This window comes from Actinomyces sp. HMSC065F12 (assembly GCF_001814535.1).
Lineage (GTDB): Bacteria > Actinomycetota > Actinomycetes > Actinomycetales > Actinomycetaceae > Pauljensenia > Pauljensenia radingae_A.
Genome location: NZ_KV816983.1, coordinates 1 through 115,343, shown reverse-complemented (window position 1 = coordinate 115,343; position 115,343 = coordinate 1). Strand labels below are relative to the sequence as shown.

Sequence of the window (115,343 nt, the reverse complement as noted above, 5' to 3'; positions counted from 1 at the left end):
GTGGATGAGGACCGCGACGATCCACCCCAGCGGCAAGGTCCAGACCCATGCGAGACCCGACTTGTGGCGCACCACGCCCCACGCTGCCGCCAGCCCGATGAACGAGGTGGCCATCGGATGCAGGAACGGGCTCATGATGCCGCGCAGGAACCACGTGATCATCAGTTGGCCCTCTTCTGAGCTGCGCAGGAAGTACTGGATGTTCTCGATAAACGCGAAACCTGCGCCTGCCATTCCGGCGTAGACGATACCGTCAATCAGCGAGTTGATGCGGTGACGTCGCCAGGCCAGAACAAACACCACGCCCGCGCCCTTGAGGGTCTCTTCCACGATGGGTGCCACGATCGAGGCCGTAGCTACCATCGTCAGGCCTGAGTGCCCGGTGATCAACTGGATGTTCGTCTGCAGCGCAGTGTTGATCACCATCGCCACCACTGCTGCAGCTCCCGCTCCCCACACGAAGGTCACGAGCATCGCGACCCACGGTTCGGGTTCCCAGCGATCAATAAAACGCAGCACTGCGATGATGAATCCCAAGGGAATCAATGCCAGCACTCCGGTCAGAACTGTTGACGGTAAACCACCGGTGCGCACGTATCCGAACAGCGCAAAACCCAGTGCCGCCACGCCAACAATGGTGAAAATGATTTCAAACCACGCAATCGAGCGCTTGCGCGTGGGCGGAGACCACACGGGAGCGACTTCCTGCGGACTGGGCACACCCGTTGCCGGCGCGCCTGCCGGGGCGTCAGCCCACTGATTCCCGCCGACGCGACCAATCCTGGCAAGGCGGTAGTCCTCGCCGGGACCTCCCCACTTCACACGTTGCTCGCTCACGGGTCTCACCGCCTTTAGTTACTGCGCGTCGTCGAAGTCGATGCTCGATGGCACTCGTGCATGGCCGTACAGGTGAGCGATGCGCACCAACGGATGAGCACGCAGTCGCCTAATTTGTGTCACGTCTAGATTATGCACTGAACGAGCCACATGCACGCGGTAGTGCGACGCGTCGAGAGCGCTGATCAGGTGTGCAGCATCGGCATCGTCACGCGCCTCGTCGCGCAGCTGGGGTGTCATGCACGCACGAATCTGTCGCGACAGGGCCGACTCGGCATTCAGACGTCTTGCAGCCATCTGCGCATCGCCGTCAGACAGTCCGTCAATGTCACGCTTGCGGTCGAAATCGTCATCCACCAGTGGGGTTCCGCTCAACGCCAGGCAGCGCGCGGCAGCATCGTCCAAGTCGGCGCTTCCCTGTCCTGCCAGTCCGCTGGCCGCCAGCAGCCCTGCATCGACGGCTCGTCTGATCAAATGCGTGTCGAGGGCGACGCGTGACATCGTCACGCGCCAATGCAACCTGTCCAGGCGCCCAGCCAACATGACGCACTGCCAGATCAATACCGCCACAACCACGATGACACCGGCCAGGAGGATCCACTGCCACAGGCTCATTGGTCAACCTCCCGCAGCCGTCCGCCACGCATGAGCGACAAGGCGTTCTGCCTGCCAGGATCTTCACGCGCCCCGGCCACAACGGTCTGGTACACAGCCATAATGCGATCAGTGACGGTCGACCAGTCATAGGCGGCTGATGCGGCCTGCCCTCGTACGGCAAGTTCGTCCAAAGCGTCCGCGTCGCTCAAGGCATTGACGAGGGCGTCCGCCAGTGCAGCCGAATCACCGCTGTGGAACAACATTCCGGCGTCACCATTGTTGAGAACGGCTCGGAAGGCTTCGATATCGGATGCGACGACGGCACACCCTGCAGCCATCGCTTCGACCAGCACAATGCCGAAGGATTCTCCCCCTGTTTGCGGAGCAACATAGATTGTCGCGCCAGCCAGCAGTGATTCTTTTTCCTCGTCCGTAATTTCGCCCAGGAACTCCACTGAGTCTCCCAGGCCTTCCAGATCGGTTCGTATCTGGCCGGCATCGCCGCGTCCTGCGATCATAAAGCGCGCCCCGGGGACGTGTTCAAGCACTGTGCGGATCGCACCGGCAAATATGCCCAGTCCTTTCCGCGGCTCATCGAGGCGTCCCAAGAAGACGACCACCGGCCTGTGCTGGGTGGCTTCCCACTGTGGCAGCGGCTGAGCGCGACGGAAGTTCTCCGTCTCAACGCCGTTGGGGATAATCACAGCGTCACCACCATGGTGTTCGATCAGGGTGCGGCGCGCTTCAGCCGACACTGCGATGCGCGCACTCAGGCGCTCCATGAGGGGGCGGATCATGCCCGCGGTGATTTCCCTGGCGTAGGAGCGCTCCATTGCTGAATGGAACGTTCCCACCATGGGCACATCCGCATTGATCAAGGCTAGGAAGGACACAGATGGCACCCCTGGTTCATGGATATGGACGACATCGAAGTCGCCCTCGTCGAGCCATTTCCTGGTGCGTTTGGCTGAACGTGGAGTAAATGAGAGGCGTGCGACGGACCCGTTGAAGGGGATCGGAATGGTCTCACCCGCGCCGACGGCCCAGCTCGGTAAGTCTGTGTCGTGTTTGGCCGGAGTCAGAACGGAGACGGTGTGGCCTCGGCGGATAAGCTCTTCAGCAAGGTCACGCACGTGGAACTGGACGCCTCCAGGCACGTCCCATGCGTAGGGGTTGACGATTCCGATTTTCACTGTGAGTCCTCGACGCGTCGGCGGGCCCTGGCCAGGCGTTCTGGATCGAGGTCGTCGACAAATAGCGGTTGCATCATGTGCCAGTGTGCCAGATGTTCACGAATCATAGGGACAAGCGCGTCGACCCACGCCTGGGTGTGTGTTTCCACACTGGTACGCGATTGGGTAGCGCCGGGATTGTCGATCACGTCGGAAATATCGATGCGAATGTGGCTACCTGTGGTGTGATAGATCATCGCGGCTGCCAGTGGGCGGTCCAGGCGCTGTGCCAAAGCTGCGGGGCCTGCTGCGACAAGTGCGCGGCGGCCTCCAAAATCAACGTCAACGCCTCTGCCTGAAATATCGCGGTCTGCCAGCAGCGGTACCAGAAGGTTGGCGCGTCCCTTCGCCTGGGCAGCGAGATGGTGAAAGACGGATTCCTTCTTCCCCACCCCGATAATTTCCATACCGAGGTCTTCGCGCAGGTCGACAAACGCCTGGAACAATTCCGGTGGGTCGAGCTTTTCAGCCACGGTCAACACGGGAAGGCCGTTGCGGCACATCCATGCGCCGGCCAGGTCCCAGTTTCCGGCATGTGCGAGGGCGAGCACAACGGGGCCGTCATCAGCCAGTTCGCGCAGCATGTCCATCCGCGGCACGTCCACCATGTCATCCAAGTTTCCGTCAATGAGGTGTGTGAGCGCGAATTGTTCGGCGTAAGTCTGCGCGCTCAGTCGCACGGCCTGGCGCACGTGGCTCGAAGGGAGCGAATGCCCGGCGACTCGCTCGTGGTTGAAGCGCAGCCGCGCCGTCACGTCTAGCGGGAGTGCGGCGACGATGTCACCTGCCATTCGTGCCGCACCGAACAGAAGTGAGCGTGGCAGGCGCGGAGCGAGGCGAAATGCTGACAGCTGCCAGGCGTTACTCACCCGCGTCGCCTGCCTCGATCTGCTTTTTCGTGTACAGCACGCGCTGCGTCACCGTGATAAGCGAGGCGAATGCCACCCATATCAGTCCGATCGGGTAGAACCACGACCACAGGTTCCAATCGGTCAGGGCTGCGCACACCAACGCGATGATGAGTCGGTCAGTGCGTTCAGCTATACCGACCGACGCGGTAATCCCCATAATTTCAGCCTTGGCACGGGCATAGGGGACGGCTGCCACGCCCACCATCGCGACCGTTCCGGCGATGATCGCGGTCGTGCGTTCAGGTGAAGGCTCCAGGTGGAATACGGCATTGACCAGCAACGCACCGAACACTGCCCCGTCACCGAGGCGGTCCATCGTCGAATCCAGGAACGCGCCAAACCGTGAGGTCTGTCCGCTGTAGCGTGCAAGCACTCCATCAACGGAATCACAAAACAGGATCACGCCGAGTATGACGCCAGCCTGCCAGACGTAGCCGCGTGCCAGCACCGCACAGGAAATCATGACGACCAGTGTCGTCGATGTTGCTGTCACCATATTCGGTGTGACGTGAAGGCGATGCAGAAGTTTGGCGAAAGGTGTGAAGATCGTCGTCGCCACCGACCTGCCATGATTACCGAGCATCTACTTGTCATCTCTCTGAGGCCACGCCTTGGCCAGACGCTGCCGCACATCACCGAGCAGTTCGGGGAGTGCACGTGAGCGGGCCACGATCGGCAGAAAGTTTGAGTCTCCTCCCCATCGGGGCACCACGTGCTGATGCAGGTGCGCGGCGATTCCGGCTCCGGCAACCTGTCCCTGGTTCATGCCCAGGTTGAAGCCCTGCGCACCCGCCGTCTCACGTTCCACACGCATGGCCGTGGCGGTCAGCTCGCCCAGCTCGATGCGTTCCTCGTCCGTCAAATCCGTGTAGTCGGCAACGTGGCGGTACGGGCACACGAGCATGTGGCCGGAGTTGTAAGGGAACAGATTCATCAATACGAAGCAGGTGCGTCCGCGGTGAACGATCAGTGCCTCTTCATCTGTCTTGTCCGGCGCCGCGCAGAAGGGGCATTCTCCTGCTGACGAGTCCGCAGGCTTGTGATCTCCCTGGATGTAGACCCAGCGGTGGGGCGTCCACAGCCGGTCAAAGCCATCCAATTCACCGGCAAAATCGCCTGAGTCTTCCGCCTGCGGGTCACCCGGATGAGGCTGACCGTTCCTCATGTCGCTGCTCCCCTTCCCTACGCTTTGTCCTCGTTGTTGTGAGTCTCAATGTGGTGCACGATGCGTTCAACGGCTTCATCAACCGGAATGCCGTTATCCTGGCTTCCGTCACGGTAGCGGAACGAGACAGCGCCTGCTTCTTCGTCCTCACCGCCCGCGATCAGCACGAACGGCACTTTTTCCTTCGAGGCGTTGCGAATCTTCTTGCCGAAACGATCATCGGAATGGTCGACCTCAACACGCACGTGGCGCGCGCGCAGTTTCGCAGCCACCTGGTCGACGTACTCATCGAATGCGTCTGCTACGGGAACGAGTTTGACCTGCACAGGTGCCAGCCATGCCGGGAATGCGCCGGCGTAGTGCTCAGTCAGCACGCCGATAAAGCGCTCAACGGATCCGAGCTTGGCGCAGTGAATCATCACCGGACGCTGGTGCGTACCATCGGGCGCAGTGTATTCCAGGCCGAAGCGTTCAGGCTGATTGAAGTCGTACTGGACGGTGGACATCTGCCATGTGCGGCCGATCGCATCCTTGACCTGAACGGAAACCTTCGGACCGTAGAACGCGGCACCGCCTAGATCTGGCACCAGGTCCAGCCCTGTTGACGCGCATGCTTCCTCCAGGATCCGAGTTGCCGCATCCCAGTCCTCATCCGAGCCGATGAACTTGTCTTTCTTCGACTCGTCATCACTGCGGGTGGACAGTTCCAGATAGAAGTCCGTCAACCCGAATTCGCGCAGAATCGACAAGAAGAAGTTCAGCAGCATCGTGATTTCGTCGCGCGCCTGTTCAGGTGTGCAGTACGTGTGCGAATCATCCTGCGTAAATCCGCGCATACGTGTCAGGCCGTGCACCACTCCGGACTTTTCGTAGCGGTAGTCGTGTCCCATTTCGAAAAATCGCAGAGGCAGTTCACGGTAGGAACGCCCTCGTGAACGGAAAATCAGGTTGTGCATCGGGCAGTTCATGGCCTTGAGGTAGTACTCCTGGCCTTCACGCGTCACGTGCCCGTCTTCTGCGCGTTCTTCATCGACCATCATCGGCGGAAACATCGTGTCCGCGTAGTACGGGAGGTGACCCGAGGTGTGGAATACGCCTGACTTGGTGATCTCAGGCGTATGAACGAAGTCAAAGCCTGCTTCCAGGTGGCGCTGCGTGACGTACTCTTCGATCACGTGACGCAAAATACCGCCTTTGGGGTGGAACAGAACCAGGCCGGGGCCAACTTCCTCGGGGAATGAGAACAGGTCAAGTTCCTGTCCCAGTCGCCGGTGGTCGCGGCGCTGTGCTTCCTTGATTCGTTCCTGGTAGGCGACGAGGTCGTCCTTGCTGGCCCACGCGGTGCCGTAAATGCGTTGCAGGTGATCATTGTTCTGATCACCTTTCCAGTACGCTGCCGACGACTTCGTCAATGCGAAGCCATTGCCGATCAGTTTGGTGGACGGCAGGTGCGGGCCGCGGCACAGATCTTTCCATGCGACGCTGCCGTCGCGCCGCACATTGTCGTAGATTGTCAGTTCGCCGTGGCCGACCTCAACGGACGCGCCTTCTGCGCCTGATCCCTTCGTAGTGACCAATTCGAGCTTGTAAGGTTGGTCAGCCAGTTCGGCGCGCGCCTCGTCTTCGGTGACGACGCGGCGGCGGAACGTTTGGCCTTCCTTAATGATCCGCTTCATGCGTTTTTCGAGGTCGCGAAGCATTTCTGGGGTCACTGCATCGATGTTGCCGAAGTCGTAGTAGAAGCCGTCCGTGATGAACGGGCCAATTCCCAGGTTGACGTCCGGAAATACATCCTGCACTGCCTGGGCCAGCACGTGCGTGGTGGAGTGGCGCAGAATCTGCAGACCTTCCTGAGAATCCAGCGTAATAGCGCTGACTTCAGCGCCATTGGGAATTTCAGCGGTCAGATCGGTCGGTGCGCCGTTGACGTTCATGGCGATTACCCGCCGGTTGGAGGAGTACCACGTAGCTCCTGTTGTTCCTTCGTCAATCTGTTCAATGTTGCCGTCAATGGTCGCGGTCAGTTCTGACACGATGATGCTCCTTCTCTGGCACGCTGTACGGGTGCGTGCCGATCAATGTCCCAAGCCATCGTAGCGCGTGCGCGGCGAACCAGATTCTCCACTGCATGTTTCGTGGCCAACGCAGCCTTCAGGGCGCTGACTGCTCCGGGGATCACCGGCACGTCCCACGCTCCGTCCACGTCAGTAAATGACTGGCACCAGCGACGCTTATAGCGGCCCACCGAATACAGCTCCGGCACACGTGGCGAATACACGCCCATCAGGTCAAGCCCCTTGACGCCTTCCTTCGCCAGCCGAACAGCCACGTCAAAATCCAATGCGTCAGGCCCCAGCACGGTGCGCGCCTGATCTGTCGATGCGCCGTAGTAGGCAACAGCTTGCTTATCGTGCACCAACACCAGATCCCAGCACACCAGTGTGTCATCGGGCAGACGCACGCCGAACAGTCGGGAAGATTCGGGCATGGAGTCCAGCATCGACCAGTAGACCTGCGGCGGATGTGGATGGAACCCATCCCTGCGCGCTGTTTCCTTCATCACCTCGTAGTACTCACGGAATGCTGCGCGCGTCAGGCCTGTTTCTTCAACGACTCGCGCGCCTCCCTCGGCCATCTTCTTCTTGGCTCTGCGTACTGCACGGCGTCCGTCTTTCGTCATGGTCGCGAGAATCGAATCCTCAGTGCCGCCGCTGATGTCAATGATTGCGGTGCGGTCATATGTGATGAACTGGAGTGACTCATGCAGGTCCGGCGCCTGGAAGAAGGCGTGCATGCGGATAAAGGCGATGCTTCTGTCGCGGTTCCTGACCATGCGTACCAGGTCGGCCCGCAAGGCAGCTTCACTATCGGGTGACTGTTCTTTCAGCCAGACTGGTCCGTGTTTGGCCCACAAGTACTTCACTCCGCGTAGCGAATACTCGTACAGTGCGATGATCGCCTGGTCTTTATCGTCTTTTTCCCATGCAAAACGGCCCCATAGTCGCCGTCCCTGCGTCTGTTCGAATGCCTCCCACGGCGCTGCCTGTTCGATCGGCAGCGGTATCACGCCAGCGGCGGCGATCCTCATCTGATCTGCGGTCAGTTCACGCAGCTCGGTTGCCATGATGGCTCCTCCTTAGAATGAGCGGTCTGTGGCCTCAGGGTAAAAACGTCGGAACTTGCGGATATGGTTGAGCGTCTGGAGAGCGACGATCGCCGATCGTACCAGTGACGTTTCAGCGGTGTAGACCAGCGGATTCTTGCGCTTGCCGCTGCGCTGCAACGCGTGGACGCGTTGGCGCAGTTCTTCATCGCGCACGTAGTGGCGCAGCAGTGCATCGGGAACTAGGGAGTAGAGAATTTTGTTGTGCACTTCCTGCGGCTTGACGTGCTCATGGTCAATCAGGTCGCGCACCATGATGGACATGGGGTTCACGCCCGCAGCGCTCATGTACCAACTGTTGCGTCCGATGCGCGGATTGACTTCAAAGAACACGGCTCGGCCGTCACGCGGATCCACTTTGACGTCGAAGTTGGCAAATCCGCGATATCCGGTGTCGGTCAGAAAAGCACGGGCACTGTCCCACAGATCGTCGAATGGCTCGGTGATCATCGCAACAGGGTTGCCGATCATGGTGGGCGCATGGTCCTCGAGCAGCACGCGTGCCGACCCGATCATTGTCACGTCGCCGTGAGAGTCGACGTACGCGGTGATGGAACGCATCTGCGTGTTGTCTCCGGGGATGAGTTCCTGCACAAGGAACGTATCGTCGAATCCTGCCTTACGCAGCGTCGCCCACAGCTCGTCCAGTTCGGCTGCGGTCTCGATGAAATAGATCTTCCGTTTACCTGGGAAGTCGACCTGGTCGTAGGCGTCCCCTCGCGCCGCTTTGGCAACGACGGGGAAGTCGAACGGTAACGAGGGTGTCTCACCACTCCCCACGTTCACGCTGACGGTGCGAGGTGTGTCAATGCCAAGTTCGGTGCAGATCTGTGCGAACTGAGCTTTATCTGTGACGCGTTCGGTGACCTCAACGGGTGGGAAAGGCAGTGAGTATCCTGCTTTTTCAAGTTCGCTGTGATAGCGCCCGACGAATACCGAGTGTCGGTCGTCGTTCGCCATGAGTACGAGTTTCCTGCCGGGATTCGCAGCTGCCAGCCCGCGGAGGACTGCAAGTGTCTGCCGGTCATCCGCATGTGGCGGAAGTGTTTCCACGTCAAAAAAGACGGAGCGTGTAATCGCATCTGTTGGGGATGCCGCCAGGCAGATGCAGCGGCACCCGTAGGCTTCGTGGAATGAACGCCCGATGGCGTACACGCCGATGTCACCGCCGACAATGACGGGAAGAAGGTCTGTAGTCATCCTTCTACTGTAGCGGCTGGCGATCCGTCCACTCGGTCAGTTCGACGCGAGGCCCGGTGAAGAACGGAGTGTCTTCGCGCACGAATAGTCGAGCTTCCGCGTCGCGCTGGCGACGCAGCACACCCATGACGCGGTCGAGGCTGTCGGATTCGAGGGCGACCGTCCACTCGTAGTCCCCCAGCGCGAATGCGGCCAGCGTGGAAACCTGCACGTCCAGGTAGTCGACGCCGTTCATGCCGTGCTCTTTCAAGATGGCAGCGCGGCGAGCTTTCGGCAGGTAGTACCAGTCCCAGCTGCGCACAAAGGGGTAGACGGCGCAGTATCCGCGCGGCGCTGCACCGTTGAAGCAGGCGGGCAGGTGACGGGTGTTGAATTCGGCAGCCTTGTGTGCCGCCATTGCTGACCACACGGGTTCGAGAGCTGCGCCCAAGTCAGACGCAACGATCGCATGGTAGCCGGCCTGCAGTTTGTCGGCGCTGTCAGACAGTGCCCACATCATCAGGTCAGCGTCAGCGCGGTATCCGCCCACGTCATACCACCCTCGAATTTCCACGCCGGTGTCCCGCACGGCTCGTTCCATTGCCGCCGCCAAGTCGTGTGCGCTGTCGGCCGGCAACGGCACCACGGTGCGGAAGACGCACTGCAGCGAGTAATTGTCGCGCGCGTTGACTTCTTCGGGGTCAATGTCGGTCCGGTCGCGAGGGTCGTGAACCGGTGCCGGATGGTGACCATGTGGCATTTCACTCATGGGTTTCTCCTTGGTTGGGGTGATTAAAACAGGTTGGACGCATCTGGTAGGACTCACGCGGCAGGCAGCATTCCTGCGAGCATGTCACGGGCCACCTGATGTCAATCGCGTCGCCCGCTGCCCCGCTTCCGATCCGTTCGCAGACCACGTCAGCGAGCGAGGACACGAACGCTGGATCGGTGCCTGGAGTGGCGGCGCGCCGATAGTCCATTCCCAGATTGTCTGCAGTCGCCTTGGCTTCAGTGTCGAGGTCGTAGACCACTTCCATGTGGTCGGAAATAAAGCCAATCGGCGCGACGACCACGGCGCGCGTGCCGCCATCATGCAGGAATTCAAGATGGTCATTGATATCCGGTTCGAGCCACCGCGACTGTGGCGGACCCGATCGGGAACAGTACGCCAAATCGAATGGCACCTCTCGCCCCAGTTCGTCACTAACGCGTCTACAGATTTCCTCGCCCAGCTGGTGGTGCTGGCCGACATACGTGGGCAGGTGGTGGTCACCGGAGTTAGCCTCCATCGACACGGGGATGGAGTGCGTGACGAGGACAAGGTGCGGGTCGTCCAGCTCACGCATTGCGCGTGTGATGGAACGGACGTGGGCGCTGAGAATTCCCTGCGTCGTGTAATAGGGACGCACTTTCGTCAAAACCAGCTCACTGGCTTTGTCGCCCAGCTCGTCGAGCGCCGCAGCCAGATCTTCGCGGTACTGGCGACACCCGGAATAAGAAGCGAACGCTGAGGTGAAGACACATAGGACAGTGCGGTGTCCCAGGTCGATCAGGCTCGTCAGTGTTTCCGTGAAGTAGGGGTGCCAGTTGCGGTTTCCGACAACGACTGGGCATTTGACTCCTCGCTGCTCGAGTTCGCCAGCGAGGGCGCGCGAAAATTCGTCGTTGCATTCATTGATCGGGCTCTTCCCCCCAAACAGGCTGTAATGGCCGCCGACCTGGATGAGACGCTCGTCAGGGATCCCTTTGCCGCGCGTGGCGTTGCGCAAAAACGGCAAAATGTCGTCGGGTTGCCTGGGTCCTCCGTAGCTGCAGAGCATGATCGCATCCACGCTGGTTGTTTCGGCCTTCACGTTGAGCAATTTAAACAGAAAAGTGTGCTCTTCGCTTGGATTAGTCCTGCGGATGTTTTATGACTGAGCGTCGCTTCGAGCGGGCAGCGCCCTGCCTCGTTCGTCCATACCGAGACGAGCGTAGGCCGTGGGAACTGTCACGAGCATCCACACTGCGCAGCAGGCAGCTGCCACTGCGGTCGCCCACGCGCTCATCGTTGCTCCCCATGCGGCCACCAACACGGAAATCACGAATGGACCCACCGTCGGGCCCACCTGCGAGATGGCCTGCCAGATTCCCAGGAACCGGGAGCGGTTGATGTCCGGAGACAGGTCGACTCCCATCGTCATAACGGTTCCTGCGCTGAATCCGTTGCCGAACCCCACGACACATGCACTGACCATGAAGCTCACGACTCCCCCGCTCAGGGCCAATCCCACGAACCCTGCCGCCATGATCAACAGGCACGGCAGAACGGATGCTCGTCTGCCGAAACGGTCCATGATCGCGCCTGAGAAGTAGAAGACGGCGACATCCAGTCCCGCTGAAATCGCGAAGGTCGCTGATATGAGTTCCTCTGTGATTCCGAGGCTCGTGCCCACCAGAGGCACCACAATGATCTGGTTGGTGCGCACCAGCGACAGCAGAACTGTCCCCACCGACAGCAGCATGGTCGACACGACGTCCACGTGGGTACGAGGGTGACGCTGCAAAGACACCGGCGGCGTTTCACTGGACGATCGTTGGGACGCCGGCGGTTTGACATCCAGAATTTCGGGCGTAGGCGCGGTGAACAACAGGATCAGACTCAGGGCAAGCACGGTGGCTGCGATGAAGAACCAGAATGTGCCGGGAATACCTCCCAGCACAATGGCCAGCGACGCCAGCGCAGGACCGATCAACCGGCCGAGCCTGGACATTCCTCCGAGCATCGACATTGATCGTGCTCGCCATGTCATAGGCACGGATTCTGCCACATAGGACTGCCGCGCCAATTGCCACATGTCTCCGGCGATCGAAATGGCGACCATCGCGATAACGAATGCAACAACTGCACGGTTAATGCCGGGAAACCGCAGACATACCAGGGCGCATGTTCCGGCCAGCACAGCGATCAGCCCGCCGATGACGAATGATGAGCGGTCGCCGATGCGGTCGACCATCCGGCCGATCGGTACAGATGCGATGACACCGGCAACGCCCATGATTCCCACCATCGCCGATGCCCATGACTCGCTCATCTGCATGGACAGCCCGGCCAATACGACCACTGAATTGAGCGCACCGATACCGGTGGACCATGTCAGTGACGGGACGTAGACCGGGAGAGCCAGCAGGACAATTGGCGATGATGACCGTCGCATGAAGGTCTAGCGTAGTGCCATCACATCAAGCGCTGTACCGACAAACATACGTACGCCACGCACCATAGCGTCTTCGTTTGGTGAGAACGTTACGGTATGCCCAGCAGTCGGCGAATCAACAAGGATACGAATGAATGAAGCCTGGCCCCCATTGGACTGTACCCGATCCATCATGAACGAATAGTCTTCCGATCCAGGTGAAATCAGTCGGTTGGGCGAAGCGGGGCGCACCTCAACTTGTTCGGCTACCCGATCGATGCGCTCCATCAGCTCTGGAGAGGACTCGAGTGAAATTGCTTCTCCTGTTTTCGTGATCTCGCATTCGACTCCATGCATGTGCCCGGCATCTTCAAGAATCCGTCGGGCATATTCCTCCATATACGCATTGATCTGAGTGTTGGCGCCACGAATTTCCACCAGCATAGTGGCATTGTTGGCAATGATGTTACGGCCCGATCCAGCGTGGACAACACCCACGTTCACGCGCGTTTCTCCCTGTGAATTTCGCGGAAGCGCATACAGGTTGAGGATCGCTGTAGCAACAGCAGGCATCACGTTCCTGCCTTTTTCCGGAGCTCCTGCAGCGTGAGACGCCAAACCGGTGTAAGTCACGTCCAGTTTCGTTGTGGCCAGTGATCCGCCTGCGCCCGCGTATATATCAAACTCGTTGCATTGGTTCGATGCTGTCACATGAGAACCGAGCATGACAGTTACATCATCAAGGTGTCCGTGCGCGACGATGGATTTTGCTCCACGCACGCCTTCTTCAGCTGGCTGAAAGACTAACTTGAGGGTACCTGACCATTGATCGCGCATTTCCATCATCAGCTGCGCAACTCCCAGGCCGATGCTCGTGTGGCAATCGTGTCCGCATGCGTGCATCGTGTTGGCATGCACGGATTGAAAGCCTTCCCTGTTCGGGAAATGCTCTGGATCCGTCGTTTCTGCCAGCGGAAGCGCATCGATGTCAAAGCGCATTCCCACAACCGGGCCGTCACCGTTCTCAAGGATGCCGACGGCTCCGGTAAAACCGCCTTTCATGGCTTCAAGAAGTTCCTCCGGTGCACCTTCCTGCAGCGCTCTCTGGTAAGCCGATTCGAGTTCCTCTGCGGGAGGCACTCCCATACGGGCAGCCTCTTCGCACACTTCTTTACCCACACGAACGATGTAACCCAGCTCGCGAAGTCGCTGAACGACAATACTGGTGGTTCTGAATTCTTCCCACCCTAGTTCCGGATGCTGATGAAGGTCACGACGTACAGCGATGAGGTCGTCAGCGATCTCATTGGAGCGTGCGACGATGGTGTCAAACATGGTCTTCTCCTTTCTCAGTGAATCAGATACAGCCAGATAAAGGATGTGGTGATCTGCGTGATGTACGCCGCCGCCATCACAGGAATTGTGCGTTTTGCCAGGTCGACGGGATTGACTTCCGCCAGACCCGACACCGCGATCAATACACCGGAGATCGGCGACATTGAACGTCCGATGCCCGCCGACAGCTCCATCGGCAGAGCTATTGCTACAGCAGGTTGGCCAAGGGGCTGCGCCACCTGAGGAGCCAGGGGTGCAAAAGCGAACCATGCTGCGTTTCCCGACCCGGTAAGGAGTGCAGTCAACAGGATTATCAGTGTCATGAGCACTGTCATGACGACAACGCCCAGGTGCAAATTGAACGCTCCATCGACAATGAACTTGATGAATCCGATTTGCGTGAGGCCTGCGGCGAACATCTGTCCTGCGACGATAAGCGTGGCAATTGCAACGAACTGCTTCCCCATTCCTTGAAAGAACACTTTCATGATTTCGCTGGCTCTGCTGAATGAGCGATATCTGATCATTTCGATGATCAGGACCACCAACATTGATGTCAGCATTGACGTCGCAACATTCATCTTGACGGAGGAGATGAGATATTCCGAAAAAACAATGAGTAAGACGAGCGGTATGAGCGGCAGAACTGCATAGTAGACGGGGGTCTTGAGCTCGGTTTTTACACTGCCTGTATCCGGTGAGGCTCCTGATGCTTCCTGTTCGAGATTCGAGGGCGGATTCATTTCCGGCAGCGTTCCGGCTTTCTTGTCGAAATGACGCTGAATCAGCATGTGGCTGATGGCAATCACTAACATCGTCACAATTGCCACAGGCCCCTGATAGTCGATGAAGTATTTCTGAACGGTCATGGAGGATACCTCGGCCGACAAATTGGAGTTCGACGACGCTGGCCCGAGATCCAGGCAGGAGGTTGTCGCAATTAATGCTGCCGCGCTCAGACGCGAAATCCTCAAGGAACGCAGAAGGGGATACAAAGTCACCATAAGCAGCATTGCCAAGCCAGATGCAGACGGAATGATCATTCCGAGGCACTGTCCGAAAATATACGCGATTCCAAGGAAAATGTATGGCCTACGGATCCGCGACAGCGGCTTCATAGCGAGGTGCACCAGCATTGCGCTGGCACCGACTTTTTCCATTATCAGAGAGAATCCGCCCACAGCCATGATGATGAGTCCAAGACTGGCGGATGTGGAGGCAAATGTGTCGCGTAAGAAATCCACGACGTCAAGAACCATATTCCCCGTGGTTTTCTCGCTGTCCATCAGCGGCTCTTCAGACAGAGGGAGTGAAATGAAAAGAAGCAACAATCCTGCAAGGATCAATACTGTTTGTGGATGGTGTTTCTTAATGATCAGCCATGCCACTACAACTGTGACAGCCAAGCCAATCAAAAATCCGATTAGCGTCATCGCCTATGGCCTTTCGACTTCAACTATTGACTAAAGGGTCTCTTGAAGTCTAAGGCACATAAAACAAATGGTGGGCGATACTGGGATCGAACCAGTGACCTCTTCCGTGTGAAGGAAGCGCGCTACCCCTGCGCCAATCGCCCGAGGTGGGTACCGGATTCGAACCGGTGTATACGGCTTTGCAGGCCGCTGCCTCGCCTCTCGGCCAACCCACCAAGTCATCTCAGACCGAGCGGATGACGGGACTCGAACCCGCGACCCTCACCTTGGCAAGGTGATGCTCTACCAACTGAGCCACATCCGCATGCGTATGAATACTCAGTGGGCGATACTGGGATCGAACCAGTGACCTCTTCCGTGTCAGGGAAGCGCGCTCCCGCTGCGCCAATCGCCCGAGCGGATGACGGGACTCGAACCCGCGACCCTCACCTTGGCAAGGTGATGCTCTACCAACTGAGCCACATCCGCGATGCGCTTGTCAATCAAGCGACGCAGGGAAGCTTAACAGGTTCTGGCCCGGTTGGGGAAATCCTGAGGACTTAGGCACGGCGCGTTCCGGCATCGAAAACTCACCAGAAAATGTCGAAATTCCGCCATTTTCCGCGACTTTTCGCCACCTTCGGGCAGGAATTTTCGCGACCAGCTTCACAATTTTCCACGCTCAGTGCACTCTTTTCGAGGTTTCATGGCAATCTAAGAGTATGGATATTTGGCCAGGACATGCCTACCCGCTGGGCGCAATGTATGACGGCAATGGAACAAATTTCGCAGTTTATTCATCTATCGCGGACCGCATTGAATTGTGTCTCCTTGACGAGGATCGTCACGAAACCACAGTTGAACTCACTGAGGTCGATTATGACCAGTGGCACGCCTACCTGCCCGGCATAGGGCCCGGACAGCGCTATGGCTACCGCATCCACGGTCCCTACGCGCCAGACGAGGGACATCGATGCGACCCGTCCAAACTCCTGCTCGACCCTTATGCGAAAGCAATTGAAGGGCAGATCAACAATTCCAATTCGGTCTTTTCCTACAACTTCAACGACCCAGCGCAACCGAATCACGACGACTCTGTCCACGACACGATGCTCTCCGTCGTCGTCGACGAGTCCTTCGACTGGGGCGATGACCGTCGCCCGAACTACGGGTATTCCCAAACAATCATTTACGAGGCACATGTACGCGGCATGACCATGCTGCACCCGGACGTGCCAGAAGAGCTGCGCGGCACCTACGCAGGGATCGCTCATCCGGCGATCATCAAACACCTGCAGGATCTTGGCATCACGTCCATTGAACTGATGCCGATCCACCAGTTCGTCAATGACCCATCCCTGCAGGCTCGTGACCTGTCGAATTACTGGGGTTACAACACCATCGGATTTTTCGCCCCGCACAACGCCTATTCATCGTCGGGTCAGCTCGGCGGGCAGGTCACCGAGTTCAAGAACATGGTGAAGACGCTCCACGCGGCCGGTATCGAAGTCATCCTCGACGTGGTGTACAACCACACCGCTGAAGGTAACCACATGGGGCCGACGCTGTCACTCAAGGGCCTCGATAACGCGAAGTACTATCGCCTCGTTCCCGATGATCTGAGGCATTACTTCGACACCACCGGCACAGGCAATTCCCTGCTCATGTCCTCGATCTCGGTCCTGATGCTCATCATGGATTCGCTGCGTTACTGGGTCACTGACATGCATGTCGACGGCTTCCGCTTCGACCTGGCAACGACACTGGCACGCCAGTTTGACGAGGTCTCCCACGCCTCGACTTTCTTTGACCTGATCCACCAGGATCCGGTGATCAGCCAGGTCAAACTCATCGCTGAGCCGTGGGATGTCGGCTCCAACGGCTACCAGGTAGGAGGCTTCCCTCCCCTGTGGTCCGAATGGAACGGTGAATACCGCGATGCTGTGCGCGATTTCTGGCGCGGGGAGTTCTCGTCCCTGTCCAGTTTTGCCTCCCGTCTGGCTGGCAGTGCTGACCTCTATGAGCATTCAGGACGGCGCCCTGTCGCCTCGGTCAACTTCATCACCGCTCATGACGGCTTCACCATGCGTGACCTCGTGTCCTATAACGGCAAACATAACGAGGCAAACGGTGAGGACAACAATGACGGCTCGTCCAATAACCGCTCCTGGAACTGCGGAACGGAAGGTCCGACGGATGATCCGGGCATTCAGGAGCTCCGCCAGCGCCAGATTCGCAATTTACTCACCACTCTTTTCTGCTCGCAGGGTCTGCCCATGCTGGCTCACGGTGACGAAATCGGACGCACGCAGATGGGCAATAACAACGTGTACTGCCAGGACAATGAGCTGTCATGGATGCACTGGGATCTGGAGGACTGGCAGCGCAAACTGCTCGCTTTCTCTCAGCGCCTCGTCCACCTGCGGCGTGATCACCCCGTTCTGCGCCGCCGACGCTTCCTGAAAGGGCCGGCAACGCGCGGCGGTGAATCGGAGCTGGGCGAGATCGAATGGTTCACCCCTGCCGGCACTCACATGACGGAAGACGAGTGGAACCAGGCATGGGCTCGCTCCACGATGGTCTTCTACAACGGTAACGCCATTCAGGAACCCGACCCTGAGGGCAACACGATCACCGATGATGATTTCCTGCTGATGATCAACGCGTCTCCTGACTCCGTTGAATTCACCATTCCGAACCAGACGTATGGCAAGACCTGGACAACGGTGATCAACACGGGTGACGATGATGATCACAGTCAGTACCAGTCCGGTGACTCAATCACGCTGCCCGGCCGCACCACGATGATTCTGCTGAATCCGTTGGGACAGTGACATGTCTGATCTTCATCCCCACGTTCCCCCGTCATCTCGATACACTCCACTGTCGACGTATCGACTCCAGCTCACTCCGGATTTCACATTTGAACACGCCCGTGGTGTCCTCGAGCATATTCGCCGTCTGGGAGCCACGGATGTTTACCTCTCCCCTATCCTGCAGCCTGTCAAGGGTTCCCGGCATGGGTACGACGTGGTGGACCACTCCCATGTCAACGCGGAGCTGGGTGGGCGTGAAGGGTTTGAAGATTTTGCGCGCGCCGCGCACGCCCTCGGCCTGCACGTCGTGGTCGATATCGTGCCGAATCACATGGCTGTGCCCACTCCGGTGTGGCAGAACCGCGCCATGTGGTCAGTGCTGAAACGGGGCGCCGAGTCACCGCGCGCACGCTGGTTCGACGTGGCGACCGATCAGCCCATTTTGATGCCGATTTTGGGTGCGCGCATCGGCCAGGTGCTCTCCGCCGGTGACCTACACGTGGAATCAATGGTGGTTCCAACTGAGCCGGAATACGGTGAGCAACCTGTCCTGCGCTACTTCGATCACGTGTTCCCCCTGGCGGAGGGAACCGAGTTCCTCCCGTTGGAAGTTCTGCTGGAGCGCCAGCATTACCGCCTGGCTCACTGGATGGTCGGTGACGAGGAACTCAACTACCGCCGTTTCTTTGACGTGGACACGCTGGCAGGTTTACGTGTCGAGCGTGAAGACGTGTTCGAGGCGACTCATCACCTGCTGTTCGACCTGTTCGACGAAGGCTTCATTGACGCGTTCAGAGTGGATCATCCTGATGGCCTGGCTGATCCGCGCGGCTATTTCCAGCGTCTGAGCCAACGCACCGGCGGCGCCTGGATTGCTGCTGAAAAGATTCTCGAAGGCGAAGAGCACTTGCCCTCTGATTGGGATGTTGCCGGGACAACAGGCTATGACACCGCATGGCGCATCAACTCCCTGCAGGTCGATCCGCGAGCGAACATGCCGATGGGTGCCATCATGCAGGAGCTGACCGAAGATTCACCGGCGGACTTTGCGCGGCTCGAACACGAATCGAAACGGCAGATCATTCGCACCTCGCTGGCAGCTGAGCTGCACCGCCTGGCCTCGTTGATCTGGGAAATTTGCCAACAGGACCTGCGTCTGCGTGACCACACGATGCGTACCTTCGAACGCTGCCTGGGCGCCCTCGTGATGAATATGGATCGCTACCGGATCTACGTGGTGCCCGGATCCCCCACCCCGCAGTGGGCGCGCGATGAGATGACCGAGGTGCGTGACCGTTCGCTGCGCGAGTTGCGTGACTCAGGGTTTGACGGCATTGAGGACACGATGGATGTGCTCATTGCGCTCATCCTGGGCGACGAAATCGGCACGGCAGGTCTGGCATCCTCCGATGAGCGCCGCGACGAAGTGCCGGTGCGGTTCCAGCAAGTGTGCGGTGCGGTCATGGCAAAGGGTGTCGAAGACACCGCGTTCTACCGTTGGACCCACCTGTGCGCACTGACTGAAGTGGGAGGCAACCCCACCCATTTCGGTATCAACCTGGACATGTTCCATGCGTTCGAAAGTGCATTGCAGTCGTCGTGGCCGGCGACCATGACATGCGGAACGACCCACGATTCCAAGCGTGGTGAAGATGTGCGAGCCACACTGGCCGCCATCACGTCATATCCCAGTCAATGGGTCTCCCTCGTCCAGCAGCTACGTCTGACCAGCGCCGAATACCGGCCACTCACGCTTGATGGGCGCACGGAAAACCTCCTGTGGCAGACACTTGCCGCGACCACGTGGTGTGAGTCCGACCCGATGACGCAGGAGCGCCTGACTGACTACCTGCAAAAGGCAGTGCGGGAACAGAAAACGTGGACGACATGGACGCATCCTGATGAAGAACGGGAAGAGGAGCTGTTTGACTTTGCCCGCCAGGTACTCGCTGATTCCTCGATCACCGAACTGCTCACACGCTTTCATGAGCTGACGGAGCCGGTTCGCAACTGCTGCATCGAAGTGACGAAAGCCCTGCAATTGACGGTTCCTGGAGTGGCTGATGTGTATCAGGGTTCCGAGGGGCTGGCGACTTCCCTGGTTGATCCGGATAACCGACGTCCGGTTGATTTTGAACGACTCGGGCGGTTGCTGGATTCAGACGAGCAGACTCTCGAGGGTCGAAAAGTGCGCCTGACCCGCGGAATCCTGAAGCTTCGCAGCCGCCACCGCGACGCATTCGTATCCGCACACGCAACGTATACACCACTGGCAACAACCACCGGACATGCGATCGCCTATGCACGCGGCGACCAGGACGGCCCACGCGTGTGTGTCATCGCTGTGCGACTGCTCAGGGCACTGCGTCAGATCGGCGGCTGGGGGGATCATCGTGTCTACCTTCCAGCCGGCTCATGGCAGGACATCATGTCAGGGCGACGATTCGACGTCACTGACGGCAACGGTTTGAGCCTGGCTGATGTGATGAATGACGACAACGTCGTGGTTGTGGAGAAACTCTCGTGACGCGGGTGTGGGCGCCGGACGCTCAGAGCGTCGACCTTGTTCTGGCCGACGCGCAGCTCCCCATGAGCCGCGCCGCTGGCGGCTGGTGGGACGGCCCTGATCTGCCCGATGGGACAGATTACGGTTTCCGCCTCGATGGTTCTGACCCGCTGCCTGATCCGCGATCCTTCTACCAGCCTTACGGGGTTGATGGTCTGTCACGCAGTTGGGATCCTTCACGACATCACTGGGTCGCATCGCCCGGCACGTCCGTCCTGGGCAACGTCATCTATGAACTCCACGTCGGTACGTTCACTGCTGAAGGCACCCTGATCAGTGCCATCGAACGCCTCGACCACCTGCGTGACCTGGGGGTGACCACAGTTGAGCTCATGCCGCTGGCACAATTCAGCGGAGAGTTCGGATGGGGGTATGACGGCGTGGATCTTTTCGCCGTTCACCGAGCCTACGGCGGTCCGGATGCCCTCGTCGAATTTGTCAACGCTGCCCATGAACGCGGCCTGAATGTGTGCATCGACGTCGTCCTCAACCACCTCGGTGTGTGGGGCAACTACCTGTCGATGTTCGCACCGTACTTCCACCCCACTGCGACCGGACCGTGGGGGCCTGTGCTGGACTTGAACGGTCCCGAACAGCGCGCCTACCTTATTGACGTGTGTCGCCATTGGCTGGTCACCATGCATGCCGATGCGCTGCGTCTGGATGCGGTTCACGCCATTCACGACGAGACGGATCGACACCTGCTGGCAGAACTATCAGAGTGCGTGGCCCAGTGGTCGCACGACGAGGGGCGCCCGATGACGCTCATTGCCGAATCTGACCTCAACCAGCCTTCGATGGTGATGCCCACCAGTGAGGGCGGTATGGGGATGGACGCTCAGTGGGCTGATGACATCCACCACGCCCTGCACGTGGCGCTCACGGGCGAAATTGACGGGTACTACGGTGATTTTGCCGATACGCACGCGCTGGCAACCGTGCTGGAAAATGTCTTCTACCATGATGGTCGCTACTCGACGTTCCGCCACCAAAACTGGGGTGCACCCGTTCCTGCCACTCTGGATCGGCGCAAATTCGTCGTCTTTTCCCAAGATCACGACCAGGTTGGCAACCGCGCTCAAGGCGACCGCCCCAGCCAGGTGCTCTCCGACGCACAACTGGCCGCCTCTGAAGCAATCATCCTGCTCAGCCCCTTTACCCCCATGCTGTTCATGGGTGAGGAATGGGGCACGCGCACACCGTTCCGATTCTTTGCCGACCAGGAAGACGACGAGCGCGCCCAACTCGTGCGCGAGGGCCGTCAAAAAGAATTCAGTGAGCACGGTTGGAGCGGAGACGTTCCCGACCCAACCTCGCGCACGACTGTCGACCATTGCGTGCTGGACTGGAGTGAGCCGCGCGACGGCAGATGCCGACGCATGCTCGAGTGGGCACGTTCGATGATTCATGTGCGCGCCACGGCGCCCGGCGTGCGTGACGGTGTCTGTCAACGCGTCACTCACGAGGGTGACATTGTGCGCATGATCAATGGTGCTGTCGCGGTCGAGGCCGATATGAACGGTGACGCACTTCCGGCTGCAGACAGTCACGATTGGCCGCGTGAAAACGGTGGGCATATTGGTTCCCTGCTGGCATCCTTCCCTGATCAGAAGAGCGCCGCCGTGCGGGTCTGGCAATGGGTCGGCGTGCCTGACTGAATCCACCGCTGCGCCCTCTTAGTGTGAAGGGGTGGGTGAGGAACAACTTCCTGAGGCGTTTGTCACAGCTTTATTGTCGCTTCGTGACGCACCGATCAATCCTCATGTGGAGATTGAAGAGGTGCCCGGTCCAAGCAAGCTGGCTCCGTGGACCGCTGCGCTTGCCATGCGAACCGTGCACCGCGCGCACGATCAATCCTTGGGATCAGGCCGATTCGTCATCCTGTTCGACCCGGACACGCAAGCAGGCTGGAACGGACAGTTCCGCCTTGTCGCTCAGCTTCGCGCCCAGATCGACCCCGAAATGGGCAACGACCCTATGATCGGTGAAGGCCTGTGGAACTGGGCGCACGACTGCCTCGAAGATGCGGGCGCTGGGTATCATGACATGACCGGCACCGTGACGCGGGAAGTTTCCGAATCTTTCGGGGGTCTCACGTTGCGCGGATCCACCTTGTACGTCGAACTGCGGGCCTCGTGGACTCCGTCGACTCCATATCTGGGCGAACACCTTGTAGCCTGGAATTCCCTGTTGTGCCACGTTGCCGGCGTTGAGTCAGATCAGTTTCTACATGAGGTTTTGAATACGGATGCTCGTTGATAATCCCGGCGGTCTGCCGCGCGGGAACACGGACGATCCCCCCACTGTCAGCCGTTTGCGCGACGGCGTTCCCTCAGTCATTGACACTACAGACGCCCTTGAGGGGGTTGCCGCTGAGTTGGGAGCCTCCACCCAGCCGGTCGCCCTCGATGTGGAACGTGCCCATGGCTTCCGCTATACGACGAACGCCTACCTAGTGCAGATCCGGCGCGAAGATGTCGGAACGTACCTGATTGATACGCATGCGCTGCCTGACCTGTCAGCCCTGGCACCGGCACTGGATGCCACGTGGATCCTGCACGACGCCAGCCAGGATCTGACCAATCTGCGTGACCTGAACCTGCACACCACTGACCTGTTTGACACCGAAGTTGCGGCACGCCTCATCGGATTGCAACGTTTCGGTCTGGCAGCCGTGTGCGAACAGGTACTGGGATTTTCATTAGCCAAGGACCATCAGGCATCCGACTGGTCGGTGCGACCGCTGCCCACCGACTGGCTGCGCTATGCCGCACTGGACGTGGAATTTCTGACAGAACTGTACCGGCGGCTCTCGATCACGCTGCACGACATGGATCGCTGGGAGTGGGCACAGGAGGAATTCGTCCACGTGCTGCACGCCCCTGCTCCGACTCCGAAGACGCATCACTGGCGCGGTATCAAAGGCCTGGGCAAACTGCGCTCCCGTCGAGCGCTGGCCGTTGCCCGCGAACTGTGGCTCACGCGTGAAGAGATCGCCCGCGACAAAGACCTGGAACGCACGCGCGTCGTCCGCAATTCTGACCTGCTGAAAGCCGCTCAGCGCCCACCGACCAATCGTCGCCAGCTGCGCTCACTGGATTCCTTCCGCTCTCCCATCACCCGTCCATATACGACGGACTTCCTCGATGCGATTGAACGCGCCAGGCGCATGCCAGAAGACCAGCTGCCACCCAAACGCGTTACACATCCTGCCGGCACGATTCCGGAAGCGCGCCTGTGGCAGCGTCTCGACGAACACGCACATGAGCGTCTGCTCGCGGTTCGTGAAGCGGTCGCCGGTGTTGCCGAACAGCTCGGGCTGGCACCCGAAGTTGTCCTGGAGCCGCGCGTGCAGCGTTTCGTGTGCTGGGCTCCCCTCAAGCCGCTCACCCCCGAGGCGCTCGATCAGCGATTGGACGAGGGCGGCGCACGCGCCTGGCAGCGTGAGCTGGTATCTCAGTGTCTGTTCGACGCTTTGAGGTAGTCGCGCACGCTACGCACGATGCCGGCAGCGTCCAGGCCGATCTCGTGCTGAATGTGAGCGCGCGAGTCGTGCGCGAGGAACTCATCGGGAATCCCCATCGGAATCACCGGCACATCTGTGTCCTGCGACAGTGCCCATCCGAAGCCTCCTCGCACGACGCCGTCTTCCACGGTGACAACCAGGTCATAGTCGCGGCTCATCGCCACCAGTTCATCGGGTACGGGCTGAATCCACGTCGGGGCAGCAACGCATACCGTCGCATCTGAGGCCAATTGCTTCGAGGCGTCAATCGCCTGGGCGACCATGGCGCCCAGGGCGACGATCAGGATTTTCGTTTCCCCGTCGCCTCCCTCGTGCACAATGTCGACCGGGCCGACGCTGCGCAGCGCAGGGATCGGCTGCGGCAGCGGGCCTTTCGGGTAACGCACCACGGTGGGAGCATCAGCAATGTCAATGGCGCGACGCAGCGCTGCCCGCAGAGTTTCCTCGTCACGAGGGGTCGCTATCTGCAGTCCCGGCACGATCGACAACAATGCGATATCCCACATGCCGTTGTGCGAGGGCCCATCCGCTCCGGTGATGCCGGCACGGTCAAGGATGAAGGTCACGCCCGCATGGTGCAGCGCCACGTCCATGAGGACCTGGTCGAACGCGCGGTTCAGGAACGTGGCGTACAACGCGACAACGGGGTGTGCACCCATGAAGGCCATCCCGGCTGCGCTGGTGACGGCATGCTGTTCAGAAATGCCGACGTCGATGACGCGGTCGGGGAATTCATCTGACAGCGGGCCCAGTCCCACCGGCAGTTTCATCGCTGCAGTAATGCCGACAACATCTTCACGTTCGCGGGCGATCTTCACGATTTCGTCGGCAAAGACGCTGGTCCACCCAAAGCGCGCGGGTTTGATCGGCAGGCCCGTTTCCGGGTGGATTTTGCCGACCGCATGGAAGCGGTCTGCGATGTCTTTTTCCGCCGGTCGGTATCCGCGCCCCTTCTGCGTGATGGCGTGGACAATGACGGCCTGGTGCAGGCTGCGCGCCCGCGTCAACGCGGTTTCCATCGCAACGATGTCATGCCCGTCGATCGGTCCCAGATACTTCAGCCCCAGATCCTCGAACATGACCTGTGGCGCCAACACGTCCTTGATTCCCACTTTCAGTCCGTGCAGCGCTTCGAAGGCAGCACGCCCAGGCTCCCCCATTCCCAGCAGTGTTTTCTTCGTCCATGACAAGGCGCGCTCATATTGCTCCGAGGTGCGCAGCGCATCCAGATGGTGCGCCATACCGCCAATGGTAGGAGCATAGGAGCGGCCATTGTCGTTCACCACGATGACGATGTTGCGGTGAGGTTGCTCAGCGATGTTGTTCAGTGCTTCCCATGCCATACCGCCGGTGAGCGCCCCGTCTCCGATGACTGCCACTGTCCAGGATGTATTCCCGGTGCGTGTCTTTTCGCGCGAAATGCCGTCAGCCCACGACAGCGCTGTCGAGGCGTGGGAATTTTCCACGATGTCGTGCTCTGATTCGGCGCGCGAGGGGTATCCGGACAGTCCCCCCGCCTCGCGCAGATGTGAAAAGTCTTTGCGCCCTGTCAGGAGCTTATGGACGTAGGCCTGGTGACCTGTGTCGAAGATCATTGAGTCGGTAGGTGAGTTGAAGATGCGGTGCAGCGCAATCGTCAGCTCCACCACACCCAGGTTGGGTCCCATATGCCCGCCCGTACGTGACACGGACGCAATGAGGTAACGCCTGATTTCGTCAGCCAAGTCAACGGCCTGCGACGTGGTCAGATGCTGGACGTCGTCAGGCCCGTCGATATGCGACAAAATCGGCAACTCGTCGGCACTGTCTGGAAGAACCATAGTTACGAGTCTAATGGTCCTCTCAAAGTCCGTTGGTTCCAGCTAGGATTGATATACGCGACAGACGCGCATATCCGAGTTGACAGAGGTTGCACATGTCCCCCTCAGTGAAGTCGTACGGCCAGTGGGAATCCCCGATCACGGGCGAGTCATTCACGGCTCGATTCGTGACGCTTTCTCAAGTACGCATCGATGGCGCCGACACGTATTGGGTAGAAGGCCATCCTACAGATAATGGGCGCAACGTTCTATTACGACGTAACGGCATGGGTCAGACGATGGAGCTCCTGCCCATGATTGACGGTGTGCGCCTACCCGATGTGCGCACCCGTGTCCACGGCTACGGTGGCCGCGCCTACGCCGTCCACGAGAACATCCTCGTTTTCTCCGACGGCTTTGATGACCGTGTCTACCTGTTCGATATGTCCGCACCCACCGTCGGCCTGACGGCACTGACCCCGATGGAAAAGAAGCGCTACGGCGACTTTGAGATTGACGAGGTTCGCTCCCTGGTCTACGCCGTATGTGAGGACCACACGGGACAGGGTGAACCGGTCAACACGATGGTGGCGATCCCTCTGGACGGCTCCGCGGCGCGCGATCCGAAGCCTATTCGCACCGTCTTTTCCGGCACCGACTTCTGCTCGGCACCCACGCTCTCCCCGGATGGGTCGAAGCTGGCGTGGCTGTCATGGAACCACCCGCACATGCCGTGGACTCAGTCCGTCCTGCACGTTGGCGCCCTCACGTTCGAGGGTGACATCGATACCCACGTCACGCTGGTGGACCGAGAAGGTGTCTGCGTCTATGAGCCTCGCTGGACTCTGCGCGGCGACCTGATCCACGTGGATGATTCCTCAGGATGGGCAAACCTGTACCGCACTGAAGGCTTCGAATGGCACGAGGACGAGGATGCCCACGCGTGGACGGATCGCCTGCGTACACGCGTCCTGCATCCCGGTCAGCGCGCGTTCTCACACCCCCACTGGGAACTGGGCCTGCACTCGTACGACAACCTGGATCATGAGCACCTGATCTGCTCCTGGTCGCAGGATCACACGTGGCACGTCGGCAGCGTGCGACTGGACAATGGCCTGCTGGAAGAATGGGAAACCGGATGGTGGCCCATCGGTAACGTCGCTTCCGACGAGGGGCGCGTCGTTTTCCTGGCCGACTCCCCTACGCACGCGCCAGCCATCGTCGAGATCACCGATTCGCACGCGCACGTGCTGCGCCCGTCCTCGGAAGCTGAGATCGCTGAGGAGATGATTTCACCTGCACAGACCGTGCGCTGGACGACCAGCGACGGCAATGAGGCAGACGGCTTCTACTACGCGCCGGTCAATCCCGACTTCACCGCACCTGACGGCGAACTTCCGCCACTGATCGTGTCCGCTCATGGCGGGCCGACCTCGTCAGCTCGCCCCGGCCTGTCCATTGCCCGACAGTTCTGGACGACTCGCGGCTTCGCATTCCTGGACGTGAATTATCGCGGATCCACCGGATCAGGACGCGAATACCGTGAGGCGCTCAACGGCCAGTGGGGCGTCATCGATGTCATGGACTGTGCTGACGGGGCGCGCTACCTGATTGACCAGGGCCTCGTTGATCCCGCACGAGTCGCGATTCGCGGCCATTCCGCCGGCGGTTTCACCGCCCTGTCAGCTCTGGCGACAACCGACGTGTTTACGGCTGGGACATCCTCCTCAGGTGTGTCTGACCTGCATCGCATGGCGCAGGAAACCCACAAATTTGAGTCCCACTACTTCTACACGCTTCTGGGCTCGGACAACTTGGACGATCCCGTGTGGACGGAGCGCTCTCCGATTTGCCACGTCCAGGACATTCACGCACCGCTCCTGCTTTTGCAGGGCACAGAGGACACGATCGTGCTGCCTTCACAGTCACGCAGCATTTACGATGCGCTTCGCGAACTGGATCGACCGGTCGCCCTCGTCGAATTCGATGGCGAAGGGCACTCGCTGCGTACTGCTGCCAGCATTGCGAAGGCCTGGGCGAGTGAGCTGGGTTTCTACGCGACAGTGTGGGGTTTTCACGCTGATGGTGCGGCTGAGATCAGCGTCACCACTCTATGAGCCGCGTGCGTGGAGCGATCAGTGCAATCGTCACTGATCACCGTTCAGCGTTCGCGGTAGTAGCCGGCATTGTCGGCGCAGTGGTGGGACTGGCAGCCGTCATCTTCAACTGGCTGATCGCCGTGTGGATGCGCGCCACCACCGGCGCTGCGGACTATTCGGTAACAGGCGGAGCACCCCACGGGTGGCCGGCGTGGACACACATCCTGATCATTGCCGTCCCCGTCGTGTCAGCACTCATGTATGGGCCGATGATCTGGCGATGGGCCCCCACGGCCAAAGGACACGGCATCCCTGAGGTCATGCTGGCGGTGCGCCGAAGGGGCGGCAAGATTCCTGGCCGCGTCGCGGTGGTCAAGTTGGTCTCCTCCGCCCTGACAATCGGTGGCGGCGGGTCGGCTGGCCGTGAAGGCCCGATCGTTCAGGTCGGTGCGTCCCTGGGGTCCACGATCGCATCGTGGGTGCGTCTTCCCACCACACGCGTCGTGGTGCTCGCGTCCTGCGGTGCTGCCGGCGGTATTGCCGCCACATTCCATGCTCCGCTGGCTGGTGCGATCTTTGCGCTCGAAGTGATTTTGGTGCGCTTTACCGCAGAGACATTCGGCTACGTCGTCATATCGTCTGTCATGGCATCGATCGTTGCCCGCGCACTTCAGGGGTCAGCGCCCCTGGTTGACCTGAACTACAGCGTGGACCTGGCTTCCTTGACTGACATAGGGTGGGCCGCCCTCGTCGGCCTGATTGCCGGCCTGTGCGGGCTGGCCTTTTCCAAATTGTTGTATGCGATGGAAGACTGGCTCGACTGGGGGTGGGAACGTCTCACGGCAGTTATCGCGTTTCCGCAGTGGTCTCGCGCAGCTCTCATGTCAGTCGTGCTGGGCATTGGCCTGTTTTTCTTCCCCGCCATGTACGGTTCGGGCTACCCGATCCAGCTCGAGGCTCTTCATGGCGCACTGCCCATCGCCACGCTGCTTGCGCTGGCTGTGGGTCGCATGATTTTCACGTCCTTCACGATCGGAATGGGCGGTTCGGGCGGCGTGTTCGCTCCGACGCTGTTCATTGGTGCAATGGTCGGCAGCGCGATCGGACATCTGATTGATCCGCTCACTGATTCGTCCATAGCGGTGTTCGGAGTAATCGGCATGGGTGCTGCCTTTGCTGGGGCTGCGCGTGCACCCATGACAGCGGTTCTGATCATCGTGGAGATGACGGACCAGTACTCGCTGATTCTTCCCATGATGCTGGCTGTCGTGATCGCAACAGGATGCTCACGGTTCCTGACACGCTCCACGATCTACACGGAAAAGCTGCGCAGGCGTGGCGATATCCTCGATGATCCCGTGTCCCACACTTTGCTGGGTGCCAACCCGGCCGGGGCGCTCATGCAGCCAGCTCCTGCCACTCTTAACCCATCAGACACCATCATGCGCGCGGTGTCCCGAATGCGCGAAGCGCACGCCCAGGCACTCCCCGTGGTCGATGCGGACGGCGTGGTGTCCGGTGTTGTCAGCGCCCTGGATATTGCCTCCTGGCGTGAAGAAGGGGTCGAGCATGACACCGCGTTGGAAGCTCTGCCGTTGCGACATGTGCACGTGGTTGACACGGATCTGCCGTCCACGGTCATGCGCGTGCTGACATCCAGTGGCGTCGAGGGGATTCCCGTCTTGCATGACGACGGGCAGGGTGCGCCCGCCCACATGGTCGGCTGGATCAGCGGGCGCGACCTGGTTGACCGTATGTATCGCGATCAACGGCGAGCGCTCGACGCACGTATCGAATCCTCTTTCGGTTCGCGGTGGCGTGAGCGTCATCCTCGTCGTCGTAGCTAGCGGGTAGACTGCTCCTATGCCAGCGTGGGCCATTGTGATACCGATCGCGTTCCTCATCGCGTGTATCTGTGCTGCACTCTGGCGTCATCATGTGGCACGTCTGCGTGCAACCACGCTTCCACTCACCCTGTACGCGCCGCTGGAACTGATCGCGTGCTACGGCGCGATGGTGCTGATTGGTGCGTGGGCTCTGTGGCGGGAACTCACCACTCAGTCACGCGTCGCGATCATCGCTGTGGCGCTGGGGTTGAGCGTGCTGGGGCTGGCTCTGCTCATCGTTGAAGTTCCGCGCAGGCTCTATCTGACGCCCGATTACCTCGCTGTGCGATCCGTGCGCGGCACGCGCACAGTTGAGCTGCTTGACATCGTGACGATTTCAATCCGCCCGGCACAGACTTCAACCTGTGTCACTGTGACGGATGTGCATGGTCGGCGCATCACGTGGCATGCAACCGGCATGATGGATGAAACATTCGTCGCATACATGCGCGAACTGGAGCGCCGTATCCGCAATGGCCGCATTCCCCTGCTGCACCCCACCCGACATCGGCCGGTCAATCCGTTGACGGCGCACGCATTGCAAGTCGTTGCCCGTGAAGCCGCTCACGACCCGAAGGTGCGTGAGCTTCTCACTCAGGCTTCAGTGTGCGTGGGCACCGACCCGGACCAGGCGCATATTCTCCTGCGCGATGCGGCCCGTGAGTGTGCGCGCTCGTGGCCGCTCGATTCGGAGCTTGGCGCCACGATCGTCGCACTGTCTCACCGGTATCCGCCCGGACAGTAGAAGCCTCTACTGCTGGGCAAGCTGACGCAACACATACTGCAGAATGCCGCCATTACGGTAGTAGGCAGCCTCTCCAGGCGTGTCAATCCGCACGACCGCATCGAACTCGATGGGGTCCGCACCCTCGCGGGTGGCACTGACATGCACTGTCTTCGGGATCGACCCATCATTGAGCGCGTCAATGCCGGTGATATCGACTACTTCCGTGCCGTCCAGACCCAGGGAATTACGATCTTCGCCCTCAGGGAACTGCAACGGCAGCACGCCCATGCCGATCAGGTTCGAACGGTGGATGCGTTCGAATGATTCGGTGATCACCGCGCGTACGCCCAGCAGCACTGTTCCCTTGGCTGCCCAGTCACGTGAGGAGCCTGATCCGTATTCCTTTCCGCCCAGAACCACCAGTGGCACACCTGCTTCGCTGTAGCTCATCGCCGCATCAAATACCGGCACGGTCGGCGCATCGTCCTTCGTGAAGTCGCGGGTGAATCCGCCCTCCACGCCGGGCACCATTTCGTTTCGGATACGAATATTTGCGAATGTGCCTCGGATCATGACTTCGTGATTACCGCGACGCGACCCGTAGGAGTTGAACTGCGAGCGTTCCACTCCTCGCTCAATCAGGTACTTGCCTGCCGGCGTATCCGGCTTGAAGGAGCCTGCCGGCGAAATGTGATCCGTTGTCACCGAATCGCCTAGCTTGAGCAGCACTCGCGCACCGTGAATATCCTCAACCGTAGCGGTCTCCATAGTCATTCCGTCAAAGTACGGTGGTTTGCGCACGTAGGTGGAATCTTCGTCCCATTCAAACGTGTCACCCTCGGGAGTATCGAGACCCTGCCAGCGGTGGTCACCAGCAAACACGTCCGCATAGTCCTGCTCGAACAGGGAGCGGTCGATACACGAGTTGATTGTGTCATCCACCTCTGCCGCATCAGGCCAGATGTCACGCAGGAACACGTCCTTGCCGTCCTGGTCCTGCCCCAGCGCTTCAGTCTCAAAATCGAAATCCATCGTACCGGCCAGCGCGTAGGCGATGACCAGCGGCGGGGATGCCAGGTAGTTCATCTTAACGTCGGGATTGATGCGACCTTCGAAGTTGCGGTTACCCGACAGCACGGACACAACAGCCAGGTCATTGTCATTGACGGCCTTGCTGATTTCGTCCGGCAGCGGGCCGGAGTTGCCGATACACGTGGTGCACCCATAGCCCACCAGGTTGAACCCGAGTGCGTTGAGGTCCTCCCACAGTCCGGCCTTTTCGAAGTACCCTGTGACGACCTGTGAACCAGGGGCCAGTGAGGTTTTCACCCACGGCTTGGACTGCAGTCCACGCTTGACTGCGTTGCGTGCCAGCAGACCGGCCGCGATCATGACCGCCGGGTTGGACGTGTTGGTACATGAAGTGATTGAGGCGATCGCCACGTCACCGTGATCCAGTTTCGTTTCCGTCCCGTCCGCCAACGTGACATCCACGATGTGGTGCGGTCGGTCGTCGATTGTCGAAGCGATACGCGGTTCGTCATCATCCTCATGGTCGAGGGCGTTCGGATCGACCGGATCTGACGCAGGGAAGGTGGAAGCCAGTGCCTCATCGAGTTCTGAAGCGGAGTGCTGTTCGTGTTCGCTGACATAGTTCGGCAGCGTGGCGCGGAATGATTCCTTGGCGGCGCTCAGTTCGATGCGGTCCTGCGGACGCTTCGGGCCGGCAATGGAAGGCACCACTGTGGACAGGTCGAGTTCCAAATACTCGGAGTATTCTGCCTCGCGCGAGGGATCGTGCCACAGCCCCTGTTCCTTGGCGTACGCTTCGACCAGTTTGAGCGTTTCTTCGCTGCGTCCAGTCAGCCGCAAGTAGTCAACGGTGACGTCATCGATCGGGAAGATCGCGGCGGTTGAGCCGAATTCGGGCGACATGTTGCCGATGGTGGCTCGGTTTGCCAACGGCACAGCGGAGACACCCTGGCCGTAGAATTCAACGAACTTGCCGACCACGCCGTGTTCACGCAGCATCTGCGTGATGGTGAGGACGACGTCCGTCGCGGTCGCGCCGGAGGGGATCTCGCCGGAGAGTTTGAAACCGACGACGCGCGGGATCAGCATGGAAACTGGCTGGCCGAGCATGGCTGCCTCGGCTTCAATACCACCGACACCCCAGCCGAGCACGCCCAGACCGTTGACCATCGTGGTGTGGGAATCGGTGCCGACGCAGGTATCCGGGTAGGCGAGCGTGTCTTCGCCGTCCTGGCGTGTGAACACGGTGCGCGCGAGGTATTCGATGTTGACCTGGTGGACGATACCGGTGCCCGGTGGGACGACGCGGAAGTTTTCAAAGGCTCCCTGTCCCCAGCGCAGGAACTGGTAGCGCTCACGGTTACGTTCGTATTCCTTGTCCTGGTTGGCTTCGAACGCCTCCGGCGTGCCGTACACGTCGATCTGCACGGAGTGGTCAATAACCATTTCCGCTGGCGCCAGCGGATTGATTTTCGAGGGGTCGCCGCCCAGGTCCTCCACTGCTTCACGCATGGTGGCCAGGTCGACGACGCAGGGAACGCCGGTGAAGTCCTGCATGACAACGCGCGCAGGGGTGAATTGGATTTCGGTGCTGGGTTGTGCTTTCGGGTCCCAGCTAGCCAGCGCGTTGATCTGGTCGGCGGTGATGTTGACACCGTCTTCGTTGCGCAGAAGGTTTTCAGCCAGGATCTTCAGTGAGTATGGAAGCCGGTCAAATCCGTCCACCGCATCGAGGCGGTAGATGGTGTACGTCGAATCATCCACTGTGAGCGTGGAGCGTGCATCGAAACTGCCTTGCAAAGCCATGTGATCCCCCTAATGTCTCGATATCAAGATATCAGAGGGCGGGGACGCTGCAAGGAGAACACGAAAATCACGCGCAGAGCACGCAGGAAATCGCAGTGTCGCGCGAAAAACCCGTCTGCGGCCACCGGGCCGAGAAACTCAGTCCTTCTCCAGCGCGGCGATAAATTCGACATGGTGAGTGTGCGGAAATAAGTCCCACTCTTCGAGGGAGGTCAGGCGGTATCCGCCCTCCGTCAAAGTCCGCAGGTCACGGGCACCTGCCGCCGGATCGCATGAAACGAGCACAATTCGCTCCGAACCAAGCGCGGCTACCGTCTGGCATACCTCGTCGCCCGCACCCGAGCGTGGCGGATCCATCACCACGACATCGGCATGTGACTGCAGCTCGTTGGACAGATCGAGGATCCCCTGATGATCAACATCCCCGATGAACGTTTCAACATGTGCCGCTCCCCCGAGGTTCAGCGCGGCATCTTCCACGGCACCGTCGTCACCCTCGAGCGACACGACGCGTCCGAACGCGCCCGCAAGCGAGCGTGTGAATAATCCGGCCCCCGAATACAGTTCCATTGCCGCACTGCCCTGGCCAGCCAGACGGCGTACAGCATCGGACAGGACCTGCGCACCGCGTACATGCGTCTGCCAGAAGCCCGAGGGACGGACGTTGAACGGTTCGGGATCGGGCTCCACGACCCACCGCAACTTTTCGCGGTCCAGTGGCTTGCCCTGCCCGTCGTACGTTCCCGACGGCGTCACCACGGCGATGTCACCGCCCGTTGAGGCGACTGCTCGCACACGATCACGCGGCCCCCACGCGGTCAGCCACCGTGAATCGTTCCCGTCAAACAGGCCGATCTCGCATAGTGCGTCTACGGCCAGCGGCATTGACTCTAATGCAACGACCTGGTTCGACCGGTAGCGCGACATGCCCAGCCTACCGTCCTTGTCAGCCACCAGCTCGATGCGTGTTCGCCTGTGCAGCAGTAAGTCGTCCGGATCCTCATCGCCCGGGCACGCCTGCACGTGGACGCCTCCGATCGAGTCGACGGCTTGTGCCAGGCCCTCTCCCCCGACGCGCCGGATCTGTCCACGCAGCACGTCTTCCTTCCAGGTGCGCTGGGCTGCGGGACGCACATGGCACAGTTCGGCTCCACCGATCTTTTCGCGAGCAGCCTGCGGCCATGCCGGCTCGACACGGTCAGGGCTTGCCTCGAGCACCTCGATTACATTGGCCCATGCAAGGCGCTTGCGGGTGGCACTCACACGTGCCACGACTTTCTCACCGGGCAGCCCATGTCGCACGAAAACGACGCGACCGTCGTCGTCTCGGGCGACGCATGCTCCACCGTGTGCAGGTTCTCCCAGCGTGAGCGTCAATTCTTCGCGATTACGAGGCGGAGTCATGAGGACCTTTCTGACGTGAACGGAACGGGTCGTTAATCAGCTGGCGTTTGATGGGCTGCTCACCCTCCACCTGGCTGTCTTCCCCAAGTTTCCATGGTACAAGAGTGAGGACTACGCCCGGAATCCGCAGCAGTGCCTGACGCAACCTCAGTGCCGTCTGATTGTGCAGCACATTTTCCCACCAGTGCGACACGAGGAACTGCGGCACGTACACAACCACCATTTCGCGAGGTGACCGGCGTCGCTGGGAACGCACGTGCTGGACGATGACCTGCGTGATATCCCGGTAAGGTGCTGACAGAATCGTCAGCGGGATCGGCAGGCCGGAGGCCCGCCACTGCCGGATGATCCGTTCTTCTTCAGCTTGGTCGGCAACCACACTCACCAGTTGCAGTGACGAGGGCGCCGTCGCGCGGGCAGTGGCAATTGCCCGCATCGTCACTCTGCTCATTGACGACACCAGCACTAATGCGTGCACGCGCGACGGAAGTGCGCGCCGAGTCGAGTAGTCCTCCACGCGCAGCTGCGTCGCAACGGTGTCGTAGTGATGGCGAATGGCACGTTGAGTCAGGAACACCAGCCCCATTAGCAGCAATGTGATCCACGCACCGCGGGTAAATTTCGTCACGAGTACGACGATCAGCACCGTTCCCGTCAGCACGAATCCGATCATGTTGACTAGCCGCGAGCGCAGCAGGGAGGCCCGCGAGTCGGCGCGCTGAGGATTGCGCAGTTTCGCATTCCAGTGGCGGATCATGCCCACCTGGCTGAGCGTGAAAGAGATGAACACGCCGACGATGTAGAGCTGGATCAGGTGGGTAACCTGCGCATCAAACGCGATGATCAGGACGATTGCTGCGGCCGACAAGGCAACGATGCCGTTTGAGAATGTCAGCCGGTCTCCACGGCGGTACAGCTGACGCGGCAGGAACGAGTCGCGTGACAGTACCGAGGCCAAGGTTGGAAAACCGTTAAACGCCGTGTTGGCTGCCAGCACCAAAATCAATCCGGTCACAATCGTGATCAGGTAAAACAGGATCGATCCGTGTCCGAATACTGCTGAAGACAACTGGCCGATCACCGGGTCGAGCCTGACATCGCCTGCTGGCGCCCCGTTCAGACTCAGTTGTGTGGCCGGATCCTCCACGATTCTCACGCCGGTCGCCCTCGCCAATACGAGAATTGAAATCAGCATGGTGGCAGCGATCCCGCCGAGCATCGCGAGAGTTGTCGCCGCGTTACGGGACTTGGGGCGCTGGAATGAGGGCACGCCGTTGGAGATCGCTTCGACTCCGGTCAGCGCTGCGCAGCCCGAGGAAAATGCGCGCATCACCAGCAGCGCTCCGCCCAGTCCGACCAGGCCCGATACGTGAGAGGCCTGCGGGACAAGGTCATACATTGCCGAGGGTGCCTGACCGAGGTGGCCTGTGACCAGTTTGACCATGCCGACCGCGATGAGAATACCAATTGAAGCCATGTAAATGTATGTCGGAATAGCGAAAGCTGAACCTGCCTCGCGCATACCGCGCAGATTCAACAGGCACAGCACGATGACAACGGCCACTGCGATCGGCACTTCCTGGCCTGCCAGCTGTGGGATTGCGGCGGTCACGTAGCGCGCCCCTGAGGAGATCGACACCGCCACCGTCAGCACGTAGTCCACCAGCAACGCAGATGCGACGACCAGTCCCCACGACGGTCCGAGGTTCTTGGTCACGACTTCATAGTCTCCGCCGCCTGACGGGTAGGCGTGTACGGTCTGGCGGTAGGACAGCACGACGACCAGCAGCACTACCGCCACTGCCAGCCCCACCCACACGGATTGGGTTACTGCAACTCCTCCGGCGATTGCCAGGGTAAGCAGAACTTCATCTGGCGCGTAAGCGACGGATGAAAGCGCATCAGATGCGAAGATCGGCAATGCGATCCGTTTGGGCAATAACTGGTGCCCCATGGCGTCTGAACGCATGGGTCGCCCAATCAGTACGCGCTTGGCGCGAGAAAAAGCCTCCAACACGATGGTCTAGCCTACTACCCTTTCGACAGGAAAACCGAGTACCTTTGAACCTGTGCATTTCGTAATTATGGGATGTGGCCGGGTCGGCGCGTCGATCGCCTCGACACTTGATGAACAGGGCCATTCAGTTGCCGTCATTGATATGAACGCTCAGGCTTTCAGACGCCTGTCATCCGACTTTTCCGGTCGGCGTGTGACAGGCGTCGGCATGGATCGCGATGCTCTGCGTCAGGCGGGCATCAAGGATGCGTACGCTTTCGCCGCGGTCTCCAATGGCGACAATTCAAACATCATTGCGGCCCGAGTAGCTCGCACGACTTTCCATGTTGAGCGCGTGGTCGCACGCATCTACGACCCCTCGCGAGCCGCGGTGTATGAGCGCTTAGGCATCCCCACGGTAGCAGCGGTTCGCCGCACGTCCGAGGCTGTTCTGCGCTGGATGATGCCGCCAAATGCGCACGTGACCTGGACGCACTCGACCGGCTTGGTGTCGCTCGTGAACGTTATCCCAGACCCGTCGTGGACCTCCGTTCCGCTGCCAGTCGTTGAGGAACTGACCGGCGAGCGACTCGCCTTTGTGTCTCGGTTGGGCGTGATCCAGCCTGCGCGCAACGACCTCGTCGTTCAGGAACATGATGAGCTGATTTTCGCCGTGTCAGGCACAGATTCGCTTGCGCTGCGCAATGTGCTCACCTCTGCACCGAGATTGGAGAACTAGATGAAAATCGTGATTGCCGGTGCTGGCTCAGTGGGACGCTTCGTCGCCCTCGAACTTCTGGATCATGGCCACGAGGTCACCCTGATCGACAACAATCCTGACCAGATGCGTGTGGCAACTGTGGCTGATGCGGACTGGGTGCTGGCCGATGCGTGCTCACCGGACGTCCTCGCCGACGCGGGAGTGCGAGAAACCGATGTCCTGGTTGCCGCAACGGGCGACGACAAGGCGAACCTGGTGATCTCCCTGCTCGCGAAGACCGAGTTCGGCGTGCCGCGCGTGGTGGCCCGTATTAATCACCCGCGCAATGAATGGCTCTTCAACGAGGCGTGGGGTGTTGACGTGCCGGTGTCCACGCCGCGCATCATGACCGCCCTGGTTGAGGAAGCTGTTTCCGAGGGCGCTCCCATCCCGCTGTTTACGTTCAACAAGGCCAATGTTGCAATGTATGCGATTGTCCTTCCGGAGGATTCGCCCCTGGTGGGCGAGCGAATCGGTCAGGTTGACTTCCCTGCAGGAACGGTCCTGGCGGCGTTACTGCGCGACCAGATTCCTGTGAATCCACAACCTGACGACGTGTTCGAATCAGGCGATGAACTGTTGATGCTGGTGCCCGAAAAGCGCGGGAAACACTTGGAGCATTTGGGGACGCTGGTCAATGGCGTTGTGCCGGAGACCGGACAGGCTGATGCTCCAAACACCACAGCTTAATGTGAGGTACATCACTTTCATGGGCTGCTTGTGAGCCTGTGGATGGAACGCAGATGCCCGTGCCCACTGCCACAATAGAACACATGTTCGACATTGCGGTAAGTGCAGGAGATTGTGACACTCGTGAGGCCACGGCTCGTGAGCTGGTCAACGCTGCCCGCGACGCGGATCGTGCGGTGCGTGTGGCGCAGGCTCGGCGTGCCCAGATGGTTGTCCGCGCTGTTCTTGCCGTGAGTGAAGCTGTTGAAGGCGAACAGGACCTGGTGCAGCGAGCCGGTGAGGGCGTGCCTCGAATTGCCGAATTCGCACACCTTGAGCTATCTGCTGCGTTAGGGCTCTCCCCTGCCAAAATGCTCGATGAAATGGGAGCCTTACTTGACCTGAGTTTTAGACTGCCGTGCCTGTGGCAGCAAGTTGTCGCTGCAGAAGTTCCCGTGTGGAAAGCGATGACGGTCGCTGAGCGCACGACGCTGCTCAGTCAGGCTGACTGCCGTCAGATTGACTGCTTCCTCGGGGCTATTGCTGCCTGGTCTCAGGCGCGCATCTGTCGACATGTTGACAACCTCATCGCCCGTATTAATCCCGATGAATTCGACGCGCAATGCGCGCGAGCGCAGTCCACGCGCCGCGTTCAGATCACGCATGAAGAATCCAGTTCCATCGCCTCTGTCGATGCCACACTCAGTGCGACTGACGCGATTGCACTGGACAATACGATCACGCGTTTAGCTGGATTGCTCGCAGATGCTGACGAACTCAACATCGATGAACGACGCTCGCAGGCGTTGGGTATCCTCGCAACGCCGCACTACGCGGCCAGGCTTCTGGACGAAGGATCCGTTTCGCGCTCACTCCAGCCTGCTGCCACTGTGATCGTCCACGTTGATGACTCCCCCGTCGCGCAGATTGACGGGCACGGCAGTGTCGGGCTGAAACAGCTGCGGCAGATGTTTGCTCACACTCGCGTCACGATCCGGCCCGTTCTTGATCCGCGGGCTCTCACGCCGATTGATCGCCATGATCCGTCTGGCGATATGCGACTGGCGCTCCAGACGCGCGAACCCTATGAAGTCTTCCCGTATTCGAATGTTCGCTCGCGAAGCTGCGATATCGACCATACCCAGGCGTTCGATCCAGATGGGCTATCCGGGCAGACGCGCCTTGACAACCTCGGTCCACTCTCGCGAAGCGTTCACCGCGCAAAAACACACGCCCACTGGAGGCTTGAGCAGGTCGCTACGGGGGTTTATAAGTGGCACTCACCTCTGGGGTTCATCTACACCGTTGTCAACGGTCGAACGTTCTTCCACCGACGCGAGTGAGACGAAGGGCCTCAGCGTCATCCACGTAATCCAACATGCCACGGCGAACAGCGGCAATCCAAGTACGAGTTTCGCGACCCCCAGTGCAGCAATCTGGCCTACCCACCACAGTGGCACCTGCACTGCGAAACGAATGAAGAACAGTGCGAACCACACCCACGTGAGCGTGGTGCATACACGGCGCGGCACTGCGCCTTTTTCCCAGAACATGTTCAACACAAGTTCGACCGCAGGAAGCCGGAGCACGATCGACACGAGCAACGCCACACTCAGAACCGCTGCCGTGACGATACCCACGATGAAGAAATCCTGCCCTCGACCGGAGAACACCACCCACACGCACGACAGTGCAACGCCGATGGCACCCGACAGTGCCTGGGTGATCTGCTGGCCGGACACCAGGCGTGCAACGACGAAGAGGCCCGCGAGAATACCGGAGGCGATCAGCGGCCACGTCAGTTCGTGGGTCGCAATATACGTCGTGACAAAAACGATGATCGGAGCGACCGATTCAACGATACCCCGCCAGCCGCCCAACGCCGACCAGACAGAGAATTCCTCGTCCTGAAGCGAATCAACAACTCTCACGAATGTTCTCCAGCCAGCAGGCGGTACAGCGGGTCAGAAATCACGTAGATTCCGTGATCAACACCTACAGTTCCTTCGATTTCCACGTGGTGCCCCACGCGCAGGCCAGGGATCTCACACCGACCCAGCCACCTGATCACGATTGAACCGGTCCCGTCGAACAACGTCGCATCGAGCTGATCAGGACCCTCCTGCGGATACAGCGTCACCGATCTCAGAACACCCGAAATAACCACCTTTTCACGCGGACGCACGTCCTTGATCGGCACAGTGCCTCGCGAACGCTGAGAGCGCTGCTCATCATCGGCCTCAGTCGCTTCAGGGGTCGAAAAATGCCACGCGTCGCTCAATCTATGCCACCACGAGCGCTTCGGGAAAACCTCGCTCGGGTCACTCATTGCGGCACAATCGGCGCTTGAACGGCATTGTCAGGAACATGCATCGGCAGCAGGTCAAGGCGCGCGCGGGGACGGTCATCACGCTCAACCACGAGGCGATCAATCACCTTCTCAATTCCTTCGCCCGCTTCGCTTGACTGAGCTGCAGGCCCCAACACATCAATGCGCGCAAACCAGCGCGGACCCTCACGGCCAATGATGCGCATCCGTGACGTCGCTTTTGAACCATCCGGCAAGGTCACCGGCATGTCAGCCAGCAGCTCGGCGCCATAGCGCGTCTCAGCGTCCTCCACGCTGGCGCCGTTGGATGTCAGCGATTCACGAATCTCTTCGCGCACCTCGTCCCACACTCCACCGGAACGCGGAGCGGCGGCGATTGAAATCTGCAGGCCCGAATTGCCCAGCACGATCAACACGCGCAACACGGTGCGCTTGTCGTCAGCCAGCTGCGTGCGCAGCTGCATGCCCTTGATCGCCGGAATCTTCAGCGCACCCAGGTCGACATACCCTTGGGAGACGTCCACGTCCTCGGCAGTGCGCGGACCTGGCTCATCCCAGATCTCCGCGTCATCACCGGCCTGCCGCTTGTCCTGTGACTCGTCGTGTGCGTGCTGTTCGACCTGCTCTTCATCATCGCGACGTCGACGTTTCAACCAGCCCATAGCTACCCAGCACACTCCGTGCACACAGGCTGACCGTTGTCATCAACATAAGCCAGCTGCGATGCGTGATGGACCAGGAAGCAGCTCGTACACGTGAACTCATCATCCTGGCGAGGAACCACATGCACAGTCAGTTCTTCTTTCGACAGGTCGGCGCCCGGCAGCTCAAAATTCTCCGCCGCCTCGTTTTCGTCCTCGTCTACCTCATTCGAACCGGCGTCCTTGCGGCGAGCCTTCAATTCTTCGATGGAATCTTCCGCCACATCGTCGTCGTTTTTACGTGGGGCATCGTAGTCAGTTGCCACGGTTCCTCCTCCTCGCACAGCCTGCGGGTCAAATCTTGCTCAGCGCAGGGATAGTAACACTCATTGCGCTTCTGCGCATTATGGCGTCCATACTGACACTGTTTTATTCCGATCGTTTACTAGACACGCGCGCCAAGCGCCACCGATCTTCACTCTTCTTTGAGACGATTTCAATCAGGTGTATTCGGGAGGTTTTCATGATCGATCTTGAGCTGCTCGGTGTCGGCAGTGACAATGAATCGCTGATTTTCACCGACGCAGACGGTGAACGTTACCGCGTGGCAGTCACTGACGAATTGCGCGCGTCAGTTCGCCGTGGACGTCCCCGAGTTGAACCCATCCAATCCAGGGCTCTGCGTCCGCGTGACATTCAGGCACTCCTGCGCTCAGGCATGTCAGCATCAGAAATCGCCACTGAATACGATACGGATATCGCGCTGATTGAGCGTTTCGAAGCACCGATCGACGCAGAAAAAGCGTGGGCCATTCAGCGTGCACGCGAATCGCATGTGGGTGGCGAAAAGGATTCACCTCTGATGGGTGACCTCGTTGTCGACCGCTTGGCGGCTCGCGGAGTGGATCCCGAATCAATCATCTGGTCAGCCAGGCGTGAGCAGGACGGCCCGTGGGAAGTCTTCGTGACGTTCATTCAGGGCGCAGCCGAACACGCCGCACATTGGCGCATGGATCATTCCGAATCCAGCGCGGAAGCAATCGATCAGGAAGCCCGGTGGCTCACCGAGAACGCCACTCCATCTTCCCCTGTCTCTGCTGTCTTCACTCCCCTGCATCCCGAAGATGACAGCGAGCCGGCTCCCACGCCGGTCAATGACGAGCTGCTCGACCAGCTCAACGCTCAACGCGGCAAGCGTCAGGAAATTGTGATCGACGGTGAAGGTGACGACACTGAGGATCCAGATGAGCGCGTCCAGCGCGATTCACTGTCAGCGCGCATTTACTCCCTGGCTCGCTCACGCACGCACACGACAGAACCCGAACCGATGGAGACCGGAGTGATCGACCCCCACGATGATGACATCGTGACCGAAACACCCGAAGAAGAGGCACCCTCGACGGCGCCGGGGACCTCCCGGGATCTGTGGAGTTCCGTGATGGCAACGCCCACCGCCGAACAGCCCGACGAGCCGCAAACCTCGGCGCTTCCCGGCATGGAAGACCTTGAGCCTAAGGCTGAAGCACCAAAGAAAAACACGCGTCGCCGCTCGGTACCCAGTTGGGATGAGATCGTTTTCGGCTCAAAATCCTAAGCGAGGCGCACGACCGGCACCATCATTTCAGCCTCGGTCATTGACCCATGCACCCCGATCAGCGCCATTGCGCCCTCACTTTGCACACGAGAATCCACGATGCCGTACCCGCCGCGCGACATCACCATCGCATCACCGACAACCTGCACGCCTGGCCCCTCACCTATCACGCCTGGTAACGCGTCCGCCGGCACGATCCAGGCACGCTCACCCAGATACTCCTCCCACCGGGCGAGGACTTCCGCGGCTCGACCCGGCTGCGCGTGCAGGTGAACCGAGCGTGTTTCACCCGCGATCAGCTCGACCCCCTCGCGCAATTCAGGCGTGTGCGCCACGTCGATCAGATCATCGGGGTGCACATCCACCATTCCGTGATCAGCGGTGAGCATCACGGCGATTCGATCGGCCGAACGCATATGAGAAATGCGCGTCAGCAGATGCCCGATACCCGCATCGAACTCTTCAAGCGCGCGGCGCCACTGCTCGGAATTGACGCCATGCCTGTGGCCCTCGTGGTCGATATCTGACCAGTAGAAATAGACGATGTGGGTGCCTGCCTGCAGTTCGCACATTGCAGCGTCAATGCGCTCCTGCATCGATACCGCGCCCACATGACGCGCCCCGCGCAACGCGGCCAGAGTCAAACCTGAGCCGGCAAAGCTCGGAGGTGAAATCACAGCTGAGGACACTGAGCGATCTGCCAGGCGCTCGAAATGGGTGGGTACTTCCTGCCAGACTGTCGGATCCGGTCCGTTCTCGAAGGCCAGCAGATTCATTGCCCTGCCCCGATACGCCACCGAGTATCCCACCATACGCGTGGCGCCAGGGAGCGCTCCCGTCGCGAATGAGGTGATCGCTGCGGCTGTTGTCGAGGGAACAGTGGTGAAAGCCTGCTCGATCTCATCGCGGTATCCGCGCAGCACGCTCGCATGGCCGAAGTGATCCGCCAGCGGCACCGCCCCCAGACCATCAGCCAGGATCACCACCATCTGCTCATACGACCGTCCCACACCGTCGATCCACCGGCCCAAGACGTCAGTGATGCGCAGATCGCTCGGACCAGGCAGGTGCGGGTCGCCCTCGTTAATGCGCATGATTCTCCTTGATGACCTGGAGTGTCGCGTCGACGAATCGTTCAGCATTGGCGAGGGCGGCCTCGCCATCAGCGGCGGCCGAAAAACGCATCGAGAAATCCTCCGGGAAGGTGTGGACGGTGAAGCCGTGGTCAGCGGTGCACTGCGGGTCATCGCACTGGTTGAGCTCCACTTCACCGCGACGCTGACTGCCGCAGTTGATCGCCATGGTCAGCTCGCTCAGCTGACTGCCGCCATCATGGATCGCGTCGGTTACAACCTCAGTGAGTGAAGCTCCGTGGATGCGAGTGGTCGGGGTGATGATCGTGTTCGTCATGGCGCCACCCCGGTCCAGTTCGTCAACGTGGATCTGGATCAACGTGGTCGGTGTCAGAACGGCAACCGTGAGGTGGCGGAACATGCTGGAACGGTCAAACGCCGCCTCCAGCTGAGACACCATAGCCAGCGGTTCTTCGTCGCCGAGAACGCGATCCAAGGCGCGTATCACGAGGGACGGATAGAAGCCGTGCTGCCGGATTGAAGCGTGTGTGTCCATTCTCCAATTGTGCCTTGTTGCGGCGTGGGAAGCGTCTTTCCACAGGTGGTTCGCGGCACAATGCGAACATGCGACGCACGACCACGCCTCGTTTGGAGGACTTTGAAGAATCCATCTCTGAGATTGATGTCTCCGAAGAAATGCGGGGGTCGTTCCTCGAATACGCGTACTCGGTGATCTATGCGCGCGCACTGCCTGATGCCCGTGACGGACTCAAGCCCGTCCAGCGACGCATTCTGTACCAGATGGAACAGATGGGACTGCGGCCCGACAAGGGCCATGTCAAGTCTCAGCGCGTTGTGGGTGAAGTGATGGGTAAGCTCCACCCGCACGGAGATTCCGCTATCTACGACGCGCTGGTGCGTCTGGCGCAGTCGTTCAACCTGCGGGTTCCCCTCGTCGATGGTCACGGTAACTTCGGTTCACTCGATGACGGGCCGGCAGCCCCTCGATACACCGAAGCACGCCTGGCTCCTGCCGCGCTGGATCTGACGGCAGGCCTGGACGAGGACACCGTTGACTTCGTTCCCAACTATGACAACCAGTTCATGCAGCCGGACGTATTGCCCGCCGGTTTCCCACAGCTGCTTGTCAATGGCTCGTCCGGCATTGCCGTCGGCATGGCGACCAACATTGCACCGCACAATCTGGGTGAAGCTATTGCCGCGTGCATCTACCTGCTCGACAATCCGGATGCCACCGTCGATGACCTGATGCGCTACGTGCCCGGACCGGACTTGCCTGAAGGCGGCGTCATCGTAGGGTTGGACGGAATCCGCGAAGCCTACGAGACCGGTCGCGGATCTTTTAAGACCCGCGCGAAAGTGTCGATTGAACGTGTCACTGCCCGCAAGCGCGGACTGGTGATCACGGAGCTGCCCTACATGGTCGGCCCTGAACGCGTCATGGAGAAAATCAAGGACAGCGTTTCCTCTGGCAAACTCAAGGGAATTTCCGCGGTTCAAAACCTCACGGATCGCCACCACGGCTTGCGTCTGGTCGTTGAAATCAAAAATGGTTTCAACCCCGAGGCCGTCCTCATGCAACTGTACAAGCGCACGCCCTTGGAAGAATCGTTCGCTGTCAACGCCGTCGCACTGGTTCACGGGCAGCCGCAGACAATGTCGCTCAAGGCAATGCTGCAGGTCTTTATCGACCATCGCATCGAGGTCACCACGCGTCGCAGCCGCTTCCGCGTGGGCAAATGGCAAGAGCGCCTGCACCTGGTTGAAGGCCTGCTGATCGCGATCGCCGATATTGATGACGTTATCGCCATTATCCGTTCATCCGACGACGTCGACTCAGCGCGCCAGCGCCTCATGATGGCCTTTGATCTGAGTGAAGCGCAGGCCAATTACATTCTGGAATTGCGCCTGCGACGCCTGACGAAATTCTCGCGCATCGAACTGGAAGCTGAGCGGGATGACTTGCGCGCGAAAATCGCTGAACTCGAAGAAGTCCTCGGCTCCGATGAGCTGCTGCGCGACATGGTCAAATCAGATCTGCAGGAAGTGTCCGCCCGCCTGAGCACTCCTCGGCGCACATTACTGCTCGCATCGGCCGGCGAGGGCGACACCGTTTTGGCCGCATCTGCTCCGCAGAGTGGATCATCATCTGCCCCTGCTCTTGAGATACCGGACGAGCCGTGCGTGGTGGTGCTGACGGCAACTGGCGGACTGGCCCGGGTGGAGGGCGGTGACGTGCTCGAACGCGGCGCGCGTGCCAGTTTCGATGGCTGGAAGATGCAGATCCCGACGACTACCCGCTCGCAGGTGGCCGTGGTGATGAGCGATGGTGTTGCGCACCGCATCGATGTCGTGGACTTGCCTGGACTGCCGCGCTTTGACACCGGCTTGTCCTTCGCTGCGGCAACACCTGCCGGACTGCTTGTGCACTCTGAGGAAACGCCCGTTGGGTTGATCGATCCGACCGGCGACGCAATCATGGCGATGGGCACGGCGCACGGCGTGGTCAAGCGTCTGCGCCCTGACGTGCTGCAACGCGATTCGTGGGAGGTTATTTCGCTGGACGAGGGCGACCACCTGGTTGGCTTCGATGTGTGCGACGACTCAGACGAAATCGCATTCGTCACCTCAGATGCTCACTTGCTGCGCATCGATGCGTCGAAGGTACGTCCGCAGGGACGAACCGGCGGTGGTGTTGCTGGCATCAAGCTGGCAGCAGATGCCGAGGTGATCGGCTTATGGGTCGTTGCTGATCCGAGTGAAGCGTGCGTGGTCACGGTTGCGGGAGCTGAAGGCGCACTGCCCGGCACCGGTCAGACAACCGTCAAAGTCAGCCCCTTTGAGGTCTTCCCGATGAAGGGCCGCGGCACGCAAGGCGTTCGCGCGCACCGTTTCCTGCGTGGAGAAGCACGCCTGGACACTGCGTGGGTCGGGCCTCGCCCGCCTCGGGCAGCTTCAGCGAACGGTCAGCCCACGGACCTGCCCGAGCTTGATGAGCGTCGCGACGGCTCCGGCCAGCCCATCAAGCACGCGATAGCAACAATCGGTTAGACATCCAAGGCGTACAGCCGAGATTCGCCCACCACGTGAAAACCAAGCCCGTCGTAGACGGCCAGTGCTCCTGAGTGGTTAGCCGATCCCAGTCCGGCTCCCGTCTTATCCATGTCGTCGTCTTTTTGCGCACGCATGGAGGCAATGATCAACGCCTCGACAACGCCGGCATTACGCCACTTTTCGAGCACGCCCATCTGGTCGATGTACCCTTCTGACCATCCCAGTGCCGCCCAGTCCTGTTCGTAGCGCGAGGCCAACAGGAAACCCGCCACCTGCGGGCGGTCACCTGAACGGTCGAGGGCGACAAACGACCACTGCGGCGCGAACGCGGTGCGCCCCATCAGCCACTGCTCCATTGACTGAGGGGGCCTCCCCCATTCCTGGTCAGCCAGACGGTTAGCGGCACGGCGAACCGGGTCCTCCCACATGTCATCCCACGGTGCGACCTGCAGGTAGGCGTTCAACTCCGGCATCTGCGGCACTGATTCCAAATCTGCGCGCAGTTCAAAATACGTGTTCGACCAGTGGTAGTCGAGTTCACGCAGGTGTTCCTCGAGTTCCTCGTGCCCCATATCCACGTGCGTCACGATACGACCGATGACATCACTGTCAGGCGTGTCCATGCCGGTTTCGACGTGCGGAACATGAACTCCCACGGGTTCATCGTCCGGTAATTCCTTGCGCTCCGCGAGGACACGGAGTATCTCGGTCGAGGTGCGGGTTTGCCATTCGATGAGCGAGCGGCCAATGCCTCGGCGGCGAAAATCCGGGTGAACGCCGCCCTGGCACACGCACTCAGGCACACCCACGAAACGCGTGGTGATAATCGAGAATGCGACATACGTGCCTGTCTCATTGAGCTCGCCAATGACGCCACGCCACTTGGACATGTTGGACAGCAACTCGACAATTTCGTCGAGGCTTGTGCGGTATGGAGGATCGTCGACACGCTCAATGCATGCAATCAGATCGGCCAGTGCGACAGCATGATCAGGCGTGAGAGCTCTCCATGTCACGATGTCCGAGTCGCGCTCAACCACTGCTGCCTCCTTCTGATCTAGTGCTCAATCGCATACACAACTTCCGCTCGCTCGTCCACGAACCCGTAATGCTCGTAGATCTCGTGAGCATGTGACGCGTTGTGTGTGTCCACATCCAGACCGAAACGCGTCATCCCCGCGCGGGACGCCGCCACGATCGCGGTGCGCAGGAGCAAGCCCGCCAAACCGTGCCCGCGGTGATCCGGGTTGACCCCTAACAGTGTCGCATACGCTTCCTTGCGTCCCTCCAGGACCCATCTCAGATCAGGCCTGCCAACAGTCAGATAGCCTGCAAGTTCACCGGAAGGGGAAAGCGCCAGGCATGACCATGACGGAACCAGTTCATCCATTGCCTCGTTCCACCACTGCTCGCGAAAATGCGGCCAGAAGTGAGCGGTAAAGACATCCATGTGGAGCGCTTTGACCTGTTCGGTCGGCACCGAGCCCCACGGAACAATCGTGTAGCCGTCGCGCGGGGTGGGCAGCTGCTCGGAGCCTTCAAGCTCGCGGTACATAAGCTGGAATGTGCGGCAGGCGTAATAGCCTGCGGCGATGTAGAGCCTACGGCGATCCGTCATATGCGAATCGACACCGTTGGCGATGTAGGCGGGCGCATCCGAATCGGCCCCGAAGTGTTCGACCAGCATCTGGCGGGCACGTGCGTCCTGCCAGTACAACAGTGAGCGGCCGATGCCTCGCCCTCGCCAATGCGGATGAACGAACGCGTTGACGATGGCTGTGGCCACGCCGTCGAGGTTACCCATGACACGAACAGATGCAATGGCAACAATCGTGCGCTGCGCATCCAATCCGACGATGACGTCCAGCCAGTCGGTTTCCGTGCAGCCGGCGATCATATCCGCAACGTCGCGAAGCGACGTGCGGTGGATGGCATGGTCATGATCTTCGATTTCGAGGATCAGTCGGTACACGGCGGGACCGTCCTGAGGAAGAATCGAACGCCATCGAAGTCCCAGGTGAGGACCCGGGTAAGAAGCCTGTGCAGGTGGACAGACTCGATCAGCCAAACCAGTCATATCTCTACTTTACCGAGACTTCAGTCCTATTCAGAATCGGATGAGCTGGCTCACGCGTCAATTCGCTCACGATCAACCTGATGTGCACCCTCGACGATGAAGTCACGCCGCGGGGCGACCACCGACCCCATGAGCAATTCGAACACGTCCTCAGCTTCACGCAATGCCTCTTCGTCGGCCAGCGTGACACGTCGAAGAGAACGGTGACGCGGATCCATCGTGGTTTCAGCCAACTGGTCAGCATCCATCTCGCCCAGGCCCTTGTAACGCTGAATAGGTTCCTTCCATGTGCGCCGTACTTTCCTGAGCTCACGCAGTGTGCTGTGCAGTTCCTCTTCGGAATAGGTGTACACGTAATCTCGTGGCTTCTTGCCGTGTGCGGGCAGCTCGATGCGATGCAGCGGCGGCACGGCCGCGTACACTCGCCCGCTTTCCACCATCGGACGCATGTAGCGGAAAAAGAGCGTCAGGAGCAGCGTGCGGATGTGCGCGCCATCGACGTCCGCATCCGTCATGAGGATGACTTTGCCGTACCGTGCCTGGTCAATGTCGAATGTGCGGCCGGAGCCAGCACCGATGACCTGGATAATGTTCGCGCATTCAGCATTGGAGAGCATCTCAGCAGTCGATGCTTTCTGCGTGTTGAGGATCTTGCCACGAATGGGGAACAGTGCCTGGAAGCGTGAATCTCGCGCCGCTTTCGCGGTGCCCAGTGCCGAGTCGCCCTCGACGATGAACAGTTCGCAGTGCTCGACATCTTCGGAGCGGCAGTCTGCCAGCTTGGCAGGCAGGGACGATGTTTCAAGAGCGTTCTTGCGCCGCGAAATTTCCTTGTGAACACGCGCCGACACACGCGCCTTCATCTCACCCACGACTTTCTCAGCCAGAGCCTGCACCTGTTGCTTCACGTCGCGCTTACTGGATTTCAACGTGGATTCCAGAGCGTCGGTCACCACGCGGTTGACGACGGTGCGGATCTGCGGAGTACCCAAAACTTCCTTGGTCTGGCCTTCAAATTGCGGCTCGGGGAATCGCACAGTCACCACAGCGGTCAGCCCCGCCATGACATCGTCCTTCTCCAGGCGACCGTCCTTGGCCGTCACTTTCAGGCGGCGCGCGTTCTTCTCAACGTGGGCGCGCATCACTTTCAACAGTGCCTGGTCGAAACCGGCCAGATGAGTGCCGCCTTTCGGTGTGGCAATAATGTTGACGAAAGACTGCACCTGAGTGTCGTAGCCAATTCCCCACCTCAATGCGCAATCCACCTGGCAGGTGCGCTCCACTTCGACAGGTGCGAGGTGTCCGGTGTCAGGATCGAGTTGCTGGACGGTTTCGTTATAGGTTCCCTCGCCGGTGACATGCCACGTTGCGGTGACAGGCCCGTCGGTGGAAAGCCAGTCAACGAAGTCAACGACGCCGCCGTCAAAACGGAATTCTTCGTGCAGCGGTTCGCCGTCCTCGTTAGTGGTGCGCTCATCCCAGCAGGCGATCGTCAGGCCGGGAACGAGGAACGCGGTCTGGCGTGCACGGGCAACCAGGTTGTCCCACGAAAAGCCTTCAGAGGAAGGAAAGATCTGAAAATCTGCCCAGAAACGCACGCGCGTGCCTGTCACACCGCGCTTGACTTTACCGACAGTTTGCAGGCGCGAGGATTGCGTATAGGGGCTGAACGGTGAGTTCGGGGTGCGCTGGCGCGAATCATCAAACTCCCCTGGTTCGCCGCGTCTGAAGCACATCTGATAGGTCTTCGAGGAGCGGTCGACCTGCACATCCATACGTGCGGATAAGGCGTTGACGACAGATGCGCCCACGCCGTGCAAACCGCCGGACGAGGCGTAGGAGCCGCCGCCGAACTTACCGCCTGCGTGCAGCTTCGTGTACACCACTTCCACGCCGGACAAGCCAACTGATGGAACCGTGTCGACAGGGACGCCTCGACCATTGTCGTGGACAGATGCGGAATGATCCGGGTGCAAGCGCACTTCGATGCGGTCACAGTACCCTTCAAGCGCTTCATCGACTGCGTTATCGATGATTTCCCACAGGCAGTGCATCAACCCCCTGTGATCGGTGGATCCGATATACATGCCGGGGCGTTTGCGCACAGCTTCCAGCCCCTCCAGGACTGACAGGTGCCGTGCGGAATAGGTTGAAGCGTCTGAACTCACCACCCTATTTTAGGGTGCAACACCGCAAGCTCCTGGATTACACCGCCGAGATTGTGCCACTGGCGAAAGAAGATGCACGGCGAGCGACCGGTGTGCTGTGATGGAACCATGAACGCAGCGACACTGACACGACCAGACACGACGGAACCGACATTGCGCGCAGTAGACCGATGCGACGCATGCGGCGCCCGTGCATGGGTGCGCGTCACTATGGCCTCAGGGCCACTCCTGTTCTGCGCACACCACGCTCGCCTTCACATGGACGCCCTGCGGGATTCCGCACTGCGCATCGACGACGAGCGCCACCTGATGGATCAGTCCAAGTAATCGCGCAGAACCTGCGACCGTGACGGGTGGCGCAACTTCGACATCGTCTTGGATTCGATCTGACGGATACGTTCACGCGTCACGCCGTACACCTTACCGATTTCGTCCAGAGTCTTCGGCTGGCCGTCACCCAGTCCGAAGCGCATCGACACGACGCCAGCTTCACGCTCCGACAACGTATCGAGGACGCGGTGGAGCTGTTCCTGCAGCAGCGTGAAGGAAACGGCATCGGCTGGAACGACCGCTTCGGAGTCTTCAATGAGGTCTCCAAATTCTGAGTCGCCATCTTCACCCAGAGGTGTGTGCAGTGAAATCGGCTCACGACCGTACTTCTGAACCTCGACAACCTTCTCCGGCGTCATATCCAGCTCTTTGGCCAATTCTTCCGGGGTAGGTTCGCGGCCCAGATCCTGCAGCATCTGACGCTGAACGCGGGCCAGCTTGTTGATGACTTCCACCATGTGAACCGGGATGCGGATCGTGCGCGCCTGGTCAGCCATCGCTCGGGTGATAGCCTGACGGATCCACCACGTGGCATACGTGGAGAACTTATAGCCCTTCGTGTAATCGAACTTCTCGACCGCACGGATCAGACCGAGGTTTCCTTCCTGGATCAGATCCAGGAACTGCATCCCACGGCCCGTGTATCGCTTGGCCAGTGAGACCACCAGACGCAAATTAGCTTCCAGCAGGTGGTTCTTGGCGTTCTGGCCGTCCTGTGCAATGAAGTGGAGCTCACGACGCGCCTTCGACGTCATCGTGTCCGACTCGTTCTTGAGCTTGTATTCGGCGTACAGGCCGGCTTCAATGCGCCGCGCCAGGTCCACCTCCTGCTCCGCGTTCAGCAGGGAGACTTTACCGATCTGCTTGAGGTAGTCCTTGACCGGATCGGCAGTAGCGCCTGCCACGGTGACTTTCTGGACAGGCTCATCGGTCTCATCAGAGTCGGATACGACAAACCCGCCGCGCGTATGGATGCCCTGAGAGGTGCGCTCCCGCAGATCCGCAGCAGCCCCTTTCGCGTCGTCCTCGTCCTCCTCTTCAGGCTCATTGTCTGATTCGGATGAATCGTCCGAATCATCATCCGCCTCATCGACGTCGATTTCTTCCTCGTTGCTCAGATCAATGTTCGAGTCATCAATGTCGTCATCTTCAGGCATCTCTTCTTCTTCGTCGTGCGCCTGAACCGATTTCCTGGGCTTCTCATTGGTCTTCTTGATGGCGGTGCGCTTCGACGTTGTGGACTTCCTGGCAGCGCTCTTACGGGTCGTCGTCTTCTTCGCAGTCGCGGGCTTCTTAGTCGTCTTCTTCGCAGTCGCGGGCTTTTTAGCGGTCGCTGACTTCTTAGCAGTTGTCGTCTTTTTGGCAGTTGTGCTCTTTTTTTTCTTTGCGGTCGACTTCGACTGAGGCGCGGCCTTCTTCGAGTCGCTTGACGCGGCCGTTTCGGCCGTTGCCTTCTTGGGGCGGGTTGCGCTCACGCTGATTCCCTTCCTCAGATCTGCTTCATACACTGGTGTGAAAGAACCTGAACCATTATAATCCGTCCCCGACAAAACGCCCGTTGGAAACAATAATCACCGGTGTGTAGTGGTCGTTACCACTGGGCACGGGGCATCCAGCAAGATGCGCGAGGCATTCGGGCCGACCGTGGTGCGCCCGGACCCGCCCGGCCGAAGCCCCAGCACAATCAAGTCGGCCGAAATTTCCTCTGCCGCATCCAAGACCGCGTCGGCTACTTCCTGCTCATGCTGCGTGTGGCGGATTTCAAAGGGAATGTCGGCATGGCGCAGATGCGACCACAACAGCTCCTCGGCATCTTCAGCGGTGCGGGCGTCATCTTCACTTTCTCGACGTGCCAACACCACGACCACAGATGTACGCCTGACATCAGCGAGCCTCAACGCTTCCTGCAAAGCTGCTTCCGATTCACGGTTACCGTGATAGCTCAACACAATTGCCATATCGGTCAATCCTTTGTTCCAGCGGATGTTTGTATCTTAGAAGCACTTCATTCGATACGCTTGGCGCATGGAGAATCTCACAGTAGGCGACATGGTGGAGCGCATTGGAGACCACACCCAAGCCGCGCTCACCGACCTGATCAACACCCTCGGCCCCACCCAGGAGCCGGCTGACGCCCTCGTTACTGCCGCACGTGACGCCATCGCAGGTGGGAAGCGTTTGCGTGGCCTGTGGGTCATGTTGGGGTATGCGCTCGCCACTGGTCGCGCGTGGGGTGACTGTGATGATTCGATTGCGCGCCTGGCAGGTGCCGCCGAGCTCTACCAAGCGTCCGCACTGGCTCACGACGATCTGATCGACCATGCGCAGACTCGACGAGGGCGCCCCACCGCTCACGTTGTTTTCGCGCAGATGCATCGAGACCAGGGGTGGACCGGGGATGCCGGCGAATTTGGAACAGCCGGCGCACTTCTGGTGGGCGATTTCCTGCTCTCGGCCGCTGACTTTACGGCGACACGAGTTGCGAATCCAGCCGTGTTACGCCAGCTCACTCTCATGCATGCTGAAGTCGCCCTCGGCCAGTACCTCGATATTGTCAACGAGCAGCCGGCACTGGACCATTTCGACCTGGACGTCATCATGGAAGTTATCCGCCGCAAGTCAGCGCGCTACTCGGTTGTGCACCCCACGGTCCTCGGATTGCTTGTCGGCGGCCGGGCAGACATGGTCGAGACAGTGCAGCGCGTCATCGAACCGTGGGGCATTGCGTTCCAACTGCGCGACGATGAGCTCGGAGTGTTCGGTGACCCCCAGACCACCGGAAAACCGGCAGGCGGAGACCTGATCGAAGGTAAACGAACGGCACTGCTGGCTTTGACATGGGAGCACGCATCAGCCGAGCAGCGCCATGCGATCGCCACACTGATTGGCAGCCCCGACGGCGTAATCGACCTTCAAGGCATCATCGAGCAAGTCGGGCGGCAGCCCCACGAACAGCTTATTGACACAGTGACGCAGCAGGGGCGCGATGCACTGGCCGCACTTGATGAGCACTCGCGCACACTCCTGAGCGAAATGGAGCCGATGCTGACTACCAGGCGAGCATAGAGGCGATGGCGTTCACCCTGTGCTGACGCCCTTCGAGGAGGGCCTGCATCGGAGTCTGCCCCAGCTCAGCTTCGGGCGTATACAGCCAGGCCACAGCTTCCCGGGGGCTGAAGCCGCCATCAGCCAGCACGGTCAGCGTGCCGGGCAGCGTGTCCAGCGGCTCCCACTTGCCTTCGGACTTGACGATGATCTCGCGCGGAATGGCAGGTTTGCCGTCTTCTCCGGGCACCGTGAACAGGATGCGGTCACGCACCAGTTGCTTGATTCGGCGCGGTTCAATACCCAGCAGTTGTGCAGCAGCGTCCACGCTGATGAGGTCAGTAGGCTCGTTCATGGTCGCTAGCCTAGATGATCGTGCGGCCTTTGGGCGGCGTCTCATCGGGCGCGCCGCAGTCGTATGTAGCCCGCATCCCGTACAATCCAAGACGTGAGTACCAGAAACACAGATGAGAAAGCGTCGTCAGAACCTGACGCGCCATCTTCTGATACCCACGAAACAGTGACTGACCCGCTCATCGGGATGCTCGTCGACCAGCGCTACCGCATCGACCGCAAACTTGCGCGCGGCGGGATGGCAACTGTTTACATCGCGCACGATGAGCGACTGGACCGGCCCATCGCCCTGAAAGTCATGCATCCGCACCTGGCAGAGTCCGCCGACTTCGTCGCCCGCTTCAGACGCGAAGCCCGCGCCGCTGCACGCATCATTCATCCCGGCGTTGTCTCCGTTTTTGACCAGGGCATCGTGCACGGGCAGGGATTCCTCGTCATGGAACTCGTGAGCGGTCCGAATCTACGCACGCTGCTCACCTCGCAGGGCGCCTTCACTCTCTCGCAGGCACTGCGCTACACGCAGGAAATCCTTGATGCTCTGCACGCCGCGCATCGTGTCGGCGTTGTCCACCGCGACATGAAACCGGAAAACGTCCTCATCTCTGAGGACTCGCACGTGCGCGTCACAGACTTCGGCCTGGCACGTGCGGCATCCGAAGTATCGATGTCCACCACTGGTTCCATGCTCGGCACCGTCGCCTACATGGCTCCTGAAATTGCAACCACCGGTCACACCGATGCGCGCACCGACATCTACTCCGTTGGCATGATGCTTTACGAGATGGTCGTGGGCCACGTGCCCTGGGATGGCGCGCCCGCCATGAAAATGGCGTACTCCCATGTCAACGAGGATGTTCCCTCCCCATCTGAAGAGTGTTCGTGGCTTCCTACCGAGATCGATGAACTGGTCGCTACGCTCGCTGCCCGCGACCCGGCAGAACGTCCCCGGGATGCGCGCGACGCACTGGAACTGGTGGCACGGGTGCGCGCCTCCCTGCCGTCCGATCTTGCCGAGCGTCGCGCCGATGTCCAGCCGGTGCAGTCCGGCCAGCCCACGGCACCCATCGAGTTCCACGCGGTCACGACAGCGCTACCTGGCGGCGTCCTCACGCCCTCGTCACAAACCGTCGTCAAAGCATCGGGATCGCTGCCGCGTACCGACCGGCCACACAAGAAGTCGCGTTCGCGTTTGAAAACCGTCATCGCTCTGCTGGCCGTGCTGCTGATCGTCGGATCGGGCGGCGGCTGGTGGTGGTGGAGCCAGTACGGGCCAGGATCCTATCTGACGATGCCGCAAACTGACGGCCGCGCCGTCAAAGCCGTTCAGTCAGAACTCGAAGCTCTGGGATTATCGTCCACGCTCAGTGAAGAATTTTCAGATGACGTCAAGAACGGGTTGATCATTCGATCCGATCCGGCCAGCGGGTCGCAGATCCATAAGGACGGCGAGGTCTCCCTCGTCGTTTCCAAAGGTGTGGATATGCGCGCTGTGCCGCAACTGGTAGGCCTGAGTGCGGACCAGGCTCGTGGGGCACTGACCAACGCCGGATTGGCCGCAGGGACAGTGAGCGAGGAATACTCAGATTCCGTTGCCAAGGGACAGGTGATCTCACAATCAGAGGAGGCTGCCGCACAGGTGCGCCACGACACGGCGGTTGATTTCGTCGTGTCGAAAGGTCGTGAGCCGATCACGGTTCCAGACCTAGCGGGAATGACTGGCGAGGAGGCGCGCGCTGCCGTTGAAGAAGCGGGCCTGGCTGCTGAATCCACATCGCAACATTCGGACGCCGTGCCCGAAGGCCAGATCATTTCTCAGTCAGCTGAGGCCGGATCGACATTGCTGCGCGGTGACACGCTGTCATTTGTTGTCTCGGAAGGTCCCGAACTGGTCGAGGTTCCCGACCTGGTGGGCAAGCAGCTCGATCAGGCTGAAAAGACGCTGCGCGATGCCGGGTTCAAAGTGGAGGTCAACAAGATCCTCGGCGGCATTTTCGGCACCGTGCGCTCCACCGACCCCGGGAGCGGACAGATGATCCCGAAGGGATCGACTGTCACGATCACCGTTGTCTAGCGCAGCAGTTCAGCCACCTGGAACGCCATTTCCAGCGATTGCTGGTGGTTGAGGCGCGGATCAACCAGGGTTTCGTAGCGGTCCTTGAGGGACTGTTCATCCAGATGCTCGGAGCCGCCGATAATTTCAGTGACGTCATCACCGGTGAGCTCCACATGGATGCCGCCGGGAACTGTTCCGGCGGCGTCGTGAACCTCGAAGAACCCGCGTACCTCGTCCATGATCGTTTCGAACTGGCGGGTCTTCAGGCCTGTTGAGGACGTGATCGTGTTACCGTGCATCGGGTCGGTTGTCCAGATCACCGGACGGCCATCAGCTTTCACCGCTTCCACAAGAGGTGGAAGCGCATCGCGAATATGTTTCGACCCCATGCGGGCGATGAACGTCAATCGTCCAGGTTCGCCGTCAGGATTGAGGCGGTCGATCAGTGCAATGGCCTCTTCAGGGGTTGTAGTCGGCCCCAGCTTCACCCCCAGAGGATTGCGCACATGTGAGAGCAGCTCCACGTGCGCGCCTTGCGGGTCTCGCGTGCGCTCCCCCACCCACAGGAAGTGGCCGGACGTGTCGTACAGGTCGCCGGTTCGTGAATCTACGCGCGTCATCGCTGCTTCATATTCGAGCAGCAACGCTTCGTGGGAGGAGAACAGGTCGACCTGTCGCAGCGACTCGAAGTCAGCTCCGGCTGCCTCCATGAACTTCACGGCGCGATGGATCTCCGAGGCCAGAGATTCGTAGCGCGCATACGCCGGGTTGGACGTGAAGCCGCGGTTCCAGTGGTGGACCAAGCGCAGATCAGCGTAGCCACCTTTCGTGAAGGCGCGAATCAGGTTGAACGTGGCGGCAGCATGCTGGTAGGTGCCCAGCAGTCGACCGGGGTCGGGTGTGCGCGCCTCCTCGGTGAATTCAAACGAGTTCACCGCATCGCCGCGATACGACGGCAGGGTCACGTCACCGCGTTTTTCGATATCCGATGAACGAGGCTTGGCGTACTGCCCTGCGATACGGCCAATTTTAATGACCGGCAGCGAGGCTCCATACGTCAGGACAACGGCCATCTGCAGGATCGTCTGGATCTTGAGGCGAAGGTGATCAGCAGTGGATTCTGCGAAGGTTTCCGCGCAGTCACCACCAGTGAGCACAAAAGCTTCGCCGCGTCCGGCAGCGGCCAGTTCGTCACGCAGGTCATCCACCTCGCCAGCAAAGACGAGGGGCGGGCGACTGCGCAGTTCAGCGGTCACCGCGCGCAGCGCGTGTTCATCTGGATAGTGCGGTTGCTGGAGGGAGGGATACTGTCTCCACGTATTCCACCCTCCAGCAACCGGTTCGAGCTCTTCAGGCTGTCGCATACTTACTTCTGCGTCGGCGTCAGTGGCTGTCCGATACGATCCATCAGATCAACGAACCACTGCTGGGAGATATCGAAGGGCTTGCCACCCTTGATGCGCGGGAAGGCGATGGCGCACAGACGATCGTCGTTTTCCTCATCGTGACCGATCACGCCGGATTCGCCGCGCAGTGCGCACTCGACGGCAAGGTCTGTCATCGACTGGATCAGACGCAGGTCGTCCTGGTTTGCGCGAGCTGAACGTGAGAAGTATCCGGACTTTTGTACCATGACCTTCTCAGCTCCCAGTCGGTCAGCAAACTGCTTGGCGAACCACTGTCCGGGGTTGATTTCGTCAAGGCGCACATGACCGAACGGGTCGCGCGCCACTTCTTCGCCACGTTCTTCCATTTCAGCGACGATTTCACGCACGCCGGCACCTTCAGACAGGAAGATATTGACATTGCCCTGCTTGTCCATGATGGCGCGCAGGCGGTCGGCCTCCTCGTCAAGGTCGATTGCCATTTCAGGAACGAAGATCGCGTGGATTGACCAGTGTTCCTTGCTCAGTCCCAGCGACGGCACCCATTCCTGCTGGTCGAGCCACTCGGTGTACTTGCGTGAAGCGGCTGCTGTCAGCCATCCGCAGTTACGGCCCATGACCTCGTGGATGATCAGCATGCGTGGTCCCACTCGGTTCTCACCGATGATGTTCTGTGCGAAGACCGAGGCCTGCTCAGCGGCGGTCCAGGCGCCCAGTGACTGACGGATCGGAACCACGTCGTTGTCGATGGTCTTCGGCAGGCCGACAACCGTCAAGTCGTAGTCGTGATCGTGCAGATACTGTGCCAGATCGGCGGCGGTCGTGTTCGTGTCGTCACCGCCAATGGTGTGCAGAACGTCAACATGGTCCTTGCGCAGCTGCTCGGCCGCAACCTGAAGCGGGTCGTCGCCTTCCTTGACCAGGCCACGCTCGACCAGGTTCTTCGCATTGGTCAACTTGACGCGCGAGTTGCCGATCGGTGAACCGCCGAAACGGTGAAGGATGCCGGCCTTCCTGCGGGCCTCCTCGTCGACGACAACGTAGTTGCCAGTCAGCAGCCCGTGGTAGCCGTGCTGGTACGCGATGATTTCAATGGACGGATCAATATCGGTATAACGCTGGATGAGCCCACCAACAGCCGACGACAGGCACGGGGCAAAACCACCAGCAGTGAGCAAAGCTACTCGACGAACCGACATGGCACAAACACCTTTCAGACGATGAAAACTGAACGTCTCTAGTCTACGGGATCGTCAGATGAATCCTCTGGGCGTTTCGGCACAGACACGTCGGGAGCCTTGCGCCCGCCCGGACCTGTCCGACCGTTCGAGGGCACAGGCCCATCAAAATTCCCCTCCTGCGCGAGCTGCGCTTTCCGGTCGGCTGCGTACATGTCGACGTATTCCTGGCCCGACAGCAGCATGATGTTGTACATGATTTCATCGGTGATAGCGCGCAGAACGTAGCGGTCTCGGTCAAGTCCGCGGTAACGCGAAAAGTCGAGCGGCTCACCAATGACCATTCCGATGTCTTCACGCGAGGGGATCCGCTGCCCAATGGGTTGCGCATCGTGCGTGCCGATCATGGCCACTGGGATGACCGGCGCCCCGGAAATCAGTGTTAAACGGGCCACACCTGTCTTACCGCGGTAAAGACGCCCGTCAGGGCTGCGGGTCCCCTCGGGATATATACCGAACAGTTCCCCTTCCTTCAGGCGGTCCACACCGGCCTGCAGCGCGGCTTCCGACGCTCGCCCACCAGAGCGGTCAACTGGGATCGTGCCGACTGCGCGCATGAACTCCTTGGTAGCCCATCCTTTGAAACCGGTGCCGGTAAAGTAGTCAGCCTTCCCCATGAACACCACTTCGCGGTCAATCATGAGCGGCAGAAACACTGAATCCCACACAGCGTTGTGGTTAGACGCCAAAATCGCGGGCCCCTCGCTGGGGATATTCTCCTCTCCGCGAATCCACGGTTTGTATGCGGTGCGAAGAATCGGACCACCGGCAAATTTCAATGTCTGATAGAAAGCCACGAATCCTCCTGGCATCTGCGATGGGCAATCAACCGACTAGGATCCACTGTATGACGATTTCGACTCATCCGGCTCAAGATGGCCATGGCGAGGTCGACCTTCATCCTCACTCCCCGGTTGCACGCCGTTTGGCTGAAGCTGTTCCCGTTGGAGTCCAGGTTGGCCTCGACCAGCTGGGCACGCCGCTGGATGAGGCAACGTGGATCGTCGTTGACTTAGAGACTACCGGCATCGGGACGCGCAGCGCCATCACAGAAATCGGCGCTGTCAAAGTGCACGGTCGGCGCATCACCGACCAGTTTCACACCCTGGTCAATCCAGACCAGCCCATCCCAGCATCCATCACTGCTCTGACCGGCATCAGCGATGAGTCGGTGGCGCAGTGCCCACTGATAACAGACGTCTATCCACAGTTTCACCAGTGGGCAGATTTTGACGAGCAGCCCATCATTGTCGCCCACAACGCACGTTTCGACGTCGGCTTCCTGCGCCGCGCCGCCAATGCGTGTGACATGACGTGGCCGCGCATCCGCATCGTTGACACCCTGGCTCTGGCACGCCTCGCACTCCCCCGCCCCATGATCAGCAACCACAAGCTGGGAACCCTTGCTGCGCATTTTGGTGTCAGCGACTACGACGCGCATCGCGCACTCGGCGACGTACTGGCGACCGTGCAGGTATTCCACGGTTTGTGCGACCTGGTCAGCAAGTCCGGCGCATCAACAGTGGAGGATCTGGTCACACTCGGGCGCCCCGTTCCCCCACGCACACGTCAAAAATCCACACTCGCTGATTCTCTGCCGCAAACACCGGGCACCTACCGTTTCGTCGATGATGCCGGCGGAACGCTGTACGTCGGCTCTGCCCGCAATATCCGCTCACGCGTACGCACCTACTTCACGGCAACTGAGACGCGCCGGAAGGTCCGACGAATGCTGGCGGTCGCCACCGGCGTGGAGGCTCAGTCCACGTCTACTGAACTTGAGGCACGCGTGGAGGAACTGCGTCTGATCCGCACCCTGTCTCCCCTGTTCAACTCCGCTTCGCGCCGTCAAAAAGCCACGCACTGGGTGGTACGGCGCCACGATCGTTTTGAATGCGTGCCGGTGATTGAATCGCACGAAGCCCTCGACGCCCTCGGACCGTATTCGACGCACGCATCTGCACGTGAGGCGATCGACGCACTCCAACAGGCAGGTGCCGACACGATGGATTGTGACGAGTGCAGCGTCATCGACGCGTTGAATGAGCAGATGAATCAGGCTGCAGGCGATGAGCATTTTGAGCGTGCTGCACGTCTGCGCACCCTGCTCGGAACGTATATTCGCGGCATTGAGCAGCAGAGAATTGTCCGGGCGCTCGGGCTGGCTCGGCGGGCCGTATGGGCGCACCATCGCAGTGAAGGCGGGTGGGAGATCGCGCTGACTTCGTTCGGGCGCCTGGTACGCGTCGCGGTCTCGCCGCCGGGTACGTCACCGTTGCCGTGGGTGGAGATGCTCCATGACGAGGATGTCCCCGCTCGCCCAGACGTGTTTCTTGCGGGAACGACGTGGGAGGAGACGCGAGTGCTGTACCGCGATCTGACCAGGCCGGGAGCACGCCTGATTGAATGGGATGGGGTCGTGCCGCTCGGTTCAACGTGGACGTCACCGCTTCGACGCGACACGCTCATCCGCGCCGTTGGACAGGCCAGACGTCCAGAGACCACAATGAACTAGGAACCTACAGGAGAGGATGACCATGCTGACCGCAATTGTTCTTGTCAACGCTGAGATCGACAAAATTCCCGAGGTTGCACAGGCGCTTGCTGACCTGGATGGCGTCAGTGATGTGTATTCAGTGACCGGTGATATCGACCTGGTCGCCCTCGTCAAGGTCCGCGAGTACGAAGACCTTGCCGAGGTCGTGTCAGATCAGCTGGGAAAGGTCCCGGGTGTCACTCAGATGCGTACGCATATCGCGTTCCGCTCATTCGCATCCCAGGACCTTGAAGAGGCGTTCCACCTAGGCCTTGAGTGAGGCCGTCTTGGAGACCTCGATCCACCGCTTGAGCAGATCAGCTGCCTTACCACTGTCGATCGTCTCGCGCGCCATATCGATACCGGTGCGCATACGGTCGGTCAGTGAGCCGTGGGTCGGGCCGACGCCATCGTGACGTCCGAATGCTGCCAGTCCGGCTGCGACGTTGAGCAGCACGGCGTCACGGATCGGGCTTTCTTCTCCGTCCATGATGCGGTAGACCACTTTCGCGTTCTCATCGGCTTTGCCACCGCGCAGGTCTTCAAGCGTTCCACGCTTCATGCCGAACTCTGCGACGGGATCGATTTCGCTGAAGGTGATTTCACCGTCGTGCACTGCCCAGATCTGAGCAGGCTCAATTGAGCTGAGCTCATCCAGGCCATGATTCTTTCCGCGGAACACAAGAGCCGACTGGCCGCGCTGAGCGAACACTCCTGCCATGAGCGGTGCGTGACTTTCGTTGGCAACACCAATCGCAGATGTTTCAGGCTTGGCAGGGTTGGTCAGCGGACCGAGGATATTGAACGCTGTTGGGAAGCCAAGAGCGCGGCGCACAGTTGCGGCAAAACGCATTGACGGGTGGAACTTGTTGGCGAACAGGAAGGTAATTCCCAGTTCGTCGAACACCTGAGCCACACCGCTGGGCGACAGGTCGATCTTGATTCCCAGTTCTTCGATCACGTCAGCTGATCCGCACGACGAGGTTGACGCGCGGTTACCGTGTTTGACCAGGGGCACTCCAGCAGCGGCGAGGACAATCGCTGACATGGTGGAGATGTTCACCGTATGTGCCCCATCACCGCCCGTGCCGACAATGTCGAGCACATCGGTGGGAACATCGACAGGTTCGGCGTGATCCTGCATGCCGTCAGCCAGACCGCGGATCTCACTGACGTAGGGACCTTTAGCCGATAGTGCCGTCAGGAAAGCAGCGAGTTTCACGTCGCCCAGTTCGCCCGTCATCACACGGTCCATGACCGCATATGTCTGTTCGTAGCTCAGGTCCTCACCGGCAAGGAGGCGTTCAATAATGTCAGTCCACTCCATGCAAATCACTCCTGAAGGAGGCGTGCCAGAGTTTCCTGCAGCACGATGGGATCAATTGGCTCAGGAACGGTGGCCGCTGCACCGGACCATTGCGCCAGCCAGTCATCTTGCTGGCGTGCCGTGATCATAATGATGGGTGGAACATTATCCATGGTGGTCAGCAGGCGTTTGGCGACAGCCATACCGCCTTCTTTTTCGGTCTCACCGTCAAGGATCAACGCCGCAAACTCAGTATCTTTGACTGCTTCAACGGCTCCGAAAGCGGTGGCAGCTTCAACGTATGTGACGGTGGGAGTGTCTCGACCGGGACGCACGCCCGCCCCCGTTATGACTGCTTTTCGGGTATCCACATCATCACTGAAGACAAGGACGTTCACATTCTGTTCGGTCACGATAGCTCCTTAGTCACGGAAGTCGACTTCGAGTCATTCTATCTGTTTACAGGTCAGAGCGATCCAGCCAGATCAAAAATGGCCACGTCGCGCAGCATCTGAACCTCGCCTGACTGTGATTGATCCGAGGTCGGACGCGGATCGGCCATATCGATGACGACCATGAGTCGTGATCCGACTTTGTGACCTTCCAGCTGCACCAGCTTGGCGACCGGTGCAAGGTTCGGGACGTCCCACATCTGCGTCTGTCCTTCATTCTGCACGCCCACCACTGCTTCAACGGCACGCAGGACAGCGTAATTGTCCTTGGTCAGTTCAGGACCTGTTCCCTCGGAAATGAGGTACGTTCCTGGTTCGGGGTTCGCGCCTTCGGCCAGCGTCAGTTTCGGAGCAGTTCCCAAGTCACCTTCCACGGTGACACCGTCGGGCAACGCTGCGTCTGTAGGCGTGGCGCTCTTGAGCTGGTCCACATCGGCGGTGTCGACCGCATTGTGAATATCAACGACAAAGGTCAGAGTTGACTTGGGCGGAATCGAAGCCTGTCCTTGCTCCCCGTATGCCCACTGCCATGGGATGACCAATTCGACCCGGTCCCCCACGTGTTGACCTGTCAGTCCGGCTTTCCATCCGACAATCACGCGATCCAGTGAGAACGCAATGGGCTTCCCGCCTTCTTTGAAGGTGGAGTCAAATTCCGTTCCGTCCCACAGAACACCCTTGTATGCCACCTGCACGGCATCGGTGGGTTGAACTTCGCGGCCGTCACCTTGCACAAGTGTTGTCGCAATGATGGAGTCGACGGGTTCGGATCCGGTGCTCGGGGTAATAACAGGTTCTTCCCCAAAATCACCTTTCACCTCGGGAATCGTCTGCGTGCCTGAGCGGTCAACTTTTGGCTCATCGGAGGGAGCAGGACGGTTCTCATCACCGGATTGGCTTGCTGCCTGGCCTGATTGACCGGACTGTGAGGAGTCGCCGGACGAGCATGCGCTCATCGTTGCGGCCAGAAAGAGGGCAGCGACAACCGCCGTGATTCGCTGAAATTTCACGTACAGGACCTTTGTTTGAGGTGGGAAATGGTTTAGTGGAAGGATTCTCCGCATGCGCAGGTGTTACGCGCATTGGGGTTGTCGATCGTGAATCCCTGGCGTTCGATCGTGTCTGAAAAGTCGATGGAGGCTCCGGCAAGGTAGGGAACGCTCATACGATCGACGACAACTTCGACTCCTTCGAAGTCACGGATGGCATCGCCGTCAAGCAGGCGATCGTCAAAGTAAAGCTGGTAGATCAGACCCGAGCAGCCCCCTGGCTGAACGGCGATGCGCAGACGCAGGTCGTCGCGGCCTTCCTGGTCCAGCAGGCTCTTAACTTTCGCGGCAGCCGCGTCAGTCAAGGTCACTTCGTGGGCCGGGGTTTGTGTCTCAACGTCAGACATGTTGCTCCTCATCATTTCAGTACTCGTAGATCCAGCCTACGACGCTCATGGGCAACGCGCCATGACCGTGTTCATATCGTGGTGTTTTCCACGCCGGGTATCCACGTGCGCGCCATGCGCATTCCAGCAGCTTCAAGCACCTCGTAATCATCCTGTTCGTTCTCAGCGATACAGGTCGGCATGAGTGCTCCAGGATGCGTGTCAATTATCCCGTGGATCCCCCACTGCGCTTTTTCCGGTGCTGACAGTGTCGTCGATTCGCACACGAGGACGACTGGCAACGCATGGCAACCAGCATGGTCGGTCAGAGTGTCGATGAGGGTATCATGCAGCAGTGGGTCGTGCGCGTAGGGCTCAAGGATGACGACCAGATCCGCCTGCTCCATGCGATGGTCAAGATTGAGGGTTCTGGCCAGGGCCTCGCCTGTGGGCACGATGCTCCCACCACACAGGGCGAGCATGCCGGCCGCTCCTCCTGCCGCGCCACTGCCTTCCAGACGTGACACGTCCGTTGTATCCCGATGTGTGGCAAACAGGCGTGTCAGGCGGCTCGATAAACCCAGGTTCTGGTCATGACGAGCCGTCCCGTCTGCGTGTGTCGACAGTACCGAGGTAAAGCCGAGCAAGCTGCGCCTGGTCGAGGCGAGCGCGACCACCTCGCGTAGCCTGCGGTCCGATTGCGCGCAGTGCAATGCCTGTTCCATCTGCTCGTACGTGTCGACAGGCAGCGAGGTGATGGCACTGAGAAATTCGCTTCCCCCGTCTGTGCAGGAGGTATGACCACCTTCGAGCACGGGAGTATCGCCCTGGTCGAGGAGGCGGCGAAGTTCCCGGCCTGCGTCGCGTGTACTCGTCGCGGAATCTGGGACACGAACGATGAGGCGATCGGATGTGACAAACGGGCCGGGTCCGAACACGATCGGCTCACATGCCGCGTCGCGCACACGCTGAATACCCCGCGCGACCGCTTCCAGTGCTGGGAGGGCGCGCGGGGCGAACCAGTGTCCGACGATAAGGACGCGCACTACCTGCGTGCGCGCTTGGCAGTGCGGGCCAGCAGGAGCGCTTCTGCCAGGATCGCGGCCTTCAGGTCGGGGATGCTCTGCGACTCGTTTTCGGAGTGGGCATTCGTGAAGGGGTCTTCCACGCCCGTCACAAGGACCTCTGCTTGCGGGAAGTGCTTCTTGAAGTGGGAGATGAACGGGATTGATCCGCCCACACCCTTATTCACCGCGTCAGTGTCCCACGCGGTGTCCAGCGCCCAGTGCAGATCGCGGGCAGGTTCGGAATCAAGGTCGGCCAGGAATCCCGGTGAGCACTTTTCCACTGAAATGTCGATGGCAGCGCCGAACGGAACATGCGCCTTGAGATGCTCGATCAGCTTGTCTCGAGCCTCGGCCGGGGCCTGGTTGGGGGCCACGCGCATCGACAGGCGGAAACGTGCGTGCGGGGCGATCGTATTGGATGATTCCGCAACAGAGCGAACGTCCATGCCAATAACGTTGATAGATGGCTTTGTCCACACGCGCGCCGCCAGGTCACCCGATCCGGCAAGCGTCACTCCATCAAGGACGCCAGCAGCCTCACGATACTCGTCTTCAGGCCAGTCTATATCGGACGTGTCGGTGGCTTTGAGGCCCTCGACAATCACGTTGCCGTCCTCGTCGTGCAAGGTCGCAATCATGCGCGCAGCGATTGTGACAGCATCCATGATCGGACCGCCGAATGCGCCGGAGTGGACAGCGTGCTCGAGTACGCGCACGTCCACGGTCACCACGGCGTTGCCACGCAGTGACGCAGTCATCGCGGGAATCCCCGGTTTCCAGTTGTCACCGTCAGCAACCACAATGACGTCAGCGTCCAGCTTGTCAGCGTGGGTCGTCAGAAAGTTTTCGAACGAGGGGGAACCAAGCTCCTCTTCACCTTCGATGAAGACACGCACGTTCAGGCCCAGATCATCGGCAAGGGTGCGCAGAGCGCCCAGGTGGACGATCACGCCGGCGCCATCATCGGATGCGCCGCGGCCATAGAGCCTGTCCCCCTTAACGGTGGCGTCGAACGGGTCACCGTCCCAGCGGTCGAGTTCACCAGTGGGCTGAACATCGTGGTGTGCATACAGCAGGACGGTGGGCGCTCCCTCGATGACGGGGGTGTGTCCAACAATGGCTGGCTCACCCTGTCCGCCGAAAGGCGAGTCGGCACGTAGAATCTCAGTCTCCAGGCCAAGATCGTTGAAGAGCTTGCTGACGTGTTCAGCTGATTTCTGCACGTCGTCCTGATGCTCCGGAAGGGAGGAAACTGACGGAATGGATACGAGTGTCTTGAGTTCGTCGAGCAGCTCGTCGAAATGCTGATCGACACGTTCACGCAGCTCCTGGACTGAGGGCGTGAGGTCATCATGAGTAGTGGTAGTCATATCACTGAGTTTAGTAGTTCGGCTTGTGGGTCTCAATCAACTACCCTAAAGGTGTGTTATTCCGTAAGAAATCTTCAGAAGAGTCAACGACAGCCGCTCCCGTCGACGAGCCGACGCATGAAGCGAGCGCAAAGAAGGGCCGTCCGACGCCGACGCGCCGACAGGCTGAGGCGCGCAGGAATCGTCCGCTGGTGCCGGCTGACCGTAAGGAAGCCCGCCGACAGGCCAAAGAGAAGCGTGATGAGCGTTTCCGCCGTGAACAGGAAGCGATGACGACGGGAGACGAGCGCTATATGCCGCCCCAGCATCGTGGCCCTATCCGTCGTTTCATCCGCGACTACCTGGATGCCCGTTGGTCGATCTGCGAGTTCATGATGCCGGTGATGCTGGTTTTCATCGCATTGTCGCTGGCATTTTCCTTCATCGCACCGGCGCAGCAGACCAACGGTCAGCTCCCCGTCGTCATGATGGTGATGTTCATCTTCTTCTACGGCGCGTTGCTGCTCTGCATTATTGAGGGCGTCATCGTCTGGCAGATCCTCAAACGTCGTATCCGCGAGCGCTTCCCTGACAAGGTGATCCCGCGCGGCTCGTGGTTCTACGCATTTTCACGCATGCTGATGGCACGCCGCTGGCGCTCGCCGGCTCCTCAGGTGGGACGCGGTGAGTTCCCGAAGGGGTCGAAGAAACAGAAAGACTAGTTCAGGGTCAGGGCGCGGTTCATCGCGCCCGGCCACGTCGGCCCTTCGAAGACGAATGCGCTGAATGCTTCAACGAGGTCGGCACCGGCATCCAGCATGGCCTGAGCCTGAGATGCGGTGAAGATCCCGCCCGTGCCGATCAGAAGCTGATGGTCATCCAGGTGCTCAGCAACCAGAGACACCACATCGAGAGCACGCGGGAACAGCGGGGCTCCTGAAACGCCACCTTCTCCCCACTCGTGATTGATCGTCGTATTGGTGGCCACTATCCCGTCCAGTTTCATGTCCCGGCTCATGGAGCACACCTCGATGATGTCGTCATCGCTCAGGTCGGGCGCGATTTTCACCAGCAGCGGCACGTGACGGCGCTGCTGCGCCGCATCGGCTCCCCGTCGCGCAGCCTCCAGGATGGGGCGAAGCTGATCGACAGCCTGCAGGTCCCGCAGTCCCGGAGTGTTGGGTGAGGACACGTTGACGACAATGAAGTCCACCCACGGCGCGACTTTCTGGGCACAGATCTCGTAGTCACGAGGCGCCTGGTCAGGTGGAGTGACCTTGTTCTTTCCGATATTCGCCCCGACGATACAGCGCCTGCCGTGACGGGTGGATCGCAGCTCACGTAGCTGCGCAACAGCCTGGTCGACACCCTCGTTATTGAATCCCATCCGGTTGCGCAGGCCGGCCTGGTCCATGAGGCGCCACAGGCGTGGCTGGTCGTTCCCTGGCTGCGGTCGGGGTGTGATCGTCCCAATCTCGACGAATCCGAATCCCAGTGCGCACATGCCCTCAATGGCGCGTGCGTCTTTGTCCATTCCGGCTGCAAGACCCAGGCGTCCGTGCACGGTGCGCTCACCGATTGTCGGCAGCGAGCGCGTGGGCCACAGCAGCATGGAGCGTGCATGCGGATCCCAGTATCCGATGGTGGCGCGCATCAGTGCGCGGATTAAGCCGTGTCGTCCTGCCCACGCAACGGCGTTAAGGCCTGCATGGTGGGCACGTTCAGGATCAGTGCGGTGGATGACGCTGCGAAAAAGCCATGAGTAGACGGACATGGATCTAGCCTAGCGTCTCTAGTCCCACCATAACCACCACGCCAGACGCCCGACCGGATCATCCAGCAAGATGCGGTCGCATTCGTCGGGTGCCAGACAATGCAGCGCGTATCTGTCGCGCAGATAGGGCCAGGCTCGCGTCACACCGTCCGGTAATGAGTGACGTATCACGAGCGCATCGACACTGACTCGTTCGTCTCGTCGCGGCTGGCGAATGACATAACCGCTCACGTACACCTCCTGAGGGAAAGTGATCGCAGCATCGAGCGCGGCTTCAACCGTCGGCCCTCCATTTTGCGAACACTGCAGGTTTTCTGCACTCAGCAGGCTCCTCAGCTCGCGAGCATCGTCCCCACCAACCATAGTGAAGCGACAATAATCGTGATCATCCAGCTCCATGTAAGGAGCCAAAAGAACTGTGATGCCACTCGTGTCGAGCCACCCTGTAGGCCCATACATTCCCTCTACCTTCGTCTGCTCGGTCAGCATGACGTCCTCCTTCTGTGTCGGTGCGTGCAGTTCACCGCATGAGGATCGACCTGTGCCAGCACGCGCCTGGTCTTTGTGGATTGACGAGGGTACCCACGGTGCGCTGTGGATAAACGATGGAGCATAATGGCGGGTGTGATCATCGATTTAACCGCATGTCAGAGCCTGGAAGACGTGGAAGCAGCCGTACCGGACGGTGCGCTTGCTGACTACACGTACATGACGGACGTCAAGCTGCGTTCGAGCATGGAAGTGGAACGCGGACTGTACATGGCGGAATCACACAATGTGATCATGCGGGCACTTGAGACGGGGCATCACCCGCGCTCATTCCTCATGGCGCCGCGCTGGCTCGAGCAGATGGAGCATCTGCTGGCATCCTCGACAGGCAGTGTTGACGGTGGTGACGTGCCCGTGTATATCGCCTCCGAAGAGGTGCTCGAACACATCACCGGATTTCACCTGCATCGCGGGGCTCTTGCCGCTATGCAGCGTCCCGAGCTGCCGGACGTGTCGGACCTCTTGGCACGTTCGCGCCGGATCGCTGTGCTGGAAGACCTGGTTGATCACACGAATGTCGGTGCAATCTTCCGTTCTGCAGCTGCTCTGGGTGTTGACGCTGTCATCGTCACACCTCGCTGCTGTGATCCGCTGTATCGGCGCTCCGTCCGTGTCTCCATGGGCACGGTCTTTCAGGTGCCGTGGACTCGGCTGGATACCTGGCCAGCCGTTGACGTGCTGCGCGAGGCGGGCTACTGCACGGTCGCCTGCGCACTCAGTGATGACTCACTGAGTCTCGATGAGTTCGTGGCGAACCCTCCGGACAAGAAGGTGGCATTGCTCTTCGGTACTGAAGGCGACGGATTGTCGCGCCGCACCATTGAGCAGACAGATCTGACGGTGCGTATCCCGATGGCCGGCGGAGTGGATTCGCTGAATGTGGCTGCTGCGTCAGCAGTGTTCTTCTGGGCGACCCGCGCACTCAATTAGCTGCGCGATCACCTCAGCACACTGCTCCCATCCTGACACTGGGATCGTCGTGAATCCTGCGGCTTTCACCGGGTAGTCGTTGCCACCCTCATCAAGCCTGTCCCCGACAAACACTATGTCGCTGGCGGCGATACGTGTCGCCTCGACCAGGTGGCGCATGCCGAACGCCTTGTCAACACCCTGTCGGGTGATATCGACGGATGTGGACCCGCCACCGCGTACCGACAGTTCAGGAACGTCGCGGGCGACCCGCTCAGCCAGTGCGGCTTTCTTCGTTCCGTCCGGGTCCCATGCGCGCTTGGCCTCCAGGGGTGCTTCCTGCCCCAGGGCAGAGAAGGTGATCTGCGAGCCTCGATCTTCAATAATGTCTCCCCAGGTGTGGCTTTCCCAAATTCCCAGGTCGTGTGCGTGCCGGGTCAGGGAGTCGATGGCCCGCTGGCGCTCGTCTGCGCTCAGATCCATCGCGTAGATCTGGTGCCACTGCTGGTCACGATACCTGAAGTAGCGGGTTCCACACGTTGGCATCAGGTGCAGGCGTTCAAGCTGCGCATCGTCAGCGTGCAGGTGCGCCAGGACCTGTGTGCGAAATTGACCGATGTGTCCTCCGGAGATGATGCACACGTCGGCAACGTCGAGGAGCGTACACAGGCGCTCGTCCATCAGGGGTGGGAGCGGAGATTTCGAGGGGGCTAACGTATCGTCCAGATCGAAAGCTGCCAGTTTCACTCCACGGACTCCTCAATAGTGTCGTCAACGCCAGGCTGCTTGAGGGTCTTGAGTGCGACGGTCGAGGCGACGAGGCCTCCCCACACGAGCAGGATCGAGATGACCATCAAGATGAGTGCGCTCGCTGTCATTGTTCCAGTCCTTTCGCGCGCGAGTCGAGGGAGTGATGCCACTTGATCACCGTCATGATAACGGCGAAGACGATGATTGCCAGCAGCATTCCCCAGCCGAACATGCCGACAAAGGAGGTAGCATGCCCGTCATATCCGTGCATCACATAGTCGATGAGTGCGCTGATAAGCATGAAGCCCAGGACGATCGGGCTGATCACACCCACGACGAGGTCCCAAAAAGCGGGAACTCGGATCGATGAGACCGAGTTGAGGTGCGCACGCAGTCCCTTCAGGCGCGGACCGGCGAACGCGGAAAGCAGGCACAGCGCCATGGCGGAGGCAACCACGCCGATGTTGTTGACGAAGGTGTCGATGACGTCGAGGACATTCAGCCCCGAGCGCACACCGAACAGTCCCAGCGACAGCACCATCGCAGGCACGCCCATAATCATCGCAGCCTTACGCGGGGTGACTCCGAACTTGTCCTGGATGGAGCCGGAAACAACCTGCAACAGTGACAGCAGCGAGGTGATTCCTGCCAGCGTCAGGGACGTGAAGAACAGGACGCCGAAGATGGGGCCGCCCGGCATCATCGAGATAATCTGCGGGAAGGTCACGAACGACAGGATCGGGCCGGTAAGGCCTTCTAGTTCGTTCACGCCAACCTGTTGAGCATGTGCCATGAAGCCGAGGGCGGCGAATACGCCGATGCCGGCGAGCAGCTCGAAGGATGAGTTGGCAAAACCTGCAACAAGGCCGGTTCCGGTCAGGTTTGACTTGGGCTTGAGATAGGAGGCGTAGGTCGCCATGATGCCGAAGCCCACTGACAGCGAGTAGAAAATCTGTGCAAACGCTGCCAGCCACACATGCGGATTCGTCAGCTGATCCCATTGCGGGGTGAAGAAAGCGTTAAGTCCTTCCATGGCGCCAGGCAGGAACAGTGCGCGCACCACCATCACCACGAACAGGATGACCAGTAACGGCAGGAAAATACGGTTCGCCAGTTCCACGCCCTTGGTCAGTCCGCGTCCCACGATGAACAGGACGAACAGCCAGATCACGGCCAGGGGGACCAACACTGACAGGACGGGTGTCCATGACACTGAATCTGATCCGTCGAGTTGGAGGAACGTTTCGAGGAAGAAGGTCTGCGAGTCATCTCCCCATGCCAGGGTGATGGAGTGCCACGCATAGCTGGCCGCCCAGGCAACCACCGCTGCGTAGTAAATGAAGATGACGAAGCAGACGCCGACCTGAAACCAGCCGAGGAATTCTCCGCCGGCTGTCATGCGGCGCAGCGCCCACGGCGGTGAGCCACGCAGTTTATGACCGATCGCGTAGTCAAGAAAGAGGATCGGGATACCGACGCAGACGAGTGAGACGAGGTACGGCACCAGGAATGCGCCACCACCGTTGGCGTAGGCCACGCCTGGAAAACGCCAGATGTTCCCCAGGCCGATAGCTGAACCAATGGCTGAGATAAGGAACGCTGTTTGACCGGACCACGTTTCGCGACGCGGTTTGGTTTGTTGTGAGCTCATTTTCGTCACTCCATCACTTGCGGGATGAAGCTCACGCTAGAGTATTGTCAGCGCGCGGTGAAGAAGTATCCGCATATCGGATGGTCTCGCGCCAGACGAGAACGAAGGAAGGCCCATGTCGACCCCACACATTGCAGCTGAGCCAGGTGATTTCGCCCCCGCAGTCCTGATGCCGGGTGACCCGAAGCGTGCCCAGCGTATTGCTGAAACAATTTTGGACTCACCACGCCTGGTCACTGATGTGCGCGGCATGCTGGGCTTCACCGGCACTGTTGACGGTCAGCCACTGTCGGTGATGGGATCGGGAATGGGTCAGCCTTCCGCAACGATCTACGTCACCGAACTGATGAAGTTCTTCGACGTTCAGCGCGTGATCCGCGTCGGCACGTGCGGCGGAATCTCACCGAAAGTTCATGTGGGCGACACGATCGTCGCGATCGGTGCACACACGGATTCCGCAATGAATCAGCTGCGCATTCCCGGTGTCAATTTCAGTGCGGTCGCCTCGTTCAACCTGGCGCGAGCCGCCGTCGAGGCCGCAACCGAAGACGACACTGTTCACGTGGGAACGATTATTTCGCGTGACCACTTCTACTTCGCGCCCGACGGTCAGACACAACGCCTGGCGGACTATGGTGTGTTGGGCGTGGATATGGAAGCTGCCGCGATGTATGGCGTGGCGGCAGAGTGCGGCCGAGAGGCACTGACCGTGTTGACGTGTTCGGATCACCTGCTTGACTCGTCGTCGGATATGACGGCGCAGGAACGTGAAACACAGTTTGAGACGACGCTGCGTCTGGCGGTCGCTGCCGCGCTGTCGTGATCTGCCTAGACCAGAGCCGCAAGGTGAAAGAGCCAGGCGATCAGCACAGTCACCGGCAGTGACATGATCGTGGTAATCAGCACAGTGCCCTGCGCGATGTGATTGCCGACGCCTGCCCGCGCTGAGGCGATGAAGGCATTTTGCGCGGTGGGCATCGCGCCCATCACCGTTACTGCCAACAGCGCGTGCCCGTCCATGCCCAGCAGCAGTCCTGCTCCGAACGCGCACGCCGGCTGAACCATGAGTTTGAAGCAGCTGGCGAGTATCACCATGTGCCCGTCCTGGGATCGCACAGTCAGGCGCTGCCCCACCAAGGAAGCGCCAAAACTAATCAGGACCAGCGCCGGCGCGGACTGCCCGATCATCTCGGTCGCGTTGGCGATCAGTGGCGGCACATCCAGGCTCACCGCTGCGCACAGGAATCCGAGGAACGCCGCGATCACCATCGGGTTGGTCACCACGGAGCGCACGATGGTCAAAATCGACAGCGTGATACCCGGCGTACACAGGTCGATGAGGACGAAGAACATCGGGGTGAAGAAGCCCAGCTGAAACACCATGATCGGCACTCCGTGAACCGCTGACCCCAGTACGTAAATCGCGATCGGGATGCCGACGTAGGCCGCGTTGTTCAACGAGGACGACATTGCGCCGACCGTAAGATCGCCAACCGCCGGCCGCATCGTCAGGCGAGCGATCAGAGCGAACACGCTGGCGGTGACGACACCGCTTGCTGCTGCCACGACGAGGGGACGGCCGATGACGACATCAAGATCAGCTGATGCGATCGTGGAGAACAGCAGTGCGGGCGCGGCGATCCAATACACCAGGTCAGTGATGTGTCCAGTAGCATCGGTCTTGAGGATCTTCGTTGCGCGCGCGATCCATCCAACAGCCATAATGACTGCGATGACCGCGATGCCCTCGATTACTTGTCCCACGCGTCTACATTATGGCCACAACCAGGAAAGCGAAAGTCATGTCATGGATTGATCACATGGTGTGGTGGCACGTCTACCCGCTGGGAATGTGCGGCGCCCCCATTCGTCCTCCGTTCGGGGCCGACGCGTCGGCGCACCGGATCACCATGCTGGAAAACTGGCTGGACTACCTGATCGAGCTGGGAGCCAACGGCCTGCTTCTGGGCCCGATCTTCCAGTCAACATCACATGGCTACGACATTCTTGACCACTTCGCAGTTGACCCGCGCCTGGGAGATGAAGCTGACTTTGATCACCTCATTGCCGCGTGCCACGAGCGCGGCATCCGCGTGGCGTGTGACGGTGTTTTTTCTCACGTCAGCTCCCAGCACCCGCTGGTCAGCGAGGTTCTCGCTGCCGGCCCGGACAGTGAGCACGCGGAATTATTCGACATTGACTGGGAGGATCCCGCAGGTCCGACTCCACGCGTCTTCGAGGGGCACGGTGAGCTGGTTCGGCTCAATCACGCCGGTGCACAGGCACGCACATACGCCACCGACGTCATGACCTACTGGCTTGAACGCGGCATCGACGCCTGGCGTCTGGATGCCGCCTACTCTGTGCCGAGCGATTTTTGGCGCGACGTCATCGACCCCGTTCGGGCGCGTTTCCCTGAAGCGTGGCTGATGGGTGAAGTAATCCACGGTGACTACACCGACATGATCGAGCAGTGCCATTTTGATTCACTGACCCAATACGAACTGTGGAAGGCAATCTGGTCGAGTATCTCGGATCGAAATTTCTTTGAGCTGCAGTGGTGCCTCGATCGTCACAACCATTTCCTCGATTCCTTCACCCCACAGACATTCATCGGCAACCACGACGTCACGAGAATTGCCTCGCAGATCGGGAGCCAACATGTCGGCGTCGCTCTCGCCATTGTCATGACTGTCGGCGGGATCCCATCGATCTACTATGGCGACGAACAGGGCTATACCGGAATCAAGACCGAGGAGCTCGGCGGCGACGATCAGGTGCGTCCCTCGTTCCCTGATCTGCCCGACCACCTGTCGAATCTGGGCGAATCAGTGTTCCAGACCCACCAGGCGCTCATTGCGCTGCGTCGCCAGCATCCGTGGCTTGTCCATGCGCGCACGCAGGTGTGCGAGGTAACCAACGAGCAGCTGTCGTACCGCTCCAGCGCGGATGGACACACGATCTGCGTTTTTCTCGACCTGCATGATTCTGACGCGCCGCACGTCACGATCACCGAGCCCGGCGGGCAGATTCTTTTCGCATTCTAATTAAAGCCGAGGACGGCGCGGGCGATGCGGTAGATCGATAGCGGGATGACGCGTCCGGGCGTTCCCGGCAGCGAGATCAGCCGTCCGAGCAGACCTGATCTGACCTGCCGAGTGACCTGCGGGTAGTCTCGGTCAGCTTCCGCCCACAGGCGTTCTTTCTCCTGGACGTGTTCTGGTGTGCCAGAGAGCAACAACATCAGGGAGCACACGATGAAATTGATGCGCAGGTAGTGAATCATATAGCGATACAGGTGTACAGGGACAGTGGATTCGTCAGGGGTGCCGGCAAGCATCCCCGCGTTGACGCGCAGCAGCTGGTCGATACGTGAAATCATGACTTTTTCGTTCACTGACTGGTCATCGCGGCCAATGAAGTAGCGGTACAGATTCGCATCGATGTAGCGCAGCGTTCGCACATGCGGCAAGGGCACGTAGGAATACAGGTAGTCCACGTAGAAGGTATGCTCCGGCAGGATCATCCCGGATTGTCTGACCAGCTCGGTGCGAAAAATGAGCGTGTGCATCATGAGGTACTGGTCGTAGCGGCACGCACGCATGTCATCCCACCCAATGATGCGATCAGCAGGAAGAACGTTGAGGAAGCGGACCGCATGCTTATGAGATTTTCCCTTTTTCTCGTAGACGTAGTTCGCCACGTACATGTCGACGTCGTCGCCGCGGTCCTGGTCTGCGGCCATCTGATCCAACACGCGTGTCAGCGAGCGCCGGTCGAGCCAGTCGTCAGAGTCCACGACTTTCAGGTAACGGCCAGTGGCCTCGCGGATGCCGGTGTTGAGGGCGCCGCCATGCCCTGCGTTAGCCTGGTGGACTGCGCGGATTTCAGGGAATCTGCGCGCCAGTTTGTCGGCAAGCTCGGGAGTCTTGTCACTCGATCCATCGTCGATGATGAGGATTTCGATGGGGTGCGCATAGCCGATCAGGGACTCCACACATCGGCGCAGATAATCTTGCGAGTTATACGCCGGGATGATGACGCTCAGCAGTGGCTGATGAGATATGTCCACATCGGTCATAGTACGTGATCGAGAATGATCTGAGTGGCAGGAACGGCATCTCGCAGCACAGCTTCGTGGCCGTGATCCTCGATCGACGCGTACGTGCCGTGTGGCAGCAGCTGTGCCACGCGCTTCGTCCAGTCGTGCGGACACACCAGGTCGTCTTCTCCGCGCATGACCAGTGTGGGTGTGGGCACCTGCGGGTAGATGCGTTCAACGCGGTGATCCATCATGGCGCGAATCGTTCGGAAGAACCAGACTGGGCCGGCACGCAGATAATTCGCAACACCCACTGCCATCACGTGCAGCCCATCGTCGGCAAAGTCAGTAATCAGATCCCATGCCTGTTGGTGGAGGGTCCGCCTGGCGGGGTTGATGGTCGGAGCAATCAGAACCAGCTGATCGATCAGGTCGGGCCGTTGCTGCGCCACCTCCACTGCGACCTGGGTGCCCATCGAGTGACCAATCACGATCACGTGACGCAGCTTGTTGTCCCGTATGAAAGCGGCAACGAGTTTGCCGTACTGAGCCATCGACGGGGGGCGCTTCGGAGTGGGTGAATCACCAAAGCCTGGCAAGTCAACCGTATAGGCAGTGCCGTGAGGTGCCAGTTCCCTGGCCAGTCCAGCCAGTGCTCGCCTGCCCATCCCCACGCCGTGAATCATGACGAAGACAGGGCGGGAAGGATCCGGCGCATGTTCCTCGACGCGGTTATCACGCATGGCGTAGACCATGCGGATACGACCGCGCTGGTAGGTGCGTACTTCAACGTCCGAGTCTTCCTGAAAGACCGGGTCGCCCGAGGAATCATCGGTTCCGATATACGCCATCGCTTCTCCTTATTTCAGCTGACCATTCTTCCACAGGTATGACACACTGCCTAATACGAAGGAGGTACCGTGGCTCGACTCGTTCTGATTGATCTTGACGGCACGCTGCTCACACGGACGCAGGACGTGCCACCATCTGCTCAAGCTGCCTGCCGCGAGGCACGCGAGGCCGGACATATTCTGGCCATGTGCACCGGCCGATCCACTCCAGAAATCTACCCGTGGCTGTGGGATCTGGGCTTTTCCGCAGTAATCGGCGGATCAGGTGCCTACGTTGAGGTCGATGGTCAGGTGATCCGAGATGAACGCATCGACCGTGCGGACATTGAATCAGTCAACAAGGTGCTGAGCCGCAATGAGTGTTTGTGGGTGTGGCAAAGTTCCGAGGCCATGCATCCGTCTGCCGACTATTTGTCAGTTTTCCCCGGCAAAGATCCCGACTGGGTGCCGTATATGCGCCAGATCGAACCGTACCTGCGCTCCGGGATACCCGATTCGGCCTCGAAATGTGCGTTCCTGGCACCTCGCGCCGGAATATTTGAGGCGATGAGCAGCCAGCTGGATGAGCGTTTCGACATCATCGGTGGATCGGTGGGTACGGCCGATGCGCGCGTCGGTGAAATCCTCAAAGCACAGTGTCACAAACTGACGGGCGCCCATGTGCTGTGTGGTCACCTTGGAATCAGCATCAGTGACGTTGTAGGAATCGGTGACTCCCCCAATGACCGTGAGCTTCTGGCGGGTGTGGGCACGAGTATCGCGATGGGCAATGGAAGCGAAGACGTCAAGGCGATCGCCTCGTGGGTGACCTCCCCCGTTGACGAGGATGGTCTGGCGCGCGCTTTTGAGTACGCCGGATTGATTACGCGGTAGTTCCCGTTTCGGGCAGGTCATGCAGCAGTGTTGACCGGCGGGCAATCTCCGAGGGGCTCTGAATTGGCAGTCCTCGGATTTTGTCGATCACGATGCAGATAGCAGCCAGGATGGCAACTGGCAGGATCCATGACAGTCCTTGACCATACAGCGGCAGCTTCATGATGGCGGGGATCGCCCGACCAATTTCAATGTCGAAGGAACGCAGAAGGTCGTTGAGTGCGAAAACCGCCGCGAGCGCAACCGGCAGGCGATAGGCCCACACCAGGCGGAAACGCAGTGCGGCCTGGATCAGCGTGAGGAAAATCAGCGTAACGGCTACGGGGTAGAGGAGCGCGTTGAGAGGAGCCGCAATGTCGAGGATGACGGTCAGGCCCAGGTTCGCCATCAGTGCGCCGATGATGGTGAAGATGATGCTCCACCCTCGGTAGTCAACAGCAGGGATCAGGGTCGCGAAATAGGAGGCGGTCGAGGTGATCAGGCCAACCGCCGTCGTCAGACATGCCAGAAGGACGATTCCGGAAAACACCCACGATCCTGCTGATCCGAGGGCGACGTGCGAAGCGTAGGCAAGCAGTTCTGCACCGTTGTTGAATTGCTGGCCAACGGAGCGACCCAGATGCCCCAGCCCCAGGTAGACAAGTCCCAGCAGTACTGCCCCGACCACACCTGACATGATGCAGGCGATGACGGAGGGGCGCCCCGCGGGTACTCCACGCGAGTACAGCGACAGCAGGACAACAATCCCGAAGACCAGTGCAGCCAGCGAATCCATCGTCAGGTAGCCCTCCAGGATGCCGGACGTGAAAGGCGAGGACGCGTATTCCTCGCTCGGCGCACTGGGAGCAGCGCTCAGGCGCGCGGATCCCACGATCACCAGGATGACGATCAATGTCAGAAGGGCAGGAGTCAGATACTTGCCCAGCGCGTCGACGATGCCGGCGCGGCGCAGTGACAGCCATAGGCTCAGAGCAAAGAACGCCACGACGAACAGGAGCAGCGCCACTGTGCCCGATATTCCGGTTGGCCCGACAAACCCCATTTCGTACGCAACGTTCGCAGTACGCGGGATCGCGTAGAACGCGCCGATCGACAGGTAGATCAGTGCCGGGAAGATCATCGCGAAAACCTTGCCGGTTCGCTTGGCAATATCTCCCAGCCCGGCGCCAGACACTGCCACCGCAATAATCGCCAGCATCGGCAGAACCACACCGGTTGACAGGAAACCAAGGATCGCCGGCCAGTAGTTCGTTCCAGCCTGCTGTCCCAGTTGTGGAGGGAAGACCAGGTTTCCCGCTCCGAAGAACATGGAGAACAGCATCAACCCCACGACAATGATGGTGGTCGGGATTCCTGCACGCTTCGCAGATGTCACTGGGCGCCTTTCGATCAACTTTCCTGTGCTGCAGACAGTTTAGCGCTCTCTCCAGCTGAGATGTTCACTCCTTCCGGCGCCACGAGGGTATCTGCCACGGTCACGGTCGTGGCATCGATGGTGCCGTACAGGCAGGTCAGTGTGAGGCCTCCCTCGTCGCGCGTCAGCGTGCCCCAACCGGTGCCCGTCATCACGACGAGGCTGCGGCGCGGCTCGCGGGCAATCCTCAGTTCGCCGGTGAACTGGTTCCACGTGATCCCTGTGAGCTCATCGAAGACGCTCCAACCGGACAGCGCGCGCGTGTAGTGGTCACCGCATTCGATTTCGTTGTACGGATTGCGTGTCGTGCCGTCGTAACGCGCCCACAGTCCGTGCAGGACCGCATAGCCTTCGTCGGTGAGCCCTTCGTGCAGGCAGTGTGCCGCCACCTGATATTCGATGCCCGTCCACACTTCGTCGCAGTATCGTGTGGGCACATCGGGTCGCCCACCGGTCGGCCATGAGCACATCAGCAGACCCGTTTCCTTGCCGGTAGCGAATGAGCGGTAGGGGTGCTCGAAGTCGTCAAAACCGGTGCGTAGGTTCAGGCGTACAACATTCTTCAGCGCCGTCACCACGTGGTCGCGTGGCAGCAGGTATCCCAGGTCAAGCTGGTGCGCCCACCATTGGCCGATGAGCTGGTCAGACAGGCACCCGTCCTTCCACTGGAAGTCGTCGCGATCCCCTTCTTCGAGGACCTGGCGGTAGTACTCGCCGGTGAACAGCGCCTCATCGTAGGCACGTGAGGATGCCTCGAAGCGTTCGCGGTAGTGGCTGGCGCGCTCATCGTCGCCCAGAAGTTTGGAAATCTCTTCCATCGCGCGCAGTGCTGCCAGCCAGTACGTTCCCATGTAGGAGTTAATGCCACACAGGTCAATGTCGTGCGTGGAGGGCTGAATGCCGTGGAGCAGTCCGGTTGAGTCGGGGTCCCATGTGTTTTCGATGTAGTCCATCAGCCGCACCAGGTTCGGCCAGTACTGCTCCAGCCATGCGCTGCCCGCCTGGTAGCGGGCTTCGCGGTAGGTGCGCAGAACTATTGACAGCATTCCGTCAAGCGCCGGATCGCCCGGTCCTCCGATTTCCCGATCCCAGATCTGTGGCGTCTCCAGTGGCAGCAGGACGCGGTGCGGGATGAATCCTTCGGGTGCCTGCGTGATGGTGAACTCTGTTTCGCGCATGGAGCGTTCCATGCGTGGGAAGAGCTTGGCTGTGGCTTGCGCGTAGGCGTGCACGTGCGTGCAATTGAGCGGACATGACCCGCCGACGAATCCAGCCCACATCGGCGTGGATGCGCCCAGGACTCCCTCGAAGGCGAATGTGCGGTCATCAGCACTTTGGAAGTAGCTCGGGGAGCGCACAATTGCGGCCTGTGTGAGCATCCGATCTGCGACTTCGCCGCCCGGTTCGTCGGCCAGGTCAGAGTTCGTCATGGCATCCACCCATGCGCGTGAGTGGTGTTCGAGGGTGTCCCAGTTTTCGTGTACGTACGCGGTGACCTGTGAGGCATCCGACCAGCGTGTGGTGTAGCGGTTTCCCAGCCAGTGTGTGGCCGGAGCGTAGGTGGGTTGTACGCCTCCAAATTGAACGAAGTTGACGTATCTGTTCGGGAAGTGCCATGTGATCGCGACGCGCACTGTGGTGGTTTCACCCGGTTCAAGGAAGAACTGCGAGACCACTCCCCCGTTCCATGTTGATCCTGACGGGCTGGGCATGGGACGCGCTGTGATGCCGTTGGGCTGCGGGTCAGGCAGGTCATCTGGAACACCGTTCCATTCGTCGGGGCCCACCGGCTGGCGTGTCGCCATGAAGTCCATGAACTGCGCCGGATCAGTCCACTGAGGAAGGGAGCTGACGCGCGTGCCTGACACGCTCAGGCTCATGGTGCCTGCGCCGGGATCGCGCGGGGCGGATTCGTTTAAGGAGGGGTTGGTCATGGTGAGTTCGGTCCAACCGTCTGCGCGGTGGACGGTGTTGACGTTGCCGCCGTATCGCGGTGAGTGGACGCCTACCGGGTTGGTCATGCCGTCATGACCGATGGCGTTCTGCAGACCTGCGCCGAGCCAGCCGTTGAGCCCGGTCTTGGGGTCAGTGTTCGTGAAGGTGAAGGTGAAAAGGGCGGCAGGTAGTGCGGAGTCATCTTCGTTCAGCGGGATGAGCGGGGTGAATGCGTCGAGCGTGACTTTCACCGGCAGTGTGTCGTCATCGAATGTCACGGTGCCAAATGGATAGTGTCCTTCGAAGGAGGCACTGGCCATCGGTGAGAAGTCCTCGAGCAGGTCGCGCTGCCAAGTCGGTACGTCATCATCGTTGACCAGGACTGTTGGTTCGTGCGGCTCACCTGGTTGGGCGATCAGGACACACTGTTCGTTGAAAGGCGGCTCCCACTGACTGATGCGTAGGGCAAAGAATGATCCGGGTAGCGTTCCCGTGTGATTTCCGATGTTGTGCAGCTGCCATTGTTTGAGTGATCCGTCCGCAGCGAGCGCTAGGTTTCCCGTTCCGATCCCGCCGAGGGGCAGAGCAGTGAATGGATGTGGGGTGGTCATCGTCGGCCTTTCATGCAATCGATTACATTTTAGGCTAATATTGCTGACAGTCCACGTCAAGACGGGTCTGCAGTGGCGCAGTCATTACACTTGACAGCAACACTGGTTGGCATTTTGCGGAAAAGACACTATGAAAAGAAAACATCAATCCATCGATGCTCCCCAACGCGTGCGCATGATCGATGTCGCTCGCGCCGCAGGGGTGTCAACGGCGACCGTCTCACGCGTGTTGAGCAATGCAGGCACCGTTAAGCCTGACCTCGCTGAACGGGTGATGGAAGCTGTCAGGCGCACGCATTATGTCCCCGATTCAACAGGTCGCGCCCTGCGCCGCCAGCGCTCGGATGTGTGGGCTGTCATCGTGTCGGATATTCAGAACCCGTACTTTTCGCGACTGGTCGCCTCCATTGAGCAGATCGCCACCGCCAACGGCCTGTCGATCGTGTTGTGTAATACGGGTGAAGATCTGGACCGCGAGCGCCGCTTTATTGCCAATGCCATTTCACAGCGCATGTGCGGAGTGATCCTGACCGCGGCGTCGGAAGCTGATGAGAACGTTGAGCTGCTGACCCGGGCCCGCATTGCCACCGTCGTCGTTGACCGGCGTGTCGGATCGTACGAGGGTGACTCGGTGCTCTTGAATAACGTTCTTGTCGGCCGGTTGGCTGCGAATCATCTGATTGAACGCGGCCACCAGCGTGTTCTGTGTTTGTTTGGTCCGTCTGCAGCTTCCACCACGTTTGACCGCTATCTGGGTTTCCAGGCCGCATGGACGGAGGCGCATCGCGATCGTCATGGTTTGCAGCTGGTGGAGACGAATATTCACGCCGGAGGAGCCCGCCAGGCGACCGCGTCCGCTTTGGCTCGAGCCCACCCGCCGACCGCTATCTACGCGGCGAACGCCGTGCTGTCGATGGGTGTGTATCGGGCGGTGCAGGAAAGTGGGCGGCGCATGCCCGAGGATGTGTCACTGATCGGCACCGATGATGCTGACTGGACGACAATGGTGTCACCTCAGGTGACTTTGATTTCGCAGCCCGTGGAGGAAATGGGGACGCGCGCGGCGTCGATTTTGCTGGAGCGGATGGAGGATCCGGACGGGGAGCCACACCATGTGGTCGTGTCGCCATCTCTGATCGAAAGGGAGACGACAGGCGCAACCATCGCGCCTTAGACGCTCATGAGGCGCCTCGCCAGACAGCGCGAGACGCCTCATGAATAGACTCGTCTTACTTGTCGAGAGTCTTGAGTGCTTCCAGCGACTTCTCGACATCAACGACGGGACCGCCGTTTGCCGGTGGTTCCTCATCGATCATGATGTCCTGCTCCAGGACGTAGTATCCGTCAAATCCGGCTTCGTCGAGTTTGTTGACGATCTCGGCGAAATCGATGTCGCCCTCGCCAATGGGTGCGAACATGCCGGCCTTGACGCCTTCGCTCCATGTGAGTTCGCCGGGCAGAAGCTTGTCGGTCATTTCCTTGTGGATGTCCTTGGCGTGGACGATGTCGACGCGGTCGGCGTACTTGTTGACCAGTTCGACTACGTCTGCGCCACCGCAGGCGAGGTGGCCGGTATCCAGGCACAGGCCGACCTTCGAGTTGTCCAGGACGCGCTCGACTTCGTCAACGTTTTGCACCATGGTGCCCCAGTGCGGGTGCAGGCACGCGATCACGTTGCGCTCGGCGCATGCGGCTGAGATACGGTCAAGGTTGGTGAACAGTGTTTCCCAGCCCTTTTCGTCCAGGACTGGACGCTCGTCATAGCCTTCAACGCCGGAGTCAGCTGCGAGGATCAAGTATTTGCCGCCTGCGACCTCGAACGCATCGAGTTCTTTCTGGACGGCGGGAATCGGGTCGGTTTCAGGGTCATGCATGATGGCTAGGAAGAATGCACCGACGACGTCGAGTTCGTATTTGGCGACCTCGGTGGCGCGGGCTTCTGCTTCGAGCGGCAGCCATCCCTGGGGGCCGAATTCTGTGGCGGTCAGACCGATCTGCTTCATTTCCGTTAGGACGCGCTCCGGGCTCATCTGGTATCCCCAGCCTGGAACTTCACATACACCCCAGCTGATCGGGGCTCCTGCAATTTTCATCGTGTCAACCTTTCATGTCGTGTGGATATGCGGGCGATTCAGGACAATGTAATGGATGTGCCGGTCAGAGCGGATTCCTGTGCTGCTTCAGCGATTTGCAGCGCCTTGATCCCATCGGTGACGTTCGGGGTCGGTGTCTGGCCGTGTGCAATCGCGTCGAGGAAGGTGTTGAGCTCATTGCTGTATGCCTGGGCGTAGCGTTCCAGGAAGAAGTTGAGGTAAGGCTCTTTCGATGCGGAGAAGTTCGAAGTGGACAGCTCAACGGTTGTGGCGCGCACATTGTCGGCATTGAGCACACCGTCGGCACCGAAGACTTCCAGGCGCTGGTCATATCCGGGGGCGCAGTGGCGCGAGTTGATGATGGTCGCGACAACGCCGTTGGCGTTGCGCAGCAGGATCATTGTTGCGTCGAAGTCGTTGGCTTTCTTGATCTCCGGGTCGAAGTTCTGGCCGTAGGCGAATACCTCGACAATGTCGCCGAGGAAGAAGCGCGCCATATCGAAGTCGTGGATCGTCATGTCCTTGAAGATGCCGCCTGAGGTGGCCACGTACTGCGGGCTGGGAGCTTCGGGGTCACGCGAGGTGATGGTCACCTGCTCAACCTGGCCGATCTCACCCCGATCGACGAGGGCTTTGATCGCGGCGAAGGACGGGTCGAAGCGGCGGTTGAATCCGAGCATGATGGTCGGGTTGAGGCCTTCGAGGTCCTTCTCGAGCTGCTTAGCTGCCTCGTAATCCAGGGCGATCGGCTTTTCGCACAGTGCGGGCAGGCCGGCTTTGGCGGCGGCAATGATGTGCTGTGGGTGCTGCGGTGTCGGGGAGCAGATGACGACTGCGTCTAGGTTGTCGAGGGCGAACAGGTCCTGCGCGTCGGACAGAACCGTTGCGCCGAATCGCCCACCCAGTTCCTGCGCTGCCGGCTGATACGGATCAGCAATTGCCACAAGCTGTGCGTTGGGGTTGGCAGCGATGGTGTTGGCATGCACGTGTGCGATGCGTCCCGCACCGATGAGACCAATATTGACCATAATAAGACCTTCCTTATTGTCATGAACAACCGGCGTTGGCTATCCCGTTGTGCCTCTATCCCACGATCCTATCACGGCTTGTTCTGACATTAAACCCCGATTCGGCGTCTTTCGGCACCGAATCGACGACAGATGACAGGTCTTTGCGAGATCCTCTACACAAGTAGATATGCCGCAGAAGCAATAGTTAGGACAATAACAATGGCGTTGAAGACATTTTGATTGATCCTGTTGGCGACCAGCTTGCCAACGGCACAGCTCGCAATGACGACGGGAGCCAGAATCAGCGCTATTGTCACAACCTCACGCGTTACCAGGCCTATTCCTGCTGAAAACGGCAGCTTGACAAGGTTAATGAGAAAGAAAAACCACGCCTGGGTTCCCAGGAACCTCTGAACATCAAAACCGGAGGCTAAAAAGTACATCGACATGACGGGCCCACCCGAGTTCGCGGACATCGTCGTGAAACCACCTAACGCGCCATAGATTCCGCGCACGCCGCTTCGTGCGACCGCTTTCTTCATCTTCTCCCCATAGGCGTGCATGAGCGCGAGCGTGAGGAATGTCAGTGCCAGGACAATAATTCCGATGGAGCGACGCACAACCGTGTCGGAGGCGAAGTACAGGAATGCCGCACCACAAGCCACACCGATGATGACAGATGGGATCAGCCGAAAAAGGGTTCGCCAGTCACATGTCTTGAAGTACACCCACACCGCGATTATGTCCCCTACCAGCAACAGAATCAGCAGGACGGCCGTCGATTCCCTTGCCGGTAATACTGCCGCAAACATTGCAACAGCCACGCTGACCACTCCAGGCAGAGCAGTCTTACCCAGACCTACAAATATCGACGCGATCGCTAGGACGATCCACGCTCCCGCTGACAGATCCAACTGACTTCACCTCCCTACATCGCTTTGTCCTCACAAATAATGGTAGATCTTACATGCGAGTACACACCTCTTCGTCGCAGGCAATCTATCACCTCTGAGACCAATTCACACAAACCCCTTTGTTTCTTCAAGCATTTGTGACGACATTAGTGTGCGAATACGATCTTTTGCAGAACTTTCTGCCGCCAAAACCTCCAGATATCATGACAAGACTGTTACGAAGCTTACACGAGTGTGCTACTCTCATTCCTATCGGGTATTAACGCGCGTTAACATAGATGTTGTACTTCGCACAATATTCGAGAATGCGACTCACAACGAAGAGAGTGGATACATGACTAATCAATCGCCTCAGCTTTCGCCTCGTGAGATCGAGGACCTTGTCGAGAAAACTCCAGCATCAGGTAAACACCGCGGTATAGGCGCGTTGCAGCCGTAGCGACCATTGGTTCGTTCCTGTTCGGCTACGACACGGGAGTGATTTCCGGAGCTCTCCCCTACATGCATTTGCCGTGGGATGCAGGCGGAATGCACCTGAACACCATCCAGGAGGGATGGATCGGCGGGACCCTCCTCATCGGTGCGGCAATTGGTGCACTGTTGGGCGGACGACTTTCTGACCGATTCGGACGCCGTCACAACATCATGCTGCTCGCCGCTCTTTTCTTGGCAGGCGCTTTAATGGTCACCCTCGCTCCCAGCCTGTGGTTCATGTACGTGTCCAGATTTATCCTTGGCCTGGCCGTCGGAGGGACATCAGCAACCGTACCGGTATATCTTGCTGAGACGGCTCCCAGAAGAATTCGTGGAACAATCGTCGCAATTGACCAATTGATGATCGTAACTGGTCAGCTCGCTGCGTTCGCATTCAACGCCGTCATCAATCAGGTTCTCGGCGGCCCAAAGCTGACGGTGCAGGCCGATCCGCTTGGCTGCATCGAGCCCGGAACATACAACTGGCAGGACATCTCCTCGTGGATCTACCTCAAGGAACAGGTCAGTGCTAGCTGTACTCTCAACGCTCAGTCAGACCTGATTGCGTGGGCAGATTCGCTCACTCTCACGTCCGGAAACGGGTCCGGATGGCGCTTCATGATTGTTCTGTGCACGATACCCGCAATCGCCTTGTGGTTGGGTATGCGTCTGATGCCGGAGTCGCCGCGCTGGTACGCGGCAAATCAGCGGTACCTTGAAGCAACCGGTGCTCTTAAGCGGGTTCGTGATGATCGCGACGAGCCGCGTTCAAAGGAATTCACAGAAATGGTTTCCGCGACCGAGCGTGACGTCCATATAAAGAAGGGCACATGGAGTGAGATGATCCGGACCAAGTGGCTTCGACGCCTCCTGGCGATCGGCATCCTCATTGCAGTGGGCAACCAGCTCACCGGCGTCAACACCGTTATGTACTACGCGCCGAAGGTCCTCGAACTTGCCGGCATGTCAACAGCTGTAGCCATTACCGCCCAGGTTCTTAATGGAATCTTGTCTGTCGCCGGGTCATCGCTGGGCCTTTACCTGATCTATCGCTTCTCTCGTCGCGGACTGCTGGCGTGGAACGTGGCGGGCATCGCGGCTTCACTGCTCCTGATATCAATCCTGTTCGGCACGCTGATCGAACCTCATATTGAAGCTGGAACGCTGCCGGATCCCATCGCCGCCTACGGAGTTCTCGGGTGCATGGGAATCTTCATGCTCTTCGTCCAGTCCGGAAACAGTGTCGTGTGCTGGACCATGATGGGCGAGATGTTCCCCGCTCGTTTCCGCGGTCTCATGAATGGCACTGCCGTCTTCTGCCTGTGGGTGTCAAACGCAATCCTGACGACCACATTCCCCTGGCTCATGGCGAATCTCGGCGGAATGGTGACATATGCAGTGTTTGCGGGTATCAACGCTTTGGTTCTGCTCGGGCTCTACTTCTTCATGCCGGAAACGTCCGGCAAGTCGCTTGAAGAGATCGAAGAGGAAATGAAGGAAAACTATTCACAGAGCTGGCGTTACCGAACGGAGCGTACACGCTAAACCTGACGTTATACAGAAAGGCTGTGGGATCGAAATGATCCCACAGCCTTTTCGATGTCTGGTGTCACAACGACATGTCGACCACTGCACGACCCTGAATGTTGCCGACAGCCAATTCGTCATAGCCCTTGCCTGCATCTTCGAGCGAGAAACGCCTGGTGACGATCTGCGAGTAGTTGATGTAGCCGTTGGCGGCCATCTCGACAACCTTGGGCAGATCAACTCGTGTACGTGCACCATAGGAGCCGAGAATAGACTGTCCGCGGCGCACCGTGCGGTTGATTTCAACGCCCGCGGTCTGCACACCGGCGCCCAGCCCAATCGGCACCATCCGCCCACCATCTGACAGAGCATTCAGTGCGGACTCCCATGTTTCGGGACGTCCCAGTGCCTCGAATGCAACGTCGACGCCCTTGCCGTCGGTGAGTGCGAAGACTGCGTCGTGAACATCTTCCTTGGTGGAATTCACAACGTCCGTGGCACCCAGTTGCCTGGCCGCTTCGAGCTTGTCGTCGGCCACGTCAATCGCGATGATCTTGCTGGCGCCGAATGCCTTAGCGATCTGGATGATGTTGGAGCCAACGCCTCCGGTCGCCACGACGGCAACAGTTTCACCAAAGCGCAGGTCTGCTCCGCGGCGCACCGCACCGTAGGCCGTCATCGCCGCGCACCCCAGAATCGCGCCTGGGACAAGGTCAACGTCGTTAGGCAGAACGGCAATCGATGTCGACGGAATGACGCAGTACTGAGCCAGCGCGCCCATCGAGTACATGGCGATTTCCTCGCCGTCGGTGCCGAACAGTCGAGTCTGACCGTCGTAGAGTTTTCCTTCCAAACGGTTGAGGTTAAAAAACGTGTCGCACAGGTCATCACGGCCTTCTGCACAGTGATCGCACTGGCCGCACGGCATCAGGAATGCTCCGGCGACCTTTTGCCCCACTTCCAGGTCAGTGTGGTCGTTGTCGGGGCCTACCTCAACAATTTCTCCGGTCACTTCGTGGCCGAGTACGCACGGGTACGGGAAGGCGATTTTGCCGTGAATAACATGCAGGTCGGAATGACACATGCCACATGCTGCGACCTTGATCAGAACTTCTCGGCTCCGTGGCTTAGGCGTCTTGATCGTTTCTATCTGCATGCCTTTGGCAGGGTCACGCAGTACCGCAGCCTTCATCGTTTCTGGAATTGCCTCTGACATTTTTCCTCCATTGGATTCAGACACTTCTCACTGCCGACGCACCGGATTGTGCTTTCCGGACCGTACATCAATTCTATCCTCATTTGTAACATTTGTAAATGGAATTGAACGTACAAACTATCGATTACCGAGGGAGTCTACCGATCCGCTGTTCGGAGGACATACGAAACGGCGGGCCAGAGCCAAAGCAAATCGGCCGCTAGCCCACCGTCTCATATTGACTGAGTTGAGTCAGTTGTCTTCGTTCAGAACGTCACACGTTCCGGCGTTGACCGCCTTCCAGATTTCTTCTTCGGTCGGCATTGCCGTGGAGCATTCCAGACGCGCTGCCACGATCGCACCGGCACCGTTGCAGCCCTGAATGATCTTCTCCAAATCCCAACCCTGCAGTAGACCGTGCACCAGCGAGCCGCCAAATGCGTCACCAGCACCTGCGCCATTCATGGGCACGCACGGCAGTTCAGGCACAACCAAGCGCTCGTCGGCCGTCTTGGCCAGTGCGCCGTCGCGCCCCTGCTTGACGATGGCGATCTTAACGCCGCGTTCCAAGAGTGCATCTGCAGCACGCTCGGGGTCCTTCTCCCCTACTGCAATTTCGCATTCGGTGCGGTTACCCACTGCCACGTCGGTGTATTCGAGACACTCGGCGTAACGCTGTCTAGCGAGTTCAATGTCGTCCCAGAAGATGGGCCGCCAGTCCATATCGAAAATTGTGTATGGCTTGTGGCCGCGCATCTTCAGTGCGTCAATGTGGGTGGTGTAGGAAGGATCCTCTGACAGGCCGGTGCCGCTGAACCAGAAAATCTTGCAGTTCTTCACGGTTTCCTCGGGCAGATCGGAAGTCCTGATCTGCAGGTCCGGAGCCGACGGCTCGCGGTAGAAAAAGAACGGCGCGTCGGGAACAAGCTCGCAGAACGTCACCGGTGTGTTCAGGTTCGGATCGGTGATGACGAATTCATCGCTGACACCTAGGCGACGCATTTCGTCGCGAACATACTTTCCGAATGGATCGTCGCCCACACCTGTCAGGATTGCCGCATCTTCACCCAGTTTTGCCGCTGCCACCGCGACATTCATCGGCGATCCGCCGAGGAACTTTTGAAACGTCTTTACTTGATCAAGGGGCGTGTTCACCTGAAGGGGGTAAACATCCACGCCACTGCGGCCAACGGTTAGAACGTCGTGAACTGCCATGACCTTTCTCCTCACTTCGTCGTGCTATTCAGCTTGGACATTTCCAGTGTACGACAAAGTCGAGCATTTGTCACTACATTTAGCGACCATGCTCAGCTTTGTTCAGTGATCAGTCAGTCTCACAGGCCCTTGGCGGCCTCGATCAGCGTCTGGGCGCTCATCTCGAGTCCCTTGATCATGTCGTACTGGTTGTCCTCATGTTCGACAGAGACGTTCATATCCGGGTTGATCGCCGCGACTGCCTGGCAGAACTGCGTCCAGAAGCTGACGTCATTGCCACCACCGAGATATACGAAACGCCATGCAGGATCCTGCGGCCAGACCTGGCACCAGTGTGCCATTGCGCTGGGGTAACGATCGTCCTCATTTTCCGGCCAATGGCCGAATCCTGTATCCAAGACGCCCTTGGTTGCCACCCCTGCCTCGATCTTCGTGTCCTTGGCATGGACGTGCAGAATGTGGTCACCCAGCAGGTCGATGCATGCGAGAATGTCCATCTGCTGCCACATCAAGTGGGACGGATCCAGGTTCACACCGATGTTGCGCACACCGGTACGCTCGACGAAGTCGAGGAATCCGTGTGGGGTGAAGATCGTGTTATGAGGGTGAAGTTCCCAGGCGATCTTCACGCCCGCATCGCCGGCACGCTGATCGATCTCCTTCCAGTAGTCGGCAAGGACATCCAGCTGGTATTCCAGCACCTCCCCATACACGCCGTCCCACGGGTTGACCACCCACGAGGGGTAGCGTGCACCGGGGTCGGAGCCGGGTGCACCCGACATTGTGACAACCTCGTTGACGCCGAGCAGGCCAGCCAACTTGATGGCTCGTTTAAGGTCATAATCATGTTTGGGACCGACGTCGGGCAAAGGGTTGACGGGGTTACCGTTTGCATTGAGTCCGGCAAGTTTCATCTCCCTGTCAGCGAAGATGCCGAGGTATTCGTCGCGTGCCGTCTGCGAACTCAGAAGCAGATCCACATGCGCGTGCGGGCTGGGTACGAAGCCGCCGACGTTGACCTCGGCACCGTTCAATCCCATTGACTTGGCGATATCGAGTGCCTCTGCCAACGGGTAGGAGCCGAGGCACTGCGTGTAGAAGCTCAGTGTTAAAGACATGGTGTTCCTTCCGGTCGTTGAGAATTACTGTGACTATTTGATGTCGACGCTGGCGCCGCCATTCGCGGCAGATTCTGCGACAGCTGCCTGGATACGCATGGCGCGGTAGCCGTGGTCGAATCCGGGAACCTCGGGAAGTCCCTCGTCGATGCCGGCAACCTGGTCAAGGAATGCGCGTGCCTGGTAGGTGAACTGGTCGATCTGGGTGACACCGACGCCTGCGAACGCCATCGAGGAGCCATCCTTAAAGTACGGGAAGTCGGGTCCCACCAGTATGCGGCGCGATCCTGTCAGGCCGCGCGCTCCTGCGTTGTCAGCCAGCTTGATTTCTGCTGCGCGTGACATATCAAAGGCTGCCTTGGCTTTCGTGCCGCTGACTTCGAATTCAAGCTGGTTCGGATCGCCCACAGTGATGCGTGACACCGCCAGCGATCCGACCGCGCCGGATTCAAAGTGCGCGGTAAAGATGGCCGCATCGTCGTTTTCCACCTTTTCGGTTGCCTTCGCATCGGTGGAAATCCCTCGACCTCCGGACACACCCTGCACTGCCGGTGGACGCATGGTAATCGCAGTGGCGAATGCGGCACCCGAAACGGACTTGATCTGCCCGCATACAAATTCCGCGGTGTCGATCAGGTGTGACCCCACATCTCCGAGGGCGCCTGACCCCATCGGCCCCTTGTACCGCCATGCGATCGGGGTGTTCGGATCGGCTCCGTAGTCGCAGGTGTAGCGACCGGTGAAATGGACGATATCGCCCAGCGCTCCATCCTCGGCCAGTTTGGCAATTTCAGCGATGCCAGGCTGGCGACGGTATCCGAACCCAACGCCTGTAACGACGTCGGCCGCAGCAGCAGCTTCTGCCATTGCACGGGCATCGTCGAGGTTGTCCGTCAAGGGCTTCTCACACAGGACGTGCTTTCCGGCCTTGATCAGTTCCAGGGCGATTTCACGATGCAGTGCATTCGCGACAACGATCGAGACCACGTCGATTTCCGGGTCTTCTGCAATTTCGTGCCAGTCAGTGACGGTCTTGTCGTATCCGTATGCGCGTGCGGCATCTTGCGCGAATGGCTCATAGGCATCGCAGATTGCAGCATATCGAAGCTGCGGCAGCTTATGTGGATCGTAGATAGTCGTGGCCTGCCGCCACGCGTTGGCGTGCGTGCGACCAGCCATTCCTGCGCCGATAACAGCTACTGAAATTGTGTGACCATTCATCATGACTCCCTCGTCGATCATCTGTTGGTGAGTCACCGCCCCGAGCTACGCAAGCGGTGAATTAACGGCGCTATTCATACGCTAACGCGCGTTAACTACGAGTAATAGTATGGTTTGTTCTCACAACTGTCAAGGCGAATCGTAAAGTGAGTCGCACTACGGGCGGGCGAGGTTGCGTGAGGAGGCACGCACGATCAGACGCGGCTCAACGACGCGTTCGGTTCCGACCTGCCGGTTTGCCTCGATCAGGTCAAAACTCAGCTGCGCCTGCTGCGCCGGCTCCTGGTCGATCGAGGTGAGGAGGAACTGCGGATTCTCCGCCAGATAGGTGTTGTCGTAACTCATGACCGGGAAGTCAATACCCGGCCTGGCGCCAGATGCCTTCAGATACGCCACAACATCGATGGCCATCAGATCGTTTTGAACCAGATAACACGTCGCCTCGCGTGACGTCAGTTCTCCTAAACGCCCATCGCGGATCGTGTAGTGCTCCAGTTGCAGCCCAGCCGCATCTGTTTCCTGCTCGATGGCAGCAAGACGATAGCGTGTAGACGCATCGGTCTGATCATTTGTCACGTACACCACCTGCGTACAGCCGGTGTCGACCGCGTGGTGCGCAATCAGGCGCGCTGCTTTGAATTCATCAATATGAACCGTGCTGATGAGCTCATGCGTCAAGGGAACACCGGCGGCAACAACCGGGTAGCGTTCGGCAATCGACTGGTAGATCTGGGAGTCCTGATCGGGGGTGACCAGGATGATGCCACGCACACGTAACTGATCGAATTGGTCCAGCAACCGCTCCAGACGCCCCAGATGCCCGGCAGCTGTCGCGGCCAAGGTGAGCAAACCGCGCCGATCTGCTTCATTCTGGTAGGCGGAGACGAGCGATTCGAAATATGGGTTGCGCAAATTGGGCAGCACCACGCCCACCAGAGTGCTTCGAGCTGATGCCAGAGTCGCGGCCGTGAAGTTTCGGCTATAGCCCAGTTCTCGCGCGACTTTCTGGATTCTCTCCACGGTCTCTGGCGCTACGCGGCCAGAGCCTGACAGTGCGAGGGAGACCAGTCCGCGTGAAACGCCTGCCGCTTTGGCGACATCAGCTTGCCGAACCGGTTTCATGTGACTTCTCCCCTGCTTGTCGATGCACGCTTGACCAACTTGGTCGGCACTGCTATTTCCACGTCATCAGTCCGGCCTTCGCGGCGTTCCAATACCAGCCGGATAGCCAGCTTACTGAGCTGCTCAGCTTCCTGATCCACTGACGTCAATTCGGTTCCGGGGAAACGTGCCAAATATGTATTGTCGAATCCGGCCACACCAACATCCTGGCCGATCGTCAGCCCTGCCTGCAGCAGGACAGAGATGACGCGGAACGCCGTCATATCGTTGTGTGCAACGATTCCAAAGCCTGAGCCATACCGAGCGATGATGTCCTTTACGGTGGTGACGATGTCCTGATCTGAGACCACACGGGTCAGCACGTCCTGTCCGCGTGATGTCACGACTGACGCGTACCCCGCCTGCCTCAGTGAGGCCGTTTCACTCTCCATATCGATGTCGGTACAAATATGGATAACGGGTGCGTATCCCTCGTCCATCAGATCCCCGGTGACGAGGGCACTCCCGCCCTCGTCATCTGCGCGAACCAGATCGATACCGGCAGGCGCTGACGAGGCTGTGAGGATCACAGCGGGTGTTCCCCGTGTCAATGCGGCCAGTTCGTGAGCTTTATGGCGCGGCGACACGAGCAATAATCCGTCGACCCCGAAGTCAAGGAAGCGTTCGATCGCGGATTTTTCGCGTGCAGAATCGGAGGTGGCGATAAACAGCCCCAGGCGTTCAGCGTCGCACGCCTCGCGCGTTTGCTGAGCCAACACGGCATAAAACGGGTTGTTGAGGTTCGGGAGCAGCATTCCGATGACGCCGCTGGATGCTGTCGCCAAGGAGCGTGCTGTCGCATTGACGCGATATCCGCTCTTTTCTATCGCCTTGAGGACTGCCTGGCGTGACGAGGGCGCCACTCTCGGATCATCATTGACAACCAGCGAGACTGTCTGACGGGAAACCCCCGCCATGCGAGCAACATCTGTCTGTGTGATCCGCATGCGGGGGCCTTCCTGTGAGTCTGGACTGTCCTCCAGCTTATCGAGCATCCGGAAACTCGGAGCGCAGACGCTCCAAGACCCGCGTATTCATCTCATCGGCCCATTCATGCCACCCAAAGATGCACACGGAGAAGACTCCATCGAAGTTGACCTCGCGCAGTGCGTCGAACAGTTCGCTCCAGTTGACCTCGCCCTGGCCGATTTCATTGTGCTGGTGGACTCGGGCGTCAACACCGGGCGGGTTGACGATGTAGCGGTTACCGTCATTGGCCGCGTGGTTGTAGGCATCGGCCACGTGCACCTCGCGCAGCTTCGGTGCGCAGTGTTTGATCATCCGTTCGATGTCGCCCTTGCCTTCGGAGATATGGAATGTGTGAGGCCCGCAGTACTCGTAGCCGATCCAGTCCTTGTTGACGCCGCGGATGATGGAATAGGCCTCGTCGTGAGTTTCGACAAAATCGTAAGGGTGCGGCTCCATCGCCAGCTGGATGCCGTATTTTTCGAAGTCACCAGACAGCTCGTCAATCGACTTGTACCACTGGTGTTCACACTGGACGAGGGTGTTGGGGTTGCCGGAGAACTCGGAGACTATTTTGCGCACGTCCAGGCGGTCAGCAGCTTCGAGCAGGGAGCGCCAGTTGCGCACCTGCGCCTGACGTTCCTGTTCGTCAACAGATGACCAGTTAAAGACCGGGTTGAGAGTCTCGATCTTCACTCCCGTATCTTTTTCAGCTTTCTTGAGCTCGTCAATGAGGTCGTCATCCCACTTCGGATGGCGCTGCCAAAAGTGGAACTCTGTGTTGGGTGATAGCTCGACGTAGTTGAAACCAAGCTCACGAGCCTTATGCAGGGTCTGAGCCGTTGACATGGAGCGGTAATACATGTTCGGATCAAGTGCGATGTGAACCATTGCGTCCCTTTCGATGTGAAAAATGTGCGGTGTAAGGATCTGACTCCGTTTGTCGGTCCTGCATTAACGCGCGTTAAATCGGTAGTTCCAATGTAGCTGTTTTACACACGAACTTCAATAGCGCGGCGAGTCCAGCGAGGCGCTCCCAGGTATAAACAGATCCGGTGAGCGCCCCACTGTCTGTCTCAGGCGTAGAAATCAGGCTTGTCGATCATGCTGACTCGAACAACCTCCCCGCCCTTTTCCTGCGATTCCAGTGCTGCGTTGACAACGGCAGTTGCCGCGTACCCGTCCCACGCCGTCGATCCAGTGTGTTCATCGCGCGCTACTGCGTTGATCCACGCCTGTACTTCCGCGTTGAACGCTGTCTGGAAGCGATCAATGTGCGATCGACAGATCGGATTACGGTTGCCAGCCATGTCGCGGATGTGGATGCCCTCCTGATCTCCGAGGCGCACTGCCGCCGTCTCCAGGACGACTTCACACTCGATGGAGTATCCCCACTGCAGACTGACGTTAACTTCATCATCGAGGCGAATGCCGGAATCTGTGTACATGACCAACACGATGGGCTCATGCAGATCCTCGCGCGCCTTGGTGGTCTGACGTACCGGATCGACGCGAACCTCCACGATTTCTTCGCCCGTCATCCAGCGCATGGTGTCGATCTCGTGGATTGCCGTGTCATCGATGAGCATGCGCGATGAGTAGTTCTCTGGCACACTCGGGTTGCGATGCCTGTTGTGCACCATGAGGATCGGACCGTTTTCACCGGCATCGGCAATAGCCTTGATCGAATTGTAGGCAGGATCGAAGCGGCGCATGAATCCCACGGTAGTCAGGCGCTTACCTGCCTTCTGTTCGGCGTCCATAATGGCCAGACAGTCCTCGGTAGTCGTCGCCAGCGGTTTTTCACAGAGTACATATTTGCCAGCTTCGATCGCGTTGATCACGTCGGGGGCGTGCACACGGCCGAAGGTGGCAATCAGCACTGCATCAACATTCGGATCTGCAATCAGTTCCTGGCCTGACGCATACGCTGTCCCACCAACCGCATCTGCGACCTGCTGCGCGGCCTCCAGGTTGACATCTGCGGCTGCAACAATCTGCCCCCCTGACAAGTCATTGATGATGCGCTCGACATGGGCCCGCCCCATTCCGCCGCAACCAATCACACCGATTCGCACGGTCATCGTCTTCCTCCTATTTGTTCCGATTTGCTAGAGCGTGCCAAGGCCAATGGAGGCCAGATATTCGCGCGTCTTAATGGCATTGGGCAGCGGGAAATCAGGTGCACACGGGTACATGTCCTGCTCGCACACGCAGTAGATCTCTCGATCAAGTTCCGAGAGCGCGTCAATGAGCTGAACCATGTCGGGGGCGCCGGCAGGTGGACGCACTGCTGCTCCCTTCGCGACCGCCTCGCCAAATGGCCAATCCTTCTCATGGGCTTCACGTGCAATGTCCATGTCGAAGGACTTGATATGCACATAGGTAATGCGCTCGGGGTACTTCTTGATCATTTCGATCGGGTCGCCTCCGCCGTAGACGATGTGTCCGGTATCGAGGCAGAGGTTGACATACCGAGGATCGGTGGCATCGAATATGCGGTAGATCTCTTCGGGGGTCTCAATGTGGGAATCGCCGTGCGGATGCAGCACCATTTTCAGACCATAATCATCAAGCAGCAATTGTCCCAGCTTGTTGGCGTTTTCGATGTAGAGCTTCCAGGTGTCTGGATCCAGCACACGATCATCCGTCCATTCCCACGTCTTATCATCGCGGTACAGCGGAGGCAGGTGCACCATGTATTCGGCGCCCACCGCGGCAGCCGTTTCCGCCATCTCACGGAAATGGCGCTCAGTTTCTGGCCATGCTTCCTTCTTGTGCAGGATGCCCCACCCTGTACCTGAGACGACCTTGAAGCCAAATTCATCAGTCCACTTGGTCAGCTCCTTGGGATCAGTCGGGAAGTATCCCCACGGTCCGGTTTCAAGAATCTCAAAGCCTGCCTCGGCCATTTCCTTCATCGCCTGGCGTGGCTCGATCTGCTTGTCATCTTCGGCAAACCACACTCCCCACTGGTCGGGACACACCCCCACGACCAATTTGGAGTATTTCGGGTTTTCGGTGTTCCTGGATTTTCCGCTCATCATTGAACCTTTCTCTTCAGCGCACCTGCCTGAATGGGCTCACGTCGCTCTTCTTTCACCCTTTTGGCGCGCGCCAAAAGTGTATCGCGCATCACTGACTTATTCAAGTGAAAGTCACACATTTGTCGCTACATTCCCCAAATCCCTCTACATCAGGCTATTTACCATCATGAAGGGCCTCAAATTTGGAGTAGTGCACCACAATTGACACTTTGTACTAGCAATCGCCAGATGTATACGTTACTGTAATGACCGTACGAGCGAGGTGAGCCTCCTCGGACACGCCATGCACTAGGTGGTGCGAATGCCCACCAAGGCATATCGCGCCCGAGTTGAAGGAGAAACGCTTTGCAGATGATGCAGGCTGAGGCTTATGCCCCAGCGATTTCACTCTCATTGCTCAGCCGCGACTGCTCCATATCCCACGGACAGCGCCATTCTTTCACGCCTGCACCTACTTGCTGCAGACGATCCTGAGACGAATTATCCGCGAGGCCTCGCACACTTTCTCAGATCATCCCACTGACTTCCATAAACAGAATCCGCTATGCCTGGAACCTCAGACGTGAGGGAAGAAACGACATTAATCACGAAAAAACGAGTCTGAGACGGCATATTCAGAAAGGAAAGTTCCACAATGACTGCACTCGTTGACACCAGCATGACCATGCCAGCAATCCGCGAGCAGGAGTACGCCCACAGCGGCACCTTTACAATTGTCCTGACGGTTCTGCTTGCTCTGGCCGCCGTCCTGGCAATCGCCGGCCTGTTCGTTAACCCAGCGCTGACCATCGCAACCGGTCTGGCCACCTCGATCCTGACACCAGTCGTGGTCGTCCGCCAGATCCTGAAAGCGGCTGACCAGATCTGATCTGGTCGCACGACGCATCAAGCGCGGCAGCAGGAACACACCTGTTGCCGCGCTTGCTTTATGTCTTAAGACGCGAGCAGCGGTAGGCGACTGAGCCCAGTCCCCTACCGCCCGCTCGTCATCTTCACAGGTAAAGGCGCTGCGTTGCCTTCTTCTCTTCGTACTCCTTGCGAGCCTCGGTGGTCGAATCGATGCGCGAAACCTCGGCCACTGCAACATCCCACCAACTTGAGCTCGGCGGGTTCGGTCCGTACAGGTCAGTTTCGATGTGGATCATCGTCGCCCTGTCGGATGCTTCGGCCTTGCGGTAGGCATCGCGGAACTCGTCCATCGTTGTCACGCGCAGTACGTCCAGGCCCCATGATTCAGCATTCTTGGCGATATCGACCGGCAGGTTGTCACCCGGCTCGTTGTGCGCATTGCCTGCACCCATCGTGTAACGGGTGCCGAACCTCTGGGATCCGTGCGACTCTGACAGCGCGCCGATCGAGGCGAAGCCGTGGTTCTGCAACAGGACATAGATGACTTTCACGCGCTCCTGAACGACGGTGGCCAGTTCCATCGGCAGCATCTGATAGGTACCGTCACCGACGATTGCGACAACCTCGGAATCAGGATGAGCCAGCTTAACACCCAAGCCGGCTGGGATTTCATATCCCATGGTCGAGAAGGCGTACTCCACGTGATACTGCGTCGGGTTCTTCGCCTGCCACAGTGCCTGCAGGTCGCCGGGCATAGATCCGGCAGCGTTGATGACGATGTCGTTGTCACCCATCATCTCGTTCAGTGCGCCGAAGACCTCCAGCTGGGAGGGCAATGGCTGATGATCAAGGTGGTACAGCTCCTTCGTGGTTTTCTCCCACGCTGCCTTCTCATCAGCGATCCTGTGCGAGTACTTATCATCGACATGCCAGCCATCAAGCGCGCCGGTCAGTGCGACAAGTGCCTCTCGCGCGTCAGCCACCAGCATTTCTCCAGCATTCTTCACTGCATCGAAGGGCTTGACGTTGATGTTGACAAATGCGACATCCGGGTTCTTGAACTGGGTGTGCGAAGCTGTCGTGAAGTCCGAGTAGCGTGTGCCCACACCGATGATCAGGTCAGCTTCGTCAGCCAGGTGGTTCGCACTGTCGCAGCCCGTCGATCCCACGCCGCCGACGGCCTGAGGGTGATCGAAGTTGATCGCACCCTTGCCTGCCTGAGTGTCAGAGACCGGCATCCCGGTCGCGGCCGCAAAGTCACGCAGGGCCTGGGATGCCTCGGAATACTTCACCCCACCGCCGGCAACAACCAGCGGCTTTTTCGAAGCCTTAATGGCGTCAACCGCACGATCCAGCGACGCCTGGTCCAACGGAGCGCGACGAATGTGCCACACGCGCTTGCGGAACGCCTTGACCGGGAAGTCATACGCCTCGGCCTGCACGTCCTGAGGCAACGCCAGCGTCACTGCACCCGTATCGGCCGGGTCAGTCAGCGCACGGAAAGCCTGCATGAGTGACGGGAGCAGCTGTTCAGGACGATTGATCCGATCGAAGAACACGCTGACCGGGCGGAACGCATCGTTGACCGAGGTATCCAGTGTCTGCGCGTTCTCAACCTGCTGCAGCACGGGATCGGGGTAACGGGTGGCGAAAATATCACTGGGGAACAGCAGAACCGGCAGACGGTTCGTCGTGGCCAGTGCGGCGCCTGTGACCATATTCAGTGCGCCAGGTCCGATCGAAGACGTGCATGCGAAGATACGCTGACGGTTGGTCGCCTTGGCGTAGGCGGCAGCCGCGTTGACCATTCCCTGCTCGTTGCGCGGCATGATGTAGGGCAGGGATCCGCCATCGGGTTCGGGGTCCAGCTCGTTTTGCAACAAAGCCTGTCCGATTCCCAGGACGTTGCCGTGACCGAAAATGCCGAATGCACCGGAGACAAAGCGATGTTCTTCCCCGTCATGCTCGACGTACTGGTTCACCAGGAAACGGACGATTGCCTGTCCAACTGTGAGGCGTACTGTTTCTTCGTTGGCCATTACTTCACCTCTGATTCTTTAATCGGGAAGAACGGGACTCGTTCGTCAATGTCGAGCCCTTCCCATTCCTGTCGCATCCACGTGTGGACCGGGTCATCTGTCATGAGCCATACTGAGTCTTCAGCCGGGCCGCCCATCACGTTGAGATAGTACATGTCGTATCCGGGCGCAGCTGCCGACGGACCGTGGTAGCCATGAGGCACGATAACGGTGTCACCGGAGCGCACTTCGGTACACACATCGATCGGGTGTCCCGGCGAATCATAGACGCGCTGCAGGCCCAGGCCCTCAGTTTTTTCGTCGCTGCCGGACAGGCCACCCTCGCGAATCTCGAAGTAGTAAATCTCTTCAAGGACGCGTTCAGTCTCTGTGTGCTCATCGTGCTTGTGAGGCGGGTAGGAGGACCAGTTGCCGCCGGGGGTCAGCACTTCGGTGACCAGCAGGTGCGACGTTTCCACCTCATTGCCGAGGGCGTAGTTGTTCACCTGTCGAGTCCAGTTCCCGGAACCACGAATGCCGCTGTTGACTTCGTCAATCGGGCAGTACCGCACGGGCAGATCTCTGGCCGCCTTGGTTGCCGGCAACGCAAAGCGGCCGTCGGTCGTTGCGGTGAGCGTGAATTCCTTGCCGCGCGGGATGTAGATGTAGTCGGTGACTCCGGTCCAGATGGATTCGCGGCCAGCTAGCTCGTAGCGTTCGCCGTCGACCTCGACGGTTGCTGAGCCTTCGAGGGGAAGAACCAGCAGTTCTTCGCCCTCGGTGTCGACTTTCTGGGACTCGCCTGCTTTGAGCGCGACGACGCGCAGCGAGCACCATTCCCAGCCAGCACGTTCAGCGGAAATCGAGGTCTGGAACTTGCCTTCGGCCGTGGATCCGGCCTTGATGACGTATTTTTCGTTGTCGTTCACAGTAACTCCACAGTATTGTCGACAGCTTTGGTGACATCGCCATCGGTCGGGAACAGAAGGGACCGCCCGATGACCAGGCCAAAGACGTTCGGTTGTTGCAGGGCGACGTGCCACTTCTCCAGTGTCACGTCAGCATCCTTGGACACCTCGCCGCCCAGGATCAGCGACGGTAGTGTCGCAGCTTCCATGACGCGCTCCATGTCATCGACACATGGCAACTTCAACCAAGTATAGGCGGATGTGCGACCCAGGCCCGAAGCAATAGCCATCGACTTGATGACGGCATCAGGAGTCAGGTCGTTCACGACGGAGCCGTCCACCCACTTCGACATGAAGGGTTCGATCATGGTGACCAGTCCCCTGTCCGACATTGCGTTGATTGCATCGGCTGTCGCCTTGAGGGTGTTGGCCGTGGCGGGGTCTTCCAGGCAGATACGCGTCAGCGTCTTGCCACCGTCCAGCCTGGCCTTTTCAATGCCGTCCGGATCGTAGCAGTTGAATTGGTCGTCCATTTCGAACTTCGAGCCGCGCAAGCCCACGCGGTTCATCGAGCCGTAGACAAGTTTTCCGTCCAGAGCTCCCAGCAACGTGAGATCCTCAATCATGTCAGCCGTACCCAGGAAGCCGTTGACACCGGGTCTGCTCAATGCTTCCACGCAACGCTCGAGCACGTCGATGCGGCTGGCCATCGCCATGTCATCGCTTCCTGCTCCCAGCGCGCCGCGCGCAGGGTGGTCACAGGCGATGATCATGAGCTTGTCGCCTTTCTTCAACTCGCCCGGCTTGCGTGATTCCAAAGCTTGCGCAATCCGCTGCGGTTCATACATCCTGATCTCGGGAATTTCCCTGATAGCTACCATTTCTTCTCTCATCGTCCTACGAGCCCTATTGCTCACGGTCACTCCACCAGGATCGGTCGGGCCAGCGTTGTGCCCGTCCGGCTCTTGGTTCTTGACTACACTCATTATCTCTCACATAGTTCCCATCGTCAAGATTTTGTCAGTACAATTTAAGGTTTTCCTGTGCAGTTAGATACAACAAGAGGATTTTGACACTGGGTGAACTTCCTTTTTATTTGTCATCTCCAACCCCTTCAAAATGAGGTATCATTCGGAGTTGACATGACTAGCGTGTACACAACATGACGTGGATCCTGGCTAATGCTCCTTCACCATCGTGGCTGATGAGCACCTTTACCGCGAGAACACGACAACAGGCAGTGGGAGATTGACATGACAACTACCAAGTCAGACGAGGAACACCTCGACGAGCCCTTTATCCTCGAAATCACCATTAATCGTGACTCGCCGGTTGCTCTGCATCAGCAGATTTCTGTACCACTGGAACGCATGATCACCAAGGGTGAGATCCTGCCCGGCCAGACAATTGAGGACGAGGTGTCACTGGCGAACCGCTTGCAGATCTCCCGCCCGACGGTTCGACGCGCATTCCAGGATCTGGTGACGAAAGGACTGCTGTCGCGACGTCGCGGTGTCGGAACGCGGGTCTCCCCCAGCCCGGTTCAACGCCAGGTGAAGCTGTCAAGTCTGAACGAGGACCTCATCAAAGCCGGCCACACCACCCGCACGGAAGTCCTGCGCTACGAGGTGCGTTTTGCTGATGAGGACATCAGTAAGAAACTCGCGTGCGATGAGGGGACGGAAATTGTGTTCTTCGAGCGTTTGCGGTGGCTCGATAACTCTCGCCTTGCCTTGATGCAGAACTACGTGCCCTCCGACATTGCCCCGTCGCTGACCGACCTGGCACGCGACGGCTTCTACCATTGCCTGGCCCAATCTGGTGTCCACCTCCAGTCGGGCTATCAGCAGATCGGAGCGAAGAATGCCTCAGACTATGAGGCGGAGATTCTGCACGTTGATCCGTCGGCTGCCCTCGTCACCATGAAGCGAACGTCGTATGACGAGTCGGGGCGGATCGTCGAGTACGCGACGCACTGCTACGACGCTGCGCAGTATGCCGTGACGATGCCGCTGGTGACGGCCTAGCGCCTTTTGCCGCTTAATTTTGCGGCCAGAAAACGTAGTTGTTTCCGCCGCGAGGCTCGCCCACAGGCAGGCTGACGTCAGTGGGCAGTCGCAGATCACTGAGCCCGACGATCACGCGCTGGCCGTCAAATTGGCTCCAATATTTCAGAGTCTCGTTCTCTGAGTCGCCCTCCCAGTCGGATTCAACCAACAAAACACAGTGCGCCTTGGCCGCTTGTCTGGTTTCAATACATAGTTGACAGGTGTGTCACGTCATAGTTGACATGGGGTGCAGGCGATGTGTCGGGTCATCGTTGACAGGTGTGTCACGTCATCGTTGACACATGATTGAAACAAACAAAAACGAAGTAATCGTCTCCAGCGTTATCGAAGCAGGCATGAACATCAGCGAGGCCGTGAAGCGTTTCGGCATCTCACGCCAATGGGTCTACACCCTGATCCAGCGTTACCAACAAGACGGCCTGACAGGCCTGCAGTCCCGCTCATGCAGACCCCACCATCACCCCCACCAATGCCCACCCCACGTGGTGGATCACGTGCTGCGGTTACGCGCCACGCTGATCGAGCAAGTTCTTGATGGCGGGGCTGAAAGCATATGGGCGCGTCTTGACGAACACGAACGCCCCAGCGTGAGCACGATCTGGAGGATCCTCAAATAGCACAACTGTGTTGTGCCTCAGCCCCACAAGGAACCACGATCAGCATGGAAATGATTCGAAGCCGCTGCACCTAATGAAATGTGGTAATCCGACTTCACGCACTGGCACATTCAAACCGAGTAAGTCGAGATTATCTCCTGGCTGGATGACCGCTCACGTTCTTCCTGCACGCAAGCGCACACCCGCGCATCACTGGCCCCGTCGTGGTGGAAACCTTTACCACCACGACGCGCACCTACGGGTACCCGCGCTCCACACTGACCGACAACGCCATGGTCTACAGCACGCGCCACGCGCGCGGAGCACGCGCCCAAAACCGCCAACGCAACGCGTTTGAACAACTCCTTCACGACCTGTGCATCATTCAGAAAAACGGGCTCCTCGGCCATCCCACCACACAAGGAAAAATCGAACGCTACCACTACACGCTCGAAAAATGGCTCGCCGCCCAACCATCAGCCCCAACCATCACCAGCCTGCAAAACCAGCTCGACACGTTCACCCGCATCTACAACTACGAACGCCCCCACAGAGTCTTCAACAGGCGCACCCCACACACCGTGTACACAACCACACCACCCGCACACCCCACCACCGAGCTATTCGAGAGGATCTGGCGAATATGACACGACAGTGTCGCCATCGCAGGCAAAGTCACCATGCGCCACTCAGGAAAACTCCTCCGCCTCGGCATCGGCAGACCCTACGCACACCACCCAGTCCTCATCCTCATAGCAGGCAACGACACCATCACCATCGACCGCACCATCGGAGAAATCATCGCCGAACACACCATCGACCCCACACACAAAAAGACCGGGACACCGCCAACAAACTGTCAACAATGTCCCGACACATCACAGTGGTAGGCCCAGGGGGAATCGAACCCCCAACCCACAGATTAAAAGTCCGATGCTCTGCCAACTGAGCTAAAGGCCCCTGTTACTCCAACTACAGCAGCATAGCGGCCCCACGCCCCGCCTCCAAGTTCACGGGGCACACCTCACGCACGCGCGCGGCGAGAAACAGGCAAAAAATGTGACCCCTGACCAGGCGGTGTCAAGAATGTGTCAGGAAAAATCGGCGCCGCGTCAAGAACGCGTCAGTTTTCATTCGGGCCCGGGCGACCTCGACGTTCAATAGCAGTGCCGCTCAACCGAGCGACTTCGCACGCCGGGTACCCCGGTTGCGGATCCGCCACGCCGGAGGGTTTCCGGCAGCATCATTCAGGAGCCATACCGTGCTCGACATTGTGTTTGTCGTATTGACGACCGTATTCTTCGGAGGATGCCTGGGCCTCGCATCGGCGGTGAGCCTGCTGTGACCATCCTCGATATCGCCTGGCTGCTCATCTGCGCAGCCGCAATCGTGTACGTGACCTATGCACTCATTCGACCGGAAAGGTTCGGGTAGCCATGGCGTTCATTCAAATCCTCGTTCTCATCGCGGCACTCGTCGCGGTGCATCGACCGCTCGGCGCGTACATGGCGCGCACCTTTACCTCTGAGCGCCACCTGTGGCCGGAGCGGCTCGTGTACCGCTTCGCGGGGATCCGAACAGACCGAGAGCACTCGTGGCGAATTTACCTTCGCAACATTCTCGCCGTCTCCCTCCTGAGTGTGCTCGGCCTCTACATCCTGCAGCGCGTTCAGCAGTGGCTGCCCATGGCGCACGGCCTCGGCCCCGTCGAAGAGACGCAGGCGTGGAACACGGCAACCTCGTTCGTGACCAACACGAACTGGCAGTCGTACGGCGGTGAAACGACGATGTCCCATCTCACGCAGATGCTGGGCATGTCGTTCCAGAACTTCATTTCGGCCGCCGTCGGAATCTGCGTGGCTATCGTGATCATCCGCGGTATTGCCCGCCACGGCACGGATAAGCTCGGTAACTTCTGGGTTGACCTCGTGCGCTGTAACTTCCGCATCCTTTTGCCGATCGCGTTCATCGGCGCGATCCTTCTGATCGCCGGCGGCGCCATCCAGAACTTCAACGCCGCCCAGCACGTGCACACCCTCACCGGTGGAACACAGATCATTCCCGGCGGGCCCGTCGCGAGCCAGGAAGCGATCAAGGAGCTCGGCACGAACGGTGGCGGTTTCTTCAACGCGAACTCCGCGCACCCGTTCGAGAATCCGAACGGCCTCACAAATCTCATCGAGATCTTCCTGATCCTGCTTATCCCGTTCGCCCTCCCCCGCACCTACGGAATCATGGTGGGCGACAAGCGTCAGGGCTGGGCTGTTCTCGGCGCGATGGCTGTTCTCGCGATCGGTTCGCTCGCCGCCACGACCTCCCTCCAGCTTCACTTCGCGGGCGATCATCTCGCCGCGATGGAGGGCAAGGAGGCGCGCTTCGGGATCGTCGGTTCGAGCCTGTTTGCGACCGCGACGACGCTCACCTCAACGGGCGCCGTGGACTCGATGCACTCCTCCTACGAGCCGATTTCCGGCGGCGTGTTGATCTTCAACATGCTTCTCGGTGAAATTGCGCCGGGCGGCGTCGGTTCCGGCCTGTACGGGATGCTCGTCATCGCGATCATGAGCGTGTTCATCAGCGGGCTCATGGTGGGCCGCACGCCGGTCTACATGGGTAAACGCATCGGCCCGACCGAGGTCAAGCTTTTGAGCCTGTACATCCTCGTCGTGCCCGTGCTCGTGCTCGTGGGATCGGCAGTCGCCATCGCCCTGCCGTCGACGGCGGCGTCGCTCGCCAACGGCGGCCCCCACGGCTTCAGCGAGGTGCTTTACGCGTTCACGTCGGCGTCCAACAACAATGGTTCCGCCTTCGCGGGCCTCAATGCGAACACGCCGTTCTTCAACGTGGCGCTGGGCCTCGCCATGCTGCTTGGCCGCTTCCTGCCGATGCTGTTCGTGGTGGCGCTCGCGGGCAAGCTCGCCTCCAAGAAGGTTGTCGCGACCAACCGCGGCACCCTGCGCACTCACACACCTCTCTTTGCAGGCGTCATGACCGGCATCGCGCTCATCGTGACCGGCCTGTCTTTCCTTCCGACGCTCGCTCTTGGACCACTTGCTGAAGGACTCATGTAATGACTCAGGTACAGGTGACCGACCGCGTTTCTTCGCAGCCTCACGAGGAGAAGACCGCGAATTCCGGATCAGGCTTCACGCCGCGCGCTCTTGCCAAGGCGCTCCCACAGGCGCTGCGCAAGTTGAACCCCGCGCACATGGTGCGCACGCCCGTCATGTTTATCGTCGAGATGGGCGCGCTCATCACGATCATCGTGGGCTTTTTCAAGCCGAGCGTGTTCGTGTTCTCGCTCGCGATCTGGCTGTTCCTCACGGTCGTGTTCGCGAACCTCGCCGAGGCTGTGGCTGAGGGTCGAGGTAAGGCGCAGGCCGATGCGCTCCGTTCCGCGAAGACAGCGGCCGTGGGCCGCGTGCGCCGCGAGGATGGAAGCATCGAGGAGGTTTGCGCCGCGGGTCTTCGCCCCGGTGACATCGTCGTGGTGTGTGCGGGCGAGACGATCCCGGGCGATGGCGACGTCGTCAAGGGTGCCGCGACGGTCGATGAGTCTGCGATTACGGGCGAATCTGCTCCCGTGATCCGCGAAAGCGGCGGCGACCGTTCGGCGGTCACGGGCGGCACGCGCGTCCTTTCGGACGAGATCGAGGTGCGCATAACCTCGGAGCCGGGCAACACGTTCGTGGACCGCATGATCGACCTCGTCGAGGGCGCGCAGCGGCAGAAGACCCCGAACGAGATCGCTCTTTCGGCGTTCCTTTCGGTGCTCACGCTCATCTTCTTGTTCGTCGTCGCAACGCTCGTTCCCATGGCCGATTACGCGGGCGCGAAGCAACCGATCGAGGTTCTCATCGCCCTGCTCGTGTGTCTTATCCCCACGACGATCGGCGCGCTCCTTTCGGCGATCGGTATCGCCGGCATGGATAGGCTCATGCGCCGCAACATCATGGCGACGTCGGGCCGTGCGGTCGAGGCCGCTGGCGACGTGACAACTCTGCTGTTGGACAAGACCGGCACGATCACGGTGGGTGATCGCCAGGCGAGCGCGTTCATTCCCGCCCAGGGCGTGAGCGAGGACGAGATTGCCTACGGCGCGCTATTGTCCTCTCTCGCGGACGAGACCCCCGAGGGTCGTTCGATCGTGGAGTTCGCGACGACGACCATGGGCGTTGGCCCGATTCCCGAAAACGAGTATCGAAACGCTGAGTTCATCCCGTTCAGCGCGGAAACGCGCATGAGCGGCGTGCAGCGCACTCCCGAGCACTGCATCGTCAAGGGCGCGGCTTCCGAGATCCTCAAGTGGGTCACCGCGAAGCGCGGAACCGTCACGGAGGATGTCAACGAGACTGTGCGGGAGATTTCTTCCGACGGTGGCACGGCCCTCGTCGTGGCCGAAGAGAAGGCCGGGGCCCGCCGCGTGCTCGGCAGCCTGCACCTCAAGGATGTCATCAAGGAAGGCATGACGGAGCGCTTCGCGCACCTTCGCAAGATGGGCATTCGCACCGTCATGATTACGGGCGACAACGAGCTGACGGCGCGTGCGATCGCGAAAGAGGCCGGCGTTGACGACTATCTCGCGGGTGCAAAGCCCGAGGATAAGCTCGCGCTGATCCGCAGTGAACAGCGCGGCGGCAACATGGTCGCGATGACGGGTGACGGCACGAATGACGCTCCGGCGCTTGCGCAGGCCGACGTCGGCGTGGCCATGAATACGGGCACGCAGGCCGCGAAGGAAGCGAGCAACATGGTCGATCTCGATTCGGATCCGACCAAGCTCATCGAGATTGTCGAGATCGGCAAGCAACTTCTCATCACGCGCGGTGCTCTCACGACGTTCTCGATCGCGAACGACGTCGCGAAGTATTTCGCGATCGTTCCCGCGATGTTCGTGAGCGTGTTCCCCGGCCTCGATCTGCTCAACGTCATGCGCCTGAGTTCACCCGAGTCGGCGATCCTCTCGGCCGTGATCTTCAACGCGCTCATCATCGTTGCGCTCATTCCTCTCGCGCTCAAGGGCGTGAAGTATCGGCCGGGTTCTGCAAACCAGCTCCTCGGCCGCAACCTGCTCATCTATGGCCTGGGCGGATTCATCGTTCCTTTCATCGGGATCAAGCTCATCGACCTCGTCGTGAGCATCATTCCCGGGCTCTAACCATGAGGGCCGAGCCGCGAGGGCGCCGCTTCTCGTGACCTCTCCGGCTCGGCCCCACCACCACTGTCGTTTTTCTCTCGATTGGAAAACTCATGAACTCGACACTCTCGGGCATCGTCTCCGCCATGTGGCGCTCCACGCGCGTCCTTCTTGCCCTTCTCGTTGTGCTTGGCCTGTTTTATCCGGCGGCCGTATGGGTCGCCGGCCGGGCGTTCGCTCACAATGCCGACGGTTCCATGATGAGCCTCGATGGCCGCACCGTCGGGTCGTCCCTGATCGCTCAGGACACGTCGAAGGATCCCGCCCTGTTCCACCCCCGGATGTCGGCGGGCAACTACGACGGTTTGGCTTCGGGCGGCTCGAACTTGAGCCCTATCGGTGAGGAGATCACCGCGCAGATCGCTGAGCATCGCGCCCTTATCGCTCGCGAGAACGGCGTTGATGAGGCCGTTGTCCCCGCGGATGCGGTGACCGCGAGTAGTTCCGGTCTCGACCCGCACATCAGCCCGGAGTATGCTCGTATCCAGATCGAACGAGTGGCGAAGAACTCGGGGCTTTCGCGGTCAGCTGTTGAACAGCTCGTCAAGAAGCACACCCAGGGGCGAACCCTCGGCTTTGCAGGTGAAGAGGTCGTCAACGTCAATGACCTGAACCTCGACCTGCTTGCGGCGAAGGACTGACATGAACACGGTGCGCGGTGTACTCAAGGTGTATCTGGGGGCTGCCCCCGGCGTAGGTAAGACCTGCGCGATGCTCGAGGAGGCCCACGACCGCCTGAAGGGCGGGGAGGACGTCGTCGTGGGCGTCGTTGAAACCCACGGGCGTTCGGGGACCGCCGCGAGGCTTGAGGGGCTGCCGGTGATTCCGCCTCGGCGGGTGAGCTATCGCGGCTCGACGTATGACGAGCTTGATGTTCCGGCGATTATCGAGCGTAAGCCCGACGTCGTTCTCGTGGACGAGCTCGCTCATACCGTGCACGGCGAGGATACGACGGCGAAGCGCTGGCAGGATGTGCACCGTTTGCTCGATGCGGGCATCAACGTCATCTCAACCGTGAACATTCAGCACCTCGAGTCCCTCAACGACGTGGTCACGAACATTACGGGCCACGTGCAAAACGAGACGATTCCCGATCCGGTCCTGCGCGAAGCGGAGGAGGTCGAGCTGATCGACCTGAGCCCCGATGCGCTGCGCGTGCGGCTGCGGCAGGGGCAGGTGTACGGGCCCGCGACCGTGGATGCGGCGCTCAGCAAGTTTTTCCGCAAGGGGAACCTCACGGCGCTTCGCGAGCTCGCGCTTTTGTGGCTCGCCGATCAGGTCGACGATGGTCTCGAGAAGTACCGCAGCGAGGAAGGCATCAAGGAGCCGTGGGCGGCGCGCGAGAGGATCCTCGTGGCCGTGGGCGGCGGCCAGAAGACTGCCGCCCTCATTCGCCGTGGCCGCCGCATCGCCGGGCGGATCGCCGGCCGCGAGCTCCTCGTCGTTCACGTCCTCGCGGCGGATGGCCCGCCGCGCATGTCGCCCGAACAGATGAGCGAAGCGCGTTCCCTCACCGAATCTCTCGGCGGCTCGTGGCACGTGCTTTCGGGCGATGACGTCCCGCGCACGCTCCTCGATTTCGCCACGACCGTGAACGCGAGCCAGCTCGTTGTGGGAGCTTCGCGTCAGGGCTTCGCGCAGCGGCTGCTCATGCGGTCCACGAGCGCCACGATTATCGACGGTGCCGGCGACATCGACGTGCACATCGTCGCCGTAGACCCGCCCGCCACGCACTGGTCGGCTCCTGCGCCGTCCACGAGCCTCTCCCCCGCGCGGCTCGCGACAGGCTGGGTACTCGCGACCATTCTCACGATCGTCGTCACCCTCGCGAACCTCGCGCTCGGCGATCCCACGGCGCACCTGCCCACGGCGATTATGAGCTTCGTGCTCGCGTCCGTCGTCGTCGCCCTCGTGGGTGGCCTGTGGCCGGCTCTCGCGACGGCCATCGGCGGCGCGCTATTGCTCAACTGGTTTTTCACCGCGCCCACGCACACGCTGTCCATCACGGAACCGAAGAACATCTTCCTGCTCATCGTGTTCGTGCTCGTCGCGGTCCTCGTCGCCCAGGTCGTCGACGGCGCTGTGAGCCGCCAGCGCGAGTCCCAGGAGGCGCGCCGGCACGCGCAGCTCATGACGGAGCTTGCCCGCTCCGTGATCCGCGACGGGATCGGCATTCAGGAGATCCTCGAGCAGATCGCCACAACGTTCGGCCAGGATGGCGTCGCCCTCGCCAACGTCGAGGGCACGACGCTCGTGCCCGACTACGAAGTGGGCATCCGGATCGAATCGGTCACGCTCGCCGACGAAGCCTTTTCGCTCGACGACCAGCACGTTCTCGCCCTCGTTGGCCGCCCGCTCACGTCGAGTGAGCAGCAACTCCTCGAAGCCTATTCGGGCCGGCTCGTGAGCCTCATGACCCAGGAGCAGCTCAACCGGACCCGCACGCAGGCCCGGCAGCTCGAGGCCGCGAACTCCGTGCGTACGGCGCTTTTGACGGCCGTCTCGCACGACTTGCGCACCCCGCTCGCGACGATTAAAACGGCCGTCTCCGGTCTCCTCCTCGACGACGTTGATCTTCCCCGCGACGCACAGGTGGAGCTTCTGCGCACGATCGAATCGTCCTCGGACAGGCTGGATCGGATCGTCGCGGACCTCCTGGATATGTCGCGCATCCACACGAATAAGCTCAAGGTTAAGGCAGTCACCATCGGACCCGCCGAACTGGTTGCCCAAACCCTCCGCCACATGGACCCCTCCCTCGTGCCGCCTTCGCTCGACGAGCGCGTCCCGCGCGAACTGCCGGCAATCACGACGGATGCGGCGCTCATGGAACGCGTGCTCGAGAACCTCATCAGCAACGCCGCCAAACACACCGACTCGGGGGTCACGATCGACGCGACACAGGATGGCGAGCGTATCCTCATTCGCGTGATCGATTACGGACCCGGCCTCACCGAGGAGAGCAAGGTGCGCCTGTTCACGCCCTTCACGCGCTTCGGTGACACGACGAACAGCCACGGGCTTGGCCTCGGCGCCGCGGTTGCGCGCGGGCTCGCGGAAGGCGTGGGCGGCACGCTCACCGCCGACGATACTCCAGGAGGTGGACTCACAATGGTGTTGTCACTGCCGCTCACGATCACCCCAGCCACCACCGACAGTGTGCCCACCCCCGCACACGAGACCACCACCGTTGGGAGCGCGTCATGATTCTCATCGTCGAGGACGATCCGGCACTGGCCAGGGCCATGACCGTTAACCTCACGGCCCGCAAATACCAGGTGCTCACGGCAACGACCGGGGAGGAGGCGCTCGTCATGGCCGCCGACAACCCGATCGAGGCCGTCCTCCTCGACCTCGGCCTGCCGCACATGAGCGGCCTCGACGTCATCGACGGGATCCGCGGCTGGTCAGACGTCCCGATCATCGTCGTGACCGCCCGCCACGAAACCTACACGAAGATCGAGGCGCTCGATCGCGGCGCCGACGACTACGTGACCAAGCCCTTCGCGCTCGGGGAGCTCCTTGCGCGTTTGCGCGCCAACCTCAGGCGGCGAACGTCGGGCTCCCCCTCCCCCGTCGTGACCACCACCGACGGTCGCCTCACGATCGACCTCGCCGCAAAAACCGCGACCGTCAACGGCACGCCCGTGCGCCTAACCCCGCACGAGTGGGGCATCGTGAGCTACCTCGTGAACCACCCCAATCAGCTCGTGCGCAAGGACGAACTGCTCGAGAACGTGTGGGGCCCCGAATACACGAACGGGGCCGGCTACGTGCGCGTCTACATGTCGCAGATCCGCCAGAAACTCGAGGAGGATTCCTCCGCCCCGCGCTACTTCCTCACCGAGCCGGGCCTCGGCCACCGCTTCGTGCTTGGCAGCTAGCGTCAACGCGGTGAGTAGCTCGCGACCAGTCGCGCACACATCGCGCTATAAAGCGTTGCTCACAGGCTGGCTCCGAGTCTTGAGGTCTTCCCACGAATCGGAATCAGCAATGTCATCTTCATACGCGATGAGATAGCCCCATCGCTGGCCTTCGAAGGCATCCTCGGCGACCAATCGACGGACGAGCGATTCCGCAGCCTTGCGCTTTTGCTTGCACAACCGCGTCTTCTCATCCCTTCTCGGATTTACCCTCGATGATCCAGTGGACACCATCGGTGTCAAGGGCAACGAAGTCCGGGAAGTAGCGATCCTTCGGGTTGTAGTAGACGAATGCACCTGCGTGTGGGTGCAGGCGATGCCACCACACAATGCTTGAGGAGGTGTTCAGGAGCTTCGCCAACACGTACTTTCCGCTGTAAGAGTCGAATGATTCAGACTCCATTAGGGACTTGAACCAGCCACCATAGGTGCGGCGCACCACGAAATCGGCGCGGCCCTCAACCTGATCGTGGATCGTTTCTCCGATCGGCAGGCTGTGGTCCTCGATCCGCATCACCTTTGGATAGACCTTAGGCACCTCACGAGTAGACCGCAGAACCTAGTGCACGTACCCCTGAATGAGCTGTTGAAGTTGATTTTGTGCCGAGTCCAAGGTATCTGCCCTGCCGGTGACTGGACGCGGTAGGTGGCGGCGTTGACCGTCAGTGTCATCGCCCCGGTGCCTTTGATCGTGATGATCGGTACCGCGTCGAGCAGTCCGGGGTTGGTGACCTGCCCAGAGGCGGTGAGCGTGTGGGCGATCAGCTCGGAATCGAGGTAGCTAAACGGCTCGCACACCTGGTGTGCCTCGAAGAATCCCCACGACGACATGTCCGTGCGCAGCGGGCTGATGGAGGGGGACTTGACCTTGTGTAACGCACCGGGCTGGTTGGACAGGTGAATGGTTACCGCTGCGATGGAATCTTTCTTCGCTCTTGTACAA

At 59.7% G+C, this 115,343-nt stretch carries 100 protein-coding genes, 6 tRNA genes and 2 pseudogenes (1 of these 108 running past the window's edge); 35 read left to right on the top strand and 73 right to left on the bottom strand.

Going from position 1 to position 115,343, the window contains the following annotated elements; all coding sequences use genetic code 11:
- The 19 genes from HMPREF2975_RS06685 to HMPREF2975_RS06595 form a co-directional block, all read right to left on the bottom strand.
- Positions 1–837: the 5' portion of a PrsW family intramembrane metalloprotease gene (locus HMPREF2975_RS06685; protein ID WP_070726609.1), read on the bottom strand. The gene continues 447 nt to the left of window position 1, outside the view; 837 of the gene's 1,284 nt are visible here — the first part of the coding sequence; it begins with the start codon at positions 835–837; its stop codon lies off the left edge, out of view.
- A gap of 18 nt (positions 838–855) precedes the next feature.
- Complete coding sequence (locus HMPREF2975_RS06680; RefSeq protein ID WP_070726607.1) at positions 856–1,452, bottom strand: hypothetical protein; 597 nt, start codon at positions 1,450–1,452, stop codon at positions 856–858.
- Positions 1,449–2,627: a glycosyltransferase family 4 protein gene (locus tag HMPREF2975_RS06675; RefSeq protein WP_070726605.1), complete on the bottom strand. Its 1,179-nt coding sequence runs from the start codon at positions 2,625–2,627 to the stop codon at positions 1,449–1,451. Before HMPREF2975_RS06675 ends, HMPREF2975_RS06680 begins: the two co-directional genes overlap by 4 nt.
- Complete coding sequence (locus HMPREF2975_RS06670) at positions 2,624–3,535, bottom strand: phosphatidylinositol mannoside acyltransferase (RefSeq protein WP_070726603.1); 912 nt, start codon at positions 3,533–3,535, stop codon at positions 2,624–2,626. The genes HMPREF2975_RS06675 and HMPREF2975_RS06670 overlap by 4 nt, the downstream gene beginning before the upstream one ends.
- Positions 3,528–4,160 carry a phosphatidylinositol phosphate synthase gene (gene pgsA, locus HMPREF2975_RS06665; RefSeq protein ID WP_058236594.1) on the bottom strand — a complete coding sequence of 211 codons (633 nt, stop codon included), beginning with the start codon at positions 4,158–4,160 and terminating at the stop codon, positions 3,528–3,530. The genes HMPREF2975_RS06670 and pgsA overlap by 8 nt, the downstream gene beginning before the upstream one ends.
- Positions 4,161–4,742 carry an HIT family protein gene (locus HMPREF2975_RS06660; protein WP_070726601.1) on the bottom strand — a complete coding sequence of 194 codons (582 nt, stop codon included), beginning with the start codon at positions 4,740–4,742 and terminating at the stop codon, positions 4,161–4,163.
- A 17-nt stretch (positions 4,743–4,759) separates the two neighbouring features.
- On the bottom strand, positions 4,760–6,775 hold the full coding sequence (gene thrS, locus HMPREF2975_RS06655) for a threonine--tRNA ligase (RefSeq protein ID WP_141757318.1): 2,016 nt from the start codon (positions 6,773–6,775) through the stop codon (positions 4,760–4,762).
- Positions 6,763–7,866, bottom strand: a complete 1,104-nt coding sequence (locus tag HMPREF2975_RS06650; protein WP_070726596.1) for a lipid II:glycine glycyltransferase FemX — start codon at positions 7,864–7,866, stop codon at positions 6,763–6,765. Before HMPREF2975_RS06650 ends, thrS begins: the two co-directional genes overlap by 13 nt.
- A gap of 12 nt (positions 7,867–7,878) precedes the next feature.
- Positions 7,879–9,105: a carboxylate--amine ligase gene (locus tag HMPREF2975_RS06645; protein ID WP_058236591.1), complete on the bottom strand. Its 1,227-nt coding sequence runs from the start codon at positions 9,103–9,105 to the stop codon at positions 7,879–7,881.
- Between the two features lie 4 nt (positions 9,106–9,109).
- Positions 9,110–9,853 (bottom strand): hydrogen peroxide-dependent heme synthase, encoded by a 744-nt coding sequence (hemQ, locus tag HMPREF2975_RS06640; RefSeq protein WP_227469305.1) that lies wholly within the window; start codon positions 9,851–9,853, stop codon positions 9,110–9,112.
- Entirely contained in the window at positions 9,846–10,904 is a 1,059-nt protein-coding gene (locus HMPREF2975_RS06635) for a ferrochelatase (RefSeq protein WP_083314467.1), read from the bottom strand. Before HMPREF2975_RS06635 ends, hemQ begins: the two co-directional genes overlap by 8 nt.
- A 90-nt stretch (positions 10,905–10,994) precedes the next feature.
- Entirely contained in the window at positions 10,995–12,281 is a 1,287-nt protein-coding gene (locus HMPREF2975_RS06630; protein WP_070726591.1) for an MFS transporter, read from the bottom strand.
- Between the two features lie 6 nt (positions 12,282–12,287).
- Positions 12,288–13,595, bottom strand: coding sequence for an amidohydrolase (locus tag HMPREF2975_RS06625; protein ID WP_070726589.1), 1,308 nt, complete (start codon positions 13,593–13,595; stop codon positions 12,288–12,290).
- A gap of 14 nt (positions 13,596–13,609) precedes the next feature.
- Entirely contained in the window at positions 13,610–15,028 is a 1,419-nt protein-coding gene (dcuC, locus tag HMPREF2975_RS06620) for a C4-dicarboxylate transporter DcuC (RefSeq protein WP_070726587.1), read from the bottom strand.
- A 68-nt stretch (positions 15,029–15,096) separates the two neighbouring features.
- Positions 15,097–15,171, bottom strand: a tRNA-Val gene (locus HMPREF2975_RS06615).
- Between the two features lies 1 nt (position 15,172).
- Positions 15,173–15,243 (bottom strand) — tRNA-Cys (locus HMPREF2975_RS06610).
- A gap of 16 nt (positions 15,244–15,259) precedes the next feature.
- Positions 15,260–15,332, bottom strand: a tRNA-Gly gene (locus HMPREF2975_RS06605).
- 18 nt (positions 15,333–15,350) lie between these two features.
- Positions 15,351–15,422, bottom strand: a tRNA-Val gene (locus HMPREF2975_RS06600).
- 1 nt (position 15,423) lies between these two features.
- A tRNA-Gly gene (locus HMPREF2975_RS06595) sits at positions 15,424–15,496 on the bottom strand.
- A 233-nt stretch (positions 15,497–15,729) separates the two neighbouring features.
- On the opposite strand from HMPREF2975_RS06595, the gene glgX reads away from it, so the two are divergent.
- The 5 genes from glgX to HMPREF2975_RS06570 are packed head-to-tail and all read left to right on the top strand — an operon-like array spanning position 15,730 to position 23,873.
- Positions 15,730–17,841, top strand: coding sequence for a glycogen debranching protein GlgX (gene glgX, locus HMPREF2975_RS06590; protein ID WP_058236586.1), 2,112 nt, complete (start codon positions 15,730–15,732; stop codon positions 17,839–17,841).
- A gap of 1 nt (position 17,842) precedes the next feature.
- Entirely contained in the window at positions 17,843–20,350 is a 2,508-nt protein-coding gene (treY, locus tag HMPREF2975_RS06585; protein ID WP_058236585.1) for a malto-oligosyltrehalose synthase, read from the top strand.
- Positions 20,347–22,047 carry a malto-oligosyltrehalose trehalohydrolase gene (gene treZ / locus HMPREF2975_RS06580; protein WP_070726586.1) on the top strand — a complete coding sequence of 567 codons (1,701 nt, stop codon included), beginning with the start codon at positions 20,347–20,349 and terminating at the stop codon, positions 22,045–22,047. Before treY ends, treZ begins: the two co-directional genes overlap by 4 nt.
- A 31-nt stretch (positions 22,048–22,078) precedes the next feature.
- On the top strand, positions 22,079–22,648 hold the full coding sequence (locus HMPREF2975_RS06575) for a DUF3000 domain-containing protein (RefSeq protein ID WP_058236583.1): 570 nt from the start codon (positions 22,079–22,081) through the stop codon (positions 22,646–22,648).
- The gene (locus tag HMPREF2975_RS06570; protein ID WP_070726584.1) at positions 22,638–23,873 is read left to right on the top strand and encodes a ribonuclease D; all 1,236 of its coding nucleotides are present in this window, start codon (positions 22,638–22,640) and stop codon (positions 23,871–23,873) included. Before HMPREF2975_RS06575 ends, HMPREF2975_RS06570 begins: the two co-directional genes overlap by 11 nt.
- Here HMPREF2975_RS06570 and dxs read toward each other — a convergent pair.
- Positions 23,846–25,735, bottom strand: a complete 1,890-nt coding sequence (dxs, locus tag HMPREF2975_RS06565; RefSeq protein ID WP_070726583.1) for a 1-deoxy-D-xylulose-5-phosphate synthase — start codon at positions 25,733–25,735, stop codon at positions 23,846–23,848. The two genes, HMPREF2975_RS06570 and dxs, sit on opposite strands and share 28 nt — an antisense overlap.
- A 95-nt stretch (positions 25,736–25,830) precedes the next feature.
- On the opposite strand from dxs, the gene HMPREF2975_RS06560 reads away from it, so the two are divergent.
- From HMPREF2975_RS06560 to HMPREF2975_RS06550, 3 genes are all read left to right on the top strand, one after another.
- Positions 25,831–27,831 (top strand): alpha/beta hydrolase family protein, encoded by a 2,001-nt coding sequence (locus HMPREF2975_RS06560; protein WP_070726581.1) that lies wholly within the window; start codon positions 25,831–25,833, stop codon positions 27,829–27,831.
- Positions 27,828–29,660, top strand: coding sequence for a chloride channel protein (locus tag HMPREF2975_RS06555; RefSeq protein WP_070726579.1), 1,833 nt, complete (start codon positions 27,828–27,830; stop codon positions 29,658–29,660). Before HMPREF2975_RS06560 ends, HMPREF2975_RS06555 begins: the two co-directional genes overlap by 4 nt.
- Positions 29,661–29,751: 91 nt before the next feature.
- A complete protein-coding gene (locus HMPREF2975_RS06550) occupies positions 29,752–30,444 on the top strand; it encodes a hypothetical protein (protein WP_141757317.1) in 693 nt (230 codons plus the stop codon).
- A 6-nt stretch (positions 30,445–30,450) separates the two neighbouring features.
- Here HMPREF2975_RS06550 and HMPREF2975_RS06545 read toward each other — a convergent pair whose 3' ends face one another.
- From HMPREF2975_RS06545 to HMPREF2975_RS06535, 3 genes are all read right to left on the bottom strand, one after another.
- Positions 30,451–33,264 carry an aconitate hydratase gene (locus HMPREF2975_RS06545; RefSeq protein ID WP_070726577.1) on the bottom strand — a complete coding sequence of 938 codons (2,814 nt, stop codon included), beginning with the start codon at positions 33,262–33,264 and terminating at the stop codon, positions 30,451–30,453.
- Positions 33,265–33,402: 138 nt separating this feature from the next.
- Complete coding sequence (locus tag HMPREF2975_RS06540; protein ID WP_070726575.1) at positions 33,403–34,668, bottom strand: class I SAM-dependent RNA methyltransferase; 1,266 nt, start codon at positions 34,666–34,668, stop codon at positions 33,403–33,405.
- Positions 34,652–36,637, bottom strand: a complete 1,986-nt coding sequence (locus HMPREF2975_RS06535; protein ID WP_074026181.1) for an APC family permease — start codon at positions 36,635–36,637, stop codon at positions 34,652–34,654. The genes HMPREF2975_RS06540 and HMPREF2975_RS06535 overlap by 17 nt, the downstream gene beginning before the upstream one ends.
- Positions 36,638–36,752: 115 nt before the next feature.
- Between HMPREF2975_RS06535 and HMPREF2975_RS06530 the strand changes: the two genes are divergently transcribed.
- The 3 genes from HMPREF2975_RS06530 to HMPREF2975_RS06520 are packed head-to-tail and all read left to right on the top strand — an operon-like array spanning position 36,753 to position 39,436.
- The gene (locus tag HMPREF2975_RS06530) at positions 36,753–37,403 is read left to right on the top strand and encodes a potassium channel family protein (protein WP_058236575.1); all 651 of its coding nucleotides are present in this window, start codon (positions 36,753–36,755) and stop codon (positions 37,401–37,403) included.
- A complete protein-coding gene (locus HMPREF2975_RS06525) occupies positions 37,404–38,114 on the top strand; it encodes a potassium channel family protein (RefSeq protein WP_058236574.1) in 711 nt (236 codons plus the stop codon). It begins immediately after the preceding gene.
- Between the two features lie 53 nt (positions 38,115–38,167).
- Positions 38,168–39,436: a 13E12 repeat family protein gene (locus HMPREF2975_RS06520; protein ID WP_141757316.1), complete on the top strand. Its 1,269-nt coding sequence runs from the start codon at positions 38,168–38,170 to the stop codon at positions 39,434–39,436.
- Here HMPREF2975_RS06520 and HMPREF2975_RS06515 read toward each other — a convergent pair.
- From HMPREF2975_RS06515 to HMPREF2975_RS06500, 4 genes are read right to left on the bottom strand one after another with little or no spacing between them, the layout of a single operon-like run.
- Entirely contained in the window at positions 39,374–40,024 is a 651-nt protein-coding gene (locus HMPREF2975_RS06515) for a DUF3159 domain-containing protein (protein ID WP_058236572.1), read from the bottom strand. The two genes, HMPREF2975_RS06520 and HMPREF2975_RS06515, sit on opposite strands and share 63 nt — an antisense overlap.
- Positions 40,021–40,422 carry a DNA-binding protein gene (locus tag HMPREF2975_RS06510; RefSeq protein WP_227469303.1) on the bottom strand — a complete coding sequence of 134 codons (402 nt, stop codon included), beginning with the start codon at positions 40,420–40,422 and terminating at the stop codon, positions 40,021–40,023. The genes HMPREF2975_RS06515 and HMPREF2975_RS06510 overlap by 4 nt, the downstream gene beginning before the upstream one ends.
- Positions 40,419–41,084: a DUF3710 domain-containing protein gene (locus tag HMPREF2975_RS06505; protein ID WP_058236571.1), complete on the bottom strand. Its 666-nt coding sequence runs from the start codon at positions 41,082–41,084 to the stop codon at positions 40,419–40,421. Before HMPREF2975_RS06505 ends, HMPREF2975_RS06510 begins: the two co-directional genes overlap by 4 nt.
- 2 nt (positions 41,085–41,086) lie before the next feature.
- Positions 41,087–41,389, bottom strand: coding sequence for a DUF4193 domain-containing protein (locus tag HMPREF2975_RS06500; RefSeq protein ID WP_070726767.1), 303 nt, complete (start codon positions 41,387–41,389; stop codon positions 41,087–41,089).
- Positions 41,390–41,586: 197 nt separating this feature from the next.
- Between HMPREF2975_RS06500 and sepH the strand changes: the two genes are divergently transcribed.
- Positions 41,587–42,657: a septation protein SepH gene (gene sepH / locus HMPREF2975_RS06495; protein ID WP_070726571.1), complete on the top strand. Its 1,071-nt coding sequence runs from the start codon at positions 41,587–41,589 to the stop codon at positions 42,655–42,657.
- On the opposite strand, the gene HMPREF2975_RS06490 is transcribed toward sepH, so the two are convergent.
- Together HMPREF2975_RS06490 and HMPREF2975_RS06485 are read right to left on the bottom strand one after the other, a co-directional pair.
- On the bottom strand, positions 42,654–43,751 hold the full coding sequence (locus HMPREF2975_RS06490; protein ID WP_070726569.1) for an alkaline phosphatase family protein: 1,098 nt from the start codon (positions 43,749–43,751) through the stop codon (positions 42,654–42,656). The genes sepH and HMPREF2975_RS06490 overlap by 4 nt on opposite strands.
- On the bottom strand, positions 43,741–44,286 hold the full coding sequence (locus tag HMPREF2975_RS06485) for a DUF5998 family protein (protein WP_058236567.1): 546 nt from the start codon (positions 44,284–44,286) through the stop codon (positions 43,741–43,743). Before HMPREF2975_RS06485 ends, HMPREF2975_RS06490 begins: the two co-directional genes overlap by 11 nt.
- A 68-nt stretch (positions 44,287–44,354) precedes the next feature.
- On the opposite strand from HMPREF2975_RS06485, the gene HMPREF2975_RS06480 reads away from it, so the two are divergent.
- Positions 44,355–46,802 carry a DNA gyrase/topoisomerase IV subunit A gene (locus HMPREF2975_RS06480; RefSeq protein WP_070726567.1) on the top strand — a complete coding sequence of 816 codons (2,448 nt, stop codon included), beginning with the start codon at positions 44,355–44,357 and terminating at the stop codon, positions 46,800–46,802.
- Here HMPREF2975_RS06480 and HMPREF2975_RS06475 read toward each other — a convergent pair.
- From HMPREF2975_RS06475 to HMPREF2975_RS06465, 3 genes are read right to left on the bottom strand one after another with little or no spacing between them, the layout of a single operon-like run.
- On the bottom strand, positions 46,799–47,845 hold the full coding sequence (locus HMPREF2975_RS06475) for a GNAT family N-acetyltransferase (RefSeq protein ID WP_070726565.1): 1,047 nt from the start codon (positions 47,843–47,845) through the stop codon (positions 46,799–46,801). The two genes, HMPREF2975_RS06480 and HMPREF2975_RS06475, sit on opposite strands and share 4 nt — an antisense overlap.
- Positions 47,846–47,862: 17 nt before the next feature.
- The gene (locus tag HMPREF2975_RS06470) at positions 47,863–48,882 is read right to left on the bottom strand and encodes a GNAT family N-acetyltransferase (protein ID WP_070726562.1); all 1,020 of its coding nucleotides are present in this window, start codon (positions 48,880–48,882) and stop codon (positions 47,863–47,865) included.
- 50 nt (positions 48,883–48,932) lie between these two features.
- Complete coding sequence (locus HMPREF2975_RS06465) at positions 48,933–51,053, bottom strand: DNA gyrase/topoisomerase IV subunit B (RefSeq protein WP_070726560.1); 2,121 nt, start codon at positions 51,051–51,053, stop codon at positions 48,933–48,935.
- A gap of 105 nt (positions 51,054–51,158) precedes the next feature.
- On the opposite strand from HMPREF2975_RS06465, the gene HMPREF2975_RS06460 reads away from it, so the two are divergent.
- Positions 51,159–51,377, top strand: a complete 219-nt coding sequence (locus HMPREF2975_RS06460; protein ID WP_058236562.1) for a DUF7455 domain-containing protein — start codon at positions 51,159–51,161, stop codon at positions 51,375–51,377.
- Here the strand turns inward: HMPREF2975_RS06460 and HMPREF2975_RS06455 are convergent.
- Positions 51,365–52,888, bottom strand: coding sequence for an RNA polymerase sigma factor (locus HMPREF2975_RS06455; protein WP_070726559.1), 1,524 nt, complete (start codon positions 52,886–52,888; stop codon positions 51,365–51,367). The genes HMPREF2975_RS06460 and HMPREF2975_RS06455 overlap by 13 nt on opposite strands.
- A 63-nt stretch (positions 52,889–52,951) precedes the next feature.
- A complete protein-coding gene (locus tag HMPREF2975_RS06450) occupies positions 52,952–53,338 on the bottom strand; it encodes a universal stress protein (protein WP_058236560.1) in 387 nt (128 codons plus the stop codon).
- A 67-nt stretch (positions 53,339–53,405) separates the two neighbouring features.
- Between HMPREF2975_RS06450 and HMPREF2975_RS06445 the strand changes: the two genes are divergently transcribed.
- On the top strand, positions 53,406–54,446 hold the full coding sequence (locus HMPREF2975_RS06445) for a polyprenyl synthetase family protein (RefSeq protein ID WP_070726557.1): 1,041 nt from the start codon (positions 53,406–53,408) through the stop codon (positions 54,444–54,446).
- Here HMPREF2975_RS06445 and HMPREF2975_RS06440 read toward each other — a convergent pair.
- Positions 54,430–54,780, bottom strand: coding sequence for an Rv2175c family DNA-binding protein (locus HMPREF2975_RS06440; RefSeq protein ID WP_058236558.1), 351 nt, complete (start codon positions 54,778–54,780; stop codon positions 54,430–54,432). The two genes, HMPREF2975_RS06445 and HMPREF2975_RS06440, sit on opposite strands and share 17 nt — an antisense overlap.
- Positions 54,781–54,873: 93 nt before the next feature.
- On the opposite strand from HMPREF2975_RS06440, the gene pknB reads away from it, so the two are divergent.
- Complete coding sequence (gene pknB, locus HMPREF2975_RS06435; RefSeq protein WP_307781415.1) at positions 54,874–56,850, top strand: Stk1 family PASTA domain-containing Ser/Thr kinase; 1,977 nt, start codon at positions 54,874–54,876, stop codon at positions 56,848–56,850.
- Here the strand turns inward: pknB and HMPREF2975_RS06430 are convergent.
- Genes HMPREF2975_RS06430 through HMPREF2975_RS06420 form a run of 3 tightly spaced genes read right to left on the bottom strand, consistent with a single transcriptional unit; the run spans position 56,847 to position 60,252 of the window.
- Positions 56,847–58,196: a class II 3-deoxy-7-phosphoheptulonate synthase gene (locus tag HMPREF2975_RS06430; protein WP_074026158.1), complete on the bottom strand. Its 1,350-nt coding sequence runs from the start codon at positions 58,194–58,196 to the stop codon at positions 56,847–56,849. The two genes, pknB and HMPREF2975_RS06430, sit on opposite strands and share 4 nt — an antisense overlap.
- 2 nt (positions 58,197–58,198) lie before the next feature.
- Positions 58,199–59,416 (bottom strand): pyrophosphate--fructose-6-phosphate 1-phosphotransferase, encoded by a 1,218-nt coding sequence (locus tag HMPREF2975_RS06425; RefSeq protein ID WP_070726555.1) that lies wholly within the window; start codon positions 59,414–59,416, stop codon positions 58,199–58,201.
- A 38-nt stretch (positions 59,417–59,454) separates the two neighbouring features.
- The gene (locus tag HMPREF2975_RS06420) at positions 59,455–60,252 is read right to left on the bottom strand and encodes a lysophospholipid acyltransferase family protein (protein WP_058236556.1); all 798 of its coding nucleotides are present in this window, start codon (positions 60,250–60,252) and stop codon (positions 59,455–59,457) included.
- 50 nt (positions 60,253–60,302) lie between these two features.
- On the opposite strand from HMPREF2975_RS06420, the gene HMPREF2975_RS06415 reads away from it, so the two are divergent.
- Together HMPREF2975_RS06415 and HMPREF2975_RS06410 are read left to right on the top strand one after the other, a co-directional pair.
- The gene (locus HMPREF2975_RS06415; protein ID WP_058236555.1) at positions 60,303–61,970 is read left to right on the top strand and encodes an exonuclease domain-containing protein; all 1,668 of its coding nucleotides are present in this window, start codon (positions 60,303–60,305) and stop codon (positions 61,968–61,970) included.
- 22 nt (positions 61,971–61,992) lie between these two features.
- The gene (locus HMPREF2975_RS06410; protein ID WP_058236881.1) at positions 61,993–62,271 is read left to right on the top strand and encodes an Lrp/AsnC family transcriptional regulator; all 279 of its coding nucleotides are present in this window, start codon (positions 61,993–61,995) and stop codon (positions 62,269–62,271) included.
- On the opposite strand, the gene trpD is transcribed toward HMPREF2975_RS06410, so the two are convergent.
- The 6 genes from trpD to HMPREF2975_RS06380 form a co-directional block, all read right to left on the bottom strand.
- Positions 62,257–63,318 carry an anthranilate phosphoribosyltransferase gene (gene trpD, locus HMPREF2975_RS06405; RefSeq protein ID WP_070726553.1) on the bottom strand — a complete coding sequence of 354 codons (1,062 nt, stop codon included), beginning with the start codon at positions 63,316–63,318 and terminating at the stop codon, positions 62,257–62,259. The two genes, HMPREF2975_RS06410 and trpD, sit on opposite strands and share 15 nt — an antisense overlap.
- A gap of 5 nt (positions 63,319–63,323) precedes the next feature.
- A complete protein-coding gene (locus tag HMPREF2975_RS06400) occupies positions 63,324–63,710 on the bottom strand; it encodes a DNA-binding transcriptional response regulator (protein WP_058236553.1) in 387 nt (128 codons plus the stop codon).
- A 53-nt stretch (positions 63,711–63,763) separates the two neighbouring features.
- Positions 63,764–64,759, bottom strand: a complete 996-nt coding sequence (locus tag HMPREF2975_RS06395; protein ID WP_193600008.1) for an FKBP-type peptidyl-prolyl cis-trans isomerase — start codon at positions 64,757–64,759, stop codon at positions 63,764–63,766.
- 32 nt (positions 64,760–64,791) lie between these two features.
- Positions 64,792–65,145, bottom strand: a complete 354-nt coding sequence (gene erpA / locus HMPREF2975_RS06390; RefSeq protein ID WP_058236551.1) for an iron-sulfur cluster insertion protein ErpA — start codon at positions 65,143–65,145, stop codon at positions 64,792–64,794.
- 71 nt (positions 65,146–65,216) lie between these two features.
- Positions 65,217–66,170 (bottom strand): glycerate kinase, encoded by a 954-nt coding sequence (locus HMPREF2975_RS06385; protein WP_070726551.1) that lies wholly within the window; start codon positions 66,168–66,170, stop codon positions 65,217–65,219.
- Complete coding sequence (locus HMPREF2975_RS06380) at positions 66,170–67,561, bottom strand: M20/M25/M40 family metallo-hydrolase (RefSeq protein ID WP_193600007.1); 1,392 nt, start codon at positions 67,559–67,561, stop codon at positions 66,170–66,172. The genes HMPREF2975_RS06385 and HMPREF2975_RS06380 overlap by 1 nt, the downstream gene beginning before the upstream one ends.
- 23 nt (positions 67,562–67,584) lie before the next feature.
- Between HMPREF2975_RS06380 and HMPREF2975_RS06375 the strand changes: the two genes are divergently transcribed.
- Positions 67,585–68,262: a DUF3043 domain-containing protein gene (locus HMPREF2975_RS06375; RefSeq protein WP_070726549.1), complete on the top strand. Its 678-nt coding sequence runs from the start codon at positions 67,585–67,587 to the stop codon at positions 68,260–68,262.
- On the opposite strand, the gene HMPREF2975_RS06370 is transcribed toward HMPREF2975_RS06375, so the two are convergent.
- Both HMPREF2975_RS06370 and HMPREF2975_RS06365 read right to left on the bottom strand, forming a co-directional pair.
- Positions 68,259–69,314: a quinone-dependent dihydroorotate dehydrogenase gene (locus HMPREF2975_RS06370; RefSeq protein WP_070726547.1), complete on the bottom strand. Its 1,056-nt coding sequence runs from the start codon at positions 69,312–69,314 to the stop codon at positions 68,259–68,261. The two genes, HMPREF2975_RS06375 and HMPREF2975_RS06370, sit on opposite strands and share 4 nt — an antisense overlap.
- Before the next feature lie 18 nt (positions 69,315–69,332).
- Positions 69,333–69,803 carry a hypothetical protein gene (locus tag HMPREF2975_RS06365; RefSeq protein WP_070726545.1) on the bottom strand — a complete coding sequence of 157 codons (471 nt, stop codon included), beginning with the start codon at positions 69,801–69,803 and terminating at the stop codon, positions 69,333–69,335.
- A 135-nt stretch (positions 69,804–69,938) separates the two neighbouring features.
- Between HMPREF2975_RS06365 and HMPREF2975_RS06360 the strand changes: the two genes are divergently transcribed.
- A complete protein-coding gene (locus tag HMPREF2975_RS06360; RefSeq protein WP_070726759.1) occupies positions 69,939–70,793 on the top strand; it encodes a TrmH family RNA methyltransferase in 855 nt (284 codons plus the stop codon).
- Here the strand turns inward: HMPREF2975_RS06360 and HMPREF2975_RS06355 are convergent.
- From HMPREF2975_RS06355 to HMPREF2975_RS06350, 3 genes are read right to left on the bottom strand one after another with little or no spacing between them, the layout of a single operon-like run.
- Positions 70,755–71,519, bottom strand: a complete 765-nt coding sequence (locus HMPREF2975_RS06355; protein WP_058236546.1) for an HAD-IIB family hydrolase — start codon at positions 71,517–71,519, stop codon at positions 70,755–70,757. The two genes, HMPREF2975_RS06360 and HMPREF2975_RS06355, sit on opposite strands and share 39 nt — an antisense overlap.
- Positions 71,516–71,650 (bottom strand): methionine/alanine import family NSS transporter small subunit, encoded by a 135-nt coding sequence (locus tag HMPREF2975_RS12290; protein ID WP_117394360.1) that lies wholly within the window; start codon positions 71,648–71,650, stop codon positions 71,516–71,518. Before HMPREF2975_RS12290 ends, HMPREF2975_RS06355 begins: the two co-directional genes overlap by 4 nt.
- The gene (locus tag HMPREF2975_RS06350; RefSeq protein WP_070726544.1) at positions 71,647–73,173 is read right to left on the bottom strand and encodes a sodium-dependent transporter; all 1,527 of its coding nucleotides are present in this window, start codon (positions 73,171–73,173) and stop codon (positions 71,647–71,649) included. The genes HMPREF2975_RS12290 and HMPREF2975_RS06350 overlap by 4 nt, the downstream gene beginning before the upstream one ends.
- 115 nt (positions 73,174–73,288) lie before the next feature.
- Between HMPREF2975_RS06350 and deoD the strand changes: the two genes are divergently transcribed.
- The gene (deoD, locus tag HMPREF2975_RS06345; RefSeq protein ID WP_070726542.1) at positions 73,289–73,996 is read left to right on the top strand and encodes a purine-nucleoside phosphorylase; all 708 of its coding nucleotides are present in this window, start codon (positions 73,289–73,291) and stop codon (positions 73,994–73,996) included.
- A gap of 5 nt (positions 73,997–74,001) precedes the next feature.
- Here the strand turns inward: deoD and HMPREF2975_RS06340 are convergent, their stop codons facing one another.
- Positions 74,002–74,937: an AEC family transporter gene (locus tag HMPREF2975_RS06340; protein ID WP_117394359.1), complete on the bottom strand. Its 936-nt coding sequence runs from the start codon at positions 74,935–74,937 to the stop codon at positions 74,002–74,004.
- A 38-nt stretch (positions 74,938–74,975) separates the two neighbouring features.
- Between HMPREF2975_RS06340 and HMPREF2975_RS06335 the strand changes: the two genes are divergently transcribed.
- Positions 74,976–76,220, top strand: a complete 1,245-nt coding sequence (locus HMPREF2975_RS06335) for an alpha-amylase family protein (RefSeq protein ID WP_070726540.1) — start codon at positions 74,976–74,978, stop codon at positions 76,218–76,220.
- Here HMPREF2975_RS06335 and HMPREF2975_RS06330 read toward each other — a convergent pair.
- Entirely contained in the window at positions 76,217–77,254 is a 1,038-nt protein-coding gene (locus HMPREF2975_RS06330; protein ID WP_070726538.1) for a glycosyltransferase family 2 protein, read from the bottom strand. The genes HMPREF2975_RS06335 and HMPREF2975_RS06330 overlap by 4 nt on opposite strands.
- Positions 77,251–78,066 (bottom strand): alpha/beta fold hydrolase, encoded by an 816-nt coding sequence (locus tag HMPREF2975_RS06325; protein WP_058236541.1) that lies wholly within the window; start codon positions 78,064–78,066, stop codon positions 77,251–77,253. The genes HMPREF2975_RS06330 and HMPREF2975_RS06325 overlap by 4 nt, the downstream gene beginning before the upstream one ends.
- A 69-nt stretch (positions 78,067–78,135) precedes the next feature.
- On the opposite strand from HMPREF2975_RS06325, the gene HMPREF2975_RS06320 reads away from it, so the two are divergent.
- Complete coding sequence (locus HMPREF2975_RS06320; protein WP_058236540.1) at positions 78,136–78,939, top strand: Cof-type HAD-IIB family hydrolase; 804 nt, start codon at positions 78,136–78,138, stop codon at positions 78,937–78,939.
- Here HMPREF2975_RS06320 and brnQ read toward each other — a convergent pair.
- Together brnQ and HMPREF2975_RS06310 are read right to left on the bottom strand one after the other, a co-directional pair.
- Positions 78,929–80,314 carry a branched-chain amino acid transport system II carrier protein gene (gene brnQ / locus HMPREF2975_RS06315; RefSeq protein ID WP_058236539.1) on the bottom strand — a complete coding sequence of 462 codons (1,386 nt, stop codon included), beginning with the start codon at positions 80,312–80,314 and terminating at the stop codon, positions 78,929–78,931. The two genes, HMPREF2975_RS06320 and brnQ, sit on opposite strands and share 11 nt — an antisense overlap.
- A 14-nt stretch (positions 80,315–80,328) precedes the next feature.
- Positions 80,329–82,899, bottom strand: coding sequence for a GH116 family glycosyl hydrolase (locus HMPREF2975_RS06310; protein ID WP_058236538.1), 2,571 nt, complete (start codon positions 82,897–82,899; stop codon positions 80,329–80,331).
- A 130-nt stretch (positions 82,900–83,029) separates the two neighbouring features.
- On the opposite strand from HMPREF2975_RS06310, the gene HMPREF2975_RS06305 reads away from it, so the two are divergent.
- Positions 83,030–84,073 carry a LacI family DNA-binding transcriptional regulator gene (locus tag HMPREF2975_RS06305; RefSeq protein WP_082628506.1) on the top strand — a complete coding sequence of 348 codons (1,044 nt, stop codon included), beginning with the start codon at positions 83,030–83,032 and terminating at the stop codon, positions 84,071–84,073.
- Positions 84,074–84,128: 55 nt separating this feature from the next.
- On the opposite strand, the gene HMPREF2975_RS06300 is transcribed toward HMPREF2975_RS06305, so the two are convergent.
- The 3 genes from HMPREF2975_RS06300 to HMPREF2975_RS06290 all read right to left on the bottom strand — a co-directional run bounded on the left by HMPREF2975_RS06300 (position 84,129) and on the right by HMPREF2975_RS06290 (position 86,916).
- The gene (locus HMPREF2975_RS06300) at positions 84,129–84,992 is read right to left on the bottom strand and encodes a sugar phosphate isomerase/epimerase family protein (RefSeq protein ID WP_058236536.1); all 864 of its coding nucleotides are present in this window, start codon (positions 84,990–84,992) and stop codon (positions 84,129–84,131) included.
- A gap of 38 nt (positions 84,993–85,030) precedes the next feature.
- Positions 85,031–86,020 carry an inositol 2-dehydrogenase gene (gene iolG, locus HMPREF2975_RS06295; protein WP_058236535.1) on the bottom strand — a complete coding sequence of 330 codons (990 nt, stop codon included), beginning with the start codon at positions 86,018–86,020 and terminating at the stop codon, positions 85,031–85,033.
- A gap of 155 nt (positions 86,021–86,175) precedes the next feature.
- Positions 86,176–86,916 carry a sulfite exporter TauE/SafE family protein gene (locus tag HMPREF2975_RS06290; RefSeq protein WP_058236534.1) on the bottom strand — a complete coding sequence of 247 codons (741 nt, stop codon included), beginning with the start codon at positions 86,914–86,916 and terminating at the stop codon, positions 86,176–86,178.
- 334 nt (positions 86,917–87,250) lie between these two features.
- On the opposite strand from HMPREF2975_RS06290, the pseudogene HMPREF2975_RS06285 reads away from it, so the two are divergent.
- Positions 87,251–88,935 (top strand): annotated as a pseudogene (locus tag HMPREF2975_RS06285) (MFS transporter).
- Positions 88,936–88,999: 64 nt separating this feature from the next.
- Here the strand turns inward: HMPREF2975_RS06285 and HMPREF2975_RS06280 are convergent.
- The 9 genes from HMPREF2975_RS06280 to HMPREF2975_RS06240 form a co-directional block, all read right to left on the bottom strand.
- A complete protein-coding gene (locus tag HMPREF2975_RS06280; RefSeq protein ID WP_058236877.1) occupies positions 89,000–90,109 on the bottom strand; it encodes a zinc-binding dehydrogenase in 1,110 nt (369 codons plus the stop codon).
- A 255-nt stretch (positions 90,110–90,364) separates the two neighbouring features.
- A complete protein-coding gene (gene iolC / locus HMPREF2975_RS06275) occupies positions 90,365–91,327 on the bottom strand; it encodes a 5-dehydro-2-deoxygluconokinase (protein WP_070726535.1) in 963 nt (320 codons plus the stop codon).
- Positions 91,328–91,446: 119 nt separating this feature from the next.
- Positions 91,447–92,445: a sugar phosphate isomerase/epimerase family protein gene (locus tag HMPREF2975_RS06270; RefSeq protein ID WP_070726533.1), complete on the bottom strand. Its 999-nt coding sequence runs from the start codon at positions 92,443–92,445 to the stop codon at positions 91,447–91,449.
- A 33-nt stretch (positions 92,446–92,478) separates the two neighbouring features.
- Positions 92,479–93,669: a Gfo/Idh/MocA family protein gene (locus HMPREF2975_RS06265; RefSeq protein ID WP_307781414.1), complete on the bottom strand. Its 1,191-nt coding sequence runs from the start codon at positions 93,667–93,669 to the stop codon at positions 92,479–92,481.
- A 153-nt stretch (positions 93,670–93,822) separates the two neighbouring features.
- A complete protein-coding gene (locus HMPREF2975_RS06260) occupies positions 93,823–94,788 on the bottom strand; it encodes a LacI family DNA-binding transcriptional regulator (RefSeq protein WP_058236531.1) in 966 nt (321 codons plus the stop codon).
- On the bottom strand, positions 94,785–95,774 hold the full coding sequence (locus tag HMPREF2975_RS06255) for a LacI family DNA-binding transcriptional regulator (protein WP_070726752.1): 990 nt from the start codon (positions 95,772–95,774) through the stop codon (positions 94,785–94,787). Before HMPREF2975_RS06255 ends, HMPREF2975_RS06260 begins: the two co-directional genes overlap by 4 nt.
- Before the next feature lie 37 nt (positions 95,775–95,811).
- Complete coding sequence (locus HMPREF2975_RS06250; protein WP_070726532.1) at positions 95,812–96,684, bottom strand: sugar phosphate isomerase/epimerase family protein; 873 nt, start codon at positions 96,682–96,684, stop codon at positions 95,812–95,814.
- 185 nt (positions 96,685–96,869) lie between these two features.
- Complete coding sequence (locus tag HMPREF2975_RS06245) at positions 96,870–97,877, bottom strand: Gfo/Idh/MocA family protein (RefSeq protein ID WP_070726530.1); 1,008 nt, start codon at positions 97,875–97,877, stop codon at positions 96,870–96,872.
- 27 nt (positions 97,878–97,904) lie between these two features.
- On the bottom strand, positions 97,905–98,837 hold the full coding sequence (locus HMPREF2975_RS06240; protein WP_058236875.1) for a TIM barrel protein: 933 nt from the start codon (positions 98,835–98,837) through the stop codon (positions 97,905–97,907).
- Between the two features lie 637 nt (positions 98,838–99,474).
- Here HMPREF2975_RS06240 and HMPREF2975_RS06235 point away from each other — a divergent pair.
- Positions 99,475–99,708 carry a hypothetical protein gene (locus tag HMPREF2975_RS06235; protein WP_058236527.1) on the top strand — a complete coding sequence of 78 codons (234 nt, stop codon included), beginning with the start codon at positions 99,475–99,477 and terminating at the stop codon, positions 99,706–99,708.
- Positions 99,709–99,832: 124 nt separating this feature from the next.
- Here HMPREF2975_RS06235 and iolD read toward each other — a convergent pair whose 3' ends face one another.
- The 3 genes from iolD to HMPREF2975_RS06220 are packed head-to-tail and all read right to left on the bottom strand — an operon-like array spanning position 99,833 to position 103,496.
- A complete protein-coding gene (gene iolD / locus HMPREF2975_RS06230) occupies positions 99,833–101,728 on the bottom strand; it encodes a 3D-(3,5/4)-trihydroxycyclohexane-1,2-dione acylhydrolase (decyclizing) (RefSeq protein WP_070726528.1) in 1,896 nt (631 codons plus the stop codon).
- Entirely contained in the window at positions 101,728–102,636 is a 909-nt protein-coding gene (gene iolB, locus HMPREF2975_RS06225) for a 5-deoxy-glucuronate isomerase (protein ID WP_070726526.1), read from the bottom strand. Before iolB ends, iolD begins: the two co-directional genes overlap by 1 nt.
- Positions 102,633–103,496: a Cgl0159 family (beta/alpha)8-fold protein gene (locus tag HMPREF2975_RS06220; RefSeq protein ID WP_058236524.1), complete on the bottom strand. Its 864-nt coding sequence runs from the start codon at positions 103,494–103,496 to the stop codon at positions 102,633–102,635. The genes iolB and HMPREF2975_RS06220 overlap by 4 nt, the downstream gene beginning before the upstream one ends.
- 372 nt (positions 103,497–103,868) lie before the next feature.
- On the opposite strand from HMPREF2975_RS06220, the gene HMPREF2975_RS06215 reads away from it, so the two are divergent.
- The 3 genes from HMPREF2975_RS06215 (at position 103,869) to HMPREF2975_RS12010 (ending at position 105,927) form a co-directional block, all read left to right on the top strand.
- Positions 103,869–104,642: a GntR family transcriptional regulator gene (locus HMPREF2975_RS06215; RefSeq protein ID WP_070726524.1), complete on the top strand. Its 774-nt coding sequence runs from the start codon at positions 103,869–103,871 to the stop codon at positions 104,640–104,642.
- A gap of 323 nt (positions 104,643–104,965) precedes the next feature.
- A complete protein-coding gene (locus tag HMPREF2975_RS12015; RefSeq protein ID WP_083314455.1) occupies positions 104,966–105,301 on the top strand; it encodes a helix-turn-helix domain-containing protein in 336 nt (111 codons plus the stop codon).
- Between the two features lie 203 nt (positions 105,302–105,504).
- The gene (locus HMPREF2975_RS12010) at positions 105,505–105,927 is read left to right on the top strand and encodes an integrase core domain-containing protein (protein WP_083314454.1); all 423 of its coding nucleotides are present in this window, start codon (positions 105,505–105,507) and stop codon (positions 105,925–105,927) included.
- 42 nt (positions 105,928–105,969) lie between these two features.
- On the opposite strand, the gene HMPREF2975_RS12950 is transcribed toward HMPREF2975_RS12010, so the two are convergent.
- The gene (locus tag HMPREF2975_RS12950; RefSeq protein ID WP_257590411.1) at positions 105,970–106,092 is read right to left on the bottom strand and encodes a hypothetical protein; all 123 of its coding nucleotides are present in this window, start codon (positions 106,090–106,092) and stop codon (positions 105,970–105,972) included.
- Positions 106,093–106,164: 72 nt separating this feature from the next.
- Positions 106,165–106,240, bottom strand: a tRNA-Lys gene (locus HMPREF2975_RS06200).
- A 348-nt stretch (positions 106,241–106,588) separates the two neighbouring features.
- Here HMPREF2975_RS06200 and HMPREF2975_RS13095 point away from each other — a divergent pair.
- The 6 genes from HMPREF2975_RS13095 to HMPREF2975_RS06175 all read left to right on the top strand — a co-directional run bounded on the left by HMPREF2975_RS13095 (position 106,589) and on the right by HMPREF2975_RS06175 (position 114,361).
- Positions 106,589–106,714, top strand: a complete 126-nt coding sequence (locus tag HMPREF2975_RS13095) for a potassium-transporting ATPase subunit F (RefSeq protein WP_082628504.1) — start codon at positions 106,589–106,591, stop codon at positions 106,712–106,714.
- Positions 106,715–106,716: 2 nt separating this feature from the next.
- Positions 106,717–108,351: a potassium-transporting ATPase subunit KdpA gene (kdpA, locus tag HMPREF2975_RS06195; protein WP_058236519.1), complete on the top strand. Its 1,635-nt coding sequence runs from the start codon at positions 106,717–106,719 to the stop codon at positions 108,349–108,351.
- Positions 108,351–110,438: a potassium-transporting ATPase subunit KdpB gene (gene kdpB, locus HMPREF2975_RS06190; RefSeq protein WP_070726519.1), complete on the top strand. Its 2,088-nt coding sequence runs from the start codon at positions 108,351–108,353 to the stop codon at positions 110,436–110,438. Before kdpA ends, kdpB begins: the two co-directional genes overlap by 1 nt.
- A gap of 92 nt (positions 110,439–110,530) precedes the next feature.
- The gene (locus HMPREF2975_RS06185; protein ID WP_070726517.1) at positions 110,531–111,118 is read left to right on the top strand and encodes a potassium-transporting ATPase subunit C; all 588 of its coding nucleotides are present in this window, start codon (positions 110,531–110,533) and stop codon (positions 111,116–111,118) included.
- 1 nt (position 111,119) lies between these two features.
- On the top strand, positions 111,120–113,684 hold the full coding sequence (locus HMPREF2975_RS06180) for a DUF4118 domain-containing protein (protein ID WP_070726515.1): 2,565 nt from the start codon (positions 111,120–111,122) through the stop codon (positions 113,682–113,684).
- The gene (locus HMPREF2975_RS06175) at positions 113,681–114,361 is read left to right on the top strand and encodes a response regulator (protein ID WP_058236515.1); all 681 of its coding nucleotides are present in this window, start codon (positions 113,681–113,683) and stop codon (positions 114,359–114,361) included. The genes HMPREF2975_RS06180 and HMPREF2975_RS06175 overlap by 4 nt, the downstream gene beginning before the upstream one ends.
- A gap of 229 nt (positions 114,362–114,590) precedes the next feature.
- On the opposite strand, the gene HMPREF2975_RS06170 is transcribed toward HMPREF2975_RS06175, so the two are convergent.
- Together HMPREF2975_RS06170 and HMPREF2975_RS12790 are read right to left on the bottom strand one after the other, a co-directional pair.
- Complete coding sequence (locus HMPREF2975_RS06170; protein ID WP_058236514.1) at positions 114,591–114,914, bottom strand: hypothetical protein; 324 nt, start codon at positions 114,912–114,914, stop codon at positions 114,591–114,593.
- A pseudogene (locus tag HMPREF2975_RS12790) lies at positions 114,914–115,343 on the bottom strand (hypothetical protein); the annotation flags it as partial. The gene HMPREF2975_RS06170 and the pseudogene HMPREF2975_RS12790, both read right to left, overlap by 1 nt.

Excerpts from the sequence above, each read along its gene's own strand:
- HMPREF2975_RS06270 (WP_070726533.1), bottom strand. The coding sequence starts at position 92,445 with ATGTCTTTAACACTGAGCTTCTACACGCAGTGCCTCGGCTCCTACCCG.
- dxs (WP_070726583.1), bottom strand. The coding sequence starts at position 25,735 with ATGGTTCTTCCAGACAGTGCCGACGAGTTGCCGATTTTGTCGCATATC.
- HMPREF2975_RS06240 (WP_058236875.1), bottom strand. The coding sequence starts at position 98,837 with ATGAGCGGAAAATCCAGGAACACCGAAAACCCGAAATACTCCAAATTG.
- HMPREF2975_RS13095 (WP_082628504.1), top strand. The coding sequence starts at position 106,589 with ATGCCTGGGCCTCGCATCGGCGGTGAGCCTGCTGTGACCATCCTCGAT.
- kdpB (WP_070726519.1), top strand. The coding sequence starts at position 108,351 with ATGACTCAGGTACAGGTGACCGACCGCGTTTCTTCGCAGCCTCACGAG.
- HMPREF2975_RS06175 (WP_058236515.1), top strand. The coding sequence starts at position 113,681 with ATGATTCTCATCGTCGAGGACGATCCGGCACTGGCCAGGGCCATGACC.
- HMPREF2975_RS06680 (WP_070726607.1), bottom strand. The coding sequence starts at position 1,452 with ATGAGCCTGTGGCAGTGGATCCTCCTGGCCGGTGTCATCGTGGTTGTG.
- HMPREF2975_RS06460 (WP_058236562.1), top strand. The coding sequence starts at position 51,159 with ATGAACGCAGCGACACTGACACGACCAGACACGACGGAACCGACATTG.
- HMPREF2975_RS06540 (WP_070726575.1), bottom strand. The coding sequence starts at position 34,668 with ATGACTCCGCCTCGTAATCGCGAAGAATTGACGCTCACGCTGGGAGAA.
- HMPREF2975_RS06555 (WP_070726579.1), top strand. The coding sequence starts at position 27,828 with ATGAGCCGCGTGCGTGGAGCGATCAGTGCAATCGTCACTGATCACCGT.
- kdpA (WP_058236519.1), top strand. The coding sequence starts at position 106,717 with ATGGCGTTCATTCAAATCCTCGTTCTCATCGCGGCACTCGTCGCGGTG.
- treY (WP_058236585.1), top strand. The coding sequence starts at position 17,843 with ATGTCTGATCTTCATCCCCACGTTCCCCCGTCATCTCGATACACTCCA.
- HMPREF2975_RS06260 (WP_058236531.1), bottom strand. The coding sequence starts at position 94,788 with ATGAAACCGGTTCGGCAAGCTGATGTCGCCAAAGCGGCAGGCGTTTCA.
- HMPREF2975_RS06335 (WP_070726540.1), top strand. The coding sequence starts at position 74,976 with ATGTCATGGATTGATCACATGGTGTGGTGGCACGTCTACCCGCTGGGA.
- HMPREF2975_RS06520 (WP_141757316.1), top strand. The coding sequence starts at position 38,168 with ATGCCCGTGCCCACTGCCACAATAGAACACATGTTCGACATTGCGGTA.
- HMPREF2975_RS06280 (WP_058236877.1), bottom strand. The coding sequence starts at position 90,109 with ATGAAGGCTGCGGTACTGCGTGACCCTGCCAAAGGCATGCAGATAGAA.
- dcuC (WP_070726587.1), bottom strand. The coding sequence starts at position 15,028 with ATGACGCTAATCGGATTTTTGATTGGCTTGGCTGTCACAGTTGTAGTG.
- HMPREF2975_RS06170 (WP_058236514.1), bottom strand. The coding sequence starts at position 114,914 with ATGCGGATCGAGGACCACAGCCTGCCGATCGGAGAAACGATCCACGAT.
- HMPREF2975_RS06570 (WP_070726584.1), top strand. The coding sequence starts at position 22,638 with ATGCTCGTTGATAATCCCGGCGGTCTGCCGCGCGGGAACACGGACGAT.
- HMPREF2975_RS06180 (WP_070726515.1), top strand. The coding sequence starts at position 111,120 with ATGAACACGGTGCGCGGTGTACTCAAGGTGTATCTGGGGGCTGCCCCC.
- HMPREF2975_RS06255 (WP_070726752.1), bottom strand. The coding sequence starts at position 95,774 with ATGCGGATCACACAGACAGATGTTGCTCGCATGGCGGGGGTTTCCCGT.
- HMPREF2975_RS06185 (WP_070726517.1), top strand. The coding sequence starts at position 110,531 with ATGAACTCGACACTCTCGGGCATCGTCTCCGCCATGTGGCGCTCCACG.
- pgsA (WP_058236594.1), bottom strand. The coding sequence starts at position 4,160 with ATGCTCGGTAATCATGGCAGGTCGGTGGCGACGACGATCTTCACACCT.
- HMPREF2975_RS06215 (WP_070726524.1), top strand. The coding sequence starts at position 103,869 with ATGACAACTACCAAGTCAGACGAGGAACACCTCGACGAGCCCTTTATC.
- trpD (WP_070726553.1), bottom strand. The coding sequence starts at position 63,318 with ATGGAGTGGACTGACATTATTGAACGCCTCCTTGCCGGTGAGGACCTG.
- HMPREF2975_RS06330 (WP_070726538.1), bottom strand. The coding sequence starts at position 77,254 with ATGACCGATGTGGACATATCTCATCAGCCACTGCTGAGCGTCATCATC.
- HMPREF2975_RS06560 (WP_070726581.1), top strand. The coding sequence starts at position 25,831 with ATGTCCCCCTCAGTGAAGTCGTACGGCCAGTGGGAATCCCCGATCACG.
- HMPREF2975_RS06380 (WP_193600007.1), bottom strand. The coding sequence starts at position 67,561 with ATGACTACCACTACTCATGATGACCTCACGCCCTCAGTCCAGGAGCTG.
- HMPREF2975_RS06660 (WP_070726601.1), bottom strand. The coding sequence starts at position 4,742 with ATGAGGAACGGTCAGCCTCATCCGGGTGACCCGCAGGCGGAAGACTCA.
- HMPREF2975_RS06265 (WP_307781414.1), bottom strand. The coding sequence starts at position 93,669 with ATGATGAATGGTCACACAATTTCAGTAGCTGTTATCGGCGCAGGAATG.
- HMPREF2975_RS12015 (WP_083314455.1), top strand. The coding sequence starts at position 104,966 with ATGATTGAAACAAACAAAAACGAAGTAATCGTCTCCAGCGTTATCGAA.
- HMPREF2975_RS06440 (WP_058236558.1), bottom strand. The coding sequence starts at position 54,780 with ATGAACGAGCCTACTGACCTCATCAGCGTGGACGCTGCTGCACAACTG.
- deoD (WP_070726542.1), top strand. The coding sequence starts at position 73,289 with ATGTCGACCCCACACATTGCAGCTGAGCCAGGTGATTTCGCCCCCGCA.
- HMPREF2975_RS06505 (WP_058236571.1), bottom strand. The coding sequence starts at position 41,084 with ATGGGCTGGTTGAAACGTCGACGTCGCGATGATGAAGAGCAGGTCGAA.
- HMPREF2975_RS06645 (WP_058236591.1), bottom strand. The coding sequence starts at position 9,105 with ATGACTACAGACCTTCTTCCCGTCATTGTCGGCGGTGACATCGGCGTG.
- HMPREF2975_RS06410 (WP_058236881.1), top strand. The coding sequence starts at position 61,993 with ATGCTGACCGCAATTGTTCTTGTCAACGCTGAGATCGACAAAATTCCC.
- HMPREF2975_RS06485 (WP_058236567.1), bottom strand. The coding sequence starts at position 44,286 with ATGGACACACACGCTTCAATCCGGCAGCACGGCTTCTATCCGTCCCTC.
- HMPREF2975_RS06250 (WP_070726532.1), bottom strand. The coding sequence starts at position 96,684 with ATGGTTCACATCGCACTTGATCCGAACATGTATTACCGCTCCATGTCA.
- sepH (WP_070726571.1), top strand. The coding sequence starts at position 41,587 with ATGATCGATCTTGAGCTGCTCGGTGTCGGCAGTGACAATGAATCGCTG.
- HMPREF2975_RS06415 (WP_058236555.1), top strand. The coding sequence starts at position 60,303 with ATGACGATTTCGACTCATCCGGCTCAAGATGGCCATGGCGAGGTCGAC.
- HMPREF2975_RS06545 (WP_070726577.1), bottom strand. The coding sequence starts at position 33,264 with ATGGCTTTGCAAGGCAGTTTCGATGCACGCTCCACGCTCACAGTGGAT.
- HMPREF2975_RS06235 (WP_058236527.1), top strand. The coding sequence starts at position 99,475 with ATGACTGCACTCGTTGACACCAGCATGACCATGCCAGCAATCCGCGAG.
- HMPREF2975_RS06625 (WP_070726589.1), bottom strand. The coding sequence starts at position 13,595 with ATGTTTGACACCATCGTCGCACGCTCCAATGAGATCGCTGACGACCTC.
- HMPREF2975_RS12290 (WP_117394360.1), bottom strand. The coding sequence starts at position 71,650 with ATGACAGCGAGCGCACTCATCTTGATGGTCATCTCGATCCTGCTCGTG.
- HMPREF2975_RS06650 (WP_070726596.1), bottom strand. The coding sequence starts at position 7,866 with ATGGCAACCGAGCTGCGTGAACTGACCGCAGATCAGATGAGGATCGCC.
- iolD (WP_070726528.1), bottom strand. The coding sequence starts at position 101,728 with ATGGCCAACGAAGAAACAGTACGCCTCACAGTTGGACAGGCAATCGTC.
- hemQ (WP_227469305.1), bottom strand. The coding sequence starts at position 9,853 with ATGAGTGAAATGCCACATGGTCACCATCCGGCACCGGTTCACGACCCT.
- HMPREF2975_RS06300 (WP_058236536.1), bottom strand. The coding sequence starts at position 84,992 with ATGAAAATTGCAGGAGCCCCGATCAGCTGGGGTGTATGTGAAGTTCCA.
- HMPREF2975_RS06425 (WP_070726555.1), bottom strand. The coding sequence starts at position 59,416 with ATGTCGGTTCGTCGAGTAGCTTTGCTCACTGCTGGTGGTTTTGCCCCG.
- HMPREF2975_RS06430 (WP_074026158.1), bottom strand. The coding sequence starts at position 58,196 with ATGCGACAGCCTGAAGAGCTCGAACCGGTTGCTGGAGGGTGGAATACG.
- HMPREF2975_RS06530 (WP_058236575.1), top strand. The coding sequence starts at position 36,753 with ATGGGATGTGGCCGGGTCGGCGCGTCGATCGCCTCGACACTTGATGAA.
- iolC (WP_070726535.1), bottom strand. The coding sequence starts at position 91,327 with ATGGCAGTTCACGACGTTCTAACCGTTGGCCGCAGTGGCGTGGATGTT.
- HMPREF2975_RS06450 (WP_058236560.1), bottom strand. The coding sequence starts at position 53,338 with ATGGCAATTGTGTTGAGCTATCACGGTAACCGTGAATCGGAAGCAGCT.
- HMPREF2975_RS06325 (WP_058236541.1), bottom strand. The coding sequence starts at position 78,066 with ATGGCGTATATCGGAACCGATGATTCCTCGGGCGACCCGGTCTTTCAG.
- HMPREF2975_RS06630 (WP_070726591.1), bottom strand. The coding sequence starts at position 12,281 with ATGCGACGGTCATCATCGCCAATTGTCCTGCTGGCTCTCCCGGTCTAC.
- HMPREF2975_RS06535 (WP_074026181.1), bottom strand. The coding sequence starts at position 36,637 with ATGCGTTCAGACGCCATGGGGCACCAGTTATTGCCCAAACGGATCGCA.
- HMPREF2975_RS06445 (WP_070726557.1), top strand. The coding sequence starts at position 53,406 with ATGGAGAATCTCACAGTAGGCGACATGGTGGAGCGCATTGGAGACCAC.
- HMPREF2975_RS06220 (WP_058236524.1), bottom strand. The coding sequence starts at position 103,496 with ATGGTAGCTATCAGGGAAATTCCCGAGATCAGGATGTATGAACCGCAG.
- glgX (WP_058236586.1), top strand. The coding sequence starts at position 15,730 with ATGGATATTTGGCCAGGACATGCCTACCCGCTGGGCGCAATGTATGAC.
- HMPREF2975_RS06305 (WP_082628506.1), top strand. The coding sequence starts at position 83,030 with ATGAAAAGAAAACATCAATCCATCGATGCTCCCCAACGCGTGCGCATG.
- erpA (WP_058236551.1), bottom strand. The coding sequence starts at position 65,145 with ATGTCTGACGTTGAGACACAAACCCCGGCCCACGAAGTGACCTTGACT.
- HMPREF2975_RS06310 (WP_058236538.1), bottom strand. The coding sequence starts at position 82,899 with ATGACCACCCCACATCCATTCACTGCTCTGCCCCTCGGCGGGATCGGA.
- HMPREF2975_RS06370 (WP_070726547.1), bottom strand. The coding sequence starts at position 69,314 with ATGTCCGTCTACTCATGGCTTTTTCGCAGCGTCATCCACCGCACTGAT.
- HMPREF2975_RS06480 (WP_070726567.1), top strand. The coding sequence starts at position 44,355 with ATGCGACGCACGACCACGCCTCGTTTGGAGGACTTTGAAGAATCCATC.
- HMPREF2975_RS06510 (WP_227469303.1), bottom strand. The coding sequence starts at position 40,422 with ATGAGTGACCCGAGCGAGGTTTTCCCGAAGCGCTCGTGGTGGCATAGA.
- HMPREF2975_RS06365 (WP_070726545.1), bottom strand. The coding sequence starts at position 69,803 with ATGCTGACCGAGCAGACGAAGGTAGAGGGAATGTATGGGCCTACAGGG.
- HMPREF2975_RS06490 (WP_070726569.1), bottom strand. The coding sequence starts at position 43,751 with ATGCGCATTAACGAGGGCGACCCGCACCTGCCTGGTCCGAGCGATCTG.
- HMPREF2975_RS06525 (WP_058236574.1), top strand. The coding sequence starts at position 37,404 with ATGAAAATCGTGATTGCCGGTGCTGGCTCAGTGGGACGCTTCGTCGCC.
- HMPREF2975_RS06635 (WP_083314467.1), bottom strand. The coding sequence starts at position 10,904 with ATGCTCTGCAGCTACGGAGGACCCAGGCAACCCGACGACATTTTGCCG.
- HMPREF2975_RS06350 (WP_070726544.1), bottom strand. The coding sequence starts at position 73,173 with ATGAGCTCACAACAAACCAAACCGCGTCGCGAAACGTGGTCCGGTCAA.
- iolG (WP_058236535.1), bottom strand. The coding sequence starts at position 86,020 with ATGGTCAATATTGGTCTCATCGGTGCGGGACGCATCGCACACGTGCAT.
- HMPREF2975_RS06470 (WP_070726562.1), bottom strand. The coding sequence starts at position 48,882 with ATGACTGGTTTGGCTGATCGAGTCTGTCCACCTGCACAGGCTTCTTAC.
- HMPREF2975_RS06245 (WP_070726530.1), bottom strand. The coding sequence starts at position 97,877 with ATGACCGTGCGAATCGGTGTGATTGGTTGCGGCGGAATGGGGCGGGCC.